The sequence below is a fragment of the Gordonia sp. CPCC 205515 genome (genome assembly GCF_048537925.1).
Taxonomy (GTDB): Bacteria; Actinomycetota; Actinomycetes; order Mycobacteriales; family Mycobacteriaceae; genus Gordonia.
The window spans coordinates 57,672-172,441 of record NZ_JBCLVJ010000003.1; the positions used below are offsets into that span (position 1 = coordinate 57,672).

General features: G+C 65.2%; 91 protein-coding genes and 3 tRNA genes (1 of these 94 only partly in view). 57 read left to right on the forward strand and 37 right to left on the reverse strand.

All coding sequences use genetic code 11. The annotated features are described in order from the left end of the window. Positions 1-503, forward strand: partial view of a bile acid:sodium symporter family protein gene (locus AAFP30_RS04795; RefSeq protein ID WP_419228726.1) — the 3' portion only. The gene continues 502 nt to the left of window position 1, outside the view; 503 of the gene's 1,005 nt are visible here — the last part of the coding sequence; its start codon lies beyond the left edge, outside the window; its stop codon occupies positions 501-503. Positions 504-512: 9 nt separating this feature from the next. Continuing rightward, positions 513-1,178 (forward strand): helix-turn-helix domain-containing protein, encoded by a 666-nt coding sequence (locus AAFP30_RS04800; RefSeq protein ID WP_419228727.1) that lies wholly within the window; start codon positions 513-515, stop codon positions 1,176-1,178. Between the two features lie 5 nt (positions 1,179-1,183). Here AAFP30_RS04800 and AAFP30_RS04805 read toward each other — a convergent pair whose 3' ends face one another. Together AAFP30_RS04805 and AAFP30_RS04810 are read right to left on the reverse strand one after the other, a co-directional pair. Further along, positions 1,184-3,175, reverse strand: coding sequence for a CocE/NonD family hydrolase (locus AAFP30_RS04805; RefSeq protein WP_419228815.1), 1,992 nt, complete (start codon positions 3,173-3,175; stop codon positions 1,184-1,186). Between the two features lie 145 nt (positions 3,176-3,320). Next, entirely contained in the window at positions 3,321-3,947 is a 627-nt protein-coding gene (locus tag AAFP30_RS04810; RefSeq protein WP_419228728.1) for a YqgE/AlgH family protein, read from the reverse strand. Positions 3,948-3,995: 48 nt separating this feature from the next. Between AAFP30_RS04810 and AAFP30_RS04815 the strand changes: the two genes are divergently transcribed. After that, entirely contained in the window at positions 3,996-5,330 is a 1,335-nt protein-coding gene (locus AAFP30_RS04815; RefSeq protein WP_419228729.1) for an MFS transporter, read from the forward strand. Here AAFP30_RS04815 and AAFP30_RS04820 read toward each other — a convergent pair. After that, complete coding sequence (locus tag AAFP30_RS04820) at positions 5,284-5,853, reverse strand: hypothetical protein (protein ID WP_419228730.1); 570 nt, start codon at positions 5,851-5,853, stop codon at positions 5,284-5,286. The genes AAFP30_RS04815 and AAFP30_RS04820 overlap by 47 nt on opposite strands. Before the next feature lie 39 nt (positions 5,854-5,892). Between AAFP30_RS04820 and AAFP30_RS04825 the strand changes: the two genes are divergently transcribed. Next, positions 5,893-6,984, forward strand: coding sequence for an aminotransferase class V-fold PLP-dependent enzyme (locus tag AAFP30_RS04825; RefSeq protein WP_419228731.1), 1,092 nt, complete (start codon positions 5,893-5,895; stop codon positions 6,982-6,984). A gap of 7 nt (positions 6,985-6,991) precedes the next feature. Here the strand turns inward: AAFP30_RS04825 and AAFP30_RS04830 are convergent, their stop codons facing one another. Continuing rightward, entirely contained in the window at positions 6,992-8,536 is a 1,545-nt protein-coding gene (locus AAFP30_RS04830) for a glycerol-3-phosphate dehydrogenase/oxidase (RefSeq protein WP_419228732.1), read from the reverse strand. Next, entirely contained in the window at positions 8,533-9,135 is a 603-nt protein-coding gene (locus tag AAFP30_RS04835; protein WP_419228733.1) for a TetR/AcrR family transcriptional regulator, read from the reverse strand. Before AAFP30_RS04835 ends, AAFP30_RS04830 begins: the two co-directional genes overlap by 4 nt. Before the next feature lie 20 nt (positions 9,136-9,155). Between AAFP30_RS04835 and AAFP30_RS04840 the strand changes: the two genes are divergently transcribed. Beyond that, positions 9,156-10,091 carry a YegS/Rv2252/BmrU family lipid kinase gene (locus tag AAFP30_RS04840; protein ID WP_419228734.1) on the forward strand — a complete coding sequence of 312 codons (936 nt, stop codon included), beginning with the start codon at positions 9,156-9,158 and terminating at the stop codon, positions 10,089-10,091. 139 nt (positions 10,092-10,230) lie between these two features. After that, complete coding sequence (locus AAFP30_RS04845; protein ID WP_419228816.1) at positions 10,231-11,664, forward strand: MFS transporter; 1,434 nt, start codon at positions 10,231-10,233, stop codon at positions 11,662-11,664. A 21-nt stretch (positions 11,665-11,685) separates the two neighbouring features. Here AAFP30_RS04845 and AAFP30_RS04850 read toward each other — a convergent pair whose 3' ends face one another. Then, positions 11,686-13,122, reverse strand: coding sequence for a CCA tRNA nucleotidyltransferase (locus AAFP30_RS04850; protein WP_419228735.1), 1,437 nt, complete (start codon positions 13,120-13,122; stop codon positions 11,686-11,688). Positions 13,123-13,246: 124 nt separating this feature from the next. Between AAFP30_RS04850 and AAFP30_RS04855 the strand changes: the two genes are divergently transcribed. Genes AAFP30_RS04855 through AAFP30_RS04875 form a run of 5 tightly spaced genes read left to right on the forward strand, consistent with a single transcriptional unit; the run spans position 13,247 to position 23,505 of the window. Further along, positions 13,247-14,389, forward strand: coding sequence for an NUDIX hydrolase (locus AAFP30_RS04855; protein WP_419228736.1), 1,143 nt, complete (start codon positions 13,247-13,249; stop codon positions 14,387-14,389). Then, the gene (locus AAFP30_RS04860) at positions 14,280-17,054 is read left to right on the forward strand and encodes a DUF6049 family protein (protein WP_419228737.1); all 2,775 of its coding nucleotides are present in this window, start codon (positions 14,280-14,282) and stop codon (positions 17,052-17,054) included. Before AAFP30_RS04855 ends, AAFP30_RS04860 begins: the two co-directional genes overlap by 110 nt. Beyond that, positions 17,051-20,665: a murein biosynthesis integral membrane protein MurJ gene (gene murJ, locus AAFP30_RS04865; RefSeq protein WP_419228738.1), complete on the forward strand. Its 3,615-nt coding sequence runs from the start codon at positions 17,051-17,053 to the stop codon at positions 20,663-20,665. The genes AAFP30_RS04860 and murJ overlap by 4 nt, the downstream gene beginning before the upstream one ends. Before the next feature lie 19 nt (positions 20,666-20,684). Then, positions 20,685-22,034, forward strand: a complete 1,350-nt coding sequence (locus tag AAFP30_RS04870) for an MFS transporter (RefSeq protein ID WP_419228739.1) — start codon at positions 20,685-20,687, stop codon at positions 22,032-22,034. After that, complete coding sequence (locus AAFP30_RS04875; protein WP_419228740.1) at positions 22,027-23,505, forward strand: pyridoxal phosphate-dependent decarboxylase family protein; 1,479 nt, start codon at positions 22,027-22,029, stop codon at positions 23,503-23,505. Before AAFP30_RS04870 ends, AAFP30_RS04875 begins: the two co-directional genes overlap by 8 nt. Here AAFP30_RS04875 and AAFP30_RS04880 read toward each other — a convergent pair. Continuing rightward, the gene (locus AAFP30_RS04880) at positions 23,479-24,354 is read right to left on the reverse strand and encodes a sterol desaturase family protein (RefSeq protein ID WP_419228741.1); all 876 of its coding nucleotides are present in this window, start codon (positions 24,352-24,354) and stop codon (positions 23,479-23,481) included. The two genes, AAFP30_RS04875 and AAFP30_RS04880, sit on opposite strands and share 27 nt — an antisense overlap. A gap of 86 nt (positions 24,355-24,440) precedes the next feature. On the opposite strand from AAFP30_RS04880, the gene AAFP30_RS04885 reads away from it, so the two are divergent. From AAFP30_RS04885 to AAFP30_RS04910, 6 genes are all read left to right on the forward strand, one after another. Further along, entirely contained in the window at positions 24,441-25,100 is a 660-nt protein-coding gene (locus tag AAFP30_RS04885; RefSeq protein WP_419228742.1) for a TetR/AcrR family transcriptional regulator, read from the forward strand. 92 nt (positions 25,101-25,192) lie between these two features. Continuing rightward, the gene (gene sigM, locus AAFP30_RS04890) at positions 25,193-25,753 is read left to right on the forward strand and encodes an RNA polymerase sigma factor SigM (RefSeq protein ID WP_419228743.1); all 561 of its coding nucleotides are present in this window, start codon (positions 25,193-25,195) and stop codon (positions 25,751-25,753) included. A gap of 148 nt (positions 25,754-25,901) precedes the next feature. Next, positions 25,902-26,663 (forward strand): hypothetical protein, encoded by a 762-nt coding sequence (locus AAFP30_RS04895; protein WP_419228744.1) that lies wholly within the window; start codon positions 25,902-25,904, stop codon positions 26,661-26,663. A 96-nt stretch (positions 26,664-26,759) separates the two neighbouring features. After that, positions 26,760-27,761 (forward strand): thioredoxin-disulfide reductase, encoded by a 1,002-nt coding sequence (gene trxB / locus AAFP30_RS04900; protein ID WP_419228745.1) that lies wholly within the window; start codon positions 26,760-26,762, stop codon positions 27,759-27,761. A gap of 55 nt (positions 27,762-27,816) precedes the next feature. Then, positions 27,817-28,155 carry a thioredoxin gene (gene trxA / locus AAFP30_RS04905; protein ID WP_419228746.1) on the forward strand — a complete coding sequence of 113 codons (339 nt, stop codon included), beginning with the start codon at positions 27,817-27,819 and terminating at the stop codon, positions 28,153-28,155. Between the two features lie 155 nt (positions 28,156-28,310). Then, the gene (locus tag AAFP30_RS04910; RefSeq protein WP_419228747.1) at positions 28,311-29,489 is read left to right on the forward strand and encodes a peptidoglycan-binding protein; all 1,179 of its coding nucleotides are present in this window, start codon (positions 28,311-28,313) and stop codon (positions 29,487-29,489) included. On the opposite strand, the gene AAFP30_RS04915 is transcribed toward AAFP30_RS04910, so the two are convergent. The 9 genes from AAFP30_RS04915 to rpmH form a co-directional block, all read right to left on the reverse strand. After that, positions 29,483-30,301 carry a hypothetical protein gene (locus AAFP30_RS04915; protein ID WP_419228748.1) on the reverse strand — a complete coding sequence of 273 codons (819 nt, stop codon included), beginning with the start codon at positions 30,299-30,301 and terminating at the stop codon, positions 29,483-29,485. The two genes, AAFP30_RS04910 and AAFP30_RS04915, sit on opposite strands and share 7 nt — an antisense overlap. A 120-nt stretch (positions 30,302-30,421) precedes the next feature. Continuing rightward, complete coding sequence (locus tag AAFP30_RS04920) at positions 30,422-31,489, reverse strand: ParB/RepB/Spo0J family partition protein (protein WP_419228749.1); 1,068 nt, start codon at positions 31,487-31,489, stop codon at positions 30,422-30,424. Positions 31,490-31,546: 57 nt separating this feature from the next. Next, entirely contained in the window at positions 31,547-32,509 is a 963-nt protein-coding gene (locus tag AAFP30_RS04925; RefSeq protein ID WP_419228750.1) for a ParA family protein, read from the reverse strand. A 151-nt stretch (positions 32,510-32,660) separates the two neighbouring features. Beyond that, the gene (rsmG, locus tag AAFP30_RS04930) at positions 32,661-33,386 is read right to left on the reverse strand and encodes a 16S rRNA (guanine(527)-N(7))-methyltransferase RsmG (protein WP_419228751.1); all 726 of its coding nucleotides are present in this window, start codon (positions 33,384-33,386) and stop codon (positions 32,661-32,663) included. Positions 33,387-33,565: 179 nt separating this feature from the next. Continuing rightward, complete coding sequence (locus AAFP30_RS04935) at positions 33,566-34,315, reverse strand: protein jag (protein ID WP_419228752.1); 750 nt, start codon at positions 34,313-34,315, stop codon at positions 33,566-33,568. A gap of 74 nt (positions 34,316-34,389) precedes the next feature. Next, positions 34,390-35,667 (reverse strand): membrane protein insertase YidC, encoded by a 1,278-nt coding sequence (yidC, locus tag AAFP30_RS04940; RefSeq protein WP_419228753.1) that lies wholly within the window; start codon positions 35,665-35,667, stop codon positions 34,390-34,392. Positions 35,668-35,670: 3 nt separating this feature from the next. Further along, positions 35,671-35,982: a membrane protein insertion efficiency factor YidD gene (gene yidD / locus AAFP30_RS04945; protein ID WP_419228754.1), complete on the reverse strand. Its 312-nt coding sequence runs from the start codon at positions 35,980-35,982 to the stop codon at positions 35,671-35,673. Then, on the reverse strand, positions 35,979-36,371 hold the full coding sequence (gene rnpA / locus AAFP30_RS04950; protein ID WP_419228755.1) for a ribonuclease P protein component: 393 nt from the start codon (positions 36,369-36,371) through the stop codon (positions 35,979-35,981). The genes yidD and rnpA overlap by 4 nt, the downstream gene beginning before the upstream one ends. A gap of 61 nt (positions 36,372-36,432) precedes the next feature. Beyond that, complete coding sequence (gene rpmH / locus AAFP30_RS04955) at positions 36,433-36,576, reverse strand: 50S ribosomal protein L34 (protein WP_006337454.1); 144 nt, start codon at positions 36,574-36,576, stop codon at positions 36,433-36,435. 477 nt (positions 36,577-37,053) lie between these two features. Between rpmH and dnaA the strand changes: the two genes are divergently transcribed. The 14 genes from dnaA (at position 37,054) to AAFP30_RS05025 (ending at position 53,471) form a co-directional block, all read left to right on the forward strand. Further along, positions 37,054-38,559, forward strand: coding sequence for a chromosomal replication initiator protein DnaA (dnaA, locus tag AAFP30_RS04960; RefSeq protein WP_419228756.1), 1,506 nt, complete (start codon positions 37,054-37,056; stop codon positions 38,557-38,559). Between the two features lie 509 nt (positions 38,560-39,068). Next, positions 39,069-40,232 (forward strand): DNA polymerase III subunit beta, encoded by a 1,164-nt coding sequence (gene dnaN, locus AAFP30_RS04965; protein ID WP_419228757.1) that lies wholly within the window; start codon positions 39,069-39,071, stop codon positions 40,230-40,232. 23 nt (positions 40,233-40,255) lie between these two features. After that, on the forward strand, positions 40,256-41,179 hold the full coding sequence (gene gnd / locus AAFP30_RS04970; protein WP_419228758.1) for a phosphogluconate dehydrogenase (NAD(+)-dependent, decarboxylating): 924 nt from the start codon (positions 40,256-40,258) through the stop codon (positions 41,177-41,179). 1 nt (position 41,180) lies between these two features. Next, positions 41,181-42,374: a DNA replication/repair protein RecF gene (recF, locus tag AAFP30_RS04975; protein ID WP_419228759.1), complete on the forward strand. Its 1,194-nt coding sequence runs from the start codon at positions 41,181-41,183 to the stop codon at positions 42,372-42,374. Beyond that, positions 42,371-42,928, forward strand: a complete 558-nt coding sequence (locus AAFP30_RS04980) for a DUF721 family protein (protein WP_419228760.1) — start codon at positions 42,371-42,373, stop codon at positions 42,926-42,928. Before recF ends, AAFP30_RS04980 begins: the two co-directional genes overlap by 4 nt. Before the next feature lie 316 nt (positions 42,929-43,244). Beyond that, positions 43,245-45,302 (forward strand): DNA topoisomerase (ATP-hydrolyzing) subunit B, encoded by a 2,058-nt coding sequence (gene gyrB / locus AAFP30_RS04985; RefSeq protein ID WP_419228761.1) that lies wholly within the window; start codon positions 43,245-43,247, stop codon positions 45,300-45,302. 50 nt (positions 45,303-45,352) lie between these two features. After that, positions 45,353-47,842 (forward strand): DNA gyrase subunit A, encoded by a 2,490-nt coding sequence (gene gyrA, locus AAFP30_RS04990; protein WP_419228762.1) that lies wholly within the window; start codon positions 45,353-45,355, stop codon positions 47,840-47,842. A gap of 82 nt (positions 47,843-47,924) precedes the next feature. Continuing rightward, positions 47,925-48,764, forward strand: a complete 840-nt coding sequence (locus AAFP30_RS04995) for a DUF3566 domain-containing protein (RefSeq protein ID WP_419228763.1) — start codon at positions 47,925-47,927, stop codon at positions 48,762-48,764. 99 nt (positions 48,765-48,863) lie between these two features. Further along, positions 48,864-48,940 (forward strand) — tRNA-Ile (locus tag AAFP30_RS05000). Positions 48,941-48,965: 25 nt separating this feature from the next. Next, positions 48,966-49,038, forward strand: a tRNA-Ala gene (locus AAFP30_RS05005). A gap of 868 nt (positions 49,039-49,906) precedes the next feature. Further along, positions 49,907-50,767, forward strand: a complete 861-nt coding sequence (locus AAFP30_RS05010) for a hypothetical protein (protein ID WP_419228764.1) — start codon at positions 49,907-49,909, stop codon at positions 50,765-50,767. Positions 50,768-50,900: 133 nt separating this feature from the next. Next, entirely contained in the window at positions 50,901-52,157 is a 1,257-nt protein-coding gene (locus tag AAFP30_RS05015; RefSeq protein ID WP_419228765.1) for a hypothetical protein, read from the forward strand. 48 nt (positions 52,158-52,205) lie between these two features. Next, a complete protein-coding gene (locus AAFP30_RS05020) occupies positions 52,206-52,694 on the forward strand; it encodes an enoyl-CoA hydratase (protein WP_419228766.1) in 489 nt (162 codons plus the stop codon). Between the two features lie 63 nt (positions 52,695-52,757). Next, complete coding sequence (locus AAFP30_RS05025) at positions 52,758-53,471, forward strand: hypothetical protein (RefSeq protein ID WP_419228767.1); 714 nt, start codon at positions 52,758-52,760, stop codon at positions 53,469-53,471. 7 nt (positions 53,472-53,478) lie between these two features. Here AAFP30_RS05025 and AAFP30_RS05030 read toward each other — a convergent pair whose 3' ends face one another. Continuing rightward, positions 53,479-54,657, reverse strand: coding sequence for a DUF4190 domain-containing protein (locus AAFP30_RS05030; RefSeq protein WP_419228768.1), 1,179 nt, complete (start codon positions 54,655-54,657; stop codon positions 53,479-53,481). 71 nt (positions 54,658-54,728) lie between these two features. After that, complete coding sequence (locus AAFP30_RS05035) at positions 54,729-54,905, reverse strand: hypothetical protein (protein WP_419228769.1); 177 nt, start codon at positions 54,903-54,905, stop codon at positions 54,729-54,731. Positions 54,906-54,994: 89 nt separating this feature from the next. On the opposite strand from AAFP30_RS05035, the gene AAFP30_RS05040 reads away from it, so the two are divergent. Then, the gene (locus tag AAFP30_RS05040) at positions 54,995-55,525 is read left to right on the forward strand and encodes a peptidylprolyl isomerase (RefSeq protein WP_419228770.1); all 531 of its coding nucleotides are present in this window, start codon (positions 54,995-54,997) and stop codon (positions 55,523-55,525) included. Then, positions 55,522-56,469 carry a rhomboid family intramembrane serine protease gene (locus AAFP30_RS05045; protein ID WP_419228817.1) on the forward strand — a complete coding sequence of 316 codons (948 nt, stop codon included), beginning with the start codon at positions 55,522-55,524 and terminating at the stop codon, positions 56,467-56,469. The genes AAFP30_RS05040 and AAFP30_RS05045 overlap by 4 nt, the downstream gene beginning before the upstream one ends. Here AAFP30_RS05045 and AAFP30_RS05050 read toward each other — a convergent pair. Further along, on the reverse strand, positions 56,462-56,962 hold the full coding sequence (locus tag AAFP30_RS05050; protein WP_419228771.1) for a PH domain-containing protein: 501 nt from the start codon (positions 56,960-56,962) through the stop codon (positions 56,462-56,464). The genes AAFP30_RS05045 and AAFP30_RS05050 overlap by 8 nt on opposite strands. 93 nt (positions 56,963-57,055) lie before the next feature. Further along, positions 57,056-57,343, reverse strand: a complete 288-nt coding sequence (gene crgA / locus AAFP30_RS05055) for a cell division protein CrgA (RefSeq protein ID WP_419228772.1) — start codon at positions 57,341-57,343, stop codon at positions 57,056-57,058. A 117-nt stretch (positions 57,344-57,460) separates the two neighbouring features. Here crgA and AAFP30_RS05060 point away from each other — a divergent pair, with 117 nt between their 5' ends. After that, entirely contained in the window at positions 57,461-58,144 is a 684-nt protein-coding gene (locus AAFP30_RS05060) for an aminodeoxychorismate/anthranilate synthase component II (RefSeq protein WP_419228773.1), read from the forward strand. 19 nt (positions 58,145-58,163) lie between these two features. Here the strand turns inward: AAFP30_RS05060 and pknB are convergent, their stop codons facing one another. From pknB to AAFP30_RS05095, 7 genes are all read right to left on the reverse strand, one after another. Further along, positions 58,164-60,083, reverse strand: coding sequence for a Stk1 family PASTA domain-containing Ser/Thr kinase (gene pknB / locus AAFP30_RS05065; RefSeq protein WP_419228774.1), 1,920 nt, complete (start codon positions 60,081-60,083; stop codon positions 58,164-58,166). Positions 60,084-60,189: 106 nt separating this feature from the next. Continuing rightward, positions 60,190-61,575, reverse strand: a complete 1,386-nt coding sequence (locus tag AAFP30_RS05070; RefSeq protein WP_419228775.1) for a serine/threonine-protein kinase — start codon at positions 61,573-61,575, stop codon at positions 60,190-60,192. Beyond that, complete coding sequence (locus AAFP30_RS05075) at positions 61,575-63,080, reverse strand: penicillin-binding transpeptidase domain-containing protein (RefSeq protein WP_419228776.1); 1,506 nt, start codon at positions 63,078-63,080, stop codon at positions 61,575-61,577. The genes AAFP30_RS05070 and AAFP30_RS05075 overlap by 1 nt, the downstream gene beginning before the upstream one ends. Next, positions 63,077-64,501 carry an FtsW/RodA/SpoVE family cell cycle protein gene (locus AAFP30_RS05080; RefSeq protein WP_419228777.1) on the reverse strand — a complete coding sequence of 475 codons (1,425 nt, stop codon included), beginning with the start codon at positions 64,499-64,501 and terminating at the stop codon, positions 63,077-63,079. Before AAFP30_RS05080 ends, AAFP30_RS05075 begins: the two co-directional genes overlap by 4 nt. Then, positions 64,502-65,992 carry a PP2C family protein-serine/threonine phosphatase gene (locus AAFP30_RS05085; RefSeq protein WP_419228778.1) on the reverse strand — a complete coding sequence of 497 codons (1,491 nt, stop codon included), beginning with the start codon at positions 65,990-65,992 and terminating at the stop codon, positions 64,502-64,504. It lies immediately after the preceding gene. Then, positions 65,989-66,453 (reverse strand): FHA domain-containing protein FhaB/FipA, encoded by a 465-nt coding sequence (locus AAFP30_RS05090; RefSeq protein WP_419228779.1) that lies wholly within the window; start codon positions 66,451-66,453, stop codon positions 65,989-65,991. Before AAFP30_RS05090 ends, AAFP30_RS05085 begins: the two co-directional genes overlap by 4 nt. A 300-nt stretch (positions 66,454-66,753) precedes the next feature. After that, on the reverse strand, positions 66,754-67,989 hold the full coding sequence (locus AAFP30_RS05095) for an FhaA domain-containing protein (protein ID WP_419228780.1): 1,236 nt from the start codon (positions 67,987-67,989) through the stop codon (positions 66,754-66,756). A gap of 389 nt (positions 67,990-68,378) precedes the next feature. On the opposite strand from AAFP30_RS05095, the gene AAFP30_RS05100 reads away from it, so the two are divergent. Then, positions 68,379-68,464: transfer RNA gene (locus AAFP30_RS05100), tRNA-Leu, on the forward strand. 179 nt (positions 68,465-68,643) lie between these two features. Here the strand turns inward: AAFP30_RS05100 and AAFP30_RS05105 are convergent. Beyond that, positions 68,644-69,429: an abortive infection family protein gene (locus AAFP30_RS05105; RefSeq protein WP_419228781.1), complete on the reverse strand. Its 786-nt coding sequence runs from the start codon at positions 69,427-69,429 to the stop codon at positions 68,644-68,646. A gap of 161 nt (positions 69,430-69,590) precedes the next feature. On the opposite strand from AAFP30_RS05105, the gene AAFP30_RS05110 reads away from it, so the two are divergent. The 3 genes from AAFP30_RS05110 to AAFP30_RS05120 are packed head-to-tail and all read left to right on the forward strand — an operon-like array spanning position 69,591 to position 78,249. Further along, positions 69,591-73,694 carry an Eco57I restriction-modification methylase domain-containing protein gene (locus AAFP30_RS05110; protein WP_419228782.1) on the forward strand — a complete coding sequence of 1,368 codons (4,104 nt, stop codon included), beginning with the start codon at positions 69,591-69,593 and terminating at the stop codon, positions 73,692-73,694. Further along, a complete protein-coding gene (locus AAFP30_RS05115; protein ID WP_419228783.1) occupies positions 73,691-77,152 on the forward strand; it encodes an SNF2-related protein in 3,462 nt (1,153 codons plus the stop codon). The genes AAFP30_RS05110 and AAFP30_RS05115 overlap by 4 nt, the downstream gene beginning before the upstream one ends. After that, the gene (locus tag AAFP30_RS05120) at positions 77,149-78,249 is read left to right on the forward strand and encodes a Swt1 family HEPN domain-containing protein (protein ID WP_419228784.1); all 1,101 of its coding nucleotides are present in this window, start codon (positions 77,149-77,151) and stop codon (positions 78,247-78,249) included. The genes AAFP30_RS05115 and AAFP30_RS05120 overlap by 4 nt, the downstream gene beginning before the upstream one ends. A gap of 119 nt (positions 78,250-78,368) precedes the next feature. Here the strand turns inward: AAFP30_RS05120 and AAFP30_RS05125 are convergent, their stop codons facing one another. After that, positions 78,369-79,604 (reverse strand): IS256 family transposase, encoded by a 1,236-nt coding sequence (locus AAFP30_RS05125; protein WP_419228785.1) that lies wholly within the window; start codon positions 79,602-79,604, stop codon positions 78,369-78,371. 160 nt (positions 79,605-79,764) lie between these two features. On the opposite strand from AAFP30_RS05125, the gene AAFP30_RS05130 reads away from it, so the two are divergent. Together AAFP30_RS05130 and AAFP30_RS05135 are read left to right on the forward strand one after the other, a co-directional pair. Further along, positions 79,765-81,555 carry a DUF262 domain-containing protein gene (locus tag AAFP30_RS05130; RefSeq protein WP_419228786.1) on the forward strand — a complete coding sequence of 597 codons (1,791 nt, stop codon included), beginning with the start codon at positions 79,765-79,767 and terminating at the stop codon, positions 81,553-81,555. Positions 81,556-81,872: 317 nt separating this feature from the next. Further along, positions 81,873-83,216 carry a hypothetical protein gene (locus AAFP30_RS05135; protein ID WP_419228787.1) on the forward strand — a complete coding sequence of 448 codons (1,344 nt, stop codon included), beginning with the start codon at positions 81,873-81,875 and terminating at the stop codon, positions 83,214-83,216. 128 nt (positions 83,217-83,344) lie between these two features. On the opposite strand, the gene AAFP30_RS05140 is transcribed toward AAFP30_RS05135, so the two are convergent. From AAFP30_RS05140 to AAFP30_RS05155, 4 genes are all read right to left on the reverse strand, one after another. Next, a complete protein-coding gene (locus AAFP30_RS05140) occupies positions 83,345-83,707 on the reverse strand; it encodes a hypothetical protein (protein ID WP_419228788.1) in 363 nt (120 codons plus the stop codon). Between the two features lie 229 nt (positions 83,708-83,936). Next, positions 83,937-84,959 carry an HIT family protein gene (locus AAFP30_RS05145; RefSeq protein ID WP_419228789.1) on the reverse strand — a complete coding sequence of 341 codons (1,023 nt, stop codon included), beginning with the start codon at positions 84,957-84,959 and terminating at the stop codon, positions 83,937-83,939. Beyond that, entirely contained in the window at positions 84,956-85,447 is a 492-nt protein-coding gene (locus tag AAFP30_RS05150) for a TIR domain-containing protein (protein WP_419228790.1), read from the reverse strand. Before AAFP30_RS05150 ends, AAFP30_RS05145 begins: the two co-directional genes overlap by 4 nt. 895 nt (positions 85,448-86,342) lie before the next feature. Next, on the reverse strand, positions 86,343-87,761 hold the full coding sequence (locus AAFP30_RS05155; protein ID WP_419228791.1) for a hypothetical protein: 1,419 nt from the start codon (positions 87,759-87,761) through the stop codon (positions 86,343-86,345). A gap of 1,046 nt (positions 87,762-88,807) precedes the next feature. Between AAFP30_RS05155 and AAFP30_RS05160 the strand changes: the two genes are divergently transcribed. Then, on the forward strand, positions 88,808-89,920 hold the full coding sequence (locus AAFP30_RS05160; RefSeq protein WP_419228792.1) for a hypothetical protein: 1,113 nt from the start codon (positions 88,808-88,810) through the stop codon (positions 89,918-89,920). A 302-nt stretch (positions 89,921-90,222) separates the two neighbouring features. Continuing rightward, on the forward strand, positions 90,223-91,578 hold the full coding sequence (locus tag AAFP30_RS05165; RefSeq protein ID WP_419228793.1) for a hypothetical protein: 1,356 nt from the start codon (positions 90,223-90,225) through the stop codon (positions 91,576-91,578). Positions 91,579-92,166: 588 nt separating this feature from the next. Here AAFP30_RS05165 and AAFP30_RS05170 read toward each other — a convergent pair. Continuing rightward, a complete protein-coding gene (locus tag AAFP30_RS05170; protein ID WP_419228794.1) occupies positions 92,167-93,114 on the reverse strand; it encodes an NAD(P)-dependent alcohol dehydrogenase in 948 nt (315 codons plus the stop codon). An 87-nt stretch (positions 93,115-93,201) separates the two neighbouring features. Here AAFP30_RS05170 and AAFP30_RS05175 point away from each other — a divergent pair, with 87 nt between their 5' ends. The 3 genes from AAFP30_RS05175 to AAFP30_RS05185 all read left to right on the forward strand — a co-directional run bounded on the left by AAFP30_RS05175 (position 93,202) and on the right by AAFP30_RS05185 (position 96,211). Next, positions 93,202-93,666: a nitroreductase family deazaflavin-dependent oxidoreductase gene (locus AAFP30_RS05175; protein WP_419228795.1), complete on the forward strand. Its 465-nt coding sequence runs from the start codon at positions 93,202-93,204 to the stop codon at positions 93,664-93,666. A gap of 28 nt (positions 93,667-93,694) precedes the next feature. Continuing rightward, positions 93,695-94,432, forward strand: coding sequence for a M15 family metallopeptidase (locus AAFP30_RS05180; protein ID WP_419228796.1), 738 nt, complete (start codon positions 93,695-93,697; stop codon positions 94,430-94,432). A 102-nt stretch (positions 94,433-94,534) separates the two neighbouring features. Then, positions 94,535-96,211: a subtype B tannase gene (locus tag AAFP30_RS05185; protein ID WP_419228797.1), complete on the forward strand. Its 1,677-nt coding sequence runs from the start codon at positions 94,535-94,537 to the stop codon at positions 96,209-96,211. Positions 96,212-96,223: 12 nt separating this feature from the next. Here AAFP30_RS05185 and AAFP30_RS05190 read toward each other — a convergent pair whose 3' ends face one another. Next, positions 96,224-97,309 (reverse strand): HtaA domain-containing protein, encoded by a 1,086-nt coding sequence (locus AAFP30_RS05190; protein WP_419228798.1) that lies wholly within the window; start codon positions 97,307-97,309, stop codon positions 96,224-96,226. Positions 97,310-98,220: 911 nt separating this feature from the next. On the opposite strand from AAFP30_RS05190, the gene AAFP30_RS05195 reads away from it, so the two are divergent. The 5 genes from AAFP30_RS05195 (at position 98,221) to AAFP30_RS05215 (ending at position 102,898) form a co-directional block, all read left to right on the forward strand. Then, positions 98,221-98,991 carry an alpha/beta fold hydrolase gene (locus AAFP30_RS05195; RefSeq protein WP_419228799.1) on the forward strand — a complete coding sequence of 257 codons (771 nt, stop codon included), beginning with the start codon at positions 98,221-98,223 and terminating at the stop codon, positions 98,989-98,991. Positions 98,992-99,052: 61 nt separating this feature from the next. Then, a complete protein-coding gene (locus AAFP30_RS05200; protein ID WP_419228800.1) occupies positions 99,053-99,871 on the forward strand; it encodes an SDR family oxidoreductase in 819 nt (272 codons plus the stop codon). 57 nt (positions 99,872-99,928) lie between these two features. Next, positions 99,929-101,200 carry an acyl-CoA dehydrogenase family protein gene (locus AAFP30_RS05205; RefSeq protein WP_419228801.1) on the forward strand — a complete coding sequence of 424 codons (1,272 nt, stop codon included), beginning with the start codon at positions 99,929-99,931 and terminating at the stop codon, positions 101,198-101,200. 44 nt (positions 101,201-101,244) lie between these two features. Then, on the forward strand, positions 101,245-102,249 hold the full coding sequence (locus AAFP30_RS05210; RefSeq protein ID WP_419228818.1) for a phosphotransferase family protein: 1,005 nt from the start codon (positions 101,245-101,247) through the stop codon (positions 102,247-102,249). Between the two features lie 4 nt (positions 102,250-102,253). Continuing rightward, positions 102,254-102,898: a TetR/AcrR family transcriptional regulator gene (locus AAFP30_RS05215; protein ID WP_419228802.1), complete on the forward strand. Its 645-nt coding sequence runs from the start codon at positions 102,254-102,256 to the stop codon at positions 102,896-102,898. A 10-nt stretch (positions 102,899-102,908) separates the two neighbouring features. Here AAFP30_RS05215 and AAFP30_RS05220 read toward each other — a convergent pair whose 3' ends face one another. Both AAFP30_RS05220 and AAFP30_RS05225 read right to left on the reverse strand, forming a co-directional pair. After that, complete coding sequence (locus AAFP30_RS05220) at positions 102,909-104,411, reverse strand: AMP-binding protein (protein WP_419228803.1); 1,503 nt, start codon at positions 104,409-104,411, stop codon at positions 102,909-102,911. Positions 104,412-104,450: 39 nt separating this feature from the next. Next, positions 104,451-105,410, reverse strand: a complete 960-nt coding sequence (locus AAFP30_RS05225; protein WP_419228804.1) for a phosphotriesterase family protein — start codon at positions 105,408-105,410, stop codon at positions 104,451-104,453. Between the two features lie 152 nt (positions 105,411-105,562). On the opposite strand from AAFP30_RS05225, the gene AAFP30_RS05230 reads away from it, so the two are divergent. The 7 genes from AAFP30_RS05230 to AAFP30_RS05260 form a co-directional block, all read left to right on the forward strand. After that, positions 105,563-107,020 carry a sulfatase gene (locus AAFP30_RS05230; protein WP_419228805.1) on the forward strand — a complete coding sequence of 486 codons (1,458 nt, stop codon included), beginning with the start codon at positions 105,563-105,565 and terminating at the stop codon, positions 107,018-107,020. Positions 107,021-107,122: 102 nt separating this feature from the next. Next, positions 107,123-107,920 (forward strand): trehalose 2-sulfotransferase, encoded by a 798-nt coding sequence (stf0, locus tag AAFP30_RS05235; RefSeq protein ID WP_419228806.1) that lies wholly within the window; start codon positions 107,123-107,125, stop codon positions 107,918-107,920. Then, positions 107,917-108,876, forward strand: coding sequence for a sulfate adenylyltransferase subunit CysD (gene cysD / locus AAFP30_RS05240; RefSeq protein WP_419228807.1), 960 nt, complete (start codon positions 107,917-107,919; stop codon positions 108,874-108,876). The genes stf0 and cysD overlap by 4 nt, the downstream gene beginning before the upstream one ends. Continuing rightward, positions 108,876-110,786 (forward strand): adenylyl-sulfate kinase, encoded by a 1,911-nt coding sequence (gene cysC / locus AAFP30_RS05245; protein WP_419228808.1) that lies wholly within the window; start codon positions 108,876-108,878, stop codon positions 110,784-110,786. Before cysD ends, cysC begins: the two co-directional genes overlap by 1 nt. Before the next feature lie 503 nt (positions 110,787-111,289). After that, positions 111,290-112,753: a class I adenylate-forming enzyme family protein gene (locus tag AAFP30_RS05250; protein ID WP_419228809.1), complete on the forward strand. Its 1,464-nt coding sequence runs from the start codon at positions 111,290-111,292 to the stop codon at positions 112,751-112,753. A gap of 10 nt (positions 112,754-112,763) precedes the next feature. After that, on the forward strand, positions 112,764-114,620 hold the full coding sequence (locus tag AAFP30_RS05255; protein ID WP_419228810.1) for a DUF3556 domain-containing protein: 1,857 nt from the start codon (positions 112,764-112,766) through the stop codon (positions 114,618-114,620). After that, positions 114,617-114,770 (forward strand): FAD-dependent oxidoreductase (locus AAFP30_RS05260; protein ID WP_419228819.1); only part of this gene is annotated, 154 nt, incomplete at its 3' end. The genes AAFP30_RS05255 and AAFP30_RS05260, both read left to right, overlap by 4 nt.

Sequence of the window (114,770 nt, forward strand, 5' to 3'; positions counted from 1 at the left end):
TGCAGATCGACACTTCCTCGATCCTCAAGATCGTCGCGCAGATCCTGGTGCCGTTCATCCTCGGTCAGCTGGCGCGGCCATGGGTGGGCGGATTCTTCACCCGGCACGCCAAACCGACCAAGCTCGCCGACCGCGGGTCCATCGTCCTCGTCGTCTACGCGGCGTTCAGTGAGGGAGTTCGCGAAGGCATCTGGTCCATGGTGAGCGTCGGCCAGATCATCGCGGTGGCGGTGATCGCACTGGTGATCGTCGTGGTGATGTTGTTCGTCACCCGCTGGGTGCCGCAGCGGGTGGGTTTCAGGCGCGCAGATGTCATCGCGATCCAGTTCTGCGGTACCAAGAAGAGCCTGGCCACCGGCTTGCCGATGGCCACCGTCCTGTTCGCCGGCTCCACGGTGGGCCTGATCGTGCTGCCGCTGATGATCTTCCATCAGATCCAGCTCATCCTCTGCTCGTGGCTGGCGACGCGCTACAGCGTCCACTCTCAGGAAACTTCTGGGTAGACTGCGGCCATGAGTGCCGACAGCCCGACGACGGTCCGCGACACCGGTGATCCCGCGCCCGTTCAGCGCGAGGTCCTCGAGGAACCACCCACCGGCGGCGACCTGGAACGGGCGATCGCCCACCAGGTACGACTGCTCCGCAAGAACGCCGGCTTGTCGGTGGCCGACATGGCCACCAAGGTCGGCATCTCCAAGGCCATGCTGTCGAAGATCGAGAACGCGCAGACCTCCTGCAGCCTGTCGACCCTCGCGCGGCTGGCGGCCGGACTCGACGTCCCGGTCACCTCCCTGTTCCGCGGTGCGGACGTCGAACGGGACGCGGTGTTCACCGAATCCGGCAAGGGTGCGGTCATCGTCGGCCGCGGCACCCGTGTGGGCCACCACTACGAGCTGCTCGGCGCGCTGCGTGGACAGCACAAACGACTGGAACCGGTGCTGGTCACGCTCACCGACGACAGCGAGGTGTTTCCCAGTTTCCAGCATCCGGGCACCGAGTTGCTGTACATGCTCGAGGGCGTCATGGTCTACGGACACGGCAACGCCGAGTACACGCTGCGGCCCGGTGATTCGCTGCTGCTCGACGGTGAAGGCATCCACGGTCCGCACGACCTGGTGCGGCTACCGATCCGCTTCCTGGCGGTGACCGCCTATCCGGACAATCACGGATCGGCGTGACCCGACTACGTGATCGGCGCTGACACCGGCACGTTCACGAAGCTCGGATTCTGCGGATCCAGTTGAATGTGCTGCGGCTTGAGCTGCGACTCGTTCAGCAAGGGCCGCAACGGAAGTCCACGCGGCAGGTTCATCGCGAACACGTCGACGCGCAGCCGATGGCCGGGCTTGATCAGCGCTTCGGTCGGCAGCAAACCGATGTCGACGGCCACCGGTCGACCCGGCACGGCGCGTTGCCGTGACGAGAGGGTCAGCGTGTAGAACGGGTCGATCACGTCGCCGTTGGGCGCGAACTGCGAACGGCTCTTATCGTAGTTCCGCAGCGACACCATCACCTGACCGGAACTGAGCACCTTCGACGTTCCGTCGGGCGCAACATCATTCAGCGTCGCGGTCCAGTAGCCGTCGGTGGCGTCGAGCACCGTGTTCAGCCGTACGTTGCTGTATCCGGACACACTGCGCGTGCGGGTCATCGGCGGTGTGGTGAAGGTGAGTGCGTTGTGCTCGGAGATCCGAGCGTCCTTGGCGCACCACGGGAACAGGGCGGTTGCCCCGGCGGTCTGTTGTGCACCGTCACGGGAACAGAGGGTCAGCACACCCGGCGACACCGTCATCCGGCCATGCGACGCAGGTGCTTTCGTGGTGAGGCTGCCGTCGGCCACCGCATAAGGTGCGGTACCGCTGCGTCGATCACCGAGATAGAGCCGCTGTCGGGCCATGCCCGCCCGCGGGAACTGGTCCGCGGAGATCCAGGCGTCGCCGACCTGCTTGAGCGTGGCTGGCCCATACTTGTCGATTCCGTTGTCAATACCCTTGAGCCACTTGTCGAACCACGCTTTCTGTAGGACGTCGAGGCGCGGCGGTGTGCCGTTGCGGCCGGTCTGGCCACCGCCGATGGTGAGGTGATATCCATCGCCCATCATGAGTTGCTTCTTACCGGGCGGCAGCGGGATCTTGTTGTACATCCGCACTTCGCTGTTGGTGAAGAGATCGAACCAACCGCCGTACAGGAAGGTCGGGGTGGTGATCTTCTCCGCGTTGTCCTGCCAGGACTGCCGCGGTTCGGAACCGTTCTCCAACAAGGCTTTCAGATTGGGTGGCACCGACTTGATGTCCGGGGTGAGCAGTGCCGCGAACAGTTGCGGATAGAAGGTGAACGGATCGGCGACCCGGTCGGCCAACCACTTCCAGTCGAACGTGCCGTTGAGCAACGATCCGACGTTCGGCACCATCTTCGTGGTGTTGACCAGCGTCAGCCACAGCGGCAGGAATCCGACGCCGAGAGCGCCGCCGGGTGCGACGATGTCGCGGAGCAGATCACCGCCGGCCTCCACCGGGAAGATCGCCTTGAGCGCCGCCGGGTTCTTGTTGGCCGCCTGGATCTGGTTGATCGCCGAGTACGAGACGCCGGACATGCCGACCTTGCCGGTCGACCATCGTTGGCGCGCAGCCCAGTTGATGACCTCGACGCTGTCGGCCTGCTCGCGGCTCTGGAAGACGTCCCACTTGCCCTGAGAGAATCCGGTACCGCGCACGTCGACGACGATCTGGGTGTAGCCGCTGCGGACGAGGTCGTAGTCGACCGCAAAGTTGCGGGCACCGCCGTCGCGGGCGGTGTTGGTGAGTTCGGTGATGTCGGCGAGACCCTTGATGGGTGTGGCGACCTGACCGATCGCGGTGACCAGTTGGATCAGGAACGGTCCGAGCACCGGATGCTGGGTGACCTCGGCGGCGACCGCGGTGATCAGCTTCGTGTACGGCATCATGTTCACCACGGTCGGCGTCTTGGTGGTGACCGCTCGCCCGTTGCGGTCCGCGGGCCGATAGATGTTGGCGCGCAACACCGTTCCGTCGCTCATCCGGATGGGCACGTCCCAGGTGATGGCCACCCCCGCGTACGGATGCGGGCCGTCGTGCGACCCCGCCCATCGTTTGGCGGGTGCACCGCCGGAGACCCCGAGGGTCGTGGCGCCGGCGGGCGCGACCCCGATCACCATGGTCAGCGTCAACAACACACCGACAAAAGCCGAAACGAATCCCACCCGCACGCCGAACCCCCCGTTCGCGAACGTCGATCCGTACTGGACCGAGCGTCCCAAAAGGTAGCAGATCAGGTGGCGTGCGTCACGCTTTAGCCGAACGTCAGTTCCGGCTCACGTCCAGCGGGTGGGTCGCCAGCATCGGCAGCGGCCACGGTTGGCGGCGCAGCACCTCCGCCCACAGGTCCGCGGCGGGCGGCGCCAGCAGATCCCGCGGGAGCGCCGACGCGAGCAGCCAGCTGTCCTGTTCGAGCTCGCCGTCGAGCTGCCCCATCCCCCACCCGGCGTAACCGGCGAAGATGCGCACGCCTTCGAGTACCGCATCGAGTTCTTCGGGATCGCCGTCGAGGTCGACCATCACGACCCGACCGTCGACCGGTCGGAGTGCCTCGATGCCGTCGATCGAGGCACCGGGTTTGACCACCCCGAGGCAGAGCGCCGAGTCCTGTTTGACCGGACCGCCGACAAACAGCGCGCGGGGTGACGCGGCGAGATCGGTCCACTGCGGAAGGAGGTTGTGTACCGCGGTCTGACTCATCCGGTTGATGACGACGCCGAGGCTGCCGCCGTCGTTGTGCTCCATGATGTAGACGACGCTGCGCGCGAAGGTCGGTTCGAGCAGATCGGTGGAGGCGAGCAGCAGGGTTCCGGGCCGCACCCGACCGACAGGGGACGCCTCCTGCGAATACGCCTCGGGGGTGGGTTCGTCTGGTTCGTCGCCGCCGGCCACCTACCCATCATCGCATGGCGGCGCCGGTCCGGTCGGTAGTCTGGATCGGTGATATCCGAGTCGGCGCACGGGACTCCCGGACTACGGGGATTCGCTCGTTCGTTACGACACTCCCCCGGTCTCGGTCGCCTGCTGGCGGTTCGCCTGACGAGTCAGATCACCGACGGCGTGTTCCAGGCGTCACTGTTCGGGGCGATCCTGTTCAACCCGGAACGGCACTCCGATCCACTGGCCATCGCCGGCGGCCTCGCCGTTCTGCTGCTGCCGTACTCGGTCATCGGTCCGTTCGCCGGCGCGCTCCTCGATCACTGGGATCGACGGGCCGTGCTGATGTACGCCAACCTGCTTCGCGCGGTGTTGATCGGTCTTGTCGCACTGTCCATCGCGTCCGGCGCCGCCGACACCGTCGTGCTGATCGGCGCGCTCGCGGTGACCGGGGCGTCGCGATTCGTCGCGTCCGGACTGTCGGCCGGTCTGCCCCACGTCGCGCACCGCGACGTCATCGTCGCCACCAACGCGTTGTTCACCACGCTGGGCGCCGGGATGCTCGCGGTCGGCGCCGGCGTCGCGGCGCTGCTACGTGCGCTGTTCGGACCCGACAACCTCGGCAGCGCGCTGACGACCCTCGGCGGGGTGGTGATCGCGCTGATCGCCGCCGGTGTCGCGCACGGCTTCGCCCGGCTGGCGTTGGGCCCCGATCACCCCGACGACCCGGGCAGTTCCGCCGGCCACGCGGTGGCGGTCGGCATGCTGCACGGGGTGCGGGCGGTCGCAGGATCGCGGACGGTATCGGCGGCGCTCTCCGCGATCGGCGCGCACCGGCTGGTGTTCGGGATGAACACGCTGATGCTGCTGGTACTCAGCAAGCACACCGGTGGCGGCGACGGCCTCGCCAGTGTCGGGCTGGTCGCCGGCTTCACCGCCGGCGGCGCACTGCTCGCCGCCCTGGTGACGCCGTATTCGGTGGAGCGATTCGGGCGGCGGACCACCCTGGTGACGGCGCTGATCATCGGTGCGATCGCCGAACTCGCCCTGCTCAGTTTTCAGATCGCCGTGATCTGCGCAGCGGCTTTCGTGCTCGGGCTCATCGGGCAAACCGCCAAGTTGTGCGGCGACGTCGCCATGCAGGTCGACATCGCCGACGAGGTGCGCGGACAGGTCTTCTCCGTGCAGGACGCGGTGTTCAACATCGCCTATGTCGGGGCGGTCACGGTCGCCGCGCTGGTGGTTCCCTACGACGGGCATTCGCTCGGCCTGCCGATCCTCGGCACTGTGCTCTACCTCGTCGGCGCCGTCGTCGTACGACTCATGCACACACCGCATCGCGCGCCCGGACTCACTGGCGACCCGCACCGAATTTCGGTGAATCATCGTCATAACTGACGTCCGCCCGCCCGTCCCCGTTCTCGTCGACGAGCACCCGATCGAAGCGGCCATCACCGTCCTCGTCGACATAGAGGCGTTGCGCCACCGGCACTCCCGCCCGCCGCGTACCGCGCAGTTCGATGTCCGGCCGCCCGTCGCGGTCGAGATCGGCAGACCGCGCCACCGCGTCGGGGTGCTTCTCCGCCGCGGGCTCGGGCGGGCCTGCCGGGCCGGTTCCGGGGGCGGCCGCCGCGGGTCGATCGGCAGGCACCCCCCACACTCCTGACCCGGTGTCCCGATAGAACGCGTCGGGCCGTCCGTCGTCGTCGATGTCGAGAGCCGCGAGGTCCGCGGTACCGTCACCGTCGATGTCCCACATGGCGTCATCGCGGTGCCCATCTCCGTCGAAATCGAGCCGGACCGCGTCCGCGGTACCGTCGCCGTCGAGGTCCGCATCGCCGGCCGACACCCACGATGTCGTGTGTCCGTCGCCGGTCCCGAACAGGTACTCGATTGCGGAATCCACACTGATTCGACGCACCACCGGACGATTCGGTTCCATCCGGTAGGTTCACAAGGTGTGTACGTGAGCGAACTGGGTGAACAGTGGCATCGCGCTCGACTCCGTCCCGAACTCGTGCATCTGGACTCGGCGTCGGCGGGCCGCTCATCGAACGCCGTGATCGGCACCATCTCCGCGCATCTGTGGCGCGAGACCGAACGCGGTTCCTACATCGCCGCCGACGACCGGGCCGACGAGATCGCCCGGGATACCCGTGATCTCGCCTCGCTGATCGGGCACACCTCAGATGAGCTGACCTTCCGGGAGAGCGCCCGCGCGGCTCTGCGCGGCCTCCTCACATACTGGAACCTGCCGATCTCCTCGACGGTGTGGGTGGCCAAGAACGAGTTCGGGCCCAACCTCGTAGAGTTCGAGCGCCGCGGCTACGCGGTACGGCCGCTACCCGACGCCGACCTCGCCGGCCACGTCGACACCGACGCGCTGGAGAACATGCTGCAGTTCGAGCAGCCCGACTTCATCCACGTCTGCCATGTCGGATCCGCGTCGGGCGCCGTGCAACCCGTGACCCGGATCGTGGAACTCGCGCATGCCGCCGGAGTGCCGGTGGTCGTCGACATGGCGCAGGCCGCCGGTCACGTGCCGACCGTCACCGGCGCCGACGTCGTCTACGGCACCAGCCGCAAGTGGCTGACCGGACCGCGCGGCGTCGGGTTCGTCGCGGTGCGCCGCGACGCGCTGCGGCCGGTGAAGATCGAGAGTTCCGAGGCGTTCGTCGCCGGCCGGCTGGGCTTGGGGATGGCAGTGTCGGAGGTGCTGGCGATCGGCCAGCAGCGGGTGTTCCGGGAGTTGGCAGCGATCGGCCGATACACCCGGGAACGCCTTGACGGCATCGGCAGTTGGGAGGTGCTCGAACCCGTCGACGAGCCGTCGGCGATCACCACCCTGGCACCGCCCCCGGGCTGGCAGACATCCGACGTCGCCGCCGCCCGGGACAAGTTGTTCTCCCTGGGGATCCTGGTGACCTGTGCCGATTCCTGGCGGGCGCCGCTGGCCACCGAGCAGTCGGTCCTCCGCATCAGCCCACACCTCGACGTCGAACGCGATGAGTTGGACAAGCTCGCCGACGCGCTGCGGACGATGGGTTACTGACCCCGGCTCACCGCGTCGTTTCGGTCAGCGTCGACGCGACGATCTCCTCCACGGCTGCTCGGGCGAGCGCCGCATCGGCGTCGACCAGACCGAGTCGGGTACGGCGGTGCAGTACGTCGTCGGCGGTCAACGCCCCCTCGTGGGTGACCGCGAACTCGACCTCCGCACGCGTGACGCCGAGGCTACCGGCGATGGGCGCCAACGGATCTCGCAACCGCGCAGTCGCCACCACCTTGGTCGCCTCGGCACCGTAGCGCGCGACCATGGATTGCGGAATCCCCGGCTGCGCACCGATATCGGCGGCACCGACCAGCGGCGTCGATGCGGTGACACACGGACCGGCACGCAGGCCGCCGACGCGAACCGCGGCGTCGGTCGCATCCTGGGCCATGCGCCGGTAGGTCGTGAGTTTGCCACCCAGCACGCTGATCAGTCCGTCATCGACACGTACCTGATGCCGTCGCGAGACATCCGCCAGATCACCGGTGCCCGAGTCGCTTTCCTCAGAGGTGGGGTCGACGAGGGGGCGCAGGCCGGAGTAGGTGCCGCGAATGTCGTTGCGCGCCAACCGCTGGTCGAGCGCACGGTTGATGGCGTCGAGCAGGAAATCGATCTCGTCGTCGGTGGCGCTCGGAACGTCGGGGATCGGGCCGGGCGCGTCGACATCGGTGAGTCCGACATACACCCGGCCGAGTTGCCCGGGCAGGGCGAACACGAAGCGTCCGCCGTTTGCGTCCAGCGGGACCATCAGCGCACCGGTGGGGTGCCCGAAGGCGGCCTCGTCGAACACCAGATGGGTGCCGCGACTCGGGCGCACCCGTAACGTCGGCTGCACGGTACCCGCCCAGACGCCGGTGGCGTTGACGACCGTCCGCGCGGACACGGTGATGCTCTCCCCGGTGCGCGAATCTGTCAGTCGCGCACCGGTTCCGGTGACCTCGTCGGCACGGCAGTAGGTGCAGAACGACGCCCCGAACGCCGCGGCGGTCCGCGCCACCGCGATCACCAGCCGTGCGTCGTCGACGAGTTGGCCGTCGGCACCCAGCATCGCACCACGCAACCGATGTCGCGATACCGCGGGGCACAGACGCGCTGCCTCGTCGGCCGAAATACGTTGTGGCCGAGGCAAAATGGATTGAGGTGTGCGTGCCACTCGGCGTAGCAGGTCGCCGGCGACCAGGCCGGAACGGATCATGGCCGCCGTGCGCCTCGAGTCGATCTCCGGAATTACTTGCGGCAGTGGGTGAATCAGATGTGGTGCGATGGTGGTCAGCAGGTGATGACGCTCGACGGCACTCTCGTAGGCGATTCCCACCTGCCCGGACGCGAGATAGCGCAGCCCCCCGTGCACCAGCTTGCTGCTCCACCGCGAGGTACCGAACGCGAGATCGTGGGCCTCGACGAGCGCGACCCGCAGCCCGCGTGTGGCCGCGTCAAGTGCCACGCCGGTACCGGTGATCCCGCCGCCGATCACCAGCATGTCGAGCGGCCGGTTCGCCTCGGCGAGCTCGGTCAGCGCTGCGGCCCGACGATGCGCGTCGAGGACGGTCATCCGGCGTCCGGGAGTTCGCCGGGCTTGCGGAGGTAGCCCGACAACATCTGCCGCAGTTCGATACTCCAGTCGTCACCCAGGATGGAGTCGACCAGTGCGCGCGACTGGACGGCGGTCTGCGTCATGAGCAGGATCATCGCGCCCATCTTCTCCGGGTTCCCATCCCGGATTTCGCCGCGATCCTGGCCGCGCGCAACGATTTCCGAGAGCATCTTCAGGACTCCCAGTTGGCTGGTGCCCAGACGATCGAACACATAGGGCGTCATGAACTCGCGCTGCTCCCGCCACAACGCCGCGACCAGATCGTCGTCGCGAAGTGCGGTCGCGACCCGCACGATCTGATCGATGGTGGCGTCGAGATCGTCGGTGTGCAGCGGAGTGGCCTCGGTGACGACCGCGATGACGCCGAGCACCTCTCGGGTCAGCAGGGCCCGGATGATCTCGGACATGTCCGGCCACCGTCGATAGACCGTCGGACGGCTCACCCCGGCCTCGCGTGCGACCTCCGCGACGGTCACCCTCCGGCCGTCGTTGCGTACCAGACACCGTCGTGCGGCATCCAGCACCTGGTCACCGATGTCCACGTTACAGATTGACATGATGTGTAAAACTGTATCCCATGGGCACCTCGTCCCACCCCGGTTTCGTTCGGCACGTCACCGTGCTGGCCAACCCGCACGCCCGGCGCGGGTCGGGCCGGGCAGTGGCGACGCGGGTGGTCGCCGGTCTGGGTGCGCGAGGCGTCGATGTGGAGTTTCTGGTCGGCACCGATGCGGCCGACGCCGCAGACCTGGCCGCCAAGACCTGCAGCGGATCCACCGACGTGCTGGTCGTGGTCGGCGGCGACGGTAGCGTGCGGCTCGCGGTCGAGGCGGCCTTCGGCACCGACACGCCGATCGGCATCATCCCGGCCGGCACCGGCAATGACGTCGCCCGCAATCTCGACATCCCGCTCCACGACATCGACGCCGCGATCGACGTGGTGGTGCGTGGCCGGCGACGCACCGTCGACCTGGGTCGCGTGACCTTCCCCGATGGCCGGTCGGCATTGTTCTGCACCGTCGCCGCCACCGGTTTCGATGCCTCGGTCACCGCGCGAGCCCTCGAAATGTCCTGGCCGACAGGACAATCCCGGTACACGGTGGCCGCGCTGCGCGAACTGCTCGGCCTGCGGGCCCGGCACTATCAGGCGCGCGTCGACGACGCCGAACTCGAGGACGATCTGGTGTTCGTCGCGATCGGCAACACCACCTCCTACGGCGGCGGCATGCAGATCACCCCGGCCGCGTCTATGACCGACGGCCTGCTCGACGTGACCATTGCGACGTTTCCGTCTCGCTTTGCCCGGCTCACCACCGCCCGCGTGTTCCCGAAGGTGTTCTCCGGTAAGCACATCGCCCACCCGATGGTACGCACGATGCGCGGTCGGGAGATCGAACTGTATTGCGATCCACCGGCACTCGTATCGATCGATGGCGACCTGGTGGGCGAGTTGCCTGCGGTGTTCGAGGCGGTCCCGGACGCCGCGACCATCCTGACTCCGACGTCGCGGTAGTCGCTCCCAGGCGAACGTGCCGAAGTCCGTCCCGAAACACGCGGCGGTTCCCTACGCTGAAGTCGTGTCGGAACTCGAAAGCTCGGCGAACGAAGCGTCCCTGTTCGGTCGGGCGCACGCCCAGATCACCGAGAATCGCCTGAGCACCCTGGGCGGCTTGGTCCGGAGTAAACCGCCACTCACCCAGGACTCGATCACCGTCGTCGACCAGCCGATGCTCAAGCGGGCGATCGCCGCGTCGGCGCTCGGAAACACGATGGAGTGGTTCGACTTCGGGATCTACGGCTATCTCGCCGTCACTCTCGGCAAGGTCTTCTATCCGGATGCCTCCGACATCGCACAGCTGCTCGCGACGTTCGGGACCTTCGCGGCCGCGTTCCTCGTCCGACCGCTCGGTGGGTTCTTCTTCGGTCCGCTCGGGGACCGCATCGGCCGGCAGAAGGTACTGGCGACGACGATGATCATGATGGCGATGGGTACCTTCGCCGTCGGTCTGATCCCGTCCTACGCCAGCATCGGTATCTGGGCGCCGATCCTGTTGCTGACGGCGCGCATGGTCCAGGGCTTCTCCACCGGCGGCGAGTATGGCGGCGCAACCACGTTCATCGCCGAGTACTCCCCCGACGCCCGGCGCGGATTCCTCGGTAGCTGGCTGGATTTCGGCACCTTCATCGGCTACTCGCTCGGTTCGGCCCTCGTCACCATCCTCACCGCCGCTCTCGGCGCCGACGCGATGACCGAATGGGGCTGGCGCATACCGTTTCTCATCGCCGGTCCGATGGGACTGATCGGGCTCTACCTGCGGCTGAAACTGGAGGACAGCCCCGCGTATCTGCGCCAGCTCGAGCAGCACGACGAGAAGGTGAAGGCTGCCTCGGATATGGGGCACGAGATCGGTTCGGTGTTCGTCAAGTTCTGGCGTCCGTTGCTGGTGTGTATGGGGCTGGTGATCCTCTACAACGTCACCAATTACATGATCACCGGCTTCCTGCCGACCTACCTCACCGAGGCAATCGGGCGGAGCGAGCTCAGCGCGGATCTGCTGGTGCTGGTGTCGATGCTGGTCGTCGTCGTGCTGATCGTGTTCGTGGGCAGACTCAGTGACCGTATCGGGCGCCGACCGATCTTCGCCGCGGCCGCAGTGCTGCAGATCATCCTGGCCGTGCCGTGTTTCATCCTGTTCGGCGTGGACAACCTCTGGGGACCCCTGATCGCGTGCGTCATCTTCGGCGTCCTGCTGGCGTGCTTCGCCGCGCCCACCGCGTCGACCTTGCCGTCGCTGTTCCCCACCGCAGTGCGCTACGGCGCGCTGTCGATCGGCTTCAACATCGCGGTGTCGCTGTTCGGCGGTACCACACCGTTGTTCACGTCCGCGCTGATCGGCGCCACCGACAACAACCTCGTGCCGGGCTTCTACCTCGTCGCCAGCAGCATCATCGGCCTGATCGCGGTGTTCTACCTGCGCGAGTCGGCCGGCCAGCCGTTGCCCGGGTCGCCACCTCAGGTGGACACGCCCGCCGAGGCCGCCGAGACCTACGCCGCGGCCCGCAAGGCCGCCTCGGCGATGGAGTGAGTGGGGCGATGGAGTGAGCGATCAGCCGCGCTGACTCCACCACTCCCGCAACGCCTCTTCGGCGTCCTCTCGGGACAGGGGCCCGCGGTCGAGCCGCAGCTCCTTCAGATACCGCCATGCCTCCCCGACGACCGGGCCGGCCGGGATGCCGAGCAGCTCCATGATCGCGTTGCCGTCGAGGTCGGGTCGCACCCGGTCGAGGTTCTCGGCCGCCTTCAGGTCGGCGATCCGGTGTTCGAGATGGTCGTAGTTCTCCTGCAACCGCCGCGCCCGGCGCCGGTTGCGGGTGGTGCAGTCGGCCCGCACCAACTTGTGTAGTCGCTCCAGTAGCGGCCCGGCGTCGGTCACGTAGCGACGCACCGCCGAATCGGTCCACGCGCCGTCGCCGTAACCGTGGAAGCGTAGATGCAGGAACACCAACTGCGAGACGTCGTCGACGACGGCCTTCGGATACTTCAGTGCCCGCATCCGCTTGCGGACGAGTTTGGCGCCGACCACCTCGTGGTGATGGAAACTGACGCCGCCCCCCGCTTCGTGGCGGCGGGTCGCCGGCTTACCGATGTCGTGCAGCAGCGCCGCCCACCGCAGGATGAGGTCCGGGTCGGACTCCTCGAGGTCGATCGCCTGCCGCAGCACGGTCAGCGAATGCTGGTAGACGTCCTTGTGCTGATGATGTTCGTCGATGGTCAGTTTCATGCCGGGCACCTCCGGCAGCACCCGTTCGGCGAGACCGGTGTCCACCAGCAGGTCGATGGCCTCGAGCGGGTGCTCCCCGAGGATCAGTTTGTCGAGCTCGGTGCGGACGCGTTCGGCGGTGATGCGCTCGATCTGGCCCGCCATCGAGGTCATTGCGTCCTGCACTCGCGGCGCGACGCGGAATCCGAGTTGGGAGACGAAACGCGCGGCGCGCAGCATCCGCAGCGGATCGTCGTCGAAGGACGACTGGGGCGTCGCGGGGGTGTCGATGACCCCGGCCAGCAGCGCAGTCATCCCGTCGAGCGGATCGCAGAACTCGGCGGGTCCGGTGGCGTCGACGCGGACGGCCATCGCGTTGATGGTGAAGTCGCGACGCACCAGGTCGTCGTCGAGGGAGTCGCCGAACACCACCTCGGGATTGCGGCCGACGCGATCGTAGGCGTCCGAACGGTAGGTGGTGATCTCGATCGCGGCGTTGCCCTTGCGGGCGCTGACCGTGCCGAACTCGATCCCGGTGTCCCACTGTGCGTCGGCCCACCCCGACATCAACGCGGCGACCTGGTCGGGGCGGGCGTCGGTGGTGAAGTCCAGGTCGTTGCCCAGGCGGCCCAGCACGGCGTCGCGGACCGACCCCCCCACCAGGAACAGTTCGTGGCCGGCGTCGGCGAAGAGCGCGCCCAGCGGCATCAGAATGTCCGACAGCTCCCGTAGGGTCACTGCCGCGGCCGCCAACAGGCGGGTACGGCGTTCGGGGTCGGTCACGGCATGACAGCCTATCGTCCGAACCGCTGCGCGTGCCCCGTCGGGAGGACACCTCAGCCCACCGACGACCCACCGACGGCCCATCCAGGCAAACTGCAGGTGACCAACGGCTAGCATCGAGGGCGTGTCCGCCGATCCGTCCACCGACCCTTCTGACGTCTCCTCCGACGTCACAGCGGGTCGGCGCGGTGCGACGGTGCGAGTGACACCGGCCGATCTGGCGGCCGCCGCCGGTTACACACCGAACGTCGAGAAGCACGTCGACACGGGAGTCGACACCGGGTCCGACGACCCCGGCGGACAGGGTCGCCGCGGTAGGCGTGGCCGCCGTCGTCGCGGTCGACGACCTGTCGTCGCCGAACCGGCCGCGCCCGTTGCGCCGGTCGAACGGCGCGATCCGCCCAAACCCGGTCCCAAACCGGGCCCCAAGCCTGGACCGATCGCCGGGCGTAAACCGCCCCAGCCGACACCCGTCGACGAACCCCGTCCGACCCACACCCGCGTCTCCCCACCCAAACCGTCCGATCTGGTCGCGGTGACCGCGAAGCTCACCAAGACCGGCCTCACTCATGCGGTCAACGCCGACAGCCCGTCCGGCGGCGGCAAGACCAAGAACCGGCGGCGCGCCGGCCGGCCTGAGCGTCCGACGGAGAAGCTGCGTACCGTCCGCGAGACCTCGGCGGGCGGATTGGTCATCTCCGATCTGGACCTGCCCGTCGAAGAACTGTCGGCGGCGCTGATCGGTCGCATGGACCGCCGCGGCCGGATGATGTGGTCGTTGCCGAAGGGGCACATCGAGACCGGGGAGACCGCCGAGCAGACCGCGATCCGCGAGGTCGCCGAAGAGACCGGCATCCAGGGCACGGTGGTGGCCCCGCTCGGCAAGATCGACTACTGGTTCGTCAGCGAGGGGCGCCGCATCCACAAGACCGTGCACCACTATCTCCTGCGCAGCGTCGGCGGCGAACTGTCGGACGAGGACTACGAGGTCAGCGAGGTGGCGTGGGTGCCGTTGCACGAGCTGCCCCGTCGCCTCACGTACTCTGACGAGCGGCGACTGGCCCGGATGGCCCGCGGCGTAATCGTCGATCTCGCCGCCGACCCCAACCGGTTGGCCCAGTCCGAGGCCGAGAGCATTCGCACCGAACCCAACGCCTATGAGAGAGCCGCAGCCGCACGCAATCAGCGTCGCAACGAACCGCCCGCACCGGCGCGGTCTCGGCGACGCCGGCGACGTTCCCGGCGCCCCTCGGCCGGCGATGCCTGAGGCCTCGATCCGTCGATTCGCCCTGCTGTGTGCCGCGCTGGTCTCGACGCTGCTCTTCGTCGCGCTGAGCGCAGCCCCGGCCCTCGCCGAGCCGTCGGCGACCCCCGCCACCGACACGATCCCGTCGACGTTCCTGCGTCTCGACATCGAGTCGATCACGCCGTCGCTGGTCACCAGCAGTGGCGGCGCGGTGGTGACGGTGACCGGTCAGGTGGCCAACGTCGGCGACCGCGACCTGCACGACCTCACCATCCGGCTCGAACGCGGCGACCAGGTGCCCGACGCGGCCGGTCTGCGCAGCAGCCTCGCGGTCACACCGACACCCGTGGCCGTGGCCACCCCCTTCCAACCGCTCACCGATGAACTCCCGGCTCGCGGCAGCCTGCGCTTCCAGGTCAGCGCCCCGATCTCCGGTGACAACGGCCTGAACATCGAGCAGGTCGGGGTGTACCCGCTGCAGATCAACGTCAACGGGTTACCCGACTACGGCAACCGGGCCAAACTCGCCGAGTCCCGCACTCTGCTGCCGGTGCTGTCGTTGCCACCCAACCGGGCGCGCGCCGCCGGCTACGTCGATCCCGCCGGCGACGACACGGTCACCGACACCCACCTCGGCCCGGACGGTTCGGTATCGGCGAATCTGTCGAGTCCCGCGCAGTTCACGCTGGTCTGGCCGCTCGCGGCGCCCCCGCAACTCACCCCCGGTGTGCTCGGCGCCCGTACCGAACCCGTCCGGCTGACCGGCGACCAACTCGCCGGATCCCTCGCTCCCGGCGGCCGGCTGCACACGCTGCTCGACGCCGCCCGATCGGTGGCCGGACAAACCGACGACACCGACTCCGATGCCTCCGGCTCATCGTCGACGACCACCGAGAGCGACACCACTGCCGGGGACGAGTCCGGCACATCCGAATCCGACGCCGCGCCGCGCCCGGCGTCCAAGCTGCAGCAGAGCATGTGCCTGGGCGTGGATCCCGACCTGTTGGTCACCGTGCGGGCGATGTCGCTGGGATATGTGGTGTCGACCGACCCGATGGATCCGAGTGGTCCGACCACGCCGGGCACCGGCACCCCGGCGGCGCTGCAGTGGCTGACCGAGTTGCAGGAGCTGGCGGGCCAGATGTGCGTGGTCGCGTTGCCGTTCGCGCAGGCCGATCTGACCTCGCTGGCCCGCATCGACACGATGGGGCTGACCGCCGCCGCACTCACCGGCCCCGCCGACATCGTGGACGCGATCCTCGGGGTGCGCAGCGTCCGCGGGCTCACCATTCCCGCGCTCGGGGCCGTCGATGCCACCGGCGCGGGAGTTCTGCGCTCGGCGTCGGTCGACGCCGCGGTGACGTCGGCGACCAGCGTGGCCACCGCACGCACTACCGCCGCCGGCCGCTATCGGGTCGGTGACCTGCACGTACAGACCGTCGACCAACCGGTCACCGCGGCCCTCGCCGGCATCGGCAGCGCACCCACGAATCCGGCGCTGACGCCTCGCGACCAACAGGTGTCCTACGACGGGGAGTCGGCGGTGGCCCGGCGGCAGGCGGCGATCGGCGCCCTCGCGTACCAGACCATCGATGCGCCCGAGCCCGCCGACGACGACGACACGACACCGCCGGCGCTGCCCACCACCGGCCGCAGCGCGTTCGTCATGCCGCCCACCTACTGGGCACCGAGCGCCGACGACACGAACGCCCTGTTCAGCACCGCCACCGTCCTGCTGGAGTCGGGGGCCGCGGCGCCCGCGCCCCTGCCGGACGTGATCGCCGACCTCGGTCGGGTGACCGCCGGTGCGCGCCTGGTCCCGCCGGACGGCGTCGAACCCCTGGGCACCCTCGGCATGGCCGTCGACCAGAACACCGCGACGACGATCCGCACGCACGTCGAGGAGAGCTGGCAGCTCCAGGCCTCCCTCATGCAGTCCGCGGATGTGGCCGCCACGCCGGAGCGCTACGTTGCGCCGCTGCGCGAGGACATGCTGCGTGCCATCCGCAGCCCCGACACCGCATCGCCCAACCTGCGGGCCGACCTCACCACCCAGCGGCAACAACGCATCGCGGCCGCGGACTCCACCCTGGCCCGGATGCTGGACTCGGTCACCATCCTCGACCCGGGCGGTCGCTACACCCTCGCGTCCGAACGCAGCCCACTGCTCCTGGTGGTGCGCAATGACCTCGCACTGCCGATCCGGGTACGGATGAACATCGACGCCCCACCCGAACTCGAGGTCGGCGATGTCGGTGTCATCGAGATCCCCGCGCGCGGCACCCGGCAGATCCAGTTGCCGACCCGCGCCGACACCTCGGAGTCGATGTCGGTGACCATCTCGCTCACCACCTCCAGCGGACTGGCCGTGGGATCGCCGATCCGGCTCTCGGTGAACGCCAACGCGTACGGCAAACCGCTGTTCTGGATCACTGTCGCCGCCGGCATCGCGCTGGTCGCGCTGACCGCCCGCCGACTGTGGCACCGGTTCCGCGGCGAGCCGGACCCGGCCGACGAGGACCGCCCGGATCCCGATGAGCACGATCGGTTGCTCGCCGCCCAGACCTATCAGCAACGCCGCCGGACCGTGCATGACACCGACTGGCACGAGCCCGGCGAGCACGACACCGACCCGAGCGACTCCCCACCCGACCACCCGGACCCCACCGAGCGAGACCCGTCATGAGCAACAAGACATCATCACCCCGCCTCGCCCGCGACTCGGACTCCAGCATCCTGCGGACCAGCGGTTCGATCGCGATCGCCACCCTGATGAGCCGGATCACCGGCTTCGTCCGGACCGTGCTGGTGCTGGCCATGCTCGGCCCGGCCATCGCGTCAGCGTTCCAGGCCGCCTACGTGCTGCCGAACATGATCGCCGAGGTCGTACTGGGCGCGGTGCTCACCGCCATCGTGATCCCCGTGCTGGTCCGGGCCGAGGCCGAAGACCCCGACGGCGGTCGCGGCTTCATGAACCGGATCTTCACGCTCGCCGTCGTGCTGCTCGGCGCGGCGACGCTCATCGCGCTCATCGCCGCTCCCCTGCTGACGTTCCTCAACGTCGGCGACGGCGACGTCAACCGCGACCTGACCACCGCGCTGGCCTACCTGCTGCTGCCGGAGATCCTGTTCTACGGCCTGTCCGCGCTGTTCATGGCGATTCTCAACGTCAAGGGCTACTTCAAGCCCGGTGCGTGGGCGCCGGTCCTCAACAACATCGTGCAGATCGCGACGCTGGTGCTGTACGCGTTGATGCCCGGCGAGATCACCCTCAACCCGGTTCGGATGAGCGACCCGCAACTCCTCGTCCTGGGCATCGGCACCACGCTGGGTGTGATCGTGCAGGTGGCGATCCTGCTGCCCTGGCTGCGGCGCGCGGACGTGCACCTGCGGCTGCAGTGGGGCATCGACCAGCGCCTGCGCCGCTTCGGCAACATGGCCATGGCGATCGTGCTCTACGTCGCGATCCTGCAGGTCGGGCTCATCATCACGTACCGGATCGCCGCGCACGCCGACGCTTCGGGCATCAGTGTGTACGCCACCCACTGGCAGCTGCTGCAGCTCCCCTACGGTGTCCTCGGCGTCACCATCCTGACCGCGATCATGCCGCGGTTGTCACGCAACGCGGCCGCCGACGATCATCGAGCCGTCGTCGACGATCTGTCGCTGGCCACCCGACTGACGATGGTCGCGTTGGTGCCGGTGGTCGCCTACATGACGTTCTTCGGCCCGGCCATCGGCGTCGCCATCTTCAACTTCGGCAAGTTCAACGCCGACACCGCGAGCCAGCTCGGTTCGGTTCTCGCCTGGGGTGCGTTCACCCTCATCCCCTACGCCATGACCTTGGTGCAGCTGCGGGTGTTCTACGCCCGCGAGGACGCCTGGACCCCGACCTTCATGGTGCTCGGCATCACCGCTGTCAAGGTCGTGTCGTCGTATCTGGGTCAGGCGCTGTTCAGCGACCCCGAGATGGTCGTGCGCTGGCTGGCCTTGTCCAACGGGCTCGGCTACCTCGTCGGCGCCGTCGTCGGGCACTATCTGCTGCGCCGGCGACTCGACGACGCCCACCTCAAAGACGTCACCCGCACCACGGTGGTGACGCTGGTCATCTCGGTGGTGATCGGTGCGGTGGTGTGGGTCGTCGCGAACCTGTCGGGCATGCACCGGTTGGCCACCGAGGCCGGCAAGCTCGGATCTCTCGTCTACCTTTTGCTGACCGCCGTTGTGATGCTCGGGGTGACCTACGCGGGACTCGCCGCGGCGAAGGTTCCCGACGTCGTCTCGATCGGCAATTCGGTACGCCGGATCCTGGGCCGATTCGTCCCTGCCTGGGCACCGCCTGAGAGTCCGGTAACGGATTCGACACCGTCGATCACGGTTCAGTTTCCGCGCGTCACTGCCGACGAATCGCTCCCGTACTCTGGTCAGGTACAGGTGCTCCGGCGGTTCGACCGGGGCACTTCGACGTGGCAGTCATATGCCGTCCACAGCGGTGGAGCCGCCGGTATCCCGGGCGGCGAGATGCGGGTGCACGAACCCCGTGACATGCGGTATCGCAGGAGAGGAGCGCGGCGCGTGAGTGACAGCGATATCGGGACCAGACAGGACTCCGAGATCCTTCACGACAAGTCCGTGGCCGGCGGTTCGATTTCCGTCGACGACGATCGGCACAACGCACCCGACCGGCTCGCCGATACCGAAAAGCCATCCGGCTCAGATAAATCCGACACCCCGACGGTTGCGCGGCCTCAGTCGTCGCGGCCACGCGGACCGCGCCTGGTGCCCGGCGCCGCGGTCGCCGGGGGTCGCTATCGACTGCTCGAACACCACGGCGGCACCCGCGGCCTGCAGTTCTGGCGGGCCCAGGACACCAACCTCGACCGTGAGGTCGCGCTGACCTTCGTCGACGCCGAGCAGAAGGCTCCGCTGCCCGAGCGCGGTGCACCCGCCAAGGTCACCGACACCGGTCCGCAGGCGGTGCTGTCGCGGACGCTGCGCCTCGGCCAGATCTCCTCGTCGGGTGTCGCCCGCGTCCTCGACGTGGTGCGCGGTTCCTCGGGCGGCATCGTCGTCTCCGAGTGGGTCCCCGGATCCTCGCTCGCCGACGTGGCCCGCTCGCAACCGTCGCCGATCGGCGCCGCCCGCGCAGTGCGTGCATTGGCCGCCGCCGCCGAGGCGACGCACCGGTCCGGCGGCGCATTGTCGATCGATCATCCCGATCGCATCCGCATCAGCACCGACGGCAATGCCGTTCTCGCCTTCCCCGGCACGCTGGCCGGAGACGACAAGTCCTCCGACGTCCGTGGGCTCGGCGCGGTGCTCTACGCACTGCTGTTGGCTCGGTGGCCGCTCGACGGCGCGACCGGCACCGAGTTGGTGACCACCAACGACACCACCGACCCCGTGGGTGGCCTGCCGATCGCCGAGCCCGGCGACAACGGCAACCCCGTCGAACCGCGGACCGCCCGGCCCGAAACACCGTTCGAGATCTCCGCGGTCGCGGCTCGTGCCCTCGACGGCTCCCGCGGGATCCGGACCGCCGCCACCGTGCAGCACGTCCTGGACCAGGCCACCGTGGTCGATCTGCCGACCGACATGCTGCCGGTCATCGACGGCGACACCCCGCCGATCGCCATGCAACCGACGGACCCGGCCGCAGTCACCGACCCCAAGGCCGGACGCCGGAACATCGCACTGCTGGTCGGTGCCGGGCTGTTGACGCTGTTCATCATCCTGGCCCTGGTCATCTGGGCGACCAACCTGTTCGGGTACACCGGCAAGTCCCAGGACATCGACGAAATCCTGACCACCACGTCGGCTCCCCCATCGCCGGGCGCGCAGGCTGCTCCGGCCACCGGTCCGATCGCGCTGCAGCGGGTCACCCTGCTCGACGTGTCCGGCCAACCGCCGGACAGCTCGGAGAACCTCGGCAACGTGATCACCGGCGCACCCCCGCCTTGGCGCACCGATGTCTATCGCGGGTCCCCCGACTTCGGTGGACTCAAGGACGGACTCGGCCTGATGTTCGATCTCGGCGGCGCCAAGTCGGTCAAGTCGGTGACGATCGCATCACCGACACCGGGATTCACCGTGTCGATTCGCGCCGCGCAGACCGCGACACCGACATTCGCCGACACGACCGAGGTGGCGTCCGGATCGGTGGGTTCGGCGTCGACGATCATCAACATCGACGACCCGCAGCCGGCACCATTCCTCATGGTGTGGCTGACCTCGTTGCCGCAGACACCGAACGGAACGTATCAGGCGCAGATCGGCCAGATCACCATGGCGGACTGACCACTTGGCCGAGCTGCCGGTGACACGAAACACCGTGGCGCGGTACGCCATCGGGTCGATCGGCACGGCGGGTTTCGCGACCCTGCCCGGGCTGGTGTTGATCTACTATCTCACCGACACCCTCGGTGTCGCCGCGGTCGTCGCCGGCCTGATCGTCGCCGCGGCCAAGATCTGGGACGTGGTGATCGATCCGGTGATCGGCGCTGCCAGTGATCGACGGGCGCTCCGTCTCGGATCGCGTCGCGGCATGATGCTGCTCGGGGCGCTCGCACTGCCGGTGTTCTTCATCGCCACCTTCGCGGTGCCCGGTGGTGTGGCGTCGCCGCTGGACGCCCTCTGGGTGACCGTCGCATTCCTCATCGCCGCAACCTCCTTCAGCCTCTTCCAGGTGCCCTACATCGCGCTGCCCGCCGAACTCACCGACGACTACGACCAACGCACCCGCCTGCTCACCGCCCGCGTCGTCGTGCTGACGATCGGGATTCTCGCGTTCGGGGCGGGCGGCCCGGCATTGCGGTCGATCGGCGAGTCCCCGCGGATGGGATATCTCGTCATGGCGGTGGTGGCGGCGCTGGTCATCGGGGTCAGCCTGTTGATCGCCTGTGGCTCGGCGCCGCGACGAGCACCACAACCCGCGCCGAGCAGTACCGAGTCGGCCACGGCCGCGTATCGTGCGGCGTGGGCGGTGCTCCGCCGGAGTCGACCGTTGCGGATGTTGCTCGGCGCCTTTCTGCTGCAGGGCGTGGCGACCGGTCTCATGCTGGCCGACGGCCAGTACATCGCCACCTGGATTCTGGGCGACGAGCCGGCGGTGTCGCTGCTCTTCGTCGCACTCATCGCACCGGCGCTGGTCTTCGCGCCGGTCTGGGGGAGAGTGGCCCGACGCATCGGCAAGGAGGCCGGATTCGGCGGCGCCACAGTGGTGTTCATCGTCGCGACGGCGACGCTGATACTGCTGCGATGGTCACCCGGGTGGTGGGTCTATCCGGTCATCGGGGTTGCGGGCGCCGCGTACGCCGGGATGCAGGCACTGCCGATGGCAATGCTGCCCGACGTGATCTCCGACGACGAACGACGCGAAGGTGTCGGCTCCGCCGGGGTGATCGGTGGAGTCTGGACGGCGGGGGAGACCACCGGTATGGCATTCGGGGCGGTCGCACTGACGGCACTGCTGGCGATCGGCGGATACGTGTCCTCCGACGACACCACCGCGGTCATCCAGCCCACACCGGCGCTGACCACGATGGTGCTCGGTTTCAGTGTGGTACCCGCCGCGCTTGCCGTGATGAGCCTGCTGCTCATCAGGCGATACCCGTTGCGGCGCAGTGACATCGACGACGTCGACGAAAGGAACAGTCCTCGTGGATGAGCAGGCGACCGATATCCTCGCCCAACTCGCGCGGTTGCGGGCCGACGACGCGCCGACCCACGGCGGTCGGGTGTTGTCCTATGTGTACGACTCCGGCCTCGCGGAACTCGACGAATTGGCCAGGGCCGCAGCAGCGTCCGTACAGTCGGTCAACGGACTCGATCCGACTGCGTTTCCATCGGTGGCCCGGATGGAGGCCGACGTCATCGATTTCGCTGTCGGCCTGACCCACGGTCACCGGCGCGATACCCCGGTGGCCGGCCTGGTCACCAGCGGTGGTACCGAGAGTTGTTTGCTGGCAGCCAAATCCGCGCGGGATCGATGGCACGCCCGCGGCGGAGAGGGAACTCCCGTCATCGTCGCACCGGTGACCGTGCACGCGGCATTCCACAAGGCAGCCCACTATTTCGGGCTCGAGTTGGATCTGATCCCGGTCGACGACGGGGGAGTGGTGGCGGTCGGTGACATCGTCACCCGGCTCACCCCGCAGACCGCGCTGGTCGTCGTCTCGGCTCCGTGTTACCCGTTCGCGGTGCTCGATCCGATCTCCGCCATCGCCGCCGCGGCCGCCGAGCGTGGGATCGCGTGCCACGTCGACGCCTGCATCGGTGGCTGGGTATTGCCGTTCTGGGAGGATGGCGAAAATCCTTTGCCGCCCTGGGACTTCCGCGTCGATGGCGTGAGCAGTATCTCGTTGGACGCCCATAAGTACGGCTATGCGCCGAAAGGTGCCTCGGTACTGCTGTTCGCCGATCCGGATGCCAAACGGGCAGCGGCCTTCGCCACCACGCAGTGGCCGGGCTACCCCGTGGTGAATCCGACGATGCTGGGTAGTCGGTCGGCGATGTCGCTGGCGGCGGCATGGGCCGTCATTGCCTATCTGGATCGCAACGGGTTCGGCGAGTTGACCGCTCGCTGCCGGCAGGCCACCCGAGTGCTGCAGGATTGCGTGGCGGGGATCGACGGTCTGCGCGTCGTCGGACGCCCCGTCGGGCCGCTCTTCGCCGTCACCGCCGACTCGGCTGTCCCCGAAGACCATCGCGTCGACCCGCACATCTGGGCCGATCGGGTGCGCGAACTCGGCTGGGTCCTACAACCCCAACCCGGATTGGGGCAGACATCCGGGGTCGTCCTGCCCCGCACCACTCATCTGACGGTGACCCCGGTGACCGCCGACGACCTCGACGACCTCACCGCCGCGTTGCGGTCGGCAGCCGACGACGTCCGCGGCACTCCGCCGGTGGATCTGACCGAATTGCTCTCGGCAATACCGGAACTCGCGGTCGACGATGTTCTCGACACCGCGGACGCGCAGCGGATCCTGGGCACCCTCGGACTCGACAGCGGAAGCGGGCCGGGGAGTGCACTGCCGGATCAGCTCGCGCCGGTGATGGCGCTGCTCGACGTGATCCCGCCGCGCCGCGCCGAGGCGCTGCTCACCGAGCTACTGGCGCGGTTGAACGAGCGCTGACTCCGCGGGGGTCGGCGTCCAACCGGGCGGTCGGAAGACGTATCCGAGTCGATCGCGAAAGGTGCTCGCGGCACGTATATCTCGCGCGAGGCTCCCGTACTCGTGCGTCTGCAGGTGCCAAATGTTGTAGGTATCAACGGGTTTGGTGAGTCCGTAGGTTGGTCGGTGGCGCTCGGCGCAGAAGGTGCCGAAGAGTCGATCCCAGATGATGAACGTGCCACCGTAATTGCGGTCCAGGTATTCTGCGTCGCTGGCGTGGTGGACCCTGTGGTGCGACGGCGTATTGAACACGAATTCGATTGGTGCCCAAAGTCGATCGATGTGTTCTGTGTGAATCCAGAACTGGTAGATCAGATTCAGGGAGTACGCGCCGAAGATCAATGCCGGGGGAACGCCGAGTAGCGGCAGCGGCAACCACACGATCATCGCCGCGCTGTTGTTCCACTTCTGCCGCAACGCCGTGGTGAAGTTGAAGTACTCGCTGGAGTGGTGTGCCTGATGCGTGGCCCACACCACTCGGACGCGGTGGGCCATTCGGTGCTCCCAGTAGAACAGGAAGTCCACAGCGACAAAGGCGATGACCCAGGAGTACCAGGCGCTCGCCGGCAACTGCCAGGGTGCCAGATACGTGAAGATGGCCGCGTAGGCGAGCAGTGCGAGTGCTTTCCACGCGGCACTGGTCGCGATCGAGACGATGCCCATCAGCAGGCTGGCCCGGGAGTCGCGGGCGTCGTAGCGGCCCCGGTCGAGTTTCCAGGCCGCCCACCATTCGAGAGCGACCATGAGCACGAAGAAGGGGATGGCGAGCACCGTCGGTTCGCGCATCGCCTCGGGGAGAGCGTCGAGCATCGTGATTCTCCTGCGGTCAGATCTGACACGTCTTCATGTCAGATTCACGATGTCTGACACGATAGCGTGTCAGATAGCATGTGTCCATGCCCCAGGGACGCCGCTACGGCGGTGCGGACGCCGAGGAGCGTCGGATGCGTCGCCGCGCGGACCTCGTCGCCGCCGGACTCGACCTGTTCGGCACCGACGGCTACCCGGCGGTTTCGGTGAAGCGGGTGTGCGATCACGCCGGACTGACCCAGCGCTACTTCTACGAATCGTTCGGCGATCGTGCCGCGCTGCTCGCCGCGGTCTACGCGGACTGTGTCGCCGTCGCGCGTGCGGCCACCGTGGCCGCGGCGACGGAGTGGGTCGGCGGACGCGAGGTCGCGGGCATCTCGTCCGACGACGCCTCGGCGGTGGCCCGCGCCACCCTCGGCACCTTCGTCCAGGTGCTGGTCGACGATCCCCGCCGCGCTCGGGTGATGCTGGTCGAGGTCGTCGGGGTGAACGAGGAACTCGAACAGATACGGTTGGCCGCCATTCATGATTGGGCCGAGTTGATCCTGACATTGGCCCTGGGGGAGCGGCCTCCCGATCGGCGACAGCGACTCACCGCGATCGGACTGGTCGGCGCCGTCACCCAGTTACTCGTCGATTGGTACACCACCACCACCGCCGATACGGCCGACCTGTTCGATCCCGACGCCATCGTCGACGTGAGCGTGGAATTGTTCGTCGCCGCCTACGGCAGGCTGCTCAGCTGAGGCCATCCACACCCACCCGACAATCCCCAGGTCTGTGGATAACACCGCTGATCACCGCACTTTTCGCAACGCGAATCGTCTAATCTCAGAACATGACTCGGGGGAGCGTCGACGTCCGCAGCGACGAGGACTTGCTGCGCGCCCATGTGCAGGGCGATCCCGACGCTTTCGCCACCCTGATCACCCGGCACCACACCTATCTCTGGTCGCTTGCCGTCCGCACCACCGACAATCACGACGATGCCGCCGATGCGCTCCAGGACGCCCTGCTCAACGCTCATCGAATGGCCGAGCGGTTCCGATCCGACGCGAAGGTCACCAGCTGGCTGCATCGCATCGTGGTCAACGCCTGTCTCGACCGCATCCGTCGGAACAAGTCACGGTTGACCGTTCCGATGCCCGAGCACGATGTGCCGTCGTTCGCCGATGACCACGACCAGATGGCCACCGTCGATCTGTCGGTGTCCATCGGCCGGGCTCTCGACACGCTGCCGCCCGACCAACGCGCAGCCGTCATCGCCGTCGATATCGAGGGCTACTCGGTGGCCGAGGCGGCCGAGCGTCTCGGGATACCTGTCGGGACGGTGAAGAGTCGCTGCTCGCGAGGCCGTGTTCGGCTCGCCGAGGCCCTGGGACATCTGCGGCATGGGTGAGCGGCAGGGGAGACTGTGAGACAGCGCATACCCGACACACCTTTGTCGGTTGAACGAATGTCATGGAACCGGATCGTGCGCCGATGCGTCCTATTGCCAGAGTGAATCTTCGACGACAGTCATATGTGAGAAGTGAGAGAGGAGCGCGATGATCCCGCCGGGAACTGGTCCAGACGCCGCGAACTCGGCGTCCGGCTTCCCGCAGCCTCCGTTCTCGGTCGAGGTGCTCGCCGATCTGCATGCAGACGCGTTGCCGCCGGATGTCGCGCAGCACATATGGGCCCACCTCGACGACGATCCGCACGCCCGTTCGGTGCTCGAGGCACTGGACCGGACCGTGGCGCAGGTCGCCGCCGCCCCGGTGCCGCCCCAACCGGTGCCACCATCGGTGACCGACCTGACCAACCGAACGCTGGCGCAGATCCGGGCCGAGGTCACCGCCACGACCGACAGCACGGTCGTCGGGCTCGAGTCCGGCCGGTCCACCCGCCGATATCGGGGGCGGTTCCTGGCGCTCGGTGCCGCGGCGGCCGCGGCAGTGGTGGCCGCGGTCCTCGTGATCTCGATCGGCATCCTGCGCACACCCGAACCAGCGACCCCGATCCAGGCACAGCCGTCCCCGATATCCACCCTCGACGGGTCCGAGCGTGCGACCGCGCTGTCGGTTCTCGGGCGGACCGACTTCGCTCCCTTCGGTAGCGAGGCGGCGCTGCGGCGGTGTACCAGGGCAAACCGGATCGCCGACGACACTCCGTTGCTCGGCTCGGGTCCGGTCACCCTCCGCGAAAAGCTCGCCGCAGTGATCCTGCTCGGCACCGGCCTCGCCGGCCGGTTCGATGCCTTGGTCGTCGGCCGCGACTGCACCACCGACAATCCGTCGACGATCGCCTTGACCCGGATCGGCGGCTGAACCGGCACCACCGGCCTACGGCCCGCCGCGATCGGGAACATCTACCTCTACCCTGATGTTGAGACTGCCGGAAATGCTCAACAGCACGGAGGACGGATGACCCAGCACGACAGCCAGCAGATTCACGATCTGATCATCATCGGATCCGGACCCGCAGGCTACACCGCGGCCGTCTACGCAGCTCGCGCCGAGCTCGCACCGCTGGTCTTCGAAGGCACCCAGTTCGGTGGCGCTCTGATGACCACGACCGAGGTCGAGAACTTTCCCGGCTTCCAGAACGGCATCCAGGGTCCCGCGCTGATGGATGAGATGCGCGAGCAGGCCATCCGCTTCGGGGCCGATCTGCGCATGGAGGACGTCGACACGGTCCGACTGACCGGTGACATCAAAGAGGTCGAGGTGGGCGGCGAGGTCTATCGCTCGCGCGCGGTCATCCTCGCGATGGGCGCCGCCGCCCGCTACTTGGGTGTGGAGAACGAGCAAACGCTTCTCGGCCGCGGCGTCTCCGCCTGCGCCACCTGTGATGGCTTCTTCTTCAAGGACCAGGACATCGCCGTGATCGGCGGCGGTGACTCCGCGATGGAGGAGGCGACCTTCCTCACCAAGTTCGCACGCAGCGTCTCCCTCATCCATCGCCGCGAGGAGTTCCGGGCATCGAAGATCATGCTCGAACGCGCTCGCGCGAACGACAAGATCCGCTTCGTCACCAACTCGGCGGTCACCGGAGTCATCGGCGACACCTCGGTCACCGGACTGCAGCTGACCGACACCGTCACCGGCGAGGCCAGCACGGTCGACGTGACCGGCATGTTCGTTGCGATCGGTCACGACCCGCGCAGCGAACTGGTCCGGGATCAGGTCGAACTCGACGACGAGGGCTACGTCCTGACCCAGGGTCGGACCACCTACACCTCGCTGCCCGGCGTCTTTGCCGCAGGCGACCTCGTCGATCACACCTATCGGCAGGCAATCACCGCAGCTGGCAGCGGCTGTTCGGCCGCCATCGACGCCGAGCGGTGGCTCGCCGACCAGGGCGCGATCGACCTGACCCCGCTCGAAGGCGATCTCGTCGTCGTCGACGCATCCGCCGGCGCCTGAGTCCACCGATCCACACCACGTCCACCCACACCAACGTCCACAAGGAGGACATCTGATGGGAGCAAACACCGTCGCCGTCACCGACGCCACGTTCAAGGATCAGGTTCTCGGCTCTGACAAGCCGGTTCTGGTCGACTTCTGGGCCACCTGGTGCGGACCGTGCCGCATGGTCGCCCCCGTGCTCGAGGAGATCGCCGGCGATCACGGCGACAAGCTGACCATCGCCAAGCTCGACGTCGACGAGAACCCGGAGACGGCTCGCGACTTCCAGGTCATGTCGATTCCGACGCTGATCCTGTTCGAGAACGGCAAGGCGACCAAGACCATCGTCGGTGCCAAGGGCAAGGCGGCTCTGCTGCGCGAACTCGACTCCGTGGTCGGCTCACCCGCCTGATTTTCACCCACGTCACCTGCGACGACCCGCCGGGTTGCGACACTCGGCGGGCGTCGTCATTTGGCCGTGTCGGCCGAACCTGAAAGAATGCGTGTGTTTGCGATGGTGCATCGGCACGCCTGATGCCGTTGCGCCACGAGTACGAGGAGTTGTCGATGCCGTTGTTCCGCCTGGGTGATAGCGGCTCAGCTGTCGCCGAAATACGGAACATCCTCGTGTCCCGAGGTCTGTTGGCAGCGGATTCCGCGACGGCGACCGGCATCGGCCACGGCAACGGCTGGACCGCGCCGGAGGCAGTCTTCGACGCCGAGTGCGACCATGCGGTCCGCGCATTTCAGCAGGAACGAGGCCTGATTGTCGACGGCATCGTCGGCACCGCGACCTACCGGGCGCTGCGCGAGTCGTCCTACCAACTCGGCACCCGCGTCCTGCTGTATCGGCTTTCGGCGACGATGGTCGGCGACGACGTCGCCACCCTGCAGGGTCGGCTACAGAACCTCGGCTATTACACCGAGATCGTCGACGGCATGTTCGGCGAATCGACCCACAACGCGGTCTGCCTTTACCAAAGTGAATACGGCCTGTCCGCCGACGGCATCTGCGGTCCGGCGACCCTTCGCTCCCTGGAACGACTTGGCACCCGTGTCACCGGCGGCTCACCCCACGCCATTCGTGAAGAAGAGCACGTGCGGCGATCCGGGCCACAGCTGACCGGCAAACGCATCCTCATCGATCCCGGTTCCGGTGGGCTCCACGAGTTCTCCACCGATGCGACCGCAGACCTCGAGTCGGCGATCCTGTGGGATCTGGGCGCACGCCTGGAAGGTCGGATGGCGGCCGCCGGCATGGAGACGTTCCTGTCGCATGACGGTCGCGGACGCCCCGATGATCACGAACGCGCCCGGGTGGCGAATCTCGCCGGCGCCGATTTGGTGATCTCCTTGCGGTGCGGGCATTACCCGAACGAACGCGCACACGGTGTCGCGGCGTTCTACTTCGGGAACTCTCACGGATCGTTCTCCACCATCGGCCGCAACCTCGCCGGTTTCATCCAGCGGGAGATCGTCGCGCGGACCGGGCTCACCGACTGCCGGACGCACGAACGTACGTGGGACATGTTGCGGCTCACCAGAATGCCGGTAGCTTTGCTCGACGTCGGATACATCACCAATCCCGCCGACCGCGCGGCGCTGAACGACCCGCAGGTCCGTGACATCATCGCCGAGGCCATCCTCGTGGCGGTCAAGCGCCTGTATCTGCTCGGCGAGAATGATCGTCCGACCGGTACCTACACGTTCGCGGAATTGCTTGCCGCCGAACGTCTTCCTTACTGATTACGTCGAGAACCCTTACGTCCCACCGGAACTGCCGCGGCTTCGCGTTCGCGTCCGGCGAGGTCGATCGCGGCCATCACGACCAGCTTCTCCAGGGCATGCTCGACCTCGTGCTTCCAGCCGAGTCCCTCGTCGAGTTCCAAGCGGAAGCGGGGGAAACGCGGGTGTGACGCCACGACGTCGAATCCGGAGTCCTTGAGGAAGTCGGCGTCGATGATGCACTCGAGACACAGGTCGTCCTGCGGATTGTCGCGCATGGAGCGGGTGATCTCGACGATCGCCTCGTCGGCCCAGAAGCCCATCTCATTCGACATCGATTCCAGCGCACCGAGTTCGGCGACCCCGGTCTGCTGTTCGCCAGGCGTCCGGACGATGCCGAACGCCTCGACGGCACGCACGCCGCGGCGCACCAGATCGGTGAGCACTCCATCGAGCAGGATCGGCGCCGCCTCGCCGAAACCGGGTTCGGTCCGAATGGAACTCACCAATACGGCGTCGGCACTGACCGGAGAGGTGGGGAACATCCGGGACCGCGGCACGCGGCCCGGGGGAGCGTAGACCGCGGATCCCACGACATTGCCCGTATTGCCGTCGATCGCCATCTGGCCGCACGTACCCCACTCGAGGAGCAGACCCGAAATCCACGCCTCTTTGTCGAACTCGCTCTCGAACGCACCGAGGTCGCCGAAGATCTCCGCGTCCACCGCCCTCGACATCGAGTTCGGTTCCACCTCCCAGAACACACAACGCCGTACATGGATGGGCAGTGACTCGAAGGATTCCAGATCGAGACGTGTGACGGCGAGATTCATCGGCGTGACTCCCGACCGCGAGTACCCGAAGACCCGAAAGTGTTGTCCGACAAGCGCTTCGGTTTATTCACTGAGTTCCTCGCTACTCAACTGTCACTGTGACGTTTCACCCGGGTGCCCTTACCCTGGGTCGATCACACCGACAATTCGTTCCAAGTCTTCCACCGAGCCGAACTCGACGACGATCTTGCCTTTCCGCTTCCCGAGGCTCACGGTCACCCGGGTGTCGAAGCGATCAGACAGCCGCTCGGCGACATCCTGCAACCCCGGCATCACCATCGGCTTGCGCTTGGCGGGGGACTGCGGCGTGAGATCCCCGTCGCCACGGTTCGCGAGGGTGACCGCCTCCTCGGTGGCACGCACCGACAGTCCCTCGGCCACGATCCGGGCAGCCAGTGTCTCCTGGGCATCGCTACCGGTCTCCAGCGACAGCAACGCTCGCGCGTGACCCGCCGACAGAACCCCGGCGGCGACGCGCCGTTGCACGGGAATCGGCAGTTTCAGCAGACGGATCATGTTGCTGATCAACGGCCGCGAGCGACCGAGCCGGTTCGCGAGTTCCTCGTGGGTGACCCCGAACTCTTCGAGGAGCTGCTGATAGGCCGCGGCCTCTTCGAGCGGATTCAGCTGCGCCCGGTGAATATTCTCCAGCAACGCATCGCGGAGCATGTCGCCGTCGGGGGTCTCGCGAACGATCGCCGGGATCGCCTCCAAGCCGGCTTCCTGGCTGGCACGCCAGCGCCGTTCGCCCATCACGATCTGATAGGCGACCCCTGCGTCGGTGACCGCGGCGAGGCGGCGTACGACGATCGGCTGCATGAGGCCGAACTCCTTGATGGAGTGCACCAGCTCGGCCATCGCCTCGTCGTCGAAGACGGTCCGCGGCTGCTGCGGGTTCGGCTGGATCTCCGCCGGCGGGATCTCCCGGTAGACCGCGCCCATCTCATCGACAGTGGGTGTCACGTTTGCGACGGTGTCCGACGACGGGGGAGTGATCGTGGCAGTCGCTGCGGTCCCGCCAGAACCATTCGCGCCGGCGCCGCTACCCTTGCCGATGATGACGTCGGCGGCGGCGTTCCCCAGGCGCGGTCCGCTCGGGGTGTCGCCGTCCGGAGGACCGGTAGGAATGAGCGCGGCCAGGCCACGGCCCAGACCCCCTCGACGCTGCGCGGAATCTCGCTGACTCACTGATGTCCTCTCGCTGTCGACCACACCATCATGAATCCTATCTGCCGCAACCGACGGTCACCGCTGCGCGACGGCACGCATCGCGAGTTCTCGGGATGCATCGAGGTAACTCATCGCTCCACGTGAACCCGGGTCGTATTCGATGATCGTCATCCCGTAACCGGGCGCCTCGGACACCTTCACGCTGCGCGGAATGATGGTCGTCAGCACCTTGTCACCGAAGTGGCGTCGCACCTCATCGGCAACTTGATCGGCCAACTTGGTGCGGCCGTCGTACATGGTGAGCACGATCGTCGACACGTGCAGGTCGGGATTCAGGTGCGCCTGGACCAACTCGATGTTGCGAAGTAGCTGACCCACTCCCTCGAGCGCGTAGTACTCGCACTGGATGGGGATCAAGACTTCCTTCGCCGCGACCATCGCGTTGACCGTGAGCAGACCGAGTGACGGTGGGCAGTCGATCAAGACGTAGTCGATACCGAGGTCGGTCAGGGTCTTCTGGTCGAGCGCGTTGCGGAGTCTGTTCTCGCGGGCAACGAGCGAGACGAGCTCGATCTCGGCACCGGCGAGGTCGAGGGTCGCGGGGACGCAATAGAGCGTTTCCTGGCTCGGCGACTTCTGAATCGCCTCAGCAAGTGTCACCTCGCCGAGCAGCACCTCGTACACCGACGCGAGATCGGGAGCGCGGTGATCGATACCCAGTGCCGTGCTTGCGTTGCCCTGCGGATCGAGATCGATCACCAAGACACCAAGCCCGTGAAGTGCGAGGCCGGCCGCCAGGTTCACCGTCGAGGTGGTTTTCCCCACGCCACCCTTCTGGTTGGCCACGGTCAGAATGCGCGTGGTCTCCGGCCGCGGCAGGCGACCCGCGCCACCCGGAGTGAGCACCTGGCTTGCTCGAGCAGCCGCGGCAGCGATCGGGGTGTCGTCGAACTCGGGACTCGCGGTGGATGTGGTGCCGGTGGGGGAGATACCGGTCATGGTTGTTTCACGTGAAACACTCGGGTCCTGATCGACCACGCTTGGACTCCTTCGCCCGACTTGATACTGGTCTTCGGTGAGCTGCCCGTCGACGCGGGGACTCTGATGCATGAACGCTCTGCGTCACGCCACCCCGATCACCGACCTGTTGTCTATTGTGCGCCCTGCGGCGACGTGACACCAATCCCACTCACCCCTTCTTCGAGGCTCGTTTGGATCGAGTCTTCGAGCCCGATGATGCCGCACCTTTGCCCCGCTTCGTACCGATCACAACCGTCGTCGGTACCTCCAGGAACTCCGCACCGCACTGCTGCACGGTGAGCTCGGAGATCCCGACACGACCGACCAGAACCTTGTCCCGGTCGATCTCCTCGCCCGCCGACGAGCCCTTGATGGCAACCATCCGACCACCCGGACGCACCAGGGGAGCGGACCACTTCGCCAACCGCTCGAGAGGCGCGACCGCCCGCGACGTCACCACGTCTGCAAGGCCAACTGCCTCACGGACAGCCTTCTCTTCGGCGCGCCCGCGGATCACCCGAACATCGAGGCGGAGCTCGTCGACAACACGGGAGAGGAACTCACTACGACGCAGCAGTGGCTCGATCAGCGTGATCGACAGGTCTGGCCGCGCAATGGCCACCGGGATGCCAGGCAAGCCCGCGCCACTACCGATATCGAAGACGGTCTCACCATCCGCCAGCACATCACCGATCACCGCGCAGTTCAGTAGGTGACGATCCCAGAGCCTTGGTATCTCCCGTGGACCGATGAGCCCCAAGACAACGCCGTCGGTCGCGAGCATCTGGTAGTACGCCTCCGCCAGTTCCAGCCGCCCGCCGAATACCTCCGCCGCGGACGACGGCGGGGGAGTGGGCTCGTCCTGCTCCGTCTCCGTTGGTTTCACGTGAAACATCCTCCCGTACTCGCTGTGTCGAATCGTTGGTTGAGACCACGAGTCGCTCCACATGTTTCACGTGAAACACGTGCCGCGATCACGTCGTCGACCAGAACTACATCCATGTGATTCTCTACCCCGGAAATGAGAAAGTCCCGGCCGCAGCCGGGACTTTCTCGACAACTTCTCTGCGGATCTCAGCCGGCCCGCAGGACCACCACGCGCCGCTTGGGTTCGGCACCTTCGCTCTCGCTGACCACTCCGTCGACCGCAGCCACGGCGTCGTGCACGATCTTCCGCTCGAACGGGGTCATCGGGTCAAGGGCCTCACGCACGCCGGACTCGCGCACCCGTTGGGCGACCTCCGAGCCCAGACGTGCCAGACGATCGCGACGGTCCGCACGCCACCGTGCGATATCCAGCATCAGCCGGCTACGTTCCCCGGTCGACTGTTGCACGGCCAGACGGGTCAGCTCCTGTAGAGCATCGAGCACCTCACCCTTGCGTCCGACGAGCTTCGTCAGATCGTCCCCGCCGTCGATGCTGACGACCGCACGATCACCGTCGACGTCCAGATCGATGTCGCCGTCGAAGTCGAGGACGTCGAGGAGTTGCTCGAGGTAGTCACCGGCGATCTCGCCCTCCTCGACCAGTCGCTCTTCCTCGTCCATCTCGTCTTCGTCGTCGTCATCGTCAGCCGACTCCGCGTCAGCCGACGCGGCATCCGACTTGGCAACATCGGACGCCGCACTACCGGACTCCACGACATCGGAATCGGCGACGACTTCCCCGCCGACAACCTCGTCGGCCGCACGTGCCGACTTGGTCACCGCCGGCGTATCCGCGGACTCGGTCACGGCCGCATCGGTCTCAGCAGCTGCTGCTTCATCGACTGCGGCGTCGGACTCCAACTCGCGGTCGTCGTGCGCTGTGGTCTCAGCTGTCATCTCGTATTCCACCTAACTGTGCTTGAACATCAACGTCTGTGGTGCGGAACCTCGGCGGTCTCCGCGCGAGGGGGTTACTGACGTCCGCCCGGACGTCCGCCCTTCTTGCGCCGTTTCGCCGACCCGCTGGGATTCTGTTTGTTACCCGCTGTCTTCGCCCCCGTCGGCTTCTGCCCGGGAGCCGGCTTCTTCGACGTCGTCGGCGACGTACCCGTCGTCGGGGTCGTACCGGTGGTCTCCGCGGCGGAACTCAGTGTGTCGCCGGCGTCGGCGGCGGGAGTGGACTTCTTGGGACGCAGCCAGCCCTGCACTGTCTGCAGGGGAGAGGACGACTTCTCGACTGTGGTGTGCTCTACCACCGCTGCGGTCTCGATCTCACTGTCGACGACCTCGTCGCCCGCATCCGTCTGCTTCGTGAGCTTGAGTTGATCGGGACGGGCACCCGGCTTGGGTGCGTTGGCCTTCTGCTTCTCCTGCTTGGCGAGCTTGGCCTCTTCCTCTTCCTTCGCAATGCGACCGAAGACGATGTGCTGCTGACCGTAGGTCCAGACGTTGTTGCTCACCCAGTACAGGAGGATCGCGACAGGGAAGAACGGGCCGGTCACCAAAATGCCCAGCGGGAAGATATAGAGCGCGAGCATGTTCATCATGCGCGTCTGCGGGTTCTCCAACGACTCTGCCGGCTGGCGAGCCACCGAGGCACGCGAGTTCATATGCGTCGCGATCGACGCGATGATCATGATCGGGATGACCACGATGATGATGTTGGCTCGCGTGAAGTCGATGTCGGCGAGATTGCCCGACGGGATGAACGCCTTCCATTGCTCGACCGGCTGGGTGATGAACGACGACAGCGGAACACCGAAGAACCGCGCGTCGAGGAAGCTCTGTACCTGTTCCACGCTGAAGAAGTAGTTGGGGACCTCACGCGTCTCCTCGGGCGACATCCCGAGTTGACCCATGCCGGTCGCCGTCCGGTTGAACGACCGGAGCACGTGGAACAAACCGATGAACACCGGGACCTGCAGCAGCATCGGCAGACAGCCCAGGAGCGGGTTGAAGCTGTGCTCCTTCTGGAGCTTCTGCATCTCCTCGGTCATCTTCACGCGATCTTTGGCGTACTTCTTACGGATCGCCTGCATCTGCGGGTTGATCTCTTGCATCTTCTTCGTGGTGCGGATCTGCTTCACGAAGGGCTTGTAGAGAATCGCGCGGAGCGTGAACACCAGGAACACCACCGACAGCGCCCAGGCGATGCCATTGCCGCCCGGCGTGTTCGGCGTGATGAAGTCGAACAACCAGTGCCAGACCCACATGATCCCGGAAACCGGGTAGTAGATGAAGTTGAGCACGAGTCAGTTACCCCTAAACTCTGTCGGTACTGCTGTGGGATGCAAGAGCTCCCGGAGCCCACGTTCGGGGACCGGGTCGTAACCGGGTTTGTGCCACGGTCCGCATTTGAGTAGCCGGACGATGGACAACACCCCGCCATACACAAAACCGTGGCGGCTCAAGGCCTCCACGGCATAGGCGGAGCAAGTCGGTTCAAATCGGCAGCTGGGCAACCGCATGGGGGACACCCACGTGCGGTACAGCTCGATCAGAAAGATGACGATGCGCCGGGGGAGTAGACGCAGCCAGGCGGCCGCGGAATCGGAACCGTTCATCGTGGTATCCGGACGCGATCGGCCGATCCGTCGACCAATGCGCGGACTCGACGATGACGCAGTGCGCCCGACAGTTGGTCGGCAAGATCCGTGCTGTCGACGGTTGCCGCGGACGGCCGGGCCCGGAGGACGACCATGACCTCGGTCCTGGGGAACTCCGGTAGCCGGGCGGCGAACGCCGCACGGAGCCGACGCGCCACCCGATGCCGGACCACCGCATTACCGACCGACTTGCTCACGATCAGTCCGAGCCAGGGCCCGCCGACGGTCACCAGATCGGTGACGGGTGCGACGTGGACCGTGAGGTCACGAGTGGACACCCGCACCCCGGTCTTCAGTGTGCGATTGAAGTCGGATCCGCGAGAGATCCGATGTACGGCAGCAACCATCGAATAACCAGCAACCGGCAGCGGGTGCAGAGCCCCCACTGCCGGTGACGACGCTGTCGACTCAGGCCGTGAGCTTTGCGCGGCCCTTGCTGCGACGGCCGTTGACGATGGCGCGACCGGCACGGGTGCGCATGCGCAGCCGGAATCCGTGGACACGTGCACGACGACGGTTGTTCGGCTGGAAAGTACGCTTTCCCTTGGCCATTGGTAACTCCTTCGAGTTCGAGCGTGACCCGCGCCGACTGCACGCGCGAACCACGACTGCTGGTGGGTCTACTTATCCGGGTTCGGTGCCGAACTCGTGTCGGACGTGGCATCTCGGCACACAACACCGAGATCACCCCGCAAATCCGAAACCTGGATGACCAGTCGAGAGTACTGAGTCGGCACGGGAGAATCAAACGAGCGCATGTCCATCACCGCCGGATGTGAGTTCTGCCACGTGAGGGGGCGTCGGCGGGTCCGCGGGCGTGGTCTGTACGGTCGAATCCGACGAATCGCATCGACGCTCTGGCCGCACTCTGTTAGCTTCACCCAGAGTCGATGACAGACGGTCCAATGGACCACTCCGGCCGACCGGACGATTACCGCACCCCCTAATCTGTACACAGCTGTGGACAAACCATGTGGACAACTCGGGGTGTTCCGGCCACCAGCGTCTGGAGGAGGAGGACACGCAACCGTGACGTCTGATCGAGATTCTTTCGGCGAGGTGTGGCAACGCGTCGTCGCCGAGCTCAACAATGACGCTGCGGCAGCCGACCACGAGCCCCTCACCCGTCAGCAGAAGGCGTGGCTGTCGCTGGTGCAGCCACTGACCCTGGCCGAGGGCTTTGCCCTGCTGACCGTGCCGACCCCGCTCGTGCAAGAGCAGATCGAGCGCAATCTGCGCGACACCATCCGATCGGTGCTCAGTCGCCATCTGGGACAGCCGGTCGATCTCGGGGTCCGGATCGCGACCCCTCCGGCCGACGAGCCGGTGCCCGAGCCGTCCGCGCCGATGCCGATCGACGACGCCCCTGCGGTGCCGTTCGTGCCGCCGAACCCGGTCGGCACCCCGGCCGACTTCGACGGACGGGGCACGACCACCCCGGGCTCCCCGGCCGCCGACTGGTCCACGTACTTCGCTGAGCGCCCCACCGCCGGACAGACGGCCTCGAGCGCCAACCTCAGCCCGAAGTACACCTTCGACACCTTCGTCATCGGTGCCTCCAACCGCTTCGCCCATGCCTCGGCGGTCGCTGTCGCCGAGGCCCCGGCCCGGGCGTACAACCCGTTGTTCATCTGGGGCGAGTCGGGCCTGGGCAAGACGCATCTGCTGCACGCGGCCGGCCACTATGCGCAGCGACTGTTCCCCGGGATGCGCGTGAAGTACGTGTCCACCGAGGAGTTCACCAACGACTTCATCAACTCGCTGCGCGATGACCGCCGCGTCGCGTTCAAGCGCCGCTACCGCGACGTCGACGTGCTCCTCGTCGACGACATCCAGTTCCTGATCGGCAAAGAAGGTATCCAGGAGGAGTTCTTCCATACCTTCAACACCCTGCACAACGCATCCAAGCAGATCGTCGTCTCCTCCGACCGACCACCGAAACAGCTTGCGACGCTGGAAGATCGGCTACGCACCCGGTTCGAGTGGGGCCTGATCACCGACGTCCAGCCGCCGGACCTGGAAACCCGCATCGCGATCCTGCGCAAGAAGGCCCAGATGGACAACATCGCGGTGCCCGACGATGTCCTCGAGCTGATCGCATCGAAGATCGAACGCAACATCCGCGAACTCGAGGGCGCGCTGATCCGGGTCACCGCCTTCGCGTCGCTGAACAACACCGAGCTCGACAAGTCGCTCGCCGAGGTCGTCCTGCAGGCCCTGCTGCCCAATTCCGGGACGCTGGAAGTCAGCGCCGCGAGCATCCTGGCGATCACCGCCGAATACTTCGACATCTCCGTCGAGGAGCTCCGCGGGCCGGGTAAGACGCGGTCCATCGCGCAGGCCCGACAGATCTCCATGTATCTGTGTCGCGAGCTCACCGATCTCTCGCTGCCGAAGATCGGCGAAACGTTCGATCGTGACCACACCACGGTCATGTACGCCGAGCGCAAGATCCGCAAGGAGATGGCCGAGCGACGCAAGGTCTATGACCACGTCCAGGAACTCACCGCGCGTATCAAACAGCGCGCCGTCTGATCGTCGACGCGTAACTCTCAACTCACACCGCAGGGTTTCTGCCACCCGGATCCACCGGATCCGGGCATTTACGCACCCATCGAGAAGTTCTCCACTGCTGTGGATAACCCTCGGGATAACGGTGAGTAACTTGTGCAGGTGACGTGGACAGGCGGCGAACGAATCACCAACTCCACACCACCTGGGTGGTTACCCGCGGAGAACTCCACTGCTCGTCCACACGGATCCATCCGCGTTGACCTGCCCAGACGACGTGTCATCCACAGATTCACAGTGCCTATTACCGTTATGAATTTCTCTTCAAGGGATCCTCTTGAAAAGAAGGCCTTGTGCACAGTGGAGCAAATCCCACGGACACGCCGAGGCGGTCGGTGCTTGTAGTTCCCCCCAACGGCCTCCCGTCTGGCACCCTCGTTCTATGGTGGGAATCCCCGCCGGACTCGACACCGGGTCGGCGTCGCGGGGCACCGGCAACACATCGAGCAGGACGAGAAGGGCAATCACCCAGCATGAAGTTTCGTGTCGCGCGTGACGAGTTCGCAGATTCCGTTGCCTGGGTGGCCCGAAGCCTGCCGGCACGCCCGCCGGTACCGGTCCTCGGTTGTGTGGTGCTGACCGCAGATGACAACGGACTCGAGGTCTCCGGATTCGACTACGAGGTCTCGGCCCAGGAATCGATCGCGGCCGAGGTCGCCGAGCCGGGCAAGGTGCTGGTCTCCGGCCGACTGCTCGCCGACATCACCCGCGCCCTGCCGAACAAACCGGTCGATGTGACCCTCGACGGGTCCCGGGTCGCCATCGCCTGTGGCAGCGCGAAGTTCTCCCTGCCGACGATGCCCGTCGAGGATTACCCCGAACTGCCCAAGCCGCCGATCGTCACCGGCACCATTCCCGCCGACCGGTTCGCCGAGGCGATCTCGCAGGTCGCGGTGGCCGCCGGCAGGGACGACACCCTGCCGATGCTCACGGGTGTGCGAGTCGAGATCGAGGGCAACCGGGTCGTGCTGGCCGCCACCGACCGGTTCCGGCTCGCGGTTCGCGAGCTGGAATGGGATCCGACGTCCGCCGACACCGCCGGCGCGGTGCTGGTCCCGGCCAAGACCTTGTCCGAGAGCGCCAAGACCGCGGGCGGCGAGAGCAGCGTGGAACTCGCCCTCGGCAACGGCACCGCCGTCGGTGGTGACGGGATCCTGGGGATCCTGGGACAGACCAAGCGCACCACGACCCGGCTGCTCGACGCCGAGTTCCCGAAGTTCCGCCAGTTGCTGCCGGCCAGCCACACCGCGGTCGCCACCATCGAGAGCGCACCGCTGATCGAGGCCATCAAGCGTGTCGCGCTGGTCGCCGAGCGCGGCGCCCAGGTCCGCATGGAGTTCAGCGAGGGATCCGTGCTGCTCACCGCGGGCGGCGACGAGGCAGGCAAGGCCGAGGAAGAGCTACCGGTGCAGTTCCAGGGTGAGCCGCTGACGATCGCGTTCAACCCCGGCTATCTGCAGGACGGGTTGTCGGCGATCGGTGCCGCCGCCGTCGATTTCGGCTTCACCACACCGAGCCGCCCCGCGGTGTTGCGGCCCTCGACCGGCGAAGAACCGGTCCCCGACGAGTCCGGTGCCTACGTCGCACCCAACAGCGCCTTCACCTACCTGCTGATGCCGGTTCGACTCCCGGGCTGATCACCGAAGCAAAGGATCTTCCCGTGCAACTCGGACTCGTGGGTTTGGGCAAGATGGGCGCCAACATGCGCACCCGGATCGCGCAGGCCGGCCATGAGGTGGTCGGTTACGATCCCCGACCCGACGTCACCGATGTGCCGACGCTGGCCGCGATGGTCGGTCGGCTCGACGGTCCCCGCGCCGTCTGGGTGATGGTGCCCTCGGGTGACCCGACCCGCACCACGATCGCGCAGCTCGCGGACCTCCTCGAGCCCGGCGACATCGTCGTCGACGGCGGGAACTCCCGCTACACCGACGACATGCCCAACGCAAAGCTGTTGGGTGACAACGGAATCGGCTATATCGATTGCGGTGTGTCCGGTGGGGTGTGGGGCCTGGACAACGGATACGGCCTGATGGTCGGTGGATCCGACGACGACGTCGCCCGCCTGATGCCGGTCTTCGACGCGCTGCGTCCGCCCGGGGAGCGTGCCGATGGATTCGTCCACGCCGGTCCGGTCGGCGCCGGCCATTACGCCAAGATGGTGCACAACGGCGTCGAGTACGGACTGATGCACGCCTACGGCGAAGGCTACGAATTGCTGTGTGCCGAGCCGTTGATCACCGACGTCGAGGGCACGCTGCGGGCCTGGACGCAGGGCACCGTCGTCCGGTCCTGGCTGCTCGACCTGCTCGTCCGGGCGCTGCAGGAGGATCCGGGTTTCACCGAGATCTCCGACTACACAACCGATTCCGGTGAGGGACGGTGGACCGTCGAGGAGGCGATCCGGCATTCGGTGCCGGCCAACGTCATCTCCGCTGCGCTGTTCGCCCGGTTCGCTTCGCGCCAGGACGGCTCACCCGCCCTGAAAGCCGTTTCGGCACTGCGTAATCAGTTCGGCGGACACGCGGTCACCAACTCCGAGGGGCGTTCGGTCGGGGAGTCCGGCGCGCCGCCCGCCGGCTGACGTGTTCGTCCGAGAACTGCAGCTCCGCGACTTCCGGTCCTGGCACGAGATGGACCTGACGCTGCGTCCAGAACCGACAATCTTCGTGGGGCGCAACGGTTTCGGCAAGACCAATCTGCTCGAGGCGGTCTTTTATCTGACAAATCTGCGCTCGCATCGGGTCAGTACCGACGCGCCGTTGGTGCACTCGGGCGCGACGGCCGCCACGGTCCTCGGCACTGTCGAGAACCTCGGCCGCGAACTCACCGTCCAGCTGCAGATCAACGCCGAGGGGGCCAACAAGGCCACCATCAACACCAGTCCCGCTCGGCGCGCCCGCGACATTCTCGGCATCCTGCGCGCAGTGATGTTCGCGCCGGAGGATCTGCTGCTGATCCGCGGGGATCCGTCGGATCGGCGTCGCTTCGTCGACGAACTCGTCGCGCAGAAGGGTCCGCGGTGGGCGGCTGCGCGATCGGACTACGACCGGGTGCTGCGGCAGAGGTCCGCACTGCTGAAGACCGCGGGTGCGGCACTGCGTCGTGGTGGATCCGAGGCCGACTCGGTGATCAGCACACTCGACGTGTGGGACGAGCAGCTCGCCGACCTCGGCGGGCAGGTCACCGCTGCGCGCATCGACGTGCTGGCCGAACTCGTACCGCACTTTTCCGGTGCCTACGGTGCCATCGCGCCGCATTCCCGCCCGGCCACCCTTGCCTATCGGGCCGCGGCCGGGCCCGAGGTGCTGCCCGCTTCGGACAGCCCGGCGTCCGCCGAGGACATCCGCGACATTCTGCTCGAGCGGCTGGCCGAATTGCGGTCCAAGGAGATCGACCGGGGCGTGAGCCTGGTGGGTCCGCACCGCGACGACATTGACATCATTCTTGGCAGTGATGTCGCGAAAGGCTTTGCCAGCCATGGTGAATCGTGGTCATTGGCGCTGTCGCTGCGCCTCGGATCCGTCGAACTCACCCGCGCCGAGGGTATCGAACCGGTGATCATGCTCGACGACGTCTTCGCCGAACTCGACGCGCAACGTCGGACCCAGCTGGCGGAGGTCACCGCATCGGCCGAACAACTGTTGATCACCGCCGCCGTGCCCGACGACATTCCGGACCGGATCGGCGGACGACGAGTCGGAGTCGACGTCGTGGAGGACAATGGCAGGCGGGCATCCGTCCTGCGGGATGTCCCGACCGGGGAGGAGTCGTCATGACCGATGAGTCGTTGCCACAACCCAAACCCGGTGAACCGCCGCTGACCGGCTACGAACTGGCTCGGCGTGCGCTCGAGGAAGCACGGGCTGCGGCTCGCGCCGCCGGGAAGTCCGTCGGCCAGGGTCGGTCGTCGCCGATCACGGGTTCGCGGCGCGGCGGCGGTACCCGTCGACGCTGGTCGGGTTCGGGTCCTGACTCCCGCGATCCGCAACCGCTGGGTCGGCTTGCCGGCGGCATCGCGAAGGACCGCGGGTGGGAACCACAGATCGGTCAGGGCACCCTCTTCGGCATGTGGGAGCAGATCGTCGGCACCGACATCGCTGCACATGCCAAACCAACACTGTTGCAGGACAACGTGTTACACGTCCAAGCCGAATCCACCGCGTGGGCCACCCAGTTGCGGTACATGCAGTCGACGATCCTGGCGAAGATCGCCGGCGCGATCGGCAACGGCATGGTGACCAGCCTGCGGATCACCGGACCGAAGGCGCCGTCGTGGCGGAAGGGTCCGCGTCATGTGCCCGGCCGCGGACCCCGCGACACCTACGGCTGAGGCGCTACCAGATTCTTCCGCGCAAAGCGAGTCTGTTGTCCCCAGGACGCCCTGATTGCTACCAATCCACAATCCGACCGGCCCTGAGCGGAAAAAATCGATCTGCGCGCGCGTTGGGGGTGCCGGATGGCCTTTTCTGTCTGGGTGAGGCAGTACACTGGTGACGTTGTCCCGTCCGGGGTGGACTCGGCCGGCTGAGAAGCCGGCGACGCAGAGCGATGAGCATCCGTGATGTCTTGCGGATGCGTTGCCGCGTGCGTAGAGGTCGCCGCCACGGTCGGGTGTCACCGAGACAGAACAGGAGCGGACCCACCTCGTGGCCGAGACGAACGACACCTCCGCAAAAAAGCCGGCGAAGAAAAAGCCGGGGGAGTACGGCGCAGAATCGATCAGCATCCTCGAAGGCCTCGAAGCGGTTCGCAAACGCCCGGGCATGTACATCGGGTCCACCGGTGAACGAGGTCTGCACCATCTGATCTGGGAGGTCGTCGACAACTCCGTCGACGAGGCGATGGCCGGGTACGCCAGCAAGGTCGACGTCACGCTCCTCGAGGACGGCGGCGTCCAGGTCGTCGACGACGGTCGTGGCATCCCCACCAGCATGCATGCGACCGGCGTGCCCACGGTCGAGGTCGTCATGACCCAGCTGCACGCCGGTGGCAAGTTCGACTCCGACGCGTATGCGGTCTCCGGTGGTCTGCACGGCGTGGGTATCTCCGTGGTGAACGCGCTGTCGACGAAGGTCGAACTCGAGATCGACTATGGCGGCCATCACTGGGAACAGACCTACGATTACGCCAAGCCCGGTTCGCTGCAGCAGGGCGATGCGACCCGCAAGACCGGCACCACCGTGCGCTTCTGGCCGGATCCGAAGATCTTCGAGACCACCATGTTCTCCGCGGAGACCGTGGCGCGGCGTCTGCAGGAGATGGCGTTCCTCAACAAGGGCCTGACCATCACCCTCACCGACAATCGGCGCTCGGATGAGGCGGCCGTCGCCGAGGCCGAGATGGACACCGAGGGCGCCGACACCGCCGAGGTCATCAAGTCCGAAGAGGAGCGCAAGGAACGGGTCGCCAAGGTCCGGACCCGGACCTATCACTATCCCGACGGCCTCGTCGACTACATCAAACACCTCAACCGCACCAAGAACCCGATCCATCAGTCGGTGGTCGGCTTCAACGCCAAGGGCACCGGCCACGAGGTCGAGATCGCCATGCAGTGGAATGCCGGCTATTCGGAGTCGGTCCACACCTTCGCCAACACCATCAACACCCACGAGGGCGGCACCCACGAAGAGGGGTTCCGTGCGGCGCTGACCAGCACCGTCAACAAGTACGCGCTGGACAAGAAGCTCCTCAAGGAGAAGGACGGCAAGCTCACCGGCGACGATATCCGCGAAGGTCTCGCGGCGGTCATCTCGGTGAAGGTCTCCGACCCTCAGTTCGAAGGTCAGACGAAGACCAAACTCGGCAACACCGAGGTCAAGAGCTTCGTGCAGAAGACCTGCAACGAGCACCTCGCGCACTGGTTCGAGTCCAATCCCGCCGAGGCGAAGATCATCGTCAAGAAGGCCGTCGACTCCTCGCAGGCCCGCATGGCCGCGCGCAAGGCGCGAGAACTGGTGCGGCGCAAGACCGCAACCGACATCGGCGGACTGCCTGGCAAGCTCGCCGACTGCCGCAGCAACGACCCCACCAAGTGTGAGGTCTACATCGTGGAGGGCGACTCCGCAGGCGGTTCGGCCAAGTCCGGCCGTGACTCGATGTACCAGGCGATCCTGCCGTTGCGCGGCAAGATCATCAACGTCGAGAAGGCCCGCATCGACCGGGTGCTCAAGAACGCCGAAGTGCAGTCCATCATCACCGCTTTCGGTACCGGCATCCACGACGAGTTCGACCTCGCCAAACTGCGCTACCACAAGATCGTGTTGATGGCCGACGCCGACGTTGACGGACAACACATTTCGACGCTGCTGCTGACGCTGCTGTTCCGCTTCATGCGGCCACTTATCGAGCACGGCCACGTCTATCTCGCGCAACCGCCGCTCTACAAACTGAAGTGGCAGAAGCGCGAACCCGAGTTCGCCTACTCCGACCGCGAACGCGACGGACTGCTCGAGGCCGGGCGCGGTGCGGGCTGGAAGATCAACACCGACGACGGCATCCAGCGCTACAAGGGTCTCGGCGAGATGAACGCCAAGGAACTGTGGGAGACCACCATGGACCCCGAGGTCCGCGTCCTGCGGCAGGTCACCCTCGACGACGCGGCCGCCGCCGACGAACTCTTCTCCATCCTGATGGGCGAAGATGTCGCCGCGCGCCGCAGTTTCATCGCCCGCAACGCCAAAGACGTTCGCTTCCTTGATGTCTGAGCCACTTTCCGCTGGTCGAGACCCACTTTCGTTACTAGAGAAGGTCACTGATGACTGACACCACCCTGCCGCCCGCCGGCGGTGAAGGCGATCGCATCGAACCGGTCGATCTCGGCCAGGAGATGCAGAACAGCTACATCGACTACGCGATGAGCGTCATCGTCGGTCGTGCACTGCCGGAGGTACGCGACGGCCTCAAGCCGGTACACCGCCGCCTGCTCTACGCGTCCTACGACGCCGGCTTCCGGCCCGACCGCAGCTACGTGAAATCGGCGAAACCCGTTGCCGAGACGATGGGTAACTACCATCCGCACGGCGACACCGCGATCTACGACGCGCTGGTGCGCCTCGCGCAGCCGTGGTCGATGCGCTATCCGCTGATCGACGGACAGGGCAACTTCGGTTCCCGAGGCAACGACGGTGCTGCCGCCATGCGATACACCGAGGCCCGACTGACCCCGCTGGCGATGGAGATGCTGCGCGACATCGACGAGGAGACAGTCGATTTCACGCCGAACTACGACGGCAAGACCAATGAGCCCACCGTGCTGCCGGCGCGCATCCCGAACCTGCTGATCAACGGATCCGGCGGTATCGCGGTCGGTATGGCCACCAACATTCCGCCGCATAACCTGAATGAGGTTGCCGACGCGGTCTTTTGGGCGTTGGCCAACCCGGATGCGGACGAAGAGGCCACCCTGGCCGCGTGCATGGAAGCGATCAAGGGCCCGGACTTCCCGACCGCCGGACTGATCGTCGGTAGCCAGGGCATCAAGGATGCCTACATGACCGGCCGCGGCAGCATCCGCATGCGCAGCGTCGTCGACATCGAGGAGAACAAAGGCACCACCACCCTGGTCGTCACCGAGTTGCCGTATCAGGTCAACCCGGACAACCTGATCCAGTCGATCGCCGAACAGGTCAACGAAGGAAAGCTCAAGGGCATCAGCCGAATCGAGGATCAGTCCTCGGATCGTGTCGGTATGCGCATCGTCGTCACCCTGCGCCGCGACGCGGTCGCCAAGGTGGTGCTCAACAACCTCTACAAGCACAGTCAGCTGCAGACCAGCTTCGGCGCCAACATGCTGTCCATCGTCGACGGCGTACCGCGCACCCTGCGGCTCGATCAGATGATCCGTTACTACGTCGCCCATCAGATCGACGTCATCGTCCGGCGCACCCGCTACCGGTTGCGCAAGGCCGAGGAGCGCGCACACATCCTGCGCGGTCTGGTGAAAGCCCTTGACGCCCTGGACGAAGTGATCGCCCTGATCCGCGCATCGGCGAACACCGAGGCCGCGCGTACCGGCTTGATGGATTTGCTCGACATCGACGAGATCCAGGCCGACGCCATCCTGGCGATGCAGCTGCGTCGCCTGTCGGCGTTGGAGCGACAGAAGATCGTCGACGAGTTGGCCGAGATCGAACTCGAGATCGCGGACTACAAGGACATTCTTGCTCGCCCGGAACGTCAGCGCGATATCGTTCGTGACGAGTTGAAGGTCGTCGTCGACAAGTACGGTGACGAACGGCGCACCAAGATCATCGCCGCCGACGGAGACGTGAGTGACGAGGATCTCATCGCCCGCGAGGACGTCGTCGTGACGATCACCGAGACCGGGTACGCCAAGCGCACCAAGACCGACCTGTATCGCAGTCAGCGTCGCGGCGGCAAGGGTGTGCAGGGGGCCGGCCTGAAGCAGGACGACATCGTCGCCCACTTCTTCGTGTGCTCGACGCACGACTGGATCCTGTTCTTCACCACCAAGGGTCGCGTCTACCGGGCCAAGGCCTACGAGTTGCCCGAGGCCAACCGCACCGCCCGTGGGCAGCACGTCGCCAACCTGCTGGCCTTCCAGCCGGAAGAGCGGATCGCGCAGGTCATCCAGATCCAGACCTACCAGGACGCACCGTATCTCGTGCTCGCCACCCGGAACGGTCTGGTGAAGAAGTCCAAGCTCGAGGACTTCGACTCCAACCGCTCCGGCGGTATCGCCGCGATCAACCTGCGCGGCGAGGACGAACTCGTCGGCGCCCAATTGTGTTCTGCCGACGACGATCTGCTGCTCGTATCCCAGCAGGGTCAGTCGATCCGCTTCCATGCCGACGACGAGGCGCTGCGCCCGATGGGCCGCCAGACGTCCGGCGTACAGGGCATGCGGTTCAACGCCGACGACACGTTGTTGAGTCTCAACGTCGTCGTCGAGGGCACGTACCTGTTGGTGGCCACCTCCGGTGGTTATGCCAAGCGGACCGGCATGGAGGACTACCCGGTACAGGGCCGTGGCGGCAAGGGTGTGCTGACGATCGCCCATGATCGTCGACGTGGCGAGCTGATCGGAGCGCTCATCGTCGACGACGAGACCGAGCTCTACGCCATCACCTCCGGCGGCGGTGTCATCCGCACCGCGGCCAAGCAGGTGCGCAAGGCAGGCCGGATGACCAAGGGCGTACGACTGATGGATCTGGGCGACGGCACCACGCTCCTGGCCATTGCCCGCAATGCCGACGAACCGGACGAGGAGGCCGACGGCTCGTAGGGCGCCCGCAAGTGCTCCCGAGGTCGGCGGGTGGTAGCCGCTAGGCTGGTGCGTTAGAAGGTCGTCGACTGAGGGATTGCCTGTGAGTTCACCGAACACGCCCGAGAACAAGAAGCCGACAAACGGAGACGTCGGACCTGGTTCCGGACCGGGTATGCCTGGACCCGGTAAGGGTGGTCTGGTGCCGCCGTGGCAGCGGGGTCAGACCGACACCGGACCCGGCTCCGGCGTGCCGAACGGGACTGCGCGGGCGGCCGGACCGCCGCCCCGCGGCATCGTGAGCGCGACCGCCGAGGCGAGCATGACCGGCCAGCAGGCGCCTGTCACGAAGCTCGACGACCCTCGGTCGGCCGTCGCGGGCGCCCGCAAAGGTGGTACCGCGACGGTCGCCGAGTTGGCGGAGGAGAAGTTCGTCGAGTCGCCCACCCGGCACATCGACCGCGACGATCTGCCGGCCGAGAAGTTGCCGAACCTCGACGCCATCCACCACGTCGAAGACACCCCGACCAAGGCATCGAAAACGCCTCGGTCGGCGCCGGCCGAGGTCGGTGTGACGCGCGCGCTGCGCGCCGCGGTGCAGATCCGCCGGATCGACCCCTGGGCGACGTTCAAGATCGCCGCAGTGCTCTCGGTGGTCGGGTTCCTCATCTGGATGATCTCGATCGCCGTGCTGTACCTGATTCTCGACGGCATGGGTGTGTGGGATCAGGTCAACAGTTCGTTCGGCACCCTGGTGACCGCCGACGGGTCGAGCAGTGAGGGCGACATCATCGGCGCCGGCACGGTCTTCGGCTACGCCGCGCTGCTGGGCGCGATCAATGCGATTCTGCTCACTGCGTTGGCGACCATCGGTGCCTACATCTACAACCTGTGCGCCGACCTGATCGGCGGTGCCGAGGTCACTCTCGCCGACCTCGACTGACAGCGCTCTGACCAGTACAAACGGGTGATCCGGACAAGTTCCGGATCACCCGTTTTGGTCATTACGGGGTGCGTCCGGTAATCTCACTCCTCGGTTCAAGGGCCTATAGCTCAGGCGGTTAGAGCGCTTCGCTGATAACGAAGAGGTCGGAGGTTCAAGTCCTCCTAGGCCCACCATGACGAGGGTGTCTCACCCCGTCACGGGGCCTTAGCTCAGTTGGTAGAGCGCTGCCTTTGCAAGGCAGATGTCAGGAGTTCGAATCTCCTAGGCTCCACAATTCAGTTTCTCTTGTCGATTCTCCAGCTGGACGAGCCTCGACCGTCTTTCCGGCGGGTCGAAGCCCCCCGCGCCGAAATCCGAAGCCAGTTTTACAGCCGACGTCGTAGACGTTCCGCTGAACGCGACCAGCTCATGGGCCATGCTGGGCGGTCGACCCAGTCCGCTACAGTCTTCGAGGCAGCTGTGGTGAAACGACTTTGGGGGTTTGGGTGCAGAAAATAGGGGCGGCAGTAATAACGGTTCTTGTCGGTGCCTTGACATGGATGGGGACCGGCTCGGCGTCAGCCGACAAGCCACTCCCCGGGTGGTTCCAGTACACGGACACCATCAGCACATACGGCGACCACGACTTCTGTCACGGTGCTGTGAACATGAAGATGTCAACGCCCAAGCGGGGCACCGTCCGGATGACACTGACCTCGTTGGGTTTCACCGGCAACAATCCAGGTTGGAAACGCAAGCCCAAATGCGCATTCTTGGTGGGCGTCATCCAAGACGGACCAGGCCTGGTGGTGTCGCGTGAGCACTTCTACCGAGTTGCATTCGGGCCACGGCGTGGGGAGCGTGCCGTTCATGATCTGAAGATCAATGGGACCGGTCCAGCGACGTTATCGATCACGACGTATTCAGTGAATTCACCAGTGCGGGCACCCCAAAGTTACGGCGCGCGTTTTTGGACAGTCATACCGTGAATTGGAAGTCCCCCAGCACGACCTGATCGGCCCGACTACGGAGGTTGATTGAGATGTGCAACAGAATCGGCGGTGGGCTAAGCTGCAGCCGACGGAGTCGGGGGATGAAGTGACCTATGAGTTCACGGGTCGTCGTGGTGACGACCGGCAAATGCATCGGAGGCTGTCGCCGTGAGCAGTTCCGGCGGCGGCACCAGCCGCTGGTACGACGACATCCCCCCGTGGCCGGCCACCGACTCAACCCCCGCACAGCACCTGGCGCGCGAGCTTGTGGGCGCCAGGGTCGGAGTCGCCGTCCAACCCCGGCCTGCCCAGCCCAGGGATCCGGTACCGCCCGTCGAAGAACGGCCATCCGACGACCAACCCCGCGACGGCGACTACGTCAGCCAAGATCCCAATACGGACTGGGAGTCGTTTCTCACCGCCGAAGCCGCCCGTTCGAAGCAGAAATTCGAACCTGACGAAGCGGAACGGACAGGATTCGCCCGTCTGTGGCATGACAAGCGAGGCATCGTCCTCGGCGCGGCAGCCGCGATACTGCTGGTTCTGGTCGGAGCGACGTTTGCGCTTGTCCAGTTTGCCGGCGGCGGTGAAACCGAGGTGTCGACGGCTGAGGGGTCGACCACGACATTGACCGACGCGTCGCCGTCGCAATCCGATGCGGCATCCGCCTGTCCGTCGACGTCGAGTGGTGGCCTGACCACGGGCAACGACGCCGGTGATCAACTGTCGGGTCCCGGAGTCATCAAGGCGTTCAATCATGCCTACTACGTGGATCGTTCGGCACAGAAGGCCACCGCAATGGCCGTGCCGAACGCGGTCGCCAAGGCGAGTGTCATGCAGCAGTACATCGATCAGCGCGCACCCGGCACCACCCACTGTCTGTCGATCGTCAACCGCGGCAACAACACCTACGGTGTCAGTCTCACCGAGAAGCAGCCCGGGAAACCCGATGTGGTCTTCCAACAGACCATCGAGGTGGTCGAAACCAACGGCAAATACCTGATCGCGTCCATCAAGGCGGACGAGTAACTGCTGTCGCACAACATCATTCAGCTCTACTGAAGCCAAAGTTCATTCGAGAGGGGAAATAGCACACATGGGGGCTCACTCGATGCCGCGCCGATCACGGTTCGCGGGCGGTTCGTCGACGGTGAAAACGACGATGACATCGGCTGCGTTGGTCGCATCCATCGCCAGTGGCATCGGTACCGGTGCGGCGCTCGCCGCACCGGAGCAGGGTGGCACCAATCCCAACGACTCGGCACCTCAGCAGGGTGGTACGAGTCCGAGTGACCAAGCGCCGCAACAGGGTGGAACGTCACCCCAGCAGGGGGGAACCACACCGACCCCGCAGCAGGTCGAACCTGCCTACGTGCCCGGCCCGGGCACCATCCCGGCGCCACCGCAGGAAGCCCCGTATCAGCCGTACACCCCGCAGCAGGCGGAGCCGAACTACCAGACCGTCTACAACCCGTTGCCCGACGAACCTCTGTCTGCACCGAAACGCGTTGCGCCGGTTCGCCCCATTGCACCGCCGCCGAACAAGCTGCGCGTCGGCAACTACGTTTCTGAGCGACCGTCCTACCTCAGCAAGAGTGACGTGAACTCGATCAACGCGTGGTCGGCGTACGGTGAGGCCAAGATTGCACAGAGCTTGATTTCGATTGGCGTGCCGCAGGATAAGGCCAGCCGACAGGCCGCGTCCACCATCATCGGCGTGATGACCGGCGGCACCGCGGGCGCTGTCGCGCTTGGCATTCCGTCGGCAGTGGTAGGGGCTGTCGCGGGAGCAGGCGTTGGTGCGGTCGTTGGTGCTGGCGTGGGTGCAGTTGTTGGTGCCGTATCAGCATCTTCCACGGGGGTTGGGGCGGTAGGTGCGCCACAGGCCGCGATGATCGCGGCCGGTCCCGGCGCCCTCATCGGCGCAGGCGTCGGTGCGGTGGCCGGCGCTGCCGCAGCAGGCGCTGCGGGCGGCGCGGTCGGTGCGGCCATCGGCGGCACTATCGGCGGTGTCGGCGCCTACACGCTCGGCGCCGGCGATCCCGGCAAGGACCCTCGCGCTCCGTGGCTGGGCAACGACGCCAAGCCGCAAACCCCGAAACCGCAGAAGCAGACCCCCACCGGGCCGAACCAGTTCCGCGCCACTCTCCCTGCAGATCAGGCCAAGAAGTCCGGTCTGCCGGCCGTCGACTACGTCGTCAACGCTCGCGGCGACGTACATGCGGAGGCTCAAATCAACGGCCAGACCGTGGCCGTCAACTGGGACGTCGACCGCGCGATGGCGCCGTACAGGCTCCTCGGTCCAGCGGGCGACCAGTTGGATCAGACGGTTCGGCAGGCGACCAAGCAGGCGACCGGCGATCTGCAGAACTCCAATCCCGATGTCGACGTGACCTGGGGTGAATCCACCGCACGGTGACTGGTGTCGACTTCTCTTCCATCAAAGACTGCAGAATTTGGAGTGGCAATGATGCGACGATTGGGCCTGGGCGTGCTCGCCCTAGCAGCAACCGCTGGATTCATCCCGGCCGGCGCGGGGCAGGCGGCAGCGGACACTCAGTTGCCGAGGCTGACCGTGTACAGCGAAACGATCGGCACATTCGGCGATCACGACTTCTGTCGCGGCGCGATCAAACTCGGTTACACGGTGCCCACGGGTAAACGGGGTGTGGTCCGGATGACGTTCACCTCGCACGGATTCATTGGTAACGGAGCGGGTTGGCGGCGCAATCCGACCTGCCGGGCGTTGCTGATCGTGTCGACCGCGAGCGCTACGGCGATCAACAAAGAAACCTACGTTCCGATCGCCTTCGGTTCTCGCCCTGGTCAGCGCATCACCCGGGATATCGTCACCGGTTCCGGTCCGGTCAACATCGGTGTGAATGCGTACGCATTGAACACCGTTGTCCGCACACCGCAGGGCCAGGGAGTTGGCGCCATGGCCCTCGTTCCCTGACGGTGACAGAATTGCTCGGCTTCGGCGCACGAAGCCGCACCCAAGGTCGATAGGCTGTTCCCGATGAGTCAGAACCCACACCACCAGGCACCCCCCGTCGACCCGCGGACCCGACCCGAGCACGCGGTCGTGGTCTGCGGCACCGCGGGCGGCGTCGGCACCTCGGTGGTGGCGGCCATGCTTGCCGAGCATCGTGCCGCGACGACACTCGGGCCGATGTCGTGGTGGGTCGACGCGGCCGGCAACGACGGGGATCTGGAGCTCAGGCTGCGTGGTCAGGGCGATCCGGAGTTGCTCCGCACCACAGCGGGAACCGGCCTCTGGCTGCCGCCCGATGACGCGACAGTACCCGATGCGATCGTCGAATCATGGCGTCTGGGAGGCGTTCCCGTCGTCGACGCCGGCGCTCGTTCGCTGAGTGTGCTGCCCGACCTCGTCGAGAGTGAACTGGCGCATGTGACACCGATCCTGGTGGTGGGTCCGCGGCCCGACCTCCTGAATCGCGCACGGATCATCTTCACCGAATGGGATCGGGTCGGACTGCTGCAGTCGACGATCGTCGTGATCTGTTGTCAGGTACCCACTCTCAACCACGAGGCCCTGACCCAGATGCTCAAGGACACGGTCACCGGTCAGGTCGCCGGGGTCGTCGGCCTCGACTACGATCCAGTGCTTGGTGCCGGGACCGCGCTCGATCGTGGTGCGCAACAAGCATTCTCGCCGGGGACACACGCCGCGTTCCAGGCGTTGGCGGCAGCGACCACCGACGCTCGGTAGTCGAAATCTACGACCCCTGCCCCGCAATCCACAGATACATGATCAACGCCAGCACAAACGCGGCGACGTACAACCACCCAATCCAAATAGCAACGCGCGCATAGGATTCGCCGAGCTCTCGGGTGCGCGCGATGGTCGACTTCGCGCGGTAGCCGAGGATCAGGCCGATCGGTGCGGTGATACCGAGGATCGAGCACACGAGCGCCCAGATCGCGGTGCGATTGGTGGTCGGTACCGGAGCGCTCTTGCTCGACGCGGCACGGGATTTCGGCCGCGTGGTCTCCGCGCGGGTCCGTGAACTCAGGGTTTCCTCCGGTGCGTCGTCGGACGTGGCGGCCGAATAGGCGAGGGGACGTCGGTCAGCGGTCGTATCCGCGCTACCGGTGTCCGGACTGCTCGTGTCCACGATCGGTTCGAAATCGTCGTCCTTGTCCAGAAGCGGTGCAGGACGGCCGTTGTCGGTGGTTTTCGGCGGCGCCGGCGGCCGCGGTGGCAGGGGCGCCGCGGCTGAACCGGCCCTGGTCGGCGCCGCACTCGGCGGCGGACCCCCCGAGCCGGAGATGCGCGGCGCGTTGCGTGCGAGTTCGCCGGCCGTCATCGGTCCGGTGCGGCCCGAACCGGGACCGTGCCCCGGCGCCGGACCCCGCGGTGGGGGCGGGCGATTGCCGGGTGGTGGTGGCCCGGTGCGGCGCGGACCTGCCTGCCGATTCTCGGGCGACCCAGTGCTCCACGGCGGGATCGACCCTCCGCCGGGTGCGTGCGGGGGAGCACCGGCTCCCGGTGGCATCGGGCCGGGCGCCTGCCGGGGAGGACCATTGCGCGTCATCGGTGGCCCACTTGGACCGGGCGCGGGTGGTCCGCTGCGTCGGGGCGAACCGGGAGGCGGCGCCTGGGGCGGGCCTTGAGGCGAACCGGACGGCGAACCGGACGGCGAATTGAACGGCGGACCCTGAGGCGGACGGGACGTGCCGGCCGGTGGGCCGGGATTGATCGAGGCAGCGGTATCGCGGCCGGTGGGGGACGTGCGGGGCCCTGGCGACGACGGGACCGGACCCGGGGAGGTCACCGGGGCGGTTGGTCGACGCTCCCACGGCGCCGCGACCTGCGGGGTCGGCGCTGCGTCGTCGGCCCCGTCGGCCGGGCCGTCCCCGGCGGCGGGGGAACTCGAACTGTCGTCGGAGGTCACGAACTACAAATTACCGGGACGCGAGACCAACCGGCGCGAGAAGTCCCGGGTAACACGAGCTGTACGCCGCGTCATGACGCGGTGGGCACCTGTTCGGCGGGTCGGAGCGGGAGATCCTCGACCCGCGGAATCGTGGGTGAGACCGGTGGCGGATCCTTGCGGGTGCGGCGGGCGATCACCACGGTTCCGGCGGTCAGCACCGCAATCACGGCCGCAATCGCAGCAGACCACACATACTTCTTCGACATGCCGTCCAGCCTGCCAGCCAGGGCATAGGCCTGTCATCTTCGGACGTGTTCGCTCAGGGCTGCGTGCGCATCTGAGCAGAAGTGGTTGGATGGATGGCGTGACTACCAAGACGCAGACCGCGACCCTGCACACCAATCGCGGCGACATCGTTGTCGATCTCTTCGGAAACCACGCACCCAAGACGGTGGCCAACTTCACCGGCCTCGCCGACGGCTCGCAGGATTACAGCCAGCCCAACGCCTCGGGCGGCGACAGCGGCCCGTTCTACGACGGCTCGGTGTTCCACCGCGTCATCGAGGGCTTCATGATCCAGGGTGGCGACCCGACCGGTACCGGTCGTGGCGGCCCGGGTTACCAGTTCGGCGACGAGTTCCACCCGGAACTGCAGTTCGACCGCCCGTACCTGCTGGCAATGGCGAATGCCGGACCCGGCACCAACGGCTCGCAGTTCTTCATCACGGTCGGCCCGACCCCGCACCTCAATCGGAAGCACTCGATCTTCGGTGAGGTGACCGATCCGGCGTCGCAACAGATCGTCGACGCGATCGCCACGACCTCCACCGACCGGTCGGACCGCCCGCTCGACGCCGTCGTCATCGAGAAGATCGAAATCAGCTGACCGGCCCCGCATACCCCGAACACCAGCACACCGCCGGCCCGCCGGCGGTGTGCTTTCGGCATCCCGACCGGCCCACCGGACTGGCCTGCAGCCGATGCGGACGCCCGGCGTGCCCGGAATGCCTCCGCCCGGCGAGCGTCGGGCAGCACTGTGTCGAGTGTCTCGGCAACGACGGTGTCCAACGGTCGGTCGTTCAGCCGACCTTCGGCGACCGCGGCATCCGACCCATGGTCGCCAAACCGCTCGTCGGATCGCGCCCCTACGCCACCTACAGTCTGATCGCGGTCAACGTCGTCGTCTTCGTCATCTGCATGCTGCAGGCCGGCGGCTCGCAGATGCTGAACTCCCCGCTGTTCGTCGACTGGGCGCTCTTCAAACCCTGGGTCGCCGACGGCGAGTACTGGCGCCTGCTGACCGCCGGGTTCCTGCACTTCTCGGTGACCCACATCGCGGTCAACATGATCTCGCTCTACATTCTCGGCCGCGATCTCGAGCTGGCCGTCGGCATCCCCCGCTACCTGGCGATCTATGTCACGTCGCTGCTCGGCGGCAGCGCCGCGGTGATGCTGCTCGGGTCGAACAACGCGGTCAACGCCGGCGCATCGGGCGCGATCTACGGCCTGATGGGCGCGGTGCTGATCGTCGTGCTCAAGGCCAAGGCGTCGCCGGTCCCGGTGATCACGATCATCGTCCTGAACATCGTGATGTCGGTGACGATTCCGGGCATCTCTCTGCTCGCGCACCTCGGCGGACTGATCTTCGGTGCGGCCGCCACCGCGGGCATCATCTTCGTGCCGCAATGGATCCTGTCCCCGGAACGCCGGACCGCTGCCGCAGCAAGCCGCATCGGGTGGATTGCGGTGGCCGTGCTGTTCATCCTTGCGCTCGCCATCGGCGTGGGCGTGGGATTGACCGGTGGCGGCTTTCAGAGCGTCCTCAACTGAGTCGCCGCGCGTCCTCCACGTCGAAGCCCGCCCGGCGTAGCTCGTCGGCCACCTCGCCCACGTCGGCGCCCAGATCCCACCGGCTGAACACGATCAGCCGGGTGTCCTCGCGCAACGCGTCCGGTGTCGTGGCCGGTGCGTCGTCGCGCAGCACGTCGATCTGCAGCTGGCCGGCCCGTCGACCGATCCGCCGCAGTTCCAGTAGCCGGATCCGATCGATGCGGTCGCGCGGGTAGACCCGACGACCCGTCAGGCTCCGGACGATCAGCTCGCCCTGCTGCGTCACGGCCAACCGCGGGCGCATCGTCAGCGCAACGATGCCGACACCGAACAGCAGTAGGGCAGCGACACCCATCAACACCAGGCCTGCCGGATCCGAGGCGGCGAAGAATGCCGCGACAAACAGTAGAACACCGCCTCCGACCAGCGTGAATGCGGCCGGACGCGGCGTCGCCCAGGATGCCCGTGGGGATGAATTCAGAGAGTTATCCACAGGGGTTACTCACAATGGGGATGAGTTACACACATGTTATTTCCACAGTGTGGAGAACTTACACACATGTGACTCCGCAGCTCAGACGCCAGATCAACGCCATCGCATGGTCATCAACAGACCGACGACCATCAACGCGAAGCCGATCAGAAAGTTCCACGCACCGAGCTGGCTCATCCAGTGCAGGGCGCGTCCCTCATCGCCGTACTCGGACTGCGCGCCGATGTAGAAGACGATCAGCCAGGCGAGGCCCAGCAGCATCAGGCCGAGCATGATGCCGACGTAGATGGCGCTCGACGGCCCGGCCTTCACCTTGACCGGGGTGCGGCTGGCCGGGTTGATGGTGTAATCGGTCTTCTTCCGGACTTTTGACTTCGGCATGACTTCCTCTGTAGTGCTGTACAGCCCCGACGGCTGCTTGTGCGTGCATTACCTGCAGTACTCAGTGACGCAGTAACTACCCTCTACGGTAACGCACGCGCGCGGTAGCCTGACTGGGTGAATCAGCCGTCTGCGCACGTGGGAGCCGGATCTGCCCCGGCCCGCATCCTGGTCATCGACAATTACGACAGCTTCGTCTACAACCTGGTCCAGTATCTCGGCCAGCTGGGCGTGGATGCAGTCGTGTGGCGCAACGACGCTCCGCAGCTCGCCGACCTCACCGCCGCGATCGAGGGCTTCGACGGCGTCCTGCTCAGTCCCGGCCCCGGCACCCCGCAACGAGCCGGGGCGACGATGCCCATGGTCGACGTGGCCCGCGAGACCGGAAAACCGCTGCTCGGCGTGTGTCTCGGGCATCAGGCCATCGGCGCGGCCTTCGGCGGCACCGTCGACCGCGCCCCCGAACTGCTGCACGGCAAGACCTCACAGGTGTTCCACGACGACGCCGGTGTCCTGACCGGTCTGCCCGACCCGTTCACCGCGACCCGCTACCACTCCCTGACCGTGCTGCCGGAGACGATCCCGGACGAACTGATCGTCACCGGACGCACCGAGACCGGCATCGTGATGGCCATGATGCACCGCGAGCTCCCGATCCACGGAGTGCAGTTCCACCCCGAGAGCGTGCTCACCCAGGGTGGTCACCGCATGCTGGCCAACTGGCTGGCAGTGTGCGGCATCGTCGTCGACGAATCCCGCGTGGCCGCTCTCGAGGCGGAGATGGCCGCGGCGCTCGGCTGACCCGAGCACCACGCACCTCTCAGCCGGGTAACAGGCTCATCTGACCGACGACGATCGACACCGCCGAATCATTGCGCACCCGGGTTCCCGGCGCCGGGGACTGCGAGATGACCTTCCCGTCGTCGGGACTCGCAATCGGCACCGGACGCGTCGACCGGGTGAGCGTGGTGTCCTCCCAGCCGGCCCCGTCGAGGGTGGCCCGCGCCTGCTGCGGCGTCTGGCCACGCAGGTTCGGCATCACGAACATGTTGCCGCGCGACACGGTGATCTGCACGGTGCTGCCCTGTTCGACGACGGTGCCACCGTTGGGTGAGCTGCTCACCACCTGGCCGGCCGGCAGCTCGGAATCGCCGGACACGCTCACGACCTTGAGTCCGACCTGCTGGAGGACCGTGCGGGCGGCCTCCTCGGTCTGTCCGGTCACGTCGGGGACCGTGATCTGCTTCGGACCGTTGCCGACGTGCACCACCACCGCACCGTTGACCGGTGCTTCGGTGCCGGTCGGCGGGGTGGTGCGGACGACCTTGTCCTTCAGCTCTCCGCTGGAGTCGACGCGATCGGTTCGTACGTTGGAGAAGCCGAGTACCCGTAACGCTTCGGTCGCCTCATCTGGAGTCTTGCCCCGCAGGTCGGGCATCTGATGCCGCTGCGGGCCGGACGAGATGTACAGCGTGATCTCCGACCCCTGGGTGGCGAGCACGTTCTCGGACGGCGCCGAGCGGGTCGCCGAGCCTGCCGGCACGTCCAGGCTCGGTTCCTCGAGTTGTTTGACCTGGAAGCCGGCCTTCTCCAACGAGTCACGGGCCTCGGCCATCGGCTTGCCGGACACCACCGGCACCGCCACCTGTTGGGCCACCTCGGTGGAGTTCCACGGCGACCACAGGAACAGACCCGCGACCAGCAGCACCACCGCGGCCAGGGCACCCAGCACAAGGCCGCGTCGTCGTCGGCCTCCTGAGGCATCGGTCTCCTCGACGGCCTCGTGCTTGTTCGCGCCGATCGCCCGGCGCGGTCCGGTGTCGGACAGGATGCGGCGCGGACCGCTGTCGATGAACTCGGTCCGATCCTCGTCGGACAGCAGCATCGGCGCCGAGGGTTTCCCGCCGGCGAGCACCTTGATCAGATCGGCGCGCAGGTCGGCCGCCGACTGATAGCGGTTGGCCGGATTCTTGCTCATCGCCTTGAGCACCACCGAGTCCAACGAGCGGGGGATCTCCGGCCGGATGGCCGACGGCCACGGCGGATCCTCGTGCACATGCTGATGGGCGACGGCGACCGGCGAGTCACCGGTGAACGGCGGCTCCCCGGTGAGCAACTCGAACAGCACGCAGCCCATCGAATAGATGTCGCTGCGCGGATCCACCTTGATGCCGCGGGCCTGCTCGGGCGAAAGGTACTGGGCGGTGCCCATCACCGCGGAGGTCTGCGTCATGGTCGACGTCGCATCACCCATCGCGCGGGCGATGCCGAAGTCCATCACCTTGACCGCACCGGACCGGTCGATCATCACATTGGCCGGTTTCATGTCCCGGTGCACGATGCCGTTGCGGTGCGAGAAGTCCATCGCCGCAGCCACATCCGCCATCCACGTCATGGCCTGTCGCGGGGCGATGGGACCGTTGCTGCGCAGCACGTCGCGCAGCGTGTCGCCGTCGACGTACTCCATCACGATGAACGGCAGCGGGCCGTCCTCGGTCTCGGCCTCACCGGTGTCGAAGACCTGCACGATGGTCGGATGGTTGAGCTTGGCGGCGTTCTGCGCCTCGCGTCGGAACCGTAGATAGAAGGTGGGGTCGCGGGCCAGGTCGGCGCGCAGCACCTTGACCGCGACGTCGCGGTGCAGTCGTAGATCCCGAGCAAAGTGAACCTCGGACATGCCGCCGAAGCCGAGCGTCTCACCGAGCTCGTACCGGTCGGACAGGTGGTGCGGCGTCGACATCACCTTGGGCTCACCAACTCTCGGCTAGTCACGACGCCTCCGGCGCATGCGTACGCATCTGCTCGGCTGCCTTGGGGACACGACACCCCACTCATTATCGGTCATGTCAGTTCCCCGGCAGACCGGGAATGCTGAAGGTGAACGACGGCAGACCGTCGCCGGGAGCCTCGGTCGTCTGCTCCTCGGTCGTTTCCGGCGTGGTCTCTTCGGTCGTCGGCGGCGCTTCCGTGGTCGTCCGGGTGGTCGTCCGCGGCGGAGGTTCCGTCGTGGTCCGCTCCGGTTCCTGCGTCTCCTCCGTCGTCTGCGGGGGCGCGGTCGTCGTCTCGGTGACGGTCGTCGCCGACGGCGTCACCGGAGTCTCGTTCGACGACGAATTGCTCACCAGCCAGTAGACGATCAACCCGAGCGCGGCGAGCAACAGCACGCCCGCGACGCCGGCCAGCACCTTCTGCCCGGTGGTCCAGCTGTTGTCGTCGACGGCCGGCGGCACGGGCCGACTCGGCGGGCGGCTCGAGGTGCGTGCGGTTGACGGTCGCGACGCCGCGGTCCCGGTGGTACCGCTGGTCATCGCGCGGGTCGACGGTCGTACCGCCGCGCCGGCCACCGCACCCGCGGCTGCCGCCCCGGCGATCGCGGCACCCGGTCGGGGTGCCGGTCGCCCGGCGCGGACCGCGGCGACCGCACTGGCGAACTCGCCGCCGTTGGCGTACCGCTGTTTCGGATCCTTGGCCATCGACGTCTCGATGAGGTTGCGCACGTTCGGCGGCACCGTCGACGGCAGCGGGGGAGGCGTCTCCCGAATGTGCTTCATGGCCACCGTGATTGCGCCGTCGCCGAGGAACGGCCGGCGCCCGGTCAGCGACTCGTAGCCGACGACGCCGAGCGAGTACACATCCGACGCCGCGGTCGCCTCCTCACCGGTCGCCTGCTCGGGGGAGATGTACTGCGCGGTGCCCATCACCATGCCGGTCTGTGTGACCGGTGCCGCGTCGACGGCCTTGGCGATGCCGAAGTCGGTGATCTTCACCTGACCCGTCGGGGTGATGAGGATGTTGCCCGGCTTCACGTCGCGGTGGACGAGCCCCTGCGCGTGCGCGGCCTGCAACGCCCGACCGGTCTGCTCGAGCATGTCGAGACTGTTGGGCAGCGACAGCCGGCCCATCCGAGAGATCACCGAGTTCAGCGGTTCGCCGTCGACGAGTTCCATGACCAGGTAGGCCAGCGGGTCGCCGCCACCACGGTCCGGGGTTTCGCCGTAATCGAAGACGTTCGCGATCCCGGGGTCGTTGAGCTTGGCGGTCGTCTGCGCCTCGGTCCGGAACCGGGCGGTGAACTCCGGGTCGTTGGAGTATTCGGCCTTGAGGACCTTCACCGCCACCCGACGATTGAGCCGGGTGTCGATGGCCTCCCACACCTGGCCCATGCCGCCGGTCGCGATCAGGCGCATCAGCCGATATCGGTCGGCGATCGTCGTTCCGCTCTGCAAGGTCATCAGCTGCCACCTCCCACCAGGGCATTGATCACTGCACGGCCGATCGGTGCGGCCACCGCACCACCCGTCGACGCCGGTCCCGGGTCACCGTTCTCGACGACCACCGCGACCGCGACCTGCGCATTCGACGACGGACCGAACGCGATGTACCACGAGTACGGGGTCTCCGATTCCACGTCGGACGTGTCGGAGTGCTCGGCGGTACCGGTCTTCGACGCGATGGACACCGGACCACCGGCCCCGAGGGTGCTGCGTTCGGACTCGATCATCAGCGAGGTCATCGTCGCCGCCTGATCCGAGCTGATCGGCTCGTTGATCGTCGTGGGTTGCGTCGTCTGCAACGTCCGCAGGTCGGCGGCCTGCAGCTTGTCCACCAGGTAGGGCTGCATCCGGACACCGCCGTTGGCGACGGTCGCGGCGATCATCGCCATCTGCATCGGCGTGACCCGCACATCGCGCTGACCGATCGACGACTGCCCGAGCGCCGCCAGATCCGGGATCGGTCCGACCGTGGAGGTCGTCACCGGCAGGGGTGTGTCGGGTTGCTTCTCATCGATGCCGAACCGCTGTGCGGTCTCCTTGAACACGGTGATCGGGTCTTTCATCTTGCTGGTGGTGAGATCGACGAACGCGGTGTTGCACGAGTACTTGAACGCCTGCGTCAGCGACACCGTGCCACCCGTCGACCCGGGGCAGGTCTCGCCCCCGTAGTTGGTGAGCGACGTGTTGGTGTCGGGCAACACGATCGACGGTGCCGCGGTCAACCGGATGTCCGGGGTGATGCCGTCGCGCAGCGCCGACGCGGTCGTGATGACCTTGAACGTCGACCCCGGCGGGTAGAGCTGATTGATCGCCCGGTTGAGCATCGGCATGTCCGGATCACCGGACTGATTCCAGGCCGTCCAGCTGCTCTCGCGCACCGCTTGGTCGTGGCTGGCCAGCTTGTTCGGGTCGTAGCTCGGGCTCGACGCCATCGCCAGGATCTTGCCGGTGTTCGGCTGGATCGCGACCACCGCGCCGCGGCACCCGCCCTGACAGCCGTTGCGCAGGCCGTCGTAGGCGGTCCGTTGCAGCCGCGGGTTGATCGTCGAGACGACGTTGCCGCCCCGCGGATCCCGCCCGGAGAACATGTCCATGAAGCGTTGGCCGAACAGCCGGTCGTCGTTGCCGTTGAGGATCGAGTTCTCGTACAACTCCAATCCGGCACTGCCGTACTGGAATGAGTAGTAGCCGGTGACCGGGGCGAACGCCTCGGCGCCGTTCTCCGGATAGGTCCGCAGGAACTTCAGTCGGCCGTCGCTGGGCACCGACACCGCGACCACCTGACCGCCGCTGGCGGTGATGGCACCGCGCTGACGGGCGTATTCGTCGAGCAGCACCCGGTTGTTGCGGGGATCGGTGCGCAGGGCATCGGCCTTGAACACCTGGACGTAGGTCGCATTGGCGAGCAGCGCGACGACCATGACGATCACCGCGATGGACACCCGCGCGATGGGCTTGTTCATCGCTTCACCACCTGCGTCGGCAGGGAATCGACACTCTTGGGTGCGGGCCGACGCCGCGTCGGATCGGGTTCACGCGCAGCGTTGGAGATCCGGATCAACAGCGCCACCAGAATGTAGTTCGCCAGCAGCGACGACCCGCCGTAGGACAGGAACGGTGTCGTCAGACCCGTCAGCGGGATCAGTTTGGTGACACCGCCGACGACGACGAACACCTGCACCGCGATGGTGAACGCCAGGCCCGTCGCCAGCAGCTTGCCGAAGCTGTCGCGCACGGCGATACCGGTGCGCAGGCCGCGCATCACGAAGATCAGGTACAGCATCAGGATCGCGGCCAGACCGGCCAGCCCGAGTTCTTCACCGATGGTCGCGATGATGAAGTCGGTGTTGGCGAACGGCACGATGTTGGGTCGTCCCGAACCCAGTCCGGTGCCGAACAGTCCGCCGGTCGCCAGACCGAAGAGGCTCTGCCCGATCTGATAGCCGGAACCGTCGAAGTCGCTGAACGGGTCCTTCCAGATCTCCACCCGGACCTGCAGGTGCGCGAACAGGTGATAGGCGACGAACGCGCCGATCACGAACAGCACAACACCCAGCACCAGCCAGCTCGCGCGTTCGGTCGCGACATAGACCATCGTCAGGACCGTCGAGAAGATCAGCAACGACGACCCGAGGTCCGACGAGTACGCCAGCACCGCGATCGACACGAACCACGCCGCCAGCAGCGGCCCGAGGTCGCGGGCGCGGGGAAAGTCCATGCCCAGGAAGTGCTTTCCGGCGGTGGTGAACAGATCCCGCTTCGACACCAGGAACGCCGCGGTGAAGATGATGATCAGGATCTTCGCGAACTCACTCGGCTGGATGGAGAAGAACGGCGTGATGATCCAGTTCTTGGACCCGTTGATCTCCGACATCGACGACGGCAGGATCGCCGGGATGATCAGCAGGACGAGGCCGCCCAGACCCAGGGTGTAGGCGTAGCGCGACAGGGTCCGGTGATCGCGGACGAAGATCAGGATCGCCGAGAACGCGAGGATGCCGAGCACCGCCCACAGCAGCTGCTGATCGGCGTTGTTGGTGCGGTCGGTGACGTTGATCGTCTCGCCGGTCCGGCCGGTCCCCAGGTCGAGGCGGTGGATCAGGACCAGGCCGAGCCCGTTCAGGACGGCCACGACCGGCAGGAAGATGGGATCGGCGTGCGGGGCGAAGCGACGCACCACCATGTGGGCGGCGCCGAACAAGGCGATGTAGGCCGCGATGTACTTGGCCAGATCCCAGGTGATGGCCTCGCCCTGGGCGGCCTGCACGATGAGCAATGCCACCGCGACCAGACCGATGGCAAAGCCGAGCAGCACCATTTCGGCGGTGCGCCCGGTCTGAGCCGGTGGTTGGCGCGGCGGGGCGTGGACGGTCGCTTGGCTCATTCAGTGGCCCCGGCAGATCTTGGTGCCGTCGCTGTCGTACTGCGCCGGGATCGCGGTGGTGGTCGTGGTCGGGCCGGCGTTCGGTGGCGTCGAGGCCGGGCCGCCGGCGATATCACTCGGCGACGACGACGGCGGTGCGCTCGGAGCCGGACTGATCGTCTGCGACACGTCGGGCACCGGAGCCGGTGCCGGGGTGGCCGGAGCCGGTGCAGGGCACAGCGGCAGGAAGTTGAGATGCATGACGCGGTTCTGCGCATCGGCCAGCGACAGATTCTTGATCGAGTTCCCGACCACCGCGTTGCGGTCGAGTTCGGCGAGTTCGGACACCTCCAGCGGCGCGCAGGCGTCGTCGGCGTTGCCGTAGTCGACGAAGTCGACCTGCGGGGCCGTCTGGTCGAGTCCCGTCACGCACACGTCCTGCGCGGCCGAACTCAGATCCAGAAACAACACCTTGTCGGGGGAACCTTGGAAGACGACGACGTTCCCGTCCTGTTCGCCGACGAAGTAGTTCTTCTGCACCATCGCGCGGGTCAGGAAGAAGCCGATGGCCAACACCGCGATCACCGCGAGCACCGCCCCGACCGTCAGCCACCGGCGCAGCGGACTATGCGTCCGTGCAGGTTCCTCGTCGGCGAAGATCGTCGGGCGTTGCGGTTCGCTGGGCGGCGGACGCAGGGCCGCGGCTCGCCCGGCCGCCGTCGACGGATTGGGCGTGTACCCCTCGTCGTCGCCACCGGCCGCGCCACCCACGATCGGCCGCGATTCGCCGATCTCGTTGTCCACGACGTCGGCGACGATCACGGTCACGTTGTCCGGACCGCCGCCACGCAAGGCGAGTTCGATGAGGCGGTCGGCGCACGCCTTGTAGTCGGCGATCGACCCGAGGGTGTCGGAGAGGGTCTCTTCGCTGACCACGTCGGAGAGGCCGTCGCTGCACAGCAGGTAGCGGTCGCCGGCGCGGGCCTCGCGCATGGTGAGGGTCGGCTCGATCTCCTGGCCGGTCAGCGCACGCATGATCAGTGATCGCTGCGGATGGGTGTGCGCCTGCTCGGCGGTGATGCGCCCTTCGTCGACCAACGTCTGGACGAACGTGTCGTCGCGGGTGATCTGGGAGAGCTGGCCGTCGCGGAACAGGTAGCCGCGGGAATCCCCGATGTGACACAAGCCGATCCGGCTGCCGGCGAACAGTATCGCAGTGAGGGTGGTGCCCATGCCGTCGAGGTCGGGGGACGCCTCGACCTGCGCATGGATTGCTGAGTTGCCGTTGTGCACGGCCCGGTCGAGTTTGGAGAGCAGGTCGCCGCCGGGATCGTCGTCGTCGAGTGACCGCATCGACTGGATGACCAGCTGGCTGGCGACCTCGCCCGCCGCGTGACCGCCCATGCCGTCGGCGAGTGCGAGCAGCCGAGCCCCGGCGTAGACCGAGTCCTCGTTGTTGGAACGAACCAGACCGCGGTCGCTTCGCGCGATATAGCGCAACACCAGGGTCACGGGCGCAACTCGATCACCGTCTTGCCGATCCGAATCGGCGTGCTGATCGGCACCTTCACCGCGGTGGTCACCTTGGATCGGTCGAGATAGGTGCCGTTGGTGGAGCCCAGATCTTCGACGTACCAGTCATCACCGCGGCGGGAGAGCCGCGCGTGCCGCTCGGACGCGTAGTCGTCGGTCAGCACGAGCGTCGAGTCGTCGGCGCGACCGATCAGCACCGGCTGGGTGCCGAGCGTGATCCGCGTATTGGCCAACGCACCGTGCGTGACGACCAGATAGCGCGCCGACCCGCGGGTCGCACGACTACCGCTCTGCCGTTTGTCGCTGCGTGTGTAGCGCGCGAGCCGGCTACCGCTCGCCGTGGCGATGTCGGCGCGCAGCGTGCGGATGACGGCGTACACGAACAGCCAGAGCAGCAGCAGGAACCCGAATCGGGTCAACTGCAGCACCAAGCCCTGCATCTACGTCTTCACCTCCAGCACCATTACCCCTGCCGCCATCTTGCGGCCTTGTCCCCCCGAGCGCCGAGTGAGACAAACGGACCCGACTGCATCTTATGGGCACAGACCGGGTTGGCCGCCATCCAGATGTGACAGTTCCGTATCAACAGCTGACGTCGCAGGTCGTCGGACGTCCCCGATTCTTGGAGATTCGAGGCGTTCCAGCTGCCGGCGCCCCCGATCCCTGAGGTGCGAGGCGCCAGCCGAGCCGGCCTCGATCCCTGAGGTGCGAGGCGCCAGCCGAGCCACGAAGGGCGCCGGCTACTGGAACCGAACGGTGATGTCGGAATGGCCGAGGCGGATGCGGTCACCGTCGGCGAGCTCCCAGCTGCTCACCTGTAGGTCGTTGACCGTGGTTCCGTTGGTGGAATTGAGGTCGGTCAGCATCGCGGTGTGGCCGTCCCAGCGGATCTCCACATGCCGACGCGAGACGCCGGTGTCGGGGAGGCGGAACTGGGCGTCCTGGCCGCGGCCGATGACGTTGGAACCCTCGCGAAGCTGGAAGCTGCGGTTGGAGCCGTCCTCGAGCAGCAGGGTCACCGCGGTCGGTGCGTACGCCGCGGGCTGTCCGTAGCCCTGGTCGTAGCCACCCTGCTGGTAGGCACCGTAGGCCTGCTGGCCGTAGCCCTGCTGGTCGTAACCACCCTGTTGGTCGTAACCGCCCTGCGCGTAGCCCTGGTCATAGCCTTGTTGGGCGTAGCCCTGGTCGTACCCCTGCTGGGCGTAGCCCTGGTCATAGCCCTGCTGCGCGTACGCCTGCTGGTCGTAGCCTTGCTGCGGATTGCCCTGGTCGTAGCCCTGCTGGCCGTAGCCCTGGCCATAACCCTGCTGGTCGTAGCCGCCCTGTGGGTAATTCTGGTCGTAGCCTTGCTGGGCGTATCCCTGCTGGTCGTAACCGGCCTGTCCGTAGCCCTGGCCGTAGCTCTGGTCGTGGTTCGGCTGCTCGTAGGCGCCCTGCTGGTAGTCGTGGCCACCCTGCCGGCCGCCCTGGTCCGCGCCGTGGCGCTGGTCGTATCCGGGGTTGTTGGTCATCTGTCGGGCTCCTACTTCTACTACTCGGTCTGCGCGCGGTGCGCGCGATTCTTGTGGTCTGGGTGCTGCGGCCGGGGTCGGACGTGGTGTCGCATCCGGGTTGACCGCACCGCTGCTCCGAAACATGCCGGTATGCAACGACGGTGATTGCTCGAACTCTACGACGACGCGCCCGTAGGTCTGCCATCCGTTGTCGGCGATGAAGTTTTCCAGATGCTTGGAGTATTTACGACGATTGATTTCGTATTCCGCTGCGACCTGGTCGTAATCGGTCGGACTGAAGACGACGGTGTAACTGTTCGGCGCGAGGATGGCACCGTCGCCGAGATCCTCCAGCGACTCCTCGGCTCTGCGCTGCAGCCACTGCTCGATCTCCTGCGGCGCCACCGTGCCGCCGAAGACCCGCGCGAAGCCGTCGTCGACTGCGCCTTCGAGCTTGCGTTCAATACGTTGCAGAAATCCCACCGTCGACCTCCCTTCGCGGCTCCGTTGCCCACACACCTGGCGTGTCGCCGTGCGTGGGGCCTTGGTAGATGATACCGATTCTCACCCTCATCAACCGGATCAAGTCAACTGCAGCACCAAACGCAACATCTCTCACAGGGATGTCGTGGCGCCCAGGCTACTCCGCATTCACCCCATGACCTGCGATTTCCACGCCATTTCCGATGGCAAATCCCCAGTTCGCCGCATCCCCGGTCGGTGGTTGAGCAGACGCCACCCCCGTCGGTTGAGCAGGCCGGCGACGAAGGAGCCGACCGTGTCGAAACCGCAAGCTGTCGCCTAGACCAAGCCGGTTTTGCTTCCACACGCCCAACCTTGCTATCGTCTTCCAGTCTCACGCAGACAGCCACGGGCGAGTGGCGGAATGGCAGACGCGCTGGCTTCAGGTGCCAGTGTCCTTCGGGACGTGGGGGTTCAAGTCCCCCTTCGCCCACCACGGAGCAGTTCAGCTCAAATCGGTACATCAGGTCAGGTTGCAGAAATGCGGCCTGATCTCTTGTTTTCGCGCGGTCGGCTCGGCGGCTCGCCAAAACCCTTGATTGTGGGGACATGGGGTTGACGTGTCCCGTGTTGCGCGCATGCGGGCGATGACTATGGACCGACGGACTCCGGGGATCACGGCTGCCTAGCCGGTTTCTCGATGTGGGTATCGATCAAGAACCCGGCAATTGCAAACCCCGCGTTGACCGCGAGCTTCGCGTGCCGCGGTGCTGGACCAACGGAACCTTTACCGCGACCATGAGCATCGCTGAGGGCATTGCGCATCCCGGAAAGACCACTGACGACTGTTGCAGCACCGCTGAGAATTTGCTTGATGATTTGTTCGGAGTGCTGGTCAGGCGAGACCTCCATCGCCGATGCCGCAACCTTGTAGAGCTTCGCGAGGTCCCAGGAGTTCTCGTAAGCAACCGACCTCTCGTCGCAGATGTGCTTGCAGACACTTTCCAACGTTGTGCGAGTAGCAGTGATCGCGCCGTCAGGGTCAGACGTCACCTTGCCCAGCGCCGCCGTCCACGACTTAGTGACTGCCTGCCAGTCCTCCAGCTTTTCCAAGCCTTGGCTGGCTGCTTTGGCACCCGGCGTCCCATCGGCCAAAAGGAGCGAACGGAGCTTCTCAATCTCCTCGTCTGGAGGCATTCCGTACCTGCTGGCACCGTCGTAGCTGCAGAGCTCGAGCAGAAAGGTCTTCTGCTGCGGCAGCGGCATTGACTTGAGGCCAGCCTGGAAGATCTGCCACCGCGACATGGCTCCACCACCCCAGCCCTGGTACGGGCCAAGCGCATCCGTGTACTCAGCAAAGATCTCATGGATCTCGGGACCGCTGAATCCTGTCTCGCGCGCGAACATATCGGTGGCTAGCTTCATAACGCGGTAGGGCAGTCCGTTCGTCTTCGATGACACATACCCATTGTTGGCTACGAATCACTGGATCGCGTGAAGCTCCATCGAGTCTGTACCGATTGGCGCCGTCAGGACTTCCCCCATTTCGTCGGCCGACGCCGATAAGGTTTCTGACCGGGCGGCACTATGGCGGCCCGTAGGTGAGCCGGAGGAGTACAGCTGTGCGTTTGAGCGCCGACAAGACCGTGAAGTGGACGGCAGCGTCCGCGCCCGAAGGCGTTGCTCCTGACCAGGTCTATTTCGGCCCGGACCCGCACCACCTCGGAGGCTTCCAGGTTGCCGTTGCGCGCGCTGCCTCCGCACCGTCCCGACAGGTGCTTCGAGAGCTCTTCAACGCGCGCAAGGGCAGGACGCAGGTCCAGCTCACCATCGCAATACTCCACGACGATACCGCCTACTTGTTTGGCCCTGACCCTCAGGCGCAGGCCGTTGAACTCCCGATCGAGCAGGCTCAGCGTCAGCTTCAGTCCGTCCTTGCCGAGCCTGACGTGCTGGCCGCGACGGAGCGATACGCAGCCTTCCGGAAGGCGAACGACACTACGGGTGTCGTGGGCTTCACCAACAGCGGTCTGTTTGCGACGCATCACATTACGAGCAATGTCCCGAAGCGATCTGACTGGGAGACTCTCGGCAAGAAGGCCGAGCCACTGCTCAGCAAGCGGGGTAAGCAGCTTGTCGAGGCTCTTGGGTTCGGCACCTCGCCAGGGCCAAACGGCACGATATTGCTTTCGACGGGTGGCCGCCCGCCTCGCGCGGTTGCAGTTCTGTTGGACGACTCAGAGCACTTTGACACCAAGACCCAGCGCTTCCAGCTTTCGCCGGTGGCGTTTGGCCTGGCGGTGGCGTCGAGGCAGGAGATTCCGTGGCTCGTCGTGCTTCGGAAGGACCAGATCAGGCTCTACCCGGGCCGTGACGGTGTCGGCGTTGGGTCCAAGGGCCAGGCCGACACGTTCTTCGAGATTGACTTGTCGACCATCGGTTCCGAACTTGCTGCCCTGCTGCCCCTTGCGTTCTCCGCGAACGCACTCGTCGTCGACGGTACTGCGGACGAACTGTTGCGTGACAGTGCCCGTTACGCGACAGAGTTGGGCGCACGCCTTCGGGAACGAATTTACGACGAGATCGTTCCTCCTCTCGCGGTCGAAGTCGCACACCGTCTTGCGCAGAACGCGGGTGTGAAACTCGATGCGGATGGACTCGCCCTTGCCTACCGTGCCACTCTTCACATCCTTTTTCGACTGATCTTCCAGGCATACGCCGAGGACCGTGGGCTTCTGCCGTCTGGCCGCAACGAGGGGTTCGACGCAAACAGCCTGAAGACAAACGCCCGACGATTACTCGACGCGGATACTAGCGAATTCGGAGATTCATCCACTATTTGGTTCGACCTTGTGCAGGTGTGGAACGCGATCGATCACGGTAACCCGCAGTGGCAGATCCCCTCATATAACGGAGGGCTTTTCTCCACGGACCCGGACCGATCGCCTGAAGGCGCACTGATAAAGCGAATCGAGTTGCCCGACAACGTGCTCGGCCCGGCGCTCAAGAGTCTCCTGATCGACGTCAATGAAGACGGGGTACTCGGTGCTGTCGACTTCCGCTCGCTGAGCGTTCGCGAGTTCGGCACGATCTACGAGGGTCTCCTTGAGAGTTCGCTCTCCCTCGCCGAGGAAAACCTGACCCTAGACAAAAGCGGTGCATGGGTTCCAGCAAAGCAGTCCGACGAGGTCTGGGCGCAGTCTGGCGAGGTCTACTTCCATACGGCCTCGGGCGAGCGAAAGGCGACAGGGTCGTACTTCACCCCGAAAGTTGTCGTCGACCATCTCATCGAGCGATCAATCGTTCCCGCGCTTGGAGCGCATTTGCAGAAGATTTCCACCTACCTCGACCGGGGCGACGCCTCGGCGGCCGGGAGAGAGTTCTTCGACTTCCGGGTAGCCGACCTCGCTATGGGATCAGGTCACTTCTTGGTGGCTGCCGTCGACAAGATCGAAGCACTCATGCGCTCCTTCCTTACTGAGCATTCGGTTGTAGCTGTAACTGAGGAATTGCTCCGGTTGGCGGAGGTTGCACGCGACGCGCTTGGCACCGATGACGTCGCCAAGAGTGATGTCGACGAAGTCGGGCTTCTTCGGAGGCAGGTCGCTCGACGTTGCATCTACGGTCTTGACATCAACCCGATGGCGGTGGAGTTAGCGCGACTTGCGCTTTGGATTCACACATTCGTGCCCGGCTTGCCAATGAGCAATCTCGACCATGGCTTGGTGAACGCCAACAGCCTTACCGGAATCGGCACTATTGACGAGGCAGTGGATGCACTCGTCGGCACCTCGGATTCTTTCGACGTGCCTGCGGAAGATCAGCAGCAGAGCCTGGACGACGGTTTGTTTGAACCAGAGGGCTCGCTTTTCTCGAAAACGGGCGCACGACCAGCTCAGCGCGGCGGATACCATTATTGGCTGCGCGGAGTTCTGACGGATTATCTCGATACCGCGAGGCCACTCCTTGTCGACATGGCGAATGCATCAGAGGCGAATAAGTCCGAGATAGAGGAGGCGGCGGCCTTGCTCGCCCGCGCGCGTGCAGCTGCCGAGCCTGCCAAGCGCATCTTCGATGCGGCCGTGGCAGTTCGCCTCGGGCGTTGGTCGACCGAGATCACCAGACCCGAGCACATCACGCGACTAACGGAGTCAAGGGAGCCCGGCGAGATTGTCGAGTCGCTCAAGCCCGCGCACATGCCTTACCTCTTCCCGGAGGTATTTCTGCGAGAGAAACCGGGATTCGATGTACTTGTGGGAAATCCCCCCTGGGAGGAGTTAATGGTTGAGGAGACCAAGTTCTGGCTGCGTGTGCGGCCAGGGCTATTTGGCCTCTCTCCTGCCGACCTGAAGCGCGAGCTCGCTCGGCTGCGTGTCGAGCGAGCAGACATGTTGCCGACGTTGGAATCCGAGATCGAGACCGTTGAAAAAATGCGTCGAGCATTGCTTGTTGGACCTTATCCAGGCCTTGGAACAGGCGATATCGATCTCTATCAAGCATTCGGCTGGCGTTATTGGGAAATGCTGCGTGAATCGGGTGTGGTTTCCATTGTGATGCCGCGCGCATTGTTTAACGTAGCGGGGATGAAGCATTGGCGTGAGGAGATATTCCGTACCGGAGAACTCGAGACCGTGACGCTCGTAAACAACCGAAAGTGGATTTTCCCAATACACCCGCAATACACCATTGCCCTGGTCACGTTGGTCAAGCGAAGTCAGCCAAGTTCTGCTGTTCGCTTGGCAGGACCCTTCTTCTCCGAGACGGAGTTCGTCGCTGGGCGCGACCGTACGGGCGAGATTGGCACAGACGCATTGACAGCGATGTCGGGATCTACTATTCCACTGCTGCCGGGGCCGGAATCTGGTGCAGTGCTCACAACAATTAGGCGGGCACCGCGGCTCGACCGTCGCCTGCCGGATTGGGATTTTCGGCCAATGACCGAGTTCCATGCAACCAATGACCGTCAAAAGTTCGATGCTGGTGAAGCCGGGACGATGGCGGTTATTGGCGGCGCGGGTTTCGAGATATGGAATTCGACGACGGGCAACGTCTATGCGCTAGGCGAGCCAGGCAAGATTCGAAATGCGCTTCAGGCAAAGCGTCAGCGTCAGGTCCGATTGAAGAGTTCGGCCTTTTATGGGCAATCGCTGGAGTGGGCTGCCGACCCATCAACACTGCCAATTAATCGAGCGCGCATAGCTTTTCGAGACGTGACGAGAGCGACTGATTCGCGAACTTTAATAGCAGGACTGATAGCCCCCGAAGTTGCCCTAACCAATAAAGCGCCGTACATATTCGCCGCTGTCGGTGGTGCGGTCGAGGAAGCCTATCTATTGGGATTTCTTTGTTCAATCCCGCTCGACTGGTACGCACGCAAGTATGTCGAGCTTGGAATGAATTTCCACATTTTTAAAGGGCTCCCTATACCTGACTTTGTGGAGACCGACCGGCACCGGCGGGTCGCTGTAATCGCAGGACGTCTCGCGGCTTCGGACGAGCGGTATGGACCTTGGGCTGACGAGGCAAAGGTGCCGGTGGCCTCGGTGCGATCTCAGGCTGAGAAGGAGAGTCTGGTGGCAGAGCTCGATGCAGTGGTGAGCTTGATCTACGGCTTAACGGAGGATCAGGTCGAGCACGTGTTTGCAACTTTCCACCGTGGTTGGAACTACGAGGCCCGTCTCGACGCGGTCATTACTCACTATCGAGAGTGGAAGGGTAAGGCATGACGCAACTTCCCGACTTTGCGACCAATCACGCATCAAGCGAAGCGGGGCTCACGGTTGCTGACAAAGTCAACGAACTGTTCTGTCTGCTGCGTGAGAACAAGGTGTCTGCTCCACCGATTGCTATCGCGACGGCCTACGTCAACCCAGCGGGTTTCGCGCTTCTCGCTGACGAGTTGGAATTAGCACCCCGAGTTCGGTTGTTGCTCGGTGCTGAACCCGAGGAGGAATCGGTCCGAGCGATCACCTCGGGTGACTCCGATCAGGACGCACGACGGGACGCGGCAATCGAACACCACCAGGCCTGGCTGGAAGCGGAGCGGGACACAATGGGCTTCGCTCGTATTCCGACGGCCGAGGCGAAGCGGATGGTCGAGTGGCTGAAAAGCATTGACGTAGAACAAAATCCAAGAGTCGAGGTGCGTCGCTATTCGGGAGGCTTTCTGCACGGGAAGACCTACCTTGTTGAGGACAACGCAACGCAAGCGGCGATCGCTGGTTCGTCGAACATGACTTATGCTGGCCTAGCCCGCAATGCCGAGTTGAATCTCGGCACCGGTGGCGGGACTGGCGCAGCGGAGAAGGTGCGTGAGTGGTTCGAGCACTACTGGTCCCAGAGCGACCCGTATGACCTTGCTGAGCTGTATGGCCGTCTGTGGGATCCGCATACGCCGTGGGTGGTCTACCTTCGGATGCTTTGGGAACTGTATGGCGAGCATCTCGATTCCGACGAGAACCCTGAACCCCACACGCGCCTTGAGCTGACACGCTTTCAGGCGGATGGGGTGGTGCGTATGGAGCGCCTTCTCGACGAGCACGGCGGTGTCCTGGTCGCCGATGAGGTTGGCTTGGGCAAGACTTACCTTGCGGGCGAGGTCATTTACCGCACCGCGAACATCAATCGTCAGCGTGTGCTCATCGTCGCACCGGCTGCGCTGAAATCGTCGATGTGGGAACCATTTCTGGAGTCCTACGACTTCAGCCGCTGGGTGAAGGTCTACTCTTACGAGGAGGTACGAAACCGCCTCGACCCCGACAGGGGCCCAGTCGATTCGTTCTTCCAAGAGGTCGCAGACTATTCACTCGTCGTCATCGACGAGGCACACAACCTGCGCAACTCCGGAGCACAGCGTTCAGGTGCCGTGGATCGAGTCATCACCGCTGGCGGCTCCAAACGCGTTGTGCTGCTTACTGCTACGCCTGTCAATAACTCCCTCTCCGACCTCGAAACTCTGGTGAAGTACTTCATCCGCGATGATGCCCGCTTTGCGGCGCTGGGAATACCGAGCATCCGTGAGTACATCAAGCAGGCGCAGGCCATGGACCCCGCCAATCTGACACCCGAGCATCTGTTTGACCTGATGGATCAGGTTGCCGTGCGGCGCACCCGAAAGTTCGTCAAGGAGCATTACGCCAACGAGCTGATCCGGGGCGCGGATGGGAAGCTGACCACTCTGAAGTTCCCGCAACCCAAGGTTCGCCGGATCGACTACGACCTCAACGATGACGGCCTGGCGCTCATTGACGCGATGGTCTACGCGCTCGACGACCCGACCGATCCACACGCCTCACGCGCGTGGGAAGAACGCAGTCGCGATCCGCAACGGCTGATGCTCGCACGCTACCTCTCCAGCATGTACACGGTCGACCACGATTTGCAGGAATACCAGATCACCAACGCAGGCCTGCTTCGGTCCGGTCTCCTCAAGCGACTGGAGTCCAGTCCACAGGCGCTCCACGCCTCTCTGGAAAACATGATCGCCTCCCACGAGAGCTTCCTGGAGGCGCTCGGAAAGGGCTTCGTTCTCAAAGGCGAAGCGCTGAGTGAATGGGTCTCCTCCGACTCTGACGATCTCGACGCCTTCGTGGCCGAATTCGACAACGACGAACAGATCGAATCGGTCGACGGCTACCACCTCACCGAACTTCAGGGTGACGTCGAGTCCGACATCGCTCTGCTCTGTGAGTTGCGAGATCTCGCCCACGTTGTGATCGAGGGTGTCGAGCCCAAGGTTAAGCAACTCATCGAGGAACTGACGACGATTGCGGCCGCCGCGCAGCGCGTCGACCCGCGCGGTCTCTCGCATGCCGACCGCAGGAAAGTCATCGTCTTCTCGGCCTTCACTGACACCATCATCCCCATCCACGACGCCGTCGTGGAAGCAATCGAATCAGCGCCCTCAGGATCTCCGCTGGCCGACTATCGTGCTCGCATCGCCCCGCCAATCATGGGCTCGTACGCTAAGACCCACGAACGCGGAGCAACTGGCGGTGTTGACCAAGGAGGGCGGGCGTCAACCATCGCCGGCTTCGCACCCGCGACGGCCGGACCTCGAAACGCAAAGGGCGAGCCAGCGGCGAAGGACGAGTTCGACATCCTGTTCACCACCGATGTGCTCTCTGAGGGTGTGAACCTCCAACAAGCCGGGCAGATGATCAACTACGACCTGCCATGGAACCCCATGCGCATCGTCCAGCGACACGGTCGTGTCGACCGCATCGGCTCTAGACACGACTACGTGCACTTGGGACTCTTCTTCCCGGCCGAACGCCTCGACGCCCTGCTGGACCTTGAGGCACGTCTGGAAGCAAAGCTGGCGCTAGCCGATGCGGCGGTCGGGGCAGGGAACGTACTCCCGGGCCGCGGACCAGGACACGAAGTGAATCTCACCGACGACCAAGTCGTCGACGAGTTCGAGAAGCTTCTCGACGCCGGTGGATCGAGTGCCTCACTGTCTGGCGAGGAGTACCGTCGGCGACTGTCCAGTGCGTTCAACATGGATCCGCTGCTGAAAGCCGACATCCTCAGTCTCCCTTATGGTTCGGGCAGCGGATTCGTGAACCCAGTGGTGAACGGCAACGGCTACGTCTTCTGTATCAAGATCGGAAAGAGCCCGAAGCCCTGGTTCAGATACGTGCCGGTCGACGACGACTGGTCGCTCCGCCACAACGAAGACGGCCAACCATTAATCTCTCCTGACACACTCCTTTCCCTCCGTGTCGCCGATCCACAAAACGCCAGCGCTGATCGATGGCTCCCGGACGAGGTCTACGACCATGCGTTCGACGCGTGGGAGGTCGCGCGCGACAGCGTCTACAACGTCTGGCAGGAACTAACCGACCCGAATGCGTTCCAACCCGACCTGCCACTGTCCTTCCGGGACGCATATGCACTCGTGTTTCGGAAAGGTGGATATCTCGGCAGGGACACTCAGATCGCGCTCGCCAATCGCCTACGCAGCGTCCCCTCCGCTAAGGTTTCGCGTCAGGTCCGCGGGGCCATCAACCAAGGTCGCACGGATGAGGAACGCATCAAGCTCGTCACCGAGGTGCTCGACGAGGCCGGAATCTCCGCACCACCGCCACGCGAACCCCTCCCCGATGTCGAGAAGCACGAAGTTCGCCTCGTGACCTGGCTCGCTGTGAAAGGCACACGGGCACTTGAGGAGACAGCACGGTGACCTTCGATCCACGCCACTCCGTCGATCAAAGCCTGCACCACCTCGCGCAGCGACTCGACCCGATCATCGGTGCCAAGTTGGCGCCCAACCTCGGCGGCCTCCCGTGGCCGACAGTCCTGAGTGAGCTCGACAAGATGAAGGGCAAACCACCCAAGTCTTACTCTGCTGCCGACCTGCAATCGCAACTCAGAATGATCACCGAACGCCTCGGCAAACTCGGGTTCCCGTTCGACGACCACACCCGCCTGGTCACCACGCTCGGCAACGAACTACGGATTGTCCGAAACCGGTGGGCACACCATGATGGGCTGACGACATTGGATGCCTGGCGCGCAAACGATTTCGCGGTACGACTTCTAGAGCACTTCGGTGATGACCAGGGTGCCGCCGATGCGCGAAAGCTTCGTGACGAAGCCTTCGACGCCTTGGTGGAGGCGAAAGTCATCGCTGAGCACGTCGCACCGACGCACCCGCAACCGCACACCGAGGCGCCCGAGCCCGATGCCGAAGCTGAGCCGGACTCGGACGTCGTCCGTCCAGACCCTTCCGTGTTGAAGCGCTCCGATTCTGCGAACACCCCAACCATCGGCTCCGGACGGTCGGAGTTCGAACCGTGGACACTCGTCGTGGTCGGTGATGTCGATGTCCTCGACGCCTTGCCAAAAAAGGTCGCCAAGGAACAGGTCCGTGCTGTCGCAACCGAGATCGCCGAGTTCGAAGGCCCAATACACATCAACCGGCTCGCCCAGCTCACAGCCGCATCCTTTGGAGTCCGACGGCTTTGGCCGACCCGCGAGAAGAAGCTGATCTACCAGATCAAGCAGACCGGGCTGGTCATCGATGACGACAAATGCGTCTGGCCAACTGATCTCGATCCGGCGACGTGGACAGAGTTCCGTCCCAACGACAGCACTGTCGACCGACCTTTCACCGAGATCAGCCCTGCCGAGATCGCCAACGTAATGCGCTTGCTTCAAGTCGACACCCCGGGGATCAGCGACACCGACCTCGACGCTGCGACCCTCCGAACCTTTGGACGCAAGCGCAAGACCAAGCAGTTCAATGCCCACCTCAACCGCGCCCGCAAACTGGTCTGAGGCGGACATCCGCAGATCGAAGCCAGCCGGAATCGCGCGCCGATTCGATAGCGTCCCGTGGAGTGGTGGACTTCGGATCGGCTGAGTTCATCGCTTCGATCAACGAGTCATGTTGAACCTTAGGAGATTTGGTGGCCTTTGTCCAGTGCTTGGGCGGCGTGTTTCTTGGCGATCACCACCTTGAGTTCATCCATGGACACATCCGACATGTAGCGGCGGGTAACCTGCCATTCGTCGTGGGCCTCGATGACCACCGCGGTCGCCAGCCGTAGGAACGCGGCCGGGTTGGGGAAGATCTCCACCACATCAGCACGGCGTTTGATCTCCTTGTTCAACCGCTCGATCGGATTGTTCGACCAGATCTTCTGCCAATGCGCCTTCGGGAACGCGGTGAACGCCAACACATCGGCTTTGGCCTCGACCATCATCGCCGCCACCTTCGGAAACGCCTCCGCCAAGCTCTCCGCCACATGATCCCATTGCGCCAGAACATCTTCGGGTTCGGTGTGCGCGAAGATCGTCTTGATCGCCGCGGTCACCACCGGCTGCTGCTTCGCTGAGACCACCCCATGCAAGTTCCGCATGAAGTGCACACGGCACCGCTGCCACGACGAGTTCGTGAACTGCTGTGCCACAGCAGCTTTCAATCCCGCGTGGGCATCGGAGGTAACCAGCTGCACCCCCGACAGACCGCGTGCCTTCAGCCCAGCCAAGAACTCGCGCCAGAACTCGAAGGACTCCGAATCACCCACCGCGGTGCCCAACACCTCGCGGCTGCCGTCGATCGAGACGCCGGTGGCCACCACCAGGGCCTGGGAGACCACGTGCGCCCCGACACGCACCTTGCAGTAGGTGGCATCGCAGAACACATACGGGAACTCGGTGTGGGACAGGGTGCGTTCGCGGAACGCGGCGATCTCCTGATCGAGACCCGCGCAGATCCGCGAGACCTCGGACTTGGAGATACCCGACTCCACCCCGAGTGCGCCGACGAGGTCATCGACCGAACGGGTCGACACGCCGTGCACGTAGGCCTCCATGATCACCGCGTGCAGCGCCTTGTCGATCCGGCGTCGCCGCTCGAGCAGCGACGGGAAGAACGACCCCGACCGCAGCTTGGGGATCTTGACCTCGATATCGCCGGAGGTGGTCGACACCGTCTTGCTCCGCGAGCCGTTGCGGTGGGTTGAGCGGCCGGTGGAGCGCTCGTAACGGCCGGCGCCGATCTTGGCGGTGGCCTCGGCCTCGATCAGCTCCTGCAGGCCCGTACGGATCAATTCGGTGAACATCGCGCCGGCATCGGCGGACTTGAACAACTCCAACTGGGCAAGCAAGGCAGAATGATCGTTGGTCATCGCGTAGTCGCTTTCTCTGAGTCACTGTGAGAGGTAACTCATTGATCTACGCGATGGCCCCCACCAACCCCGGCACCGACACGCCCGCCGGGATCCGGGTCCCGAATTCCCACCACACCTGGGGACTTACCCGCCGATTCCCACCCAACTGGAGTGAAGAATGATCAAATCTGTTGACAATGTACCGGTATATACCCTGCTCAGCCCGGAGAACGCCGTTGTGTACCGCGTCCCGACGTACCAGCGAGAATACTCATGGACCAAGCAGCAGTGGGACGATCTGTTCGACGACCTCCTTGACACGATAGGTGACTCGGGGCACTTTCTCGGGACAATCATATGCGTCAACGAGACCGAGAATGCCACTAAAGAAACCGTGCTCGAACTGATTGATGGGCAGCAGAGAATGACTACGCTGTCATTATTGCTTGCGGCCATTCACGGGTGCCTTGATTCTCGGCGTGGAGAACTAGACGAGGACGACCTCACAGATTTGACAAATCTTCGGCGCCAACTGATTCTTCGACACCCGATTCGAGCGCGGCTGCGGCCGCAGAAACAGAACTCTAACTACGAGGACTATCTGAACGCACTATCTCGTGTCGGGATCGACATCGAGGCACCGAAGGTAAAGAACCTCGGAAACCGCCGAATCATGCGAGCCTGTAACCACTTTCGGAACCGAATCGAGTCGCGTGCCGAGGACACGGGCAAGGGCATCGTTGAAGTCGCCCTCGACATGCTTGGGCGCGCCAAGAACGCCACCCTCGTCAAGCTCGAAGTCGAAAGCCAGTCGGATGCGTTTGTGCTCTTTGAGTCGCTGAACAACCGAGGAATGCCGCTCACCCCCATTGACTTGATCAAGAACAACCTGCTGTCGTCAGCGGATAAGCAGAACGGCCTGGACACGGACATGGTGTTTGCGCGATGGAACGACCTGCTCGCAGACCTCGGTGACGACTACACGAACCAGGAGCGATTCTTCCGGCAGTACTACAACGCGTTCAAGGCGACGCTTCCACACGTATCGAAGGCTCCGGTCGCCACCAGAACCAACCTAATCCGCATCTATGAAACCCTCATCGGCGCCGACCTTGCCGCGTTCCTGAAGGAAGTCACCGCAGCGGGCGATGTCTACAAGCGCATCATCGGCAACCTTGATGACGAAGACGTCCCCACGGACTTAGATGTTGCGCTCCGCGCACTGGCCCGCGCCCAGGGGTCGCCATCCCACATCCTGATGCTGTACCTCATGCTGCGCCGCAATCAACTCGAACTCTCCGAAACCCACCTCAGCACGATCAGTCGTTTGTTGGCGAGCTTCTTCGTTCGACGTAACCTCACCGGTACCCCACAGACCTACACCTTGCAGGCGCTATTCATGAGCATCATTGACCAAATCGAAGAAATACATGGTAACGATATCGAACAATCGGTCCGGAACTCGCTGCGAGAGGTGTCAGCATCCGACGAATCATTCCTCGAGAAGCTGTCCGGACAGATCTACGACGAGAACGCCGACGTTGCCCGCTTCGTCCTTGTGTCCCTGGCCGAGGACGGTTTTACAAAAGAAACCGAGAGGGACCTGTGGGAGCGCGAACAGAATCATCGCTACAGGTGGACGATCGAACACATTCTCCCTCAGGGTAGCAACTTGCCTTCCGAGTGGGTCCAAATGCTCGGAGGCGATAGTGAGGCCGCCAACGACGTCCAACAGCGTGTTGTACACACCCTTGGCAACCTGACCATCACTGGGTATAACAGCAATCTCGGCAACCGATCGTTCGACTACAAGAAGACACGAATGGACGGAAGGGGAAATCCAATCGGCTTCAACAACGGACTAAGCCTCAATGCTGACGTGATCACTGCGAATATTTGGAATGAGACCGAAATCAATACCCGGACAGAGGTCTTGGCTCAGCGCACACTTGACCTCTTTCCAATCTAGGTGGCCCAGAACGAGATGGGCGAGCAACCACCAGGCGAACCCTTCGAGGAATCAATGAGACAGTGGGAAGCACAGCGAATCAGGGGATGGTTCTATCTACCCGAGGTGCCCGACTGCAAGGTCCCTGGCATCCTTTCGTGAAAGCCATTAGTAAGTAGCCTGAGTCCGTAATGGAAACTAGTCCTCGCATCACAGACGACCTGTCACCAAGTTGGCAAAGTGCTCTGGCACCTGCCCTCCGCAATGGTGAACTGATTCTCGCATGTTTCGCAGTGTCGCGGTCGAAACCGACGACTGACGCCACTGCGCTCACGAACATGCGCTTGCTCGGATTCCGCATGACTCGACTCTCGGACGACGTTGAGATCCCCTTGTCTATCGAGGTCAGAGATATCAAATCTTACAGCTTTACCAGTCGGCGAGCGTCACTTAGACTTTGCGTCTACGACTCAAATGGCGAGGGAATCGATTTCGGAATTGCGCATCCTGATGAGATCGGCTTTGCGCGAAGCCATCTCGACCGAATTCACGCGTCGCGAACCGCATCATCGATACCGACAGTCACGATTCCGACGATCGCTGCCAAGAATCGCTTGGGAGGTTCCATCGCCGAACCACTCGAAGGTTCGGCGAAACTGTCGACATTCGGGCCGAACCTTACCCCCGAGCAATGGGCGGCATTACAGAAGAGTTCCCGTCCAGGTGAGCAACCACTGTTCGTCCTGAACGCCGGTGGTCGCGGGCAACTTGCCGCGTTTACCGATCGTTTGGTTATCGTAAAACAGGGACTACTTGCTCAATTGACTGGCGGCAATGGAGTTTTCGAGGCGAGCTACCAGCAAATCCGAGATATCCATTTATGGCCAGGAATTATGTCGGGCTACCTCGAGGTCCAAACGTCGGGGATCGCGCCAATACGCTCCGGTAGCGCCGCCTTCAGCAAACCGAACTGCCTGCCGCTGGGTTCCTTGCAACAGAAGGAGCTACGTGGTGCGCTCAATGCGCTGAAGAGGATGGCCCAGTCAGCCGACCCGCCGCGGCCCTCGGAAACTCGAAATCTGGCACCCAGATCCACCGAGCGCCACCGTCGAACAGAGACCGTCCGGGAAGTGGGTGTGCGGCAATCAAAGACTCAGAGAGGGGAATCCACCCTCCAACGACTTTGGATCAGGGCGTTGACTGACCACAATAGTGTGCGATCCGAGTATGCCGCATACACGGCTGATCCCACGCAATTCTTCTTTCGACCGCTTTTATCCGATCTCGGTCACCCTGCAGTCGAGGCCTTCCACGATGCTTTCGCCGCCGCCGAGACCCTGCGAATCGACGACCACGTGCCCGACGACATGACCCTGGTACGCGAGTTCGCCGACCGCGTTACAGCCGCTAAACGTGCTTGGCGCACCGCCGATGCCCTGGCTCGGAAATCAGGTGACTCCCCCTTTACCACCGAGCAACAGCAGTTGCTTCGCCGTGCGCAGAAGTCCATCAACTTAGCCCTCGACGATCACACCTCCGCTAACGAGCGCGCAGCCGCATACTCGCGGGTGCTCGAGCTGTTCGACAAAACGCGGATCGACCCACCAGACAGTATCGCCATCGCACTGCGGGGACAGATCGACCGCGCAGTGCGGCAGGCTTTACCACCGGGATCTACCTGAAATCGGTATCTGGCTTTGATCGCGTCGACGACGGCGCTGTGGATTAGGGCAGATCAGGTGCGGGAAATCTACGTCACCATCTCCCGCCTCCACCGCCTTCATATTCGGGGTAATCCTCGCGGCCTAGCCTAAAAAAGGTTCTGGTTGCCGCAACTTTGGCATGTGACGTAGGCATCGGGGTTGTCACCGTCTTCCCAGGCGGCGGTGAACTGGCTTCCTCGCTTCATGGGCGTGTCACAGCTTGTGCAGCGACGCTCGATTCGCGGTCCTCGCGCTGAGAGCAAAACCTCAACGAGCTCGCCGCCTTCGAGGACAAACTCCACATCACAGGAGACGCACCAGTAGCCCTGCAAGGAGTCGAGGCAATACGGGCAGTTGTCGATCGTTGAGTAGTCCTGGCCTTCGGCGCTGTTGTCGTTCGGCAGATCGCTGGGACCGCCCGAACGACCCTGTTGACCCGCGAGCGAAATGAACTTTTTCACGAAGGACATGATTTCGATGCTACGTGGGCTGACCGTCCGCGAGGCACGCAGCGCTCACATATAACCAGGGGCTTCGACACTAATCGCGATGCGATCCGAGAGAAGATGGCTGCAATTAATGGCTGCGACGAACTTGTCCTTAACCGCGGGGCGATTCAGTGCGATCCGCGACAGCGAGTGAGGCGCTTGGTCGCATCCTCACAGCGGGAAGGCTGACCTTTGGGGGATCGCAGCTCGGCTACGGCCGCGGCGGCACGGGGACGCTTGCCGGGACGGGCACAGAGGTGGTGACTGTGGACTGTGGCGTTGGCGGGGATTCAAGGTTCTCCCGCGTACCTGCCGGTGCGGGACGGGTAACGGCTGCGGCGATCAGTACGCCGACCCCGAGTACGAGCATCGCGACGTAGAAGGGGGCGATCGACCATGACCGCCAGACAGACCACTCCGGGACGTATGACTGCTTGAGCTTCTGCCACGTCGTCTTCTCCGGCGTGCCGTCCGCTGGCGGCTCGTCAGCATCAGTCGGATCGAGAGTGAACCGTGGGACCATGCGTTCCGCTCGCGCGACGGTGTTGTAGAGCTTCCGGAAAGCCTTCTCGCTGCGCAGGTAGTTGGCGTCGAGATACGCGAAGAGGATCACCGCGATAACACCGAGAAGAGCGAGCGGCCACAGTTGCTGGGTTAGAGCGAAGCCGAACGCAGCTGTCGTGACCGGAAGGAGCCATCCCTTCGCGGACGAAGACGCCGCGGACTGTCGCGTCACCACCGCCTGGATGTAGTCGAGGTGCTTGCGTCGATCCTCGGGCGACAACTCCGGCTGTGCGGGCGGCGGAGTGGACCGGACCGCAGCTATCACGAGACGAAGGGCGTCGTCCTTGCTGGCTTCCGAGTATTCGGTTTCGGGTGGCCAGATCGGTCCGATCGCGTCCCCGCTTCGTCGAGGAACCAGGTGCACGTGAAGGTGTGGCACCGTCTGGGTAGCGGCATTGCCGTTGGACTGGATGACATTGAGGCCCTCCGGCAGGAGCGCGGAGCGTAGTGCCGAGGAGACGAACATTGCTGCGGACGATAGCTCCGCCGATTCCTCCGGTCGCAGTCCCCAGATGTCTTCCACGTGCCGCCTCGGCACCACAAGTACGTGGCCTAAGACGGCGGGTTCCGTCGGAAAGAACGCGACGACGTGCTCGTTCCTGTACACCTCCCGAACGTCTGGATCGTCGCCGGCGACGATGGCGCAGAACGGGCACGGTTCAGAGCTCACAGCAGTCGAGTCTTGGCCTGCGCAACCCAGCTCTCCAGGTTGTTGGACAGATTCGCGTAGGTGGCCTTGGTGTCAATCTGTCCCTGGAAGTTCGTCTGTGTCGGGTCGAACACGGGAACGCCGCTCACACCCGAAACCTTAGTGAACGGGTCCGCTCCGCGACCGTCGGCGCCGGAGCTCATCGATGCCAGCCCGTGGATGCGCACCCCGACGAGCGGCTTCTTGTCGTCCCACGCCTTCTCGATCTCGTACAACACCCACGGCCGAGAGGCGGTCTCCTGACCAATCAGAACGACAACGGCGCGTTTGTAGGTCATCTCCTTGTGGATCCAGTTCTTGATCGCCTGATCACCCTGCCGGCGCACCGCCTCCCACTGCTGGGCGCCAAGAAGAGGCTGACCCTCAAGCGCCCCGATCTGTCGGACGAGTTGCACTCGGTGCACGTCGCGCCCGTAGTGGAAGGAGTAGAACACAGTCTTGGTGGCCATCGTTGGCTCCTCTCAAGGCTTCGGCGTCCTGCCGGAAGCACGGTTCGTTGAGGTTAGCTCCGAGGGGTGACAAGAACGCCCCGCGCGTTCAAGAGCCCTCAACGGGTTCACCCGGTCGGACGACACGGAAGACGAATTGGGGCGCCGCAACACCCACGCTCGGACAGTTCATCGCAGCATCACTCAGACGGCAGGCCACGCGGGCGACACCGCGAACGTCTACCGCCAACTCCGCTGGAACTGCCATACGCCATGATCAGATCGTTGGGCTGACATGCCATCTCTTTCGCTGCGGCCGTCGGGACCTCCAACGCGAACGGCGGCGTGACACAGGGCCGCAAGAACTGAAACGATGCGATGAATCGGAAAATCATCCGGTCCGGCTTGATGCCCGGGATACCGCGAGCATCAGCATGTAGTGCCACACGGTCCCGGAACGTTGCCTTTTGACCGCGCACCGTGCCTCCCGTTCTTACTCCAGATCGAGTCCGAGGTACGAAGAGGTACGTACCCGGAACGTACCTCGTAACCGGATGAACGGTTCAGTGTCGTCTGATGGTAAGCGTCGGAGATATCGGCTGGACAACAAGGCAGGTCCCGGTGATGACCGCCGGGCCCCGCCTTTCTGGGATGCACGTCTACCGTGTCGGGCCAACTACGAGGCGAGGTCGGCGTCAAGAACACCGAATGACACCTCCGCCGCGTGTGCTATCGATCGATGACTGTGTCCAGTCTGGGTCCTCGGTGTTTACACCGGGTTGTTTGATTCCGACCAGTGACCAGCAAGAGATGTCCGGGTGGTGAGGGTTCTTCAGCTTGTTCGGAATGTAGACGTAGAAGTACGGGTCATCCCCAGGCGCTAGACGCAATTTGAAGCCCTCGGCGGTACCACTGTTCAGAGCCTCACGGGCTTCTTCGGCGTTGATCGCCCGTGCTTTGGGGTGGTGGACAGCGATGGTGCCCAGAGGAAGCTCCCGTTCACCGAGTTCGAGGTGAAGTCTTTGACGAAGTACGTGACGGGGCCGCCGGCGTCGAGGATCCGCTCGAGTTCAGGCGATGTCGTGCCGGTGAGAACCACGGTTCCAGTCGCGACAAGTGGCGAGGCAGTCAGATACCCATCGATCATGCAGCGCGCCACGCGGAGGTTGACACGATCCCAAGTCGATACCTCGGCAGGGAGCGCGAAATAGGTGGAGCAGTATGGTTGCACGGCCTCTAGGTCGACTGCGATACCGACGATCGTGGCAAGCTCGTCGATGTTGGTGAATTCGAGTCCATCCAGGCCGAGTACGCCAGCGCGCTGTCCCTCCAGGTAGAACTCGCAGGTGGACGTGGAGTGAAGGTTGACGAGCAGATCGACTAGCTGAATTACCTCGCGTGGCTGGATGTTTCGCATGTTGTACGTCATGTGAAGCGCTCCAGTATCGCCAGCCCTGTCTGGTTGGTCGATCTCTATGACAGCGTGATCGTAGAACTCGATCTTGATAGCCCACCCCTGGGTTCCGTGGTTGACGTAGGTCACTGTGCCCTCGTGGGCTGCCTGCAGCGCGCCGTTCTCATCCACGAAGCGCAACTCGGCTGCCTTCCCCTCAGCGTTCGGCAGCGATTCGGTAGTGATATGGAGCTCGCCGGTGGCGCCATCAGTCGCGAAAGCCGCTGGGCCAGTGATGGACACGTTTGACAGCGCTTCGGGTGGGAGCACAATCGTTCCACCAGAACCGTACTTGATTGACCGCTCGAACTGTCGACGCAGTTCGTCATGTTCGGGACCGAACCGTGTCGCGAAGCTCAGCGAGATCGGACTGTCCCGCCAAGCGTTTGGCGTCTTGGGGTAGGCAGAAAGCTCGACCATGCCGCCGACCCGTGCAAAGTTCACGCCCCAATGCAAGTCCATGGCATCGCCGCGACCTCCCAGGGCCGCGATTCGCTCTGTGAGAGCACGTGTCCCGCCGGCAAGTGACTCGGTCTCTTTGCCGTACAAGAGGATGTCGTTCTTGAGTTGATCGGTGGCTAGGTACTGGTGCACATCGGGGTACTGAGCGATCAGATCGTCGAGTTCCAGTCGGTCGGCAATTCTCACGCGAGGAGTGTCGTCGCGTTCGAGTGACTGGACGTACTTGCGTTCTCCTGGTGTGAGTTTGGTCGGAACGACGAGGATCCACTCGAACGGCAACGGACTGAGCTTGCAAGCGCGGTCAAACGACTTCTTAATCTGCTTCTGTCTCGATGTCTTTCTGTCCCCGCTGAAGCCATCGGCGAAGTACTTGATCTGATAGACGCGGCGGCGATCACCTTGTGCAACATCGATGTCCACTCCTTGATCGCCGCCTCGACCGTCGGGACTAACGACTTCAGCGATTCCTGACCACTGACGCCTGACGAGTGCTTCTACGACCCTTTCGAACTGGTCCTTGCCAAGTCCGGGCCAATCGACAGGTGTCAACGAGCGACCCCTCCGGGCTGCTCGCGAGCCGGCCGGTTTGGCTCACCGCCATACCTCGTGAGATGCCAACTCGCATGCGCGCGCAGCTGACGTAACTCGGTAGCGGCACTACTCCAAGGTGAGACGTCCGACAGGGCTGCTTCGATGAACTCAAGCTCCCGGATCAATGCGACACGATTTGCGGAATACGTTGTGGCACAGGCTTTTGAACAGAAGAGCGGTCGTCGTCCCTTGTTCTTGATGGGATACGAACACGGATTTGTGCATCCCGGATTCAGGCAGATGGCAACCGGGGGATAGAGAGTCCGGTGAGACAGGAGATCGTCGACCGATTTCGGGGTCGTCAGCGAGCGGATACTCATGGTGCGTTGGTCTACCAGGACGCACCGACAGGACGGCACGCCAAAGGCGGACCATCCTCCTCAAACAATGTGGGCTTCGGCGTATGCGCCAATCTTAGGCGGTGATTAGGGCATGCACTGAGCGGCTGACCTGCGACACGCCGAAAGATGGCAGCGGTGCAAATGAGGGATCGTCTCGTACTGTTCGAGGTGTGCCCGTTCATCGAGGGCGGAGGCAAGCGCTGCTGCGAACAGCGCCCGCCCCCTTACGGGCACCCGAACGGCTAGGAAAGGGGCCCGTCGTGGCTCATGGTAGTGCCTGTTGGTTGCGCTCCCGTCGTGTGACGGTGTTGCAGCGCGCCGACGTGTGGTGCCGCCGCCACTCGGGTCTGCCACCACCAGTGTGAGTGCTGTGCCGTAGTGGAATTGCTGCGGGACAGCGTTGCAAGATCTCGGCGTGCGTCGCCGGGAGTGCCGTGGGGGGCCGGAATAGGCCCCGGCCCCCCACGGGCGGCAGATGCCGCGTCCAAAACTCACAAGTTCTCAGCTAGGAGATTCTGGCATGTTCATTTCATCGTGCCCGCGGCACGAAATCAAGCGTACCGGCCTCATGTTTTGGGGGTGGTGGTGATGGCACGCAGCAAGGGTGGCCCGACGCCGCAACCCCAGCCGAACGATCGCGGCGGCAAGCGCGACACAGGTCGTAGGGTGCGCCACGACAAGTCCGAGGTTGTTGTCGGAACAATCTCCGCCGATGGTCTCGATGTAGATCGTCTGAATCGATTGCGCAGCATGGGTATTAAGGTGCGACAAGCTACTGTCGGGGAGTCGGTGCGAGAGGACGCGGCACGCGCACAGGCATCGGTCCCGTTTCGCTCGGAGATCGTCGACCGCGACGCGTTCGGCGCAATCGTGCACCTGTTGGTCGCCTACTTCTACGACTGCGGCCGGGTTGATCCGTTGCGCGCGCTTCGACGCAGCAACATCGACAGCTACCTGAGCACACGGCACCGCCCGACCCGGAGAACGGTGCGATACCTGTTGTACGCGGCGGGACACACGTTTCACCCGGGTGAATTCCCGCCGGCATTGACTCTCGATGCGCCGCGCCAGAACCGAACCTCGCCCGCAACACAAGAGGAGATCGCCGCGTTGTACCGGGTGGCGCTCACGCTCGGTGAGAAGTGGGGTCCCGCACTTACCGTCCTTTTGGATCTGATGGTCGGGGCCGGAGCGCGACCCGAAGAACTCAAGCACCTGCGTCGCAGCGATGTTCGGATCGAACGGCACCACGGCCAGCGTTGGGTCATTGTCACTCTCCAAACGCCACGGACCGATCCCAGGGACGTACCGATCATCGACGCAGAGATCGGCGACCGACTAGAGCGGTACGTCGCAGACGCACGTCATGACCATCTGCTCGCGTTCGGCAGCAATCCCACGGTGGAAAGAAACGGGATCAACCGCGTCAACGACCGTCTCGCAGAACGAGACCAACCCGAACATGTAAACAGCAAGGCCTTGCGCCACGCCTGGATGCGGGAGGCCGCCGGGGTCTTTCCTGTGGACCAGTTCTGCTACTTGGCGGGTATCAGGAGCCTCAGCCACGTGGACGAACTGGACCTTGTGATGGACAGCACCGGCACCATCGACGAGATCACCTCCTACCTTGTGGACGGTGCCGAGTGAGCGTCCACCCGAGCATCAACCACCCAGAAGTCCATACCGGGGAGCGAATCTTCCTGCTGGCGGTGGGGATCGTCGAACGATCCGGAGTTGCCGCCATGATTGAGCAATGGCGACTTGAACGGATCGCAGCGCCGCGAGGAGCGTTCCGGGGCGCACTGCCGTACACAATCACATCGCTGCTCGTTGCACTGGCATGTGTTCTGCTCAGAGGAGGTGCACCGACGATCCGCACGACGTTTCGGACGCTTCTGGATTTCAATACAGCGCAACTTGCTCGAGTCGGAATCGACGAGGCGGATCTGGTGGCGATCAGATCCGACGCCGACCGTGCGTTGAAGAGTTTCCGCAACTGGGTTGATCGCACTTTGGCATGCCTGGATTCCGCTCCCGACCAACCCGCCGAACGAATCCCGGTGGCAGAACATAAGGCGATCATTCGAGCCCGCACACCCGAACAGGTGAACCTCTACAGCACCGCGGCGCAACGACTATCAACCGTCGTCAACCGCATCCTCGTCGGCTCAATCCCCGCCGAGTACCAGAAGAGTGGGCGCGGTGACGTCGTTGTCGACGAAACGATTATCGACACTGCAGATGGCACCTACGACCTTGGTGTCACTGACGACCGCAACCGGTCGGCCATCTACTTCGGTGGCTACTATCGCCGGGACTTCCGCAATCGCGTCGACGCCGAGGGGAATCCGCTGACGAAGAAACGGGCGTGGGGAATCGGTGTCACCGCGGTCAGCAGCGTCGGGCCGCCCGATGCCTTGCACAACCGGCCGATCCTGTTCACCGGCATCGCTATTCACCCACCGACATCGGGTTCACTCGAAGGGCTCGACGAAGCCATCGAGCATCATCAGCGCAATGGGTTCGACAGTCGACCCATAAGCCGCACCGCCCGATGGCCGCTGATCACCTTCGACATGGGGTACTTGAAGGACGGCCTTGGCCGTTGGCAGTTCGACCGCAAGTATGCTGCGGTCTACCGTTACCCCGAACACTGGCGACGCGACTTCGAGAGCGTTCCGGCGCAGCCCGGTGGTGTCAAGCCTGGCCCCGTGCAATTGTCGGGCGCTTGGTACTGCCCCACAGCGGCTGGCATCTCCCTTGGCAAGGACTACGTGAAGCCACTACGCGACGTGCTCGACACAGACGAATGGGAGGCTCGCGAACGCCGACTCCGTCAGCTCCTGCCGAGGCTGATGGGCGTCGACAGGCGACTGATCGAGCGCAACACTCGACCAGGACGCCCCGCTGAAGGCGCACTGCCCGACAAGGCGGTCAAGATGGTGCTGAGCTGCCCGGCCAGCCTGGGCAACGTCCGCTGTTCCCGTTGGCACAACCCGGACACCGAGGACCGGCTCGATCTGCCTTACATCGAGCCCGGGACGGACATGCCGCTGTATCCGTGCTGCACACAGCGCAGCGTCACGATCACGCTGACCGACGACCAACGCAAACGTCAACAGCTCAGTCAGTGGGCACCCGGATCCAACGACCACGCGATCTACCACGAGGCCGCACGTGCGCTCACCGAGCAGAGGTTCAACTTGATCAAATCGCGGACAGTCGCCGGCCTTGTGCATCTCAAGTACGGGCCGCGCCGCGAACCGCTGGTCAAGCTCATCATCGCGATGCGTTCGCCGTCGTGAACGTCCGCGAGATCGAGCGATTCGAAGCGTCGAACCGTGACCGTCCCGAATCAATCGCCGCGAAATGGCGCCGACTCGAAGAGGACCTCGGACAGGCGCCGATCCGAATGCCCAACCGCACATGAACTACTGAAGGCCGCAACATGACTGAGGGCGGCCCGGAGCCCGGGCCGCCCTCAGTCATGTCATTGGCCCCGGGAAACCAATCGAAGATTGGCCGCCCATCCAGATTCCGGAACTCTGTCAGCGGCTCTGCGCTGGGCGAATCGCACGGCAGGTTCCATCACCCCACCCAGGGCCATCTCCGCTACGACCAATCCAGGGCCCGCGGCCAGCATGCAAGGACTGCGCGGCCAACCGCCGAGAACTCGTCGGAGATTCGGCATAAACTAGCCGGATTTCAGCCCACGAAACACTACGACTGCAGGCATGATGAATTGCTCACCACGAGCAGTTCAGCTCAATGCGGTACATGAGGTCAGGTTGCGGAAACGCGGCCTGGCCTTTTGTTTTCCGCGGCTCACGCGATACACCCTGTCTTGCACTGCTTTTGGGTTGCGCAAACGAACCTGATTCCGGTCATCCCGATCAGGGGGCGACCACGACCTTGCCGAGAGCCCGACCTTCGCCGACCAGGGCCAGCGCGTCGGCGGTGTCCTCCAACGGGTAGGTCCGGTCGATATGGATGGCGACCTCGCCCGCGAGGCACATGTCTGCAAGCGGACTGAAATGCTGGGGCCCCTCCTTGACCGCGAGTACGCCGATGCGTCGGCCGGTGAAACGGCCGACAACTGCGCCGGCAGTCAGGACACGTAGCAACGTCGGTACCGATCCGCCAACACACAGGTATCGGCCACCGGGCTTCAAGGCTCGGCGGTAGGCGAAGACCGACCGAGACGCGACCATGTCGAGGATGAGATCGTAATGGCCGGTGGTGAAGTCGCCGGCCTGGTAGTCGATGACCGAGTCGGCACCGAGTGAGCGCATGAAGTCGAGCTTGCCTGCGTTGTCGACGGCGGTGACATGGGCTCCGGCCCGCTTGGCGAGTTGGATCGCGAACGTTCCCGACCCGCCTCCGGCACCATTGACGAGCATTCGCTTCCCGGCTGCTGCGTCTCGGGTGCCCTGAACGGCGATGGCGCCGGACTGGGGGATCGTCGACGCTTCGGCAAAACCGAGTTCAGATGGCTTGTGCGTCAACACCGATTCGGGTGCGATCGCGTATTCGGCGAAACCACCCTTGAGACGGAGGTTGTCGCCGTACACCGCGTCACCGGCGCGGAACCGTGTCACGTCGTTGCCGACGTCATCGACCCACCCGGCAATGTCAGACCCGAGTGTCGGTCGCGCCGGCCGTCGTACTCCACCGGTCCGCGAGTAGGCGGGTCGACCGCGCAGAGTCTCCCAATCACTCAGATTTATCGACGTCGCAACGACTTTCACCCGTACATGGTTCGCCGCCGGGCTGGGAATGGGCACCTCTTCGACGCGCAAGACAGCCGGTGAACCATACCGGGACTGCACAACGGCCTTCACCTCTCCGATGGTATCGCCGGGGACGTGCGGAAGTGGCGCGATCGAGCTCTCGGGTCCGGTCGGGCCCAGTTGCTTAAGGTCGATGGCATGCCGAACACACGACAGATGACCAACGGCCTGTTCATCCGGGCGTTGCAGGTTCATCAGTTCCTGTACGAGAAGTCCGACGGACTAATCGGCCATCGCCTGCTGATGGGCAATCCGACGTTGCTGCTCCGCACAACTGGGAGGCAAACCGGGCGGGCACGGTGCAACGCCCTCACCTACGCGCGGGACGGACAGCGATACCTCGTCGTCGCATCCAACGGTGGATCACCAAGACCGCCAGGATGGTTGGCGAATCTGAAGGCCGACGCCGATGTCGAGATCCAGGTCGGGCGACGCCATCTGCAGGCGACCGCCCGAGCCACGTACCCCGACGACCCGGACTACGCACGACGGTTCGCGATCGTCGACAAGGTCAACAAGGGGCGCTACGCGGGATATCAGCGGAAGACCACGCGACCGCTGGCAATCGTCGAACTCACGGTACCGACCCATCCAGACCGGTGATCCCGTCAGCCGTGGTAGAAACACACCGATGCGTCGACGACCGATGACCCGGCTGGCCACCCTCGTGGTGGCTGGGTTGATCGCGGTCGGATGCGCCGACGAAACCCTGTCCGAACGCACGGCTTCCGCGTCGCCGGCGATCACCTCGCCGAGAGTTCAGGTGGTATCGCCGGCAGCGCGGGCGGCCGGTCTCATCGACGTGCGCACTGTGGTGCCCGACGCCCTGATCGACCTGCGCTACGCGACAACGAACAACTTCGTCGGAGTTCGCCTCTACCCGCCGAATGCGCGCTGCCTGGTACACGAATCGATGGGAGCGGGGTTGCGTCGCGCCGCGCAGCAGTTGCGACGCAGCAATGAGGTGCTGGTGTTCTGGGACTGCTATCGCCCGCACTCGGCGCAGCAGACCATGTACGAGAAGGTCCCGAATCCCGCCTGGGTGGCGGCGCCGGGACCGTACTCACGCAGCCACGAGTCGGGGCGTTCGGTCGACATCACGCTGGCCGCGCGTCGGGCCAGTTGCGCGCCGAGCCGTCGGATCGCCGATCGTTGCCTCGTGGAGATGGGCACCGATTTCGATTCCTTCACGCCCCGCGCCACAGCCTACGCGACCAACGGGGTATCTGTTGCTGCACAACGTAATCGAGCGCGACTGCGTGGGGCGATGACCGCCGGCGGACTCTCTCCCTATTCGGGGGAGTGGTGGCATTTCGACGGTGCCGGCGCCGGTGTTCGGCGACCGATTATCGACGTGCCGCCGCTGTAGCTCAACACTCGCGTCCTACGCGTTCATCTCGCTACACGGTAACGTCTTCGGCTACTCGGCCCTTGACAAGCGGCCGCACTCTCACCGACGAGGAGTCGCCACATGAAGCCGATCGATCGTCGGATGTTCCTGGGCGGTGCCGCCCTCCTCTCGGCGGGACTCGTCGCCGGCTGCGCGACGTCGTCGTCGGACGACTCCGGATCCTCCTCGTCGTCGACGACTCCGCCGAGCGGCGGACTGTCCTTCGATCCCAAGGCCTACACCGAGAAGACGACGACGATCGCCACCGACGCGGGCGACAAGAAGGTCACCTACCGGTTCTATGGGCCGCTGATCTACGTCGCGCACCCGGTCAACTCCGAGTATCAGAGCCTCACGATCAGCGTGCCGACGAGCATCGACGGCAAGGCGATCGACGCGAATGATGCACCGATCGTGTTCGCCAACTCGGTGGGCGGGTATATGCCTGCGTCGGTGAAGGATTCGACCGGTGTCGGCGGCTCGATGTCGATGGGCGGTATGGGTGGCCCGGGCATGAGCGGCGCATCTGGTGCCAGCGCCGCGCCCGGCGGGATGCCGAGTATGCCGGGTGGCATGCCGGGCATGGCCGGCGGTGCGTCCCAGGGATCGGCGAGCCCGAGTGGCGAGGTCCAATCCGGCGGCAATGCGATGGTCAACGGCATGGGCAAGTTGGTCAACCTCGCCCAACAGGCGGTGGCCGCCGGTTACGTGGCCGTTGAACCGGGTTGTCGTGGACGAACTCTCGTCAACGGCAGCGGCGAGTACTACGGCGTCGCGCCCGCCGCGATCGTGGACCTCAAGGCGGCCATCCGCTACTTGCGCGCCAACGCCGACCGCATTCCGGGCAACACCGAACAGATCGTCTCGACCGGCACCAGTGCGGGTGGTGCGCTGTCGTCGCTGCTGGGTGCCTCGGGCAACAGCGACCTCTACCGCACCGAACTCGAGGCCCTCGGCGCGGCAGCGGCCGACGACGCGATCTTCGCCGTCGGTGCCTGGTGTCCGATCGCCGACCTCGGCCACGCCGACGGTGCCTACGAATGGAACTGGGGCACCAACCCGGTCGCCTCTACTGGCGCCCAGCCCAACCAGACGCTCTCCGGGCAACTCCGCGACCAGTTCGCCGCCTACATGCCCACCTTGAAACTGAAGGGCCTCAATAACTTCGGCGATCTACGCGCCGCCAACTACAACGAGTACCTGATCCAGACGTACCTGCAGCCGTCCGCGACCCGCTACCTCACCGGCCTGTCGACGGCCGACCGCACCGCCTACCTGCAGGCCAATCCGTTCATCACGTGGTCGAACAACGCCGCCACGTTCACCTGGGAGGGATACCTCACCCACGTCGGCGCCCGCAAGAAGACGCTGCCGGCGTTCGACGCCTTCGACCTGTCCGCCGGGGAGAACAACCTCTTCGGCCACGGCACCACCAAGGCCCGGCATTTCACCGAGTTCAGCGCGCAGCGGGCCACCTCGGGCAACACCACCCTCGACGCCGACATCCCGAAGCTGCTCGATCAGATGAACCCGATGTACTTCCTGGAAGACCGGAACCCGGACCGCAGTAAGCACTGGTGGATTCGCCTGGGCACCAAGGACACCGACACCGCGCTGACCGTGTCCTGCAATATCGCTGCAGCAGCGGCCGGTCTCGGCGACCAGGTGAATCACCTCATGTACTGGGACGAGGGACACGGCGCCAACAGCGATGCCGCGGACTTCATCGCGTGGATCGGTCAGATCACCAAGCAGTGAGTCCGGCCCAGATCAGTTCTGCGGGAAGTTGAGGGTCAGCGGTGCCGCCGGCCCCATACTCAACGCTGCCAACACTTCCGGCGTGATCCCCGGTCGGAAGGTCGCCGCCGCGCCGCGCACATCCGAGCCGTTCCCGATCGACGACAGGTCCACGTCGGCGATGTCGACACGACGCAGCGCGTCGGTTCCGTTCATGTTGGTGGTCGAGGTGGCCATACTCAATACCCCTCGGCCGTTGCGCACCCGAATCACCGGGTCCACCAACGCGATCTCGGCGAGATGGAATCGACTGAACGCGACGATCGTTCCGCGATAGCGGATCTCACCGGTCCCGTTGCGCAGGTTCGACGAGGTGCGGGTGTAGGTCAGGTTGCCGCGCGGGTCGACTCCGGCTCCATCGGAGCCCGAGATGCCGCCCCCGGCGGTCTGCGTGACGATCCGATGAAAGCTCGGCGAGTAGGCCCACACGAGATCACGTCGCGCCTCGGCCGGGGTGTTCGGCCCTGGCGCCGTCGAGTAGTTGATCGGCACCGACCGCTCCTGGGCGGGGTTGTCGGCGCCGGCCGCGCCATAGGTGTAGATGCCGTAGCGGGCGCCGGCCGGAATCGTCTTCGGCGTGGTGGCAACGATTTTCGCGGTGAACGAGCCGTCAGCGCGCAGCGGCACCCACTGCTGGCGGATGGTGCGCCGCAGGTCGAACGGTGCCGTCGGCACCTGTGCCAGTGCCGAGGGAGCCAGTGCCCACTTGACCGCGGAACGGTTTGTGGCGCGGGCGGATTCGGGTGCGCCCGCCGACGGCTTCCAGTTCGGGGCGAACGCACCGAAGGCGATGAACGTCCCGTGCGGCACCCCCGGCGGCACCGGAACCGGCAGCCCGTAGCGGTTTGCGTTCGGATCGAATCCGGCCCCCTTGACGACGAGGGTGTCGCCGGGATGGATGACCGACTGGCCGACCGGGGTCGTACCGTCGGCGCGGAACACGGTGATCTGCGCGGTGGTCGCCGGCGCGGCCGTCGCCGTCGTCGTCGCGATGCCGGACAGGGCCAGTACGAGCGTCACCACAAATCCGACAAAAACCCTGAACGTCACCTTTGACATGAGGGCATGCTAACCATCAGCGGTGGCGTCGAACAGGGGCAATGGTCCTTGGTCGAGGGAATCGACTTCACTCGAAAGCGGAGTTCGAACCTTCAGGATGCACGTGATCTCGCATCGCCTGTAGGTGAGCCATCATGGGGTGCCGGTTCGCGAGTCGGGCGTTCTCGGCGTCTTAGCTGACCAGCGGGTGTGCTGAGGATCCTCAGCACGCTCGGAGGAACTTTCTCGCCCGCGAGTCGACTGTGTTTCTGGACATTTTCTGCGGCATGACGGACCGAGGCTTCCCAAGCCTCATCATCTTCAATACCCGTAGGCCGTCCCATCAGGTCATCCTTTGCTATTCGGTGCAGGTGGAGACCGTGCACTCCGAGGATAGCTGTGCCGAGCAAATCCGCAGTCCAAGCTATTCTCGGACGAGTCGTCCAATCGTTTCTGTGGCTATGGGTCAACGTCAACGTCGCCGAGGTCCACTTCGGCTTCAAGTCAATCCGCTGGACGTCATGAAGTCACCCCACCGAGGCCCAGCTTGGGATGAACAACCCGAGAAGCAACCAAGCAACCATGGCGAGTCCGGTAACGATCAAAACTCCGCTGACGCAGAGACCGGCCTGTCTCAGACGACGAGAATCAGGCGCGGATACGTCGTCCGTCTCCGACACTGAGTCAGACACGGCGTGGCGGGATTCTCGTGTGATCCGCGATGGTATTGAAGCTGTTTCCCCTCCACGACATTCGTCTACTCCCCAGCGATTACACAAAGGATCGATCCGGCATCTGCTCACAGCTTGGTGCCGACAGAGGACAGAGTCGGCGATCGAGGTTTCGCTAATGCTGCATGGGCAATTGACCGAAGGCCGGCATGTCACCAGGGAGTCATCCGCACAAACGACATACGCGTACGGTCGACCACCATGGACACCCTCGCCACCCGGCTGACCACCAGTGACGGCATCTCCATCGCCTACCGCGTGATCGGCGACGACCCCACCCGGCCGCCGGTGGTGCTGCAGCACGGGTTCGCGGCGAGCGCGGCCCGCAACTGGGAGGCGCCGGGCTTGGTCAACGCGCTCCTCGACGACGGGCGCCGGGTGATCCTCGTCGACGCCCGCGGACACGGCGAATCCGACAAGCCACACGACCCGGCGCACTATGGCGAACCCCGCATGGCCCGCGACCTCATGGAACTGTTCGACGCCCTCGGACTCAGCGAGGTCGACCTGGTCGGCTACTCGATGGGGGCCATCATCTCGCTGCTGACCGCGGCACAGGACACCCGCATCCGACGGCTCGTGATCGGCGGTGTCGGCGCGGGCGTGATCGAGCTCGGCGGCGTCGACACCCGCGTCATGAACGACCGAAACCTGGCGGCCGCCCTGCGCGCCGACGATCCCGACACCATCACCGACCCGGTCGCACGCGGTTTCCGTGCCTTCGCCGAGGCCTCCGGCAACGACCGGTTCGCGCTCGCCGCCCACGCCGAGAGGGTGCACCGCGAACCCATCCTGGTCGACGCCATCACTGCGGCCGTCACCGTCATCGCGGGCACCGAGGACGCCCTCGCCGCCCGCCCGGAGGTCCTCGCCGACGCCCTACAGGCGCACCTCATCCGAGTGCCGGGCGATCATCTCGGTGCGGTCCGAACCAACGAATTCCGCGACGCCCTGCTCACCGCGCTGCGCTGACGGACGAAAACCAAGCCACCAAACACTTGAACCTGAACGCACCTTCAAGTACGTTCTGGACATGCACCTCGATGGCAAAGTCGCAATCGTGACCGGTGGTGGCGGCGGAATCGGCGCCGCGCTCGCCGAAGCGCTCGTGTCCAAGGGGACCCGCGTCGTCCTCACCGACATCAACCGGCACGCGGTCGACGCAGTGGCCGCACGCATCGGCGAATCGTCGCCGGGCACGGTGGCCGCGACCGCAGGCGACGCCGCGTCGTCGAAGCACATCGATGAGGTAATCAGCTTGGCTGCCGACCACTTCGGTCCCGTCGACCTCTACTTCGCCAACGCCGGAATCGGCGGTGCCCCTGGTCTTTTCGCCACCGACGAAGAATGGTCGACGGTCGTCGACATCAACGTCATGGGCCACGTCCGCGCCGCGCGGCGTCTCGTACCGGAATGGCTCGAACGCGACGGCGGCTACTTCATCTCCACCGCCTCGGCGGCCGGCCTGCTCACCCAACTCGGCTCGGCCACCTACTCCACCACCAAGCACGCCGCGGTCGGCTTCGCCGAATGGCTCTCCGCCACCTACGGCGACCGAGGGATCCGCGTCAGCTGCCTGTGCCCCATGGGCGTCGACACCAAACTCCTGCGGCCCGAAGGCGGTGCCACCGACGACGCCGCGAAGCTGATGCAGCGCGCTGTTGAGACCGCCGGTCGCGTCCTCACCCCCGCCGAGGTCGCCGAGACCGTCCTCGCCGCCATCGACGCCGAGCAGTTCCTCATCCTGCCGCACGCCGAGGTGATGGACATGTACCGCCAGAAGGGGTCCGACTACGACCGGTGGCTGCGCGGCATGCGTCGCTACCAGCGGACGCTCGAGAGCGCCGAATAACCGCGGCGCCCACCACAGACTGCCCGCAGCCACCGCTGCCCAACGAAGGAGATACCGATGGATCTGCTCAACCCGTCCGAGCGCGCCGAGAAGTACCGCGCGCAACTGCTCGAGTTCATGGACACCCACATCTACCCGAACGAGGCGGTGTACGAGCAGCAGATGCGGGAGTCGGAGAACCCGCACGCCACTCCGCAGATCCTGTTGGACCTCAAGGCCAAAGCCAAAGAGGCCGGCCTGTGGAACCTCTTCCACCCGCACGCGGAGTGGGGTCCGGGGCTGACCAACCTCGAGTACGCGCCGCTCGCCGAGATCATGGGCCGCGTCACCTGGGCATCGGAGGTCTTCAACTGCAACGCCCCCGACACCGGAAACATGGAAGTCCTCACGCTTTTCGGCAACCAGGAGCACAAGGAGCGCTACCTCACGCCGCTGCTCGACGGTGAGATCGCCTCCGCATTCGCGATGACCGAACCGGCCGTCGCCAGCTCGGATGCCACCAACGTCGAACTGTCCATGGTGCGCGACGACGAGAACGACGAGTACATCCTCAACGGCCGGAAGTGGTTCGCGTCCAACGCGATGCGCCCGGACTGCCAGGTGTTCATCGTCATGGGCAAGACCGACCCGACGGCACTACCGCACCGGCAGCAGTCGATGATGGTCGTCCCCCGGGACGCCCCCGGTCTCACCATCGTCCGCAACCTGCCCGTCTTCGGCTACGTCGACCGAGAAGGCCACGCGGAGCTCCTCTTCGAGAACGTCCGCGTTCCCGCTTCCGACGTCCTCAAGGGCGAGGGCGAAGGCTTTGCCATCGCGCAGGCACGTTTGGGACCGGGCCGCATCCACCACTGCATGCGCACCATCGGCGCGGCCGAGCGGGCACTGGAACTCATGTGTGCCCGCGCCTCGAGCCGAGTCACCTTCGGCCAGCCCATCTCCGAGCGCGCCAATATCCAGGACTGGATTGCCGAGGCCCGCATCGATATCGAGATGGTCCGGCTGCTCACCCTCAAGGCCGCCTACATGATGGACACCGTCGGCAACAAGGCTGCGGCCACCGAGATCGCCGCGATCAAGGTCGCGGCCCCGAACATCGCCCTGAAGATCATCGACCGCGCCATCCAGGTGCACGGCGGCGGCGGAGTCACCGACGACTTCCCACTCGCCATGGCCTACGCCCACATTCGGACGCTGCGCCTGGCCGACGGCCCGGACGAGGTGCACAAGCGGGCCATCGCCCGGCGCGAATTGCGGCCCTACCGCAAGAGCGAGACCGCTTCGGAAACCGTTGCCGGCGTGTCGGATCAGGCCCTGATCTCCCGGTGAACGCACAACCACAGCCGACCACGGTCGTCATCCCGGACACGGACATGACGGCCCTGGTCGGCTGGCTCTCTACCGTCGGTGTCCACCCGACCGGTGAGATCAGCTGCACCCGAGTCGGTTTCGGACAGTCGAATCTCACCTACATCGTCACCGACGAGTCTGGACAGCGCTGGGTGCTGCGCCGACCGCCGAGCGGACACCTGCTGGCCTCGGCGCACGATGTCGCCCGCGAGGCCCGGATCTTGTCCGCGCTGGCCGACACCGACGTGCCCGTCCCGACCATCTACGGGGTCTGCACCGACGAGACGATCAGTCCGGTCCCGATCGTCGCCATGGAGCACGTGAGCGGCGCGGTGATGACGGATCCGTCTGCCGCCGAGCCCCTCTCGCACGAGATCCGGCACGCCATCGGCATGTCGATGACCGACACCCTCGCGCACATTCACGCAGTGGATCTGGGCGCGGTGGGTCTCGACGATCTCGCGAGTCAGAAGCCCTACGCGCCACGGCAGCTGAAGCGGTGGACCGCGCAATGGGAGAACTCCAAGACGCGCGAGAGTCCAGAACTCGAAGCGCTCACCAAACGCCTCGCCGACAACATTCCCGAACAACGCGAAACAACCTTGGTACACGGGGACTTCCACATCCGCAATGTCATGGTCGATCCATCGACGGGGTCGGTGATCGCCGCTCTCGATTGGGAACTCTCCACGCTCGGTGATCCGCTCGCCGACATCGGCAGTACCCTCGCGTATTGGCCGGAACGTACCGATGCCCGCCTCCTGGGCGACCCCGTGGAGGTCATGGACGGATTCCCCGGCCGCTCCGAAATGGCCGCGTCCTACCTCGAGAAGACCGGGCGCGACGCGCAGGCGCTGCACTATTGGCACGCGTTGGGACTGTGGAAGATCGCGATCATCATCGAAGGTATCCTTCGGCGTGCCAAGGACAACCCATCCAACCGGGCCGCGCACGGTGTGCCGACAGCTGACTACGCCGATGCGCTGATTGCCCGGGCTATCGCGGTGGCCGACGAGGCAGGACTATAGAACGATGTCGAAGGAATCCGGTGGCGCCACCAAGACCCCACTCACCGCACGCGGGGAACGCACCCGCACGGGGCTGATCACCGCGGCCCGCACGGTCTTTGAACGCGACGGCTTTCACGCCGCGCGACTGACCGACATCACCGCGGAGGCCAACTGCGCCACCGGATCCTTCTACACCTACTTCGACAGCAAGGAAGAAATCCTCGACGCCGTCCTCGCCGAAGCACAGGAGGACATGCTCCACCCGGGCCTGCCGCACGTCGAGCCGGCCTCCGATGACGACCCCACCGCGGTGATCGAAGCCTCCAACCGGGCGTACTTCGAGGCGTACCGCCGCAACGCCCAACTGATGCTGGTGCGTGAACAAGTCGCCGGCCTGAGTCCCGAGTTCCGGGAGAACCGCCGACGTCGCGGCCTGGTCTTCGTCGAACGCAACGCCAAACTCATCCGCGACCTCCAAGCCCGCGGCGTCGCCGACCCCGATCTCAATCCGTCAGACGCCGCAAGTGCCCTGTCCGGCATGGTGTCCCGCATGGCTTATCACGCCTTCGCCCTCAACGACGGTTCCTCCGACATGGACGACCTCGTCTTCACCGCAACTCGCCTGTGGGTCAACGCGATCGGCCTGCGGCGCCCCTCTGCCGGTTGAGTCGAGACCACTACCGCACCGACGCCCCCAACCCTTCCCGATCAATCGCGCGCTTGAGAATCTTGCCCGTCGCACCCTTCGGCAACGCGTCGACGAATTGATAGATCCGCGGCACCTTGTACGCACTCAGCCGCTCTTTCGCCCAGGCCCGCAACGTATCCGGATCGATGACCACACCGGGTTTGGGTGCGATGACCGCCGCGATCTCCTCGCCGTAGTGCGCGTCGGGCACCCCGATCACCGCGGCCTCGACGATGTCGGGGTGGGTGTAGAGCACCTCTTCCACTTCACGTGGATAGACGTTGTAGCCGCCACGGATGATGAGATCCTTCACGCGGTCGACGATGCGTACATTGCCGGCCGCGTCGATCGCGCCGAGATCGCCGGTCTTGAACCAGCCGTCGACCAGTTCTGCCGCGGTGGCATCCGGCCGATTCCAGTACTCCTTCATCACCGTCGGGCCCTGGATGAAGATCTCGCCGACGACGTCGGTGTCGAGGACCTGCCCATCCGGATCACGCACCTCGACCCGGCTGCCCGGCACCGCCGGCCCGACTGTGCCCACCACCGGGTGGCCGTTGACGTCGTGAAAGGTTGCCACACCGCAGGTTTCGGTGAGCCCGTAGCCTTCCAGCACGGTGCAGCCGAAGGTCTCTTCGAACTCGCGGATCACCTCCGCCGGCAGCGCCGCACCGCCGGAACCGCCGAGCCGCAGTGCGGTGAAGTCGTCGGGTGAATAGCCCTCGGCCACCTGCAGCATGGCGTTCCACATGGTCGGGACACCGCAGGCGATGGTGATCTGCTCGTCGCGCAGGAGGTCCAAGAGTTTCGTCGGCACAAAGGGATTGATCAGCGAGAGGCTGCAGCCCTGCGACAGCGCCCCGTTCATCACCACTGCCTGACCAAACACGTGGAACAGCGGCAGCCCCGTCGCCCACCGGTCCTCCGGCGTCACCGCCATCAGCGTCTTGAACGCCACCGGACATGCGTTGATGTTGCCGACCGTCAGCGCCGCACCCTTCGGGCGGCCTGTCGTCCCCGAGGTGTACAAGATCACCGAGATGTCGTCGTCGGTCCGATCCACATACGACGGAACGGGATCCGGCAGATCGTCGGCGGTCTCGTACGGCCCGATCTCGACGAACGGCACGCCTGCCGATTCTGCGCTGCGTCGTGCATTCTCGGCACACTCGTGCCATGCGATCACCATCGACGTCCCGGAATCGTGCAGAACGTAGTCGATCTCCGGTGCCGTCGACATCACGTTCATGGTGATGCCGACGGCGCCGAGGGTCTGCAGCCCGTAGTAGGTGATCACGAACTCCGGGATCGACGGCGCGATGAACACCACCCGATCACCCTCGGCCACACCGAGTTCGGCCAGCCGAGCGGCTGAACGTGCAATCTGCTCTCGCAGTTGGGCGTAGGTGAGACGGCGGTCGCCGCTGGTGACGGCGATGCGGTCGGGAGTGTCGTCGGCGAACGCCCAGATCTTGGCGACAGTGCTGGCCATGCTAGTCCTTGCTCGAAAAGTGCTGTCCGGATGCCGAAATTACTCGAAATAGCGCCGCGGGACGTCAACCAGCATCGAGGTGATGTCCTTGTCGCTGACACCACGTTCCCGCAGCGCGGGAAGCACATCCTCGCTGATGTGGCGGTAGTTCCACTTCGGCACGGCCTGCTTCTTCGCCTCGGGATCGAACCAGTCGATGAAGCACGCGGCGTCGTGCGCCAGCGCCATCCGATCGGCATAGCCCCTCTCGCACAACGCAACCACGGTGTTGATGCGGTCTTCGAAGGGCAGCAGGACGTCGAGGCCGAAGCGGTCCATGCCCAGGATGGAGCCGGCGTCGGCGAGCTTCATCAGGTAGTCGAGGTCGGTGGAGTCACCGGAGTGGCCGATGACGACCTTGGTCAGGTCGACGCCCTCCTCCTTGAACACGCGCTGCGCGACCAGCCCGGACTCCGTGTGCGGGTTGGTGTGCACGGTGATCGGTGCACCGGTGTTCGCGCTGGTCTGCCCAACAGCCCGCATGACCCGCTCCACACCCGGCGTCAGCCCCTGTTCTTCGATGGCGCACTTGAGGAATGCGGCCTTCACTCCGGTGTTGGCGATGCCCTCGGTGAGGTCCTTGGTGAAGAAGGTGACGAGTGGTTCCGGGGTGTCGAACAGCAGGCCGGGACCGGTGTAGTGGAACTGGAACGGGATCTCGTTGTAGGTATAGACGCCGGTCGCGACGACGACCTTCAGGTCGATCTGTTCGGCGATGCGCTGCACGCGCGGAATGTAGCGGCCGAGGCCCAGCACTGTCGGGTCCAGGATGGTGTCGATGCCGAGCTGCTTGAGCTCAGTAAGGTCCCGCACCGCCTCGGCGATCTTCGCGTCCTCATCCCAGTCGTCCTGGAAGTTCTGGTTGTACTCGGTGCCCAGCACAAAGATGTGCTCGTGACAGAGAACATTGCCGAGATCGGCGGAATCGACGGGTCCGGTGACGGTGTTGACGGTGCTCATTACGGGTCCTCCACATCGGTGTGTAGACAGGGTGCAGACATCAGTGTGGCTTGCATCACTCCGCGAGAACAGTAGTTGAGACTGAGTTCAAGTTCAAGACACAACCGACACGGTCACGTTGCAGGCTCCGGCAAGTCGTGCATCATGGACCAATGCCGACCGCGAAATCCCCTGGCACGGCGGATACCCCCTCGTCTTCCAGTGCCGCCACCCGGGAAAACGTCATCCTGATCCACTGGCACGATCTGGGACGTCACCTCGCGTGTTACGGCTACGACGGCGTGGACAGCCCCAACCTCGACGCACTCGCGGCCGACGGGATCCTGCTCACCGAGGCCCACGCCACGGCCCCGCTCTGCTCCCCGGCGCGCGGGTCGGTGTTCACCGGCCGCTACCCGCACCGCAACGGACTCGTCGGTCTCGCCCACCATGGGTTCGAGTACCTGAGCGACGTGCGCACGTTGCCGTCGCTACTGTCCGAGGCCGGCTACCGCACCGTGCTGTTCGGCATGCAGCACGAGAGCGCGGATCCCACCGGCATCGGCTTCGACATGGTCGACGTCTCCGACTCGCTGTGCGATTACGTCGTCGCCCGCTCTCAGGACTGGCTGCGCGATCACGTCGATGCCTCCGACGAACGGCCCTTCCTGCTCACCGCAGGCTTCTTCGAGACCCACCGTCCGTATCCGGGCGACCAGTACAAGCACGTCGACCCGTCGTCGGTCAGCGTGCCGTCGTTCCTGCCCGACACCACCGACGTCCGAGAGGATCTCGCCGGCCTGTACGGCAGCATCACCCAGGCCGACGCCGCGGTCGGACGGTTGCTCGACACCGTCGCCGAACTCGGTCTCGACGAGACCACCTGGATCGTCTTCTTCACCGATCACGGCCTCGCCTTCCCCCGCGCCAAGTCCACGCTCTACGCCGAGGGCACCGGCATCGCGTTCATCGTGCGGCCCCCGGGCGGACGCGCAGTCACCCCGCACACCTACGACCATCTGTTCTCCGGCGTCGACCTCGCACCCACCCTGCTCGACCTGCTGTCGGTGCCCACCCCCACCGGTATCGACGGCGCCTCACACGCCACCGAATGGCTGAACGAAGCCGAAAAGCCGGTACGCACTGAGGTATTCACCGAGAAGACGTACCACGACGCCTTCGACCCGATCCGTGCCGTGCGCACCAAGGAATACAGTTACATCGAGAACTACGCCGAACGTCCCGGGCTGTTGCTGCCGCTCGACATCGCCGACAGTCTCTCTGCCAAGTCCGTCGACCCACACGCCACCGAAGACCCGCGACCCCGCCACGAGCTCTACGACCTGACCAAAGATCCCGATGAGTTGAATAATCTCGCCGACGATCCGACCTACGCCGACATCCGGCACCGCTTCGCCCAGATCCTCGACGAATGGCGTTCCACCACCGGCGATGTGATCCCCGACGAGCGTGACGGCACCGCGGTCGCTGAGCGGTTCATGGCCGATTTCTTCGCAAAAGCGCAGGGAAAATCGCCCGACGAGGATGCACTGCCGTCTCGTCGGCCGCGCGGCGAACGACGCGAACTGCACGGCGAGATCAGCACGCTGCGCGACGACCATCCGCACTGATCCGACACCTGCAGCACACCGGCTCAGAACCGTCAAGGTTTGACGCCGGATGAGCGTAAATCCCCAGGTTGCGAGGCATTTTCAGCGCATTACACTGCTCGCATGCCCGACGTTTCGAACTACCTTGTGTGCGCCAGCCAGCGCAGCGGCAGCACCCTGCTCGTCGAATCGCTGGCTGCCACCGGGGTCGCCGGCAAACCGCAGGAGTTCTTCCAGTACTTCACGACGTCGTCGCAGGCGCCGCAACCGCGGGAGTGGTTTGTCGGGGTCAAGAACCCGGAGATCCTGTCGCGCCTCGCGCCGCTCGACCGCGGCCTCGTGGACACCCGCGACAGCGACGAGTGGAAAGCCGACATCCTCGACCACGGGCGCTCACCGAACGGGGTGTGGGGCGGCAAACTGATGTGGAACCAGACGCCGCTGCTGATCGCCCGCACCCGCGTCGGCGCCGGCACCCTGCGCACCGCGATCCACGCGCTGTTCGACGGTATCGACCCCGTCTACATCCACGTCTACCGGGAAGACGTCGTGCCGCAGGCGATCTCGATGTGGCGTGCGGTGCAGACCCGTGTCTGGCGCGACGAAGACGGCGTCCACGCCGGTAGCGACGACGGGGCCGTCTACAACGCCGAGGGCATCGCGCATCTCGCCGGTCTCCTGCTCGATCAAGATCGCAACTGGCGCAGGTGGTTTCGCAAGGAATCCATCGACCCCGTCATCGTTCCCTTCGGCGAACTGGTCGGAAGTCCCACCGCCACCACCGCGCGGATCCTCACCGCCATCGGGCAAGACCCGGATCTGGCTCCACCCCCACCACTCAAACCCCAGGCCAACGCACGCTCCAAGGAATGGGCGGCGCGCTACCGCGCCGACGCCGCCCGGAACGGATACCCGCTATGACCGCCGAACCCCTGCTCGTCGAAGACCCGATCGAGGACATCGATCACGTTGCCGCCCTGAGGGTCCTGGAATCCGAGTCGGTCCACATCATCCGCGAGGTGGTCGCCGAACTCGAACGCCCGGTCCTACTGTTCTCCGGCGGCAAGGACTCCATCGTGCTGCTTCGGCTGGCGGAGAAAGCCTTCCGGCCCAGCCCGCTCCCGTTCCCGATTCTGCACGTCGACACCGGACACAACTTCGACGAGGTCATCGAGTTCCGCGACCGGCGCGTCGCCCCAACCGCCGACAACCCCGACGGCATCAAGCTGATCGTCGCATCGGTGCAGGAATCCATCGACTCCGGTCGGGTCGCCGAGTCCACCGACCCATCGGGCTCCCGCAACCGTCTGCAGACCCGCACCCTGCTGGACGCGTTGGAGGCCGGGCGTTTTGACGCGGCCTTCGGCGGGGCCCGCCGCGACGAGGACCGCGCGCGTGCCAAGGAGCGGGTCTTCAGTTTCCGTGACGAGTTCGGCCAATGGGACCCACGCGCCCAACGCCCCGAACCGTGGTCGCTCTACAACGGGCGGATCCGCCGCGGCGAATCGGTGCGCGTGTTCCCGTTGTCGAACTGGACCGAGGTCGACATCTGGCGCTACATCGAACTCGAAAACCTGGAATTGCCATCGATCTACTACGCCGGCGAACGCGAGGTCTTCGACCGCGACGGCATCCTGCTCGCCGTGTCACCACACAGCCGGCCCCGCGACGGCGAACACGTCAGCACCGAATGGGTGCGCTATCGCACCGTCGGCGACCTGACCATCACCGGCGCTGTCCGGTCCCGCGCCACCAGCATCGGCGAGATCATCACCGAGATCTCCGACGCCACGGTCTCCGAACGAGGCGAGACCCGCGCCGATGACCGCACCTCCTCGGCCGCCATGGAAGACCGCAAGCGCGAAGGATACTTCTGATGAGTACCGTGATCGAACCCCACTTCGGCAGCGCCACTTCGATTTCACCGCGCCGCCAGATCCTCCGGCTGGCCACCGCCGGCAGCGTCGACGACGGCAAGTCCACTCTGATCGGACGGCTGCTGCACGACACCGGATCGCTGCCCACCGACCACCTCGACGCCGTCACCGACGACGACGGCGTCGCCGACCTCGCCGCGCTCTCGGACGGTCTGCGCGCCGAGCGGGAGCAGGGCATCACCATCGATGTCGCCTACCGCTTCTTCGCCACCGATACCCGCAACTACGTGCTCGCCGACACTCCCGGTCACGAGCGCTACACCCGCAACACCTTCACCGGCGCGTCCAACGCGCACGTCGCGGTCCTGCTGGTGGACGCGCGCAACGGATTACAGGTGCAGACCCGACGTCACGCGCGCATCGCGACCGTCGTCGGGGTGCCGCATATCATCGCTGCGGTCAACAAGATCGACCTCGTCGACTACTCCGCCGACCGCTTCGCCGAGATCGAAGCCGAGCTGAAAGAGCTTGCGACACAGATCGGTATCGACGAGATCCTGGCCATTCCGGTGGCGGCCAAGCATGGCGACAACGTCGTACACCGCTCGGACAACACCCCGTGGTATACCGGTCCCACCCTGCTCGAGTACCTCGAGGGGGTGGAGCTGATCGCCCCGTCACCCACCACCGACGAACTGCGCCTGCCGATCCAGTGGGTGTCGCGTCCCACCAAGGAGCATCGCCGACGCTACTACGGGCGTCTCGCCGCGGGCCGCCTGCATGTCGGGGACGAGGTCACGGTCCTGCCGTCCGGTAGCAGCAGCATCGTCACCGCATTGGACACCCTCGACGACGACCGCAAGTTCGCCGTTGCGCCACTGTCGATCTCGGTGGAACTCGCCGATGACATCGATGTGGGACGCGGCGACGTGATCGTCAGTGCCGCGGACTCCGCTCACACCCCGGTCCTCGCGCGGGAACTCGACGCCACCATCTGCTGGCTGTCGGACACCCCGCTGCGCGCCGGCGATCGTGTCGCCCTCAAGCACGGTGCCGCCACCGTCCGCGCGACCGTGCAGTCGCTGGATCGTCGTCTCGATCCGGAGACCCTGATCGAGCAGGTCGGGCCGAGCAGCCTGGGCCTCAACGACATCGGCACCATCACCCTGCGTACGTCGTCGGTGATCGTCGCCGACCGCTACACCGAAAACCGCGACACCGGGGCGTTTATCCTGATCGACGAGTCGACCAACGACACCGTCGGCGCTGGCACCATCGCACAGCCACGAGAAGTGGTGCCCGGCAAGGCCACCCGCAACGACATCAAATGGCATCCGAGTTCTCTCGGCCGCTCCGAACGCTGGCAGAAGACCGGCCAGCGCGGCGCCACCGTCTGGCTCACGGGCCTGCCGGCATCCGGCAAGTCGACCGTCGCCGTCGCACTCGAACGTGAGCTCGTCGGTCGTGGCCGCGTCGCCTACCTCATCGACGGCGACAACATCCGCCACGGCATCTCCGACGACCTCGGCTTCTCGCCCGGTGACCGCGCCGAGAACATCCGGCGCGTCGGACATCTCGCGCGACTGTTCGCCGACGCCGGTGTCGTCTCCATCGCCTCGATGGTGTCGCCGCTTCGATCGGACCGAGAGATCGCCCGCGAACTCCACCGCGCCGCCGACCTCGACTTCATCGAGGTGCACGTTTCCACCCCGGTGGCCGAATGTGAGCGTCGCGACCCCAAGGGTCTCTACGAACGCGCCCGCAACGGTGAACTCAAGGGCCTCACCGGTGTTGACGCACCCTACGAGAAACCCACCGACCCCGACCTCCGTTTCGACACCACCGGCGAGGACATCGAGGAGCTCGCCGGGCGGATCGTCGCGGTCCTCACCGAGAGAGGCATCCTCTAACCGACCCCTGCTCGCCGACCGCCCGACCGCCCACGCCCGCCTCGCCACCCGCCCCAACCGCTGGTTGAGCGCACCACCCACGCCCGCCTCGCCACCCGCCTCAACCGCTGGTTGAGCGCACCACCCGCGTCCGCCTCGCCACCCGCCTCAACCGCTGGTTGAGCGCACCACCCGCGTCCGCCTCGCCGACCGCCCCAACCGCTAATTGAGCGCACCGCTTGCGCCCGCCTCGCCGACCGCCCCAACCGCTGGTTGAGCGCACCACCCGCGTCCGCCTCGCCGACCGCCCCAACCGCTGGTTGAGCAGGCCGGCGACGAAGGAGCCGACCGTGTCGAAACCCGACGCGTGCCCGGTCATCCAGCGGAGAACGCCCCCGTTGTCCTCCGAGCACAACAATCCCGTCGAAGTGTGGCCTGCGCGACCGTTTCACCTGCGTTGACCCGGCCCTAGTGTCGTAGCTCACAGCCTCCCGCCACGAGCAACGACGAAAGGGCCACCACCCGTGACCTCCTCCTACTTCGCCTGGGAACTCACCGACCGCGGCACTGCGCCGTGCGTCCGCGACGATGCCGTCGCACTCGACTACGCCGAGTTCGCGCAGCGGGTCGACGCGTGCGCGGAGCAGCTCGATCGCCTCGGCGTCGGACGCGGAGACGTGGTCGCGACCGTCCTGCCCAACCGTGTCGAACTCCTGATCACGCTGATGGCCGCGTGGCGTCTCGGTGCGATCACCACTCCGGTCAACCCGGGGTTCACCGCCGCCGAAGCCGACTATCAGCTCACCGACTCCGCAGCCCGCGTCGTCGTCGCCGATCGTGCGGAGATGGCCGTCGGGCGAACACATCTGGCCGCCGACTCCCTCGCCCACACCGCGAGTTCCGCCTGGACACCGCCGCCGTCACCGACCCCCGACGACGATGCGCTGCTCATCTACACCTCCGGTTCCACCGGTCGCCCCAAAGGCGTACGGCTGTCCCACGCGAACCTGGGATACATGGCATCGGCGATGGCGCAGCACTGTTCGCTCACCGCCGCCGACCACGCACTTCTCGTCCTGCCGCTCTTCCACGTGAACGCGATCTGCGTCAGCTTCCTCGCACCCATCCTCGCCGGCGGACAACTCTCCATCACCGGAAAGTTCTCCGCCTCCCGCTTCTTCGACGACGTCGCACGACTGCGCCCCACCTACTTCTCCGCAGTTCCGACCATCTACGCACTCCTCGTCTCCCAACCGGACTTGCAGCCGGAAACCCTTGCCTCGCTGCGCTTTGCCATCTGCGGTGCGGCACCGATCTCCAAAGAACTCCTCGACCGCACGGAACAGGCTCTCGGCATCCCCATCGTCGAGGGCTACGGCCTCACCGAGGGCACCTGCGCCTCGGCGTGCAACCCCGTCGACGGCATCCGCAAACTCGGCACCGTCGGCACCGCCCTGCCCGGACAACACATCAGCATCGTCGACTCCGACGGCCGCGACCTCCCGCCGGGCGAGACCGGCGAAGTTGTCATCAGCGGACCAAATGTCATGCGCGGCTACCTCAATCGACCCGAAGCGACCGCCACCACCATCGTCGACGGACGCCTGCACACCGGCGACGTCGGCCGACTCGACGACGACGGCTACCTCACGTTGGTCGACCGCATCAAGGACATGATCATCCGCGGCGGAGAAAACCTCTACCCCAAGGAAATCGAGAAGGCACTGGCGACTCATCCGGCCGTGCTCGAATGCGCCGTCGTCGGCAAACCCGACGACCTCTACGGCGAAGTACCGGTCGCCTTCGTCGTCACCTACCCGAACCAGGACACCACGACGGCCGACCTCTGCGCGCACCTCGCTCAACTGTTGGCGAAACCCAAGCAGCCCAGCACGATTCACCTCGTTGGCCAGCTGCCGCGCAATCCCGTCGGCAAGATCGACAAACCGGCACTCCGCACCGAAGTCCGCACCCCCCAACCGATCTGAGGAGTCTCCCATGGGATTCACCCAACCCGACTTTCCGCCCGTCGACCCGAAAACCTTTATGGACAAACCCTTCCTGGAACGCCTCCGCGTACTGGGCGCGCACTGGGCCGAATACGGGTTCGGCACCCCGAAGATGGTCCACGTCATCTACCTGGTGAAAGTCTTCGTCTTCTACGCCGGCGTCGGACTCACCCTCGCCACCCTCACCTCCGGCCTGAATCCGCTGCACGTCACCGACTGGTGGAACCAGCCCATCGTCTATCAGAAGGCCGTGCTGTGGACCGTCCTCGTCGAGATCCTCGGCATCGGCGGCTCCTGGGGTCCTCTGGCGGGACACTTCAAACCGATGACCGGTGGGATCTTGTACTGGCTGCGGCCCAACACCATCCGCCTCCCACCATGGCCGGACAAGGTGCCGTTCACCTCCGGTGACAGCCGCACCCCGATCGACATCGCCATCTATGTCGCCATCCTGGTCAACCTCGCGGTCGCGATCGCGTTGCCCGGTGTCCACTCATCGTCACTGGACGCCGCGATCGCCGACAATCACGGCCTCGTCAACCCCGCCCTGATGTACCCGTTGATCGCCCTGCTGGTGGCAATCGGCCTGCGCGACAAGGTCATCTTCATCGCTGCCCGCTCCGAGCAGTACCTCCCGGCGATCATCTTCTTCGGGTTCCTGCCCTTCGTCGACATGATCATCGCGCTCAAACTGCTCATCGTCACCGTGTGGGTCGGTGCCGGCGTGTCCAAACTGGGACACCACTTCTCGATGGTCATCCCACCGATGATCTCCAACACGCCATGGCTGCCGAGCAAGGCGATCAAGCGGATGCACTACCGCAACTTCCCGCAGGACATGCGGCCGTCGAAGGTGGCCGGCGGCATCGGACACGTGCTGGGCACCCTCGTGGAGATCGTCACCCCGTTGCTGCTGCTGTTCTCGACCAACCGCACCCTCACCCTGCTCGCGGTGGTGCTGATGGTGGCCTTCCACCTGTTCATCTTCTCCACCTTCCCGCTCGCGGTCCCGCTGGAATGGAATCTGCTGTTCGCCTACGCCTCGATCTTCCTGTTCTGGGGCTTCCCCAACTGGGGCGGCTACGGCCTCGCCGACACCACCATGCCGTGGGTGATGATCGCGATCGCCGCCGCGCTCTGCTTCTTCCCGGTGCTCGGCAACCTGCGCCCCGACCTGGTCTCGTTCCTCCCGTCGATGCGGCAGTACGCCGGCAACTGGGCGTCGGCCACCTGGGCTTTCGCGCCCGGCGCCGAGGAGAAACTCGACCAGCACATCGTGCGAGGCGCCAAGAACACCCGCACCCAGCTGCTCGCGAGCTACGAGCCGGAGGTCGCCGACGTGGTGATGCACCAGATGATGGCGTGGCGCTCGATGCACAGCCAAGGCCGCGCACTCTACTCGCTGATGCTGCGGCACCTCGGCGACGACATCAACACCTACACTCTCCGCGAAGCCGAGTTCTCCTGTAACTCCTTGGTGGCCTTCAACTTCGGCGACGGGCACCTGCACGACGAGAAGATGATCGCGGCCCTGCAACGCCGCTGCCACTTCGCGCCCGGCGAGTTCACCATCGCGTGGATCGAATCCCAACCGATCCACAAGGGCACCCAGCGTTTCAAGGTTATCGACGCCGCACTCGGCGTCATCGAGACCGGCACCTACCGGGTCCGCGACGCGATCCACGAGCAGCCCTGGCTGCCCAACGGCCCCATCCCGCTCCACGTGGACTCGACCCTCGACGTTGACGCCCGCCGCGCACTGACCGATCCTGAAGTCGTGGCCGAACCCCAAATGCGTGAACCCCGGATGCGATCCACCGGGACGCCGGATCAGGTGCAGCAGTGACGACTGCCATTGTGGTCGGCGGCGGGCCCAACGGGCTCGCCGCCGCCCTGCACCTGGCCCGCAACGGCGTCGACGTCACCGTGCTGGAGGGGGGCGCCCCCGTCGGGGCGGGGGCGGGGTGGCGGGCAGTGGGCGGGGCCGGGAGCATCC

What these genes read in the sequence shown, in the direction of transcription:
- AAFP30_RS05220 (WP_419228803.1), bottom strand. Translation starts at nt 104,411, where the DNA reads ATGGCCAGCACTGTCGCCAAGATCTGGGCGTTCGCCGACGACACTCCC.
- AAFP30_RS05130 (WP_419228786.1), top strand. Translation starts at nt 79,765, where the DNA reads ATGATCAAATCTGTTGACAATGTACCGGTATATACCCTGCTCAGCCCG.
- AAFP30_RS05195 (WP_419228799.1), top strand. Translation starts at nt 98,221, where the DNA reads ATGGACACCCTCGCCACCCGGCTGACCACCAGTGACGGCATCTCCATC.
- rnpA (WP_419228755.1), bottom strand. Translation starts at nt 36,371, where the DNA reads ATGGTTGCTGCCGTACATCGGATCTCTCGCGGATCCGACTTCAATCGC.
- AAFP30_RS05175 (WP_419228795.1), top strand. Translation starts at nt 93,202, where the DNA reads ATGCCGAACACACGACAGATGACCAACGGCCTGTTCATCCGGGCGTTG.
- stf0 (WP_419228806.1), top strand. Translation starts at nt 107,123, where the DNA reads ATGCCCGACGTTTCGAACTACCTTGTGTGCGCCAGCCAGCGCAGCGGC.
- AAFP30_RS04880 (WP_419228741.1), bottom strand. Translation starts at nt 24,354, where the DNA reads ATGCTCGACGCTCTCCCCGAGGCGATGCGCGAACCGACGGTGCTCGCC.
- rpmH (WP_006337454.1), bottom strand. Translation starts at nt 36,576, where the DNA reads ATGGCCAAGGGAAAGCGTACTTTCCAGCCGAACAACCGTCGTCGTGCA.
- trxB (WP_419228745.1), top strand. Translation starts at nt 26,760, where the DNA reads ATGACCCAGCACGACAGCCAGCAGATTCACGATCTGATCATCATCGGA.
- AAFP30_RS04800 (WP_419228727.1), top strand. Translation starts at nt 513, where the DNA reads ATGAGTGCCGACAGCCCGACGACGGTCCGCGACACCGGTGATCCCGCG.
- AAFP30_RS04935 (WP_419228752.1), bottom strand. Translation starts at nt 34,315, where the DNA reads ATGACAGCTGAGACCACAGCGCACGACGACCGCGAGTTGGAGTCCGAC.
- AAFP30_RS04840 (WP_419228734.1), top strand. Translation starts at nt 9,156, where the DNA reads ATGGGCACCTCGTCCCACCCCGGTTTCGTTCGGCACGTCACCGTGCTG.
- yidD (WP_419228754.1), bottom strand. Translation starts at nt 35,982, where the DNA reads ATGAACGGTTCCGATTCCGCGGCCGCCTGGCTGCGTCTACTCCCCCGG.
- dnaN (WP_419228757.1), top strand. Translation starts at nt 39,069, where the DNA reads ATGAAGTTTCGTGTCGCGCGTGACGAGTTCGCAGATTCCGTTGCCTGG.
- AAFP30_RS04885 (WP_419228742.1), top strand. Translation starts at nt 24,441, where the DNA reads ATGCCCCAGGGACGCCGCTACGGCGGTGCGGACGCCGAGGAGCGTCGG.
- AAFP30_RS05255 (WP_419228810.1), top strand. Translation starts at nt 112,764, where the DNA reads ATGGGATTCACCCAACCCGACTTTCCGCCCGTCGACCCGAAAACCTTT.
- AAFP30_RS05125 (WP_419228785.1), bottom strand. Translation starts at nt 79,604, where the DNA reads ATGACCAACGATCATTCTGCCTTGCTTGCCCAGTTGGAGTTGTTCAAG.
- AAFP30_RS05205 (WP_419228801.1), top strand. Translation starts at nt 99,929, where the DNA reads ATGGATCTGCTCAACCCGTCCGAGCGCGCCGAGAAGTACCGCGCGCAA.
- crgA (WP_419228772.1), bottom strand. Translation starts at nt 57,343, where the DNA reads ATGCCGAAGTCAAAAGTCCGGAAGAAGACCGATTACACCATCAACCCG.
- AAFP30_RS05185 (WP_419228797.1), top strand. Translation starts at nt 94,535, where the DNA reads ATGAAGCCGATCGATCGTCGGATGTTCCTGGGCGGTGCCGCCCTCCTC.
- trxA (WP_419228746.1), top strand. Translation starts at nt 27,817, where the DNA reads ATGGGAGCAAACACCGTCGCCGTCACCGACGCCACGTTCAAGGATCAG.
- AAFP30_RS04980 (WP_419228760.1), top strand. Translation starts at nt 42,371, where the DNA reads ATGACCGATGAGTCGTTGCCACAACCCAAACCCGGTGAACCGCCGCTG.
- AAFP30_RS05225 (WP_419228804.1), bottom strand. Translation starts at nt 105,410, where the DNA reads ATGAGCACCGTCAACACCGTCACCGGACCCGTCGATTCCGCCGATCTC.
- rsmG (WP_419228751.1), bottom strand. Translation starts at nt 33,386, where the DNA reads ATGTTTCACGTGAAACCAACGGAGACGGAGCAGGACGAGCCCACTCCC.
- cysD (WP_419228807.1), top strand. Translation starts at nt 107,917, where the DNA reads ATGACCGCCGAACCCCTGCTCGTCGAAGACCCGATCGAGGACATCGAT.
- pknB (WP_419228774.1), bottom strand. Translation starts at nt 60,083, where the DNA reads ATGTCGACGCCGCACCACCTGTCCGACCGGTACGAGCTCGGTGAGACG.
- gyrA (WP_419228762.1), top strand. Translation starts at nt 45,353, where the DNA reads ATGACTGACACCACCCTGCCGCCCGCCGGCGGTGAAGGCGATCGCATC.
- AAFP30_RS04805 (WP_419228815.1), bottom strand. Translation starts at nt 3,175, where the DNA reads ATGGTGATCGGGGTCGCGCCCGCCGGCGCCACGACCCTCGGGGTCTCC.
- AAFP30_RS05070 (WP_419228775.1), bottom strand. Translation starts at nt 61,575, where the DNA reads ATGACCTTGCAGAGCGGAACGACGATCGCCGACCGATATCGGCTGATG.
- murJ (WP_419228738.1), top strand. Translation starts at nt 17,051, where the DNA reads ATGAGCAACAAGACATCATCACCCCGCCTCGCCCGCGACTCGGACTCC.
- AAFP30_RS05200 (WP_419228800.1), top strand. Translation starts at nt 99,053, where the DNA reads ATGCACCTCGATGGCAAAGTCGCAATCGTGACCGGTGGTGGCGGCGGA.
- AAFP30_RS05020 (WP_419228766.1), top strand. Translation starts at nt 52,206, where the DNA reads ATGATGCGACGATTGGGCCTGGGCGTGCTCGCCCTAGCAGCAACCGCT.
- AAFP30_RS05035 (WP_419228769.1), bottom strand. Translation starts at nt 54,905, where the DNA reads ATGTCGAAGAAGTATGTGTGGTCTGCTGCGATTGCGGCCGTGATTGCG.
- cysC (WP_419228808.1), top strand. Translation starts at nt 108,876, where the DNA reads ATGAGTACCGTGATCGAACCCCACTTCGGCAGCGCCACTTCGATTTCA.
- AAFP30_RS04915 (WP_419228748.1), bottom strand. Translation starts at nt 30,301, where the DNA reads ATGAATCTCGCCGTCACACGTCTCGATCTGGAATCCTTCGAGTCACTG.
- AAFP30_RS05135 (WP_419228787.1), top strand. Translation starts at nt 81,873, where the DNA reads ATGCGCTTGCTCGGATTCCGCATGACTCGACTCTCGGACGACGTTGAG.
- AAFP30_RS05040 (WP_419228770.1), top strand. Translation starts at nt 54,995, where the DNA reads ATGGATGGCGTGACTACCAAGACGCAGACCGCGACCCTGCACACCAAT.
- AAFP30_RS05190 (WP_419228798.1), bottom strand. Translation starts at nt 97,309, where the DNA reads ATGTCAAAGGTGACGTTCAGGGTTTTTGTCGGATTTGTGGTGACGCTC.
- AAFP30_RS05180 (WP_419228796.1), top strand. Translation starts at nt 93,695, where the DNA reads ATGCGTCGACGACCGATGACCCGGCTGGCCACCCTCGTGGTGGCTGGG.
- AAFP30_RS04895 (WP_419228744.1), top strand. Translation starts at nt 25,902, where the DNA reads ATGATCCCGCCGGGAACTGGTCCAGACGCCGCGAACTCGGCGTCCGGC.
- AAFP30_RS04860 (WP_419228737.1), top strand. Translation starts at nt 14,280, where the DNA reads ATGAGAGAGCCGCAGCCGCACGCAATCAGCGTCGCAACGAACCGCCCG.
- AAFP30_RS05140 (WP_419228788.1), bottom strand. Translation starts at nt 83,707, where the DNA reads ATGTCCTTCGTGAAAAAGTTCATTTCGCTCGCGGGTCAACAGGGTCGT.
- AAFP30_RS05210 (WP_419228818.1), top strand. Translation starts at nt 101,245, where the DNA reads ATGACGGCCCTGGTCGGCTGGCTCTCTACCGTCGGTGTCCACCCGACC.
- sigM (WP_419228743.1), top strand. Translation starts at nt 25,193, where the DNA reads ATGACTCGGGGGAGCGTCGACGTCCGCAGCGACGAGGACTTGCTGCGC.
- AAFP30_RS05075 (WP_419228776.1), bottom strand. Translation starts at nt 63,080, where the DNA reads ATGAACAAGCCCATCGCGCGGGTGTCCATCGCGGTGATCGTCATGGTC.
- AAFP30_RS05015 (WP_419228765.1), top strand. Translation starts at nt 50,901, where the DNA reads ATGACATCGGCTGCGTTGGTCGCATCCATCGCCAGTGGCATCGGTACC.
- AAFP30_RS05025 (WP_419228767.1), top strand. Translation starts at nt 52,758, where the DNA reads ATGAGTCAGAACCCACACCACCAGGCACCCCCCGTCGACCCGCGGACC.
- AAFP30_RS05080 (WP_419228777.1), bottom strand. Translation starts at nt 64,501, where the DNA reads ATGAGCCAAGCGACCGTCCACGCCCCGCCGCGCCAACCACCGGCTCAG.
- AAFP30_RS04910 (WP_419228747.1), top strand. Translation starts at nt 28,311, where the DNA reads ATGCCGTTGTTCCGCCTGGGTGATAGCGGCTCAGCTGTCGCCGAAATA.
- AAFP30_RS05115 (WP_419228783.1), top strand. Translation starts at nt 73,691, where the DNA reads ATGACGCAACTTCCCGACTTTGCGACCAATCACGCATCAAGCGAAGCG.
- AAFP30_RS04830 (WP_419228732.1), bottom strand. Translation starts at nt 8,536, where the DNA reads ATGACCGTCCTCGACGCGCATCGTCGGGCCGCAGCGCTGACCGAGCTC.
- AAFP30_RS05090 (WP_419228779.1), bottom strand. Translation starts at nt 66,453, where the DNA reads ATGCAGGGCTTGGTGCTGCAGTTGACCCGATTCGGGTTCCTGCTGCTG.
- AAFP30_RS05215 (WP_419228802.1), top strand. Translation starts at nt 102,254, where the DNA reads ATGTCGAAGGAATCCGGTGGCGCCACCAAGACCCCACTCACCGCACGC.
- AAFP30_RS05230 (WP_419228805.1), top strand. Translation starts at nt 105,563, where the DNA reads ATGCCGACCGCGAAATCCCCTGGCACGGCGGATACCCCCTCGTCTTCC.
- AAFP30_RS04835 (WP_419228733.1), bottom strand. Translation starts at nt 9,135, where the DNA reads ATGTCAATCTGTAACGTGGACATCGGTGACCAGGTGCTGGATGCCGCA.
- AAFP30_RS05150 (WP_419228790.1), bottom strand. Translation starts at nt 85,447, where the DNA reads ATGGCCACCAAGACTGTGTTCTACTCCTTCCACTACGGGCGCGACGTG.